The following is a 115343-nucleotide window of genomic DNA, read 5'->3' as shown; positions in this document are numbered from 1 at the left end:
GCCGCCGCTGCCGGAGCCGGCGCTACCCAACATCGCACGTCCGTACGGCATTCTTGTGACCGGTGTGGGCGGCACGGGGGTCGTCACCATCGGCGGTCTGCTCGGCATGGCTGCGCACCTCGAGAACAAGGGCGTGACGACGCTCGACGTGACCGGCCTCGCCCAGAAGGGCGGTGCGGTGACGAGCCACGTGCAGATTGCGCTGCAACCGGAAGACATTCACGCCACGCGCATTGCCATGGGCGATGCACGCGTGGTGATCGGCTGCGATGCCATTACCACCGCCAGCGACGACACGCTCTCGCGCGTGCAGCACGGTGTGACGAACATCGTCGTGAACAGCGCGCATACGCCAACGGCCGAGTTCATCCGCAATCCGAACTGGCGCTTCCCTGGCGCGAGCACGGAGAACGATATCCGCGCGGCTGCCGGTGAGAACGTCGATTTCGTCGACGCCAATCATCTCGCGCTGCGTCTGCTCGGCGACACGATCTACACGAACCCGTTCGTGCTGGGTTACGCGTGGCAAAAGGGTTGGGTACCGCTGTCGTACGCGGCGCTCATTCGTGCCATCGAACTCAACGGCGTGGCCATCGAGAAAAACAAGCAGGCGTTCGAATGGGGCCGCCGCGCCGCGCACGATCTGGCGACGGTGCGCAAGCTCGCGCAGCAGAACGAAGCGCCGTCGTCGGCGACCTCGGCCTCGGGCGGCAAGCTGATCACGCTGCACTCGCCGCGTGCGCTCGACACGCTGATCCAGCGTCGCTACGACCAGCTCGTCGCGTATCAGGATCGCGCTTACGCGGAGCGCTTCAAGCAGACGGTGGATCGCGTGCGCGCCGCGGAATCGGCGCTGCCCAACGATGCGTCGCAAATGCCGTTGACCGAAGCCGTCGCCCGCGCGCTCTACAAGCTCATGGCGTACAAGGACGAGTATGAAGTCGCGCGTCTGTACACCGACCCGGCCTTCATGCAAAAGATCAACGAGCAGTTCGAAGGCAACTTCTCGCTGCGCTTCCACCTGGCGCCGCCGTCGCTCGCCAAGCACGACGACAAGGGGCATCTCGTCAAGAAAACCTACGGCCCCTGGATGATGAAGGCGTTCGGCGTGCTGGCGAAGTTCAAGGGACTGCGCGGTGGTGCGTTCGACATCTTCGGCAAGACGGAAGAGCGTCGCACGGAACGCGCGCTGATCGGCGAATACGAGACGCTGGTGAACGAACTGGTGTCGGGCCTGAACGAGCACAACGTCGCGCTGGCCGTGCAACTCGCGGAACTGCCGCAAGAGATTCGTGGCTACGGCCACGTGAAGGAGCAGAACCTTGCGGCCACGCGCATCAAGTGGACGAAGCTGCTCGCACAGTTCCGCGACGGTGGCTCGCACCGCGTAGCGGCGTAATTCGGCGGCGTACCGAAACTGTCGCCCATCAAAAAATCCCGCCAGCGCGTGAGCGTCTGGCGGGACTTTTTTTGCCGTATCGGCCGACGCATCATCGATGCATCATGGCCTCATCAACGATCCATCAACGACCCATCAACGCGTGACGTTCGCCGCAGCGACGGCCGTCATGTTGATGATGCGGCGCACGGTGGCCGCCGGCGTCAGGATGTGAACCGGCTTGGCGCAGCCCAGCAGGAACGGACCGACCGTCACGCCTTCGCCGCCCGTCATCTTGAGCAGGTTGTACGTGATGTTGGCCGCTTCCACGTTCGGCATGACCAGCAGGTTGGCTTCGCCGGCCAGACGCGATGCGGGATAGGCCGCGCGGCGGATCGTCTCCGAGAGTGCCGCGTCGCCGTGCATCTCGCCGTCGACTTCCAGTTCCGGCGCACGCTCGGCCAGCAGTTCGGCGGCGCGCGCCATGCGTTGCGCCGAAGCCGACTTCACGCTGCCGAAGTTCGAGTTCGACAGCAGCGCCACCTTCGGCGCGATACCGAAGCGCTCGATTTCCTTCGAGGCCAGCACCGTCATCTCGGCAAGCTGCTCCGACGTCGGCACTTCGTTGACGTAGGTGTCGCTGATGAACAGGTTGCGATTGGCCAGCATCAGCAGGTTCATCGCCGCGTAGTTTTCCACGCCGGCCGCACGACCCAGCACCTGATCGATCACATCCAGATGGCGGTGATACGTATCGATCATGCCGCAGACCATGCCGTCGGCTTCGCCCAGATGCACGAGGATCGCACCGATCAGGGTGTTGTCCTTGCGCATGGCGGCCTTGGCGACTTCGGGCGTCACACCATGGCGCGCGCCGAGGTTGTGATACGCCTGCCAGCAGCGCTGATAACGCGAGTCGTCTTCCGGATTCACGATCTCGAAGTCGACGCCCGGCTTGAGCTTCGAGCCAATCTTTTGCAGACGCATTTCCACGACAGCCGGACGGCCGATGATGATCGGCTTGGCGATGCGCTCGGCCAGCACGAACTGCGCCGCGCGCAACACGCGCTCGTCTTCACCTTCGGCGAACACGATGCGGGCCGCGTCGTTGCCGAAGCGCGCGCGCGCCGCGGCGAATACCGGACGCATGATGAAGCCGGTGCGATACACGGTCGTGCCGAGTTGTTCGCGATAGGCGTCCATGTCCTCGATCGGACGCGTGGCCACGCCCGAGTCCATGGCGGCCTGCGCCACGGCCGGTGCGATCTTGATGATCAGACGCGGATCGAACGGCTTCGGAATAATGTATTCCGGGCCGAATTCGAGCGACTGGCCTTCGTAGGCACGTGCCACTTCTTCGCTCTGCTCTTCTTCCTGCGCCAGCTCGGCGATGGCTCGCACGGTGGCGAGCTTCATCTCTTCGGTGATGGTGGTCGCACCGACGTCGAGCGCACCACGGAAGATGAACGGGAAGCACAGCACGTTGTTGACCTGGTTCGGATAGTCCGAACGGCCTGTGGCAATGATGCAGTCCGGACGCGCAGCCTTCGCGATTTCCGGGCGGATTTCCGGTTCCGGGTTGGCGAGCGCCAGGATGAGCGGCTTCGTGCCCATGGTCTTGACCATGTCGGCCGTCAACACGCCGGCGGTCGAGCAGCCGAGGAACACGTCGGCGCCGTTGCTGGCGTCGGCCAGCGTACGGGCGTCGGTCGTCACGGCGTAGCGCGCCTTGCTCTCGTCGAGCTTGTCGCGGCCAGTGTGGATCACGCCCTTCGAGTCGAGAACGAGGATGTTCTCTTTCTTGAGGCCGAGGTTCACCAGCAGGTCGAGACAGGCGATCGCGGCAGCGCCGGCGCCCGAGCAAACCAGCTTGACCTTGCCGATGTCCTTGCCCACGACCTTCAGGCCGTTGAGGATCGCGGCCGAGGCAATGATGGCGGTGCCGTGCTGATCGTCGTGGAAGACCGGAATCTTCATGCGCTCACGCAGCTTCTTCTCGATGTAGAAGCACTCCGGCGCCTTGATGTCTTCGAGGTTGATCCCCCCCAGCGTCGGCTCCAGCATGGCGATGGCTTCGACCAGCTTGTCCGGGTCGTGCTCGGCGAGTTCGATGTCGAACACGTCGATACCGGCGAACTTCTTGAACAGGCAGCCCTTGCCTTCCATGACCGGCTTGGCGGCGAGCGGGCCGATGTTGCCCAGACCCAGCACGGCGGTGCCGTTGGTGATCACACCGACGAGGTTGCTGCGCGACGTGTAACGGTTGGCGGCGAGGGGGTCTTCCGCGATGGCTTCGCAAGCGTAGGCCACACCGGGGGAGTACGCCAGGGACAGGTCGATCTGGTTCGACAGCGGCTTGGTCGGCGTGACCGAGATTTTGCCCGGACGTGGATTCTCGTGGTACGCCAGGGCGCTTTGCTTCAGTTGTTCATCCATTTTCAATACCTGATGGCGACGACCGGGCCCTGCCGCATGCGGGCAGCGAGTGGGCTCGACCGTCTTTTGACGGATCACGGCGGGGGGAAGAGCCAACCGGAGGGATTCGACGATTGTGTCGTCGACGGGGTTCTTCTCATCGCGATGGCGTGATGACCATCGCTCCCCGATCCTGGAAATCGCGCTCGCGCGCGTCGGACCGTGGGACTTGCGGTGGCCGGTGCGCACCGCAGGACGCAAAGTGTACACCTTGCGATGAAACCTTGATGTCGCAGGCGGGGGCGGCGGCACCCCGCGGGAGATCTGCCTGCCGCCTGCCTGCGCAGGCAGCGCAATACGATATTCGCCTTACAGCAGCGCCTCGCCGCGACGCTCCGGAATCAGGAACAGCGTCGCCAGAATGTCGAGCACATAGATCCCTGCGAGGAAGACGAGCGCGATCTTGAACGAGAACGCCGCAGCCAGCGCCCCCACCGTCAGCGGCCCGAACCCGCCGACCGCGCGTCCGATGTTGAACAGCACGTTTTGCGCCGTTGCGCGCGCTGCGGTCGGATAGAGCTCCGAGATCAGTGCGCCGTAGCCGCCGATCATGCCGTTCACGAACATGCCCATGACCGCGCCACCGATGAGCAGCGAGAACTGCGACTGGAGTTGCGCGTAGACGAACACCATCACGACGGCGCCGATCTGATAGGTGATAAACGTCGGACGACGTCCGAAACGGTCCGCGAGACGACCGAAGACCCAGATGCCGAATGCCATGCCGAGCACCGTCACCGCCGTCCACAGGGCCGACTTGGTGAGCGAGTAGCCGAACGTCTTCGACAGATAGGAGGGCATCCAGATCATCAGGCCGTAGTAGCCGAAGTTCTGCACCGAGCACAGAATCGCCACACCGAGGCTCGCGCGCGTGGTGGCGCCATCCTTGACGAGCAGCTTTAGCGGGGCATGTTCACGCGGTTGCTGCTGTTGTGCGAGGAACATTTCAGGCTCGCCGAGCGTGCGACGCATGACGAACGACACGACCGCGGGCAGCAGGCCGACGGCGAACATGCCGCGCCAGCCAATCACCGGGAGCAGCAACGGAGTGAGCAGCGCGGCGGCGAGCACGCCGGCCTGCCAGCCGAGCCCGACGAACGACGATGCCCGCGCACGACGCTCCGGTGCGCAGGCTTCGGCCGCGAGCGCCATGCCGATGCCGAACTCGCCGCCCAGGCCGATACCGGCAATCGTCCGGTAGGCGAGCAGATCCCAGTAGCCTTGCGCCAGCGAGCACAGGCCGGTGAAGACCGCGAACAGCAGAATAGTCCACGACAGCACGCGCACGCGGCCGTAGCGATCCGAGAGCATGCCGAAGACGATGCCGCCGATGACCGCGCCGATGAGCGTCCAGGTCACGAGCGCGCCCGATTGCGCACTGGAGAGCGCCAGATCGGCGGCGATGGCCGGCAGGATGAAACCCAGGATCAGCAGGTCGAAGCCGTCCATGGCGTAACCGATGGCCGACGCCCACAGGGCGCGATTGGCATAAGCACTGTCGTGCTTCGTTGCGGCGGCAGCGGAAGCGCCCGGCGTGGCAAGGGAAGGCGAGGAGTCGTGAGGCATGATGGCGTCTGGTCGGGGTCTGAATTTCGGCGAGAGTGTATGCCTGTCATAAAGGCTCGGCAACTGTCTCTTTTTTTGGACTCATCTGTCGTTGCCAATTTTTCATATGCGCGGTGCGCGCACACTGCGCGTATCTCGTCACTCGAAAATGTACGCTCAGTGCATAATTGCCCTCGCAATTGCTGAAACTTGTGGCATAATTCGCGTTTAAGCGCAGGCCGCTCGTTGCAAGACGCGCCGCCTGCCGCCTCAGACGGTGCCTTGCCGCAGTGAGCTGTCGTTCATTGCGGCTCGTGGCACGCCGCTGACTCACCCATGACTCCCGGCTGCACGCCGCACGGCGGGCAGCAACGCTAAGGAACCGCATCATGATTGGCATCGACCGCCAGGCGATTTCCGACATCACCGCAAAGATTCTGCTCGAAGTGGGCGCGGTGCATTTCAACGCCGAAAAGCCGTACATCTTCACTTCGGGCTGGGCCAGCCCGGTCTACACCGACTGCCGCAAGCTGATCTCGTACCCGCGCGTGCGCCGTACGCTGATGGATTTCGCGGAAGCCGTGATCATCGAGGACGTGGGTTGCGAGCAGTTCGACACGGTCGCCGGCGGTGAAACCGCGGGTATCCCGTTCGCTGCCTGGATCGCCGACAAGCTGATGCTGCCGATGCAGTACGTGCGCAAGAAGCCGAAGGGTTTTGGCCGCAACGCCCAGATCGAAGGCGATCTGCCGGAAGGCTCGCGCGTGCTGCTCGTCGAGGATCTGACGACCGACAGCCGCAGCAAGATCAACTTCTGCAAGGCGCTGCGCGAAGCCGGCGCGAAAGTGAATCACGTGTTCGTGATCTTCCACTACGACATCTTCCCGGAGAGCCGTCAGGTGCTCAAGGACATCGACGTCCAACTGCACTCGCTCGCTACGTGGTGGGATGTGCTGCGAGTCGCCAAGCAGCAGAACCACTTCGACACGAAGACGCTGGACGAAGTCGAGAAATTCCTGCACGCACCGGCCGAGTGGTCGGGCGCGCACGGCGGCGCCACGTCGTTCCCGAAGGACTAAGTCCCTTGGCCATGCCAGTGGCAACGCGCGCAGTATTCGCTTGAGAGGCGAGGACGGTCAGCCCCCCAAAACGGCTGGCCGTTTTTTTATTGCGGGCTGGCCGTCGTTTGCCTGCGGGCTGGCCATTTACCTCATCTCCGATTTCGGAACGCACGGGAGGACCCCATGCTGGCTTCGGTCGTCGCCATCAGCGTCGGCGCTGCGCTCGGTGCGCTGCTGCGCTGGGCGCTGAGCGTACAGCTCAACACCATTCTGCCGACACTGCCCCTCGGCACCCTCACCGCCAACCTCGGCGGCGGCTATCTCATCGGCGTGGCCGTCGCGCTGTTCAGTCACATTCCGTCGATACCGGTCGAGTGGCGCCTGTTCATCGTCACCGGCTTTCTCGGTGGCCTCACGACCTTCTCCACGTTTTCCGCGGAAGTCACGACATTGCTGCGCGAAGGCCAGATCGGCTGGGCCTCGCTGATCGTCGTGGTGCACGTCGGTGGCTCGCTCATCATGACGCTCCTCGGCATGGCCACCGCCACGTGGCTCGTGCAATGGTTGCGCCCTGCCCTCTGATACCGGTGTGTCGACCGCTACCGCAACGGATTCAGGCGAGCAGCATCACGAGCTTCACGTCGTCATGTCCGGAGAGGCGGAACGTCACTTGAGCGAAGTCGATGTCGCCGCGCTCGGGATGATGGAATCCGCGTCGGCCGCCCTCACGCTCGACGACATCCTGCTGCGACCACAGCGCTGCGAATACCGGGCTCTCGCGTTGTAACGCGTCGGTGAGCGCACGCACGGGCGTGTCGTCCAGATAAGCGCTGCACTCGGCCCTGAACTCGGCGACAACGCGTCGGGCGCGACGCTCCCAATCCTGAATCAACGCACGCGCGCCGGCATCGAGGAAGATATAGCGCAACAGGTTCTTCGTGCCCGGGTTTCCCGATGCCGACGGCACATCGAGCCAGCCGCGAAAGATGTCGGCCGCAGCCTCGTTCCACGCGAGTACGTCCCAGCAGCGGTCGAGCGCATAGGCCGGCGCCGCCACCGCCGCGACAGCGGCCTGCACCTGTGCCGTCGCATGATGCGGCAACGGTTCGGCGCCGCGCTCCGGATCGCGTTTTCCGGCCAGATCGAACAGATACGCCCGCTCGGCACGGGACAGCCGCAGCGCACCGGCCACTGCCGCCAGCGCGCCGGCCGAGATCGATACCTCACGCGCCTGCTCGATCCATGTGTACCAGGTCGACGACAAACCGCACAGTTGCGCCACTTCCTCACGACGCAGTCCCGGCGTACGACGTCGGCCCATCGGCGGCAGACCGACGGCCGCAGGCGTCAGGCGCTCACGGTGCGCCCGCAGAAAGTCCCCGAGCGCGCGACGCTGACGCGCATCGTCTGCCGGCGACGAATGCGGCGGCACCGCGTCCTTCGAGATCGGGGGATATGAGGGCATGGGGGTAGTTTTCATACCAGGATAAATAGGTAACTTGTACCGGTATCGACGAGCCATTATCGTGAGAGCCATCGATGTCGCGCAAGCCCCCGGCGACGTACACTCAATCTGCAAGCCCGAGCCCTTGCGCTACGAACGAAGGAGACACCCGTGAGCCATCCCCCGCGCACTGCGTCCGCCCCGGCCCCCTCAGCCGAAGACGCCCATCATTCTCATAACGCCGTCGTCACCGGCCAGTTCGGCCCGCAGGCGTCGGCCTATCTGACGAGCGCCAACCACGCGCAGGGCGCCGATCTTGAGCAACTTGCGACGATTGCCCGCGCGTATCCCGGTGCGCAAGTGCTCGATCTCGGTTGCGGCGCCGGTCATGTGAGCTTCTTTACCGCACCGCACGTCGCGCGCGTCGTCGCCTACGATCTTTCCGCCGACATGCTCGGCGTGGTCGCCGGCGAAGCCGCCAAACGCGGCCTGTCGAACATCGACACGCATCTGGGCGCCGCCGAATCGCTGCCGTTCGACAACGCGACGTTCGATCTCGTCTTCAGCCGATACAGCGCCCACCACTGGGCGGACGTTGGCGCCGCGCTGCGCGAAATGCGCCGCGTGCTCAAACCGGGCGGACGTGTCGTGATCTGCGATGTCGCCTCCACCGGGCAGCCGTTGTTCGATACGTATCTCCAGGCCGTCGAAGTGCTGCGCGACACGTCGCACGTGCGCGATTACTCGAACGGCGAATGGCTGACGATGGCGGCGAATGCCGGGTTCTCGGTGGTGTCGCTCACACCGCGCACCCTCGAACTCGACTTCAAGACGTGGACGACGCGCATGCGCACGCCCGAGTCGATGCAGGTCGCCATTCGCGCGTTGCAAACGGCCATGGCAGACAGCGTTCGCGAACACTTCCGGATTCAGGACGACGGCTCGTTCACGCTCGACACGATGACGCTCGAACTGATCGCGGGTTGATTTCCGTCACACCGGGAAACTCTTCGCGCGACAAAAAAGGCGTTGCCTGAACCGACATCATCCGTCGTGTTCGGGCAACGCCCTTGCTGCACCTGGCACGCGTTTATTGCACGCGTGTCGGTCCTGCGCTGTCGTTCGCGCCGCTTATCTCGGCGGCATCTGCAAGCAGCGCCACATAGTGACGCAACGCCCTCGCGCGCGCCTGTTCGTAGAGTTGCGCTGCGATGCGCTCCGCCACGCGCTCGAACGGTGGCATGCGTCCCTTTACCCGCCGCTCGATACGCACGACGTGAAATCCGTAGCGCGTGTTCACGAGACGCGGCAGCACGCCGAGTCTGTCCCCGCAAAACAGTACCAGTTCGAACTCCGGGGCGCCGCTGCCGCGTGCGAGCATGCCCAGACTGCCGCCGTCGCGCGCCGACGGACAGTCGGACATGGTGCGTGCGACGGCCTCGAACGACGATGGCTCGGCGAGCACCGCATCGAGGGCGGACTGTGCGCGCGCCAACGTGCTCGACAGCGGCACGCCAGTGGTCAGCGCGAAAAGGATGTGACTCGCCTGCACCTTGTCGCCGATGCGGAATTGCCCGGCGTGATCGTGGAAATAGGCGCGACACTCGGCTTCGGTCGGACGGTGGACCTGCACGTCGCGCGTGAAGAGTGCATCGACGACAGCGTCGTCGCTCGCCGCCGCGTCATCGGCCAGCAAACGCAAATCGCGCGCACGCTGACGCAACAATTCCCGGCTCACGAGCGCACGTTGCGCTGCGGCTTCCGGATCGGCCGCGTCTCGATGTTGATCGATCTCATCGGCGACGCGGCGTGCGTCGATGACAATACCGTTGACCCTCAAAGACATGACGGACTCCACCAAAAACATTCACGGCGACGGCGCTCGTGCCGCTCGCCGGCCATCGACCTGCCATCGACCGGCGAGCGTGCGTGCCATCGTCAGAACGCGTTCTGAATACGACGATAGGCGCGCGCGAGCTGCACATTCGTGCGACTCACCGATTCGGAAAATTCGCGCGCGTCGACAGTCACTTTCGGAATGGTCGCGAGATCGGTCTCGCGGCTGATGTGTGTGGTCGAGGGGATGTAAAAATTCTCTGGAATGTCGCGCCCGTCGACCACGCTGTTGTGCCGTACCACCACGCCGTCGTGAACGACGCAGTTGAACAGCACCGAGTTGAAACCGATGAAGACGTTGTTGCCGATGACACACGGTCCATGCACGATGGAGCGATGCGCGATGGACGTGTTCTCGCCGATGGAAACGCGTGCACCGTCTTTCGAATGGATCACGACCCCGTCCTGAATGTTGGAATTGGCGCCGATCACGATCGGCTCCATCTTGCCGTGCTCATCGACCTCGTCGGCGCGCAGCACCGCATAAGGTCCGATGAAGACGTTCTCGCCGACGATGATCTGGCCGCACAAGATGGCCGTGGGATCGACAAACGAGGTCTCGTGCACCACGGGGTAGTCCCCGCGCGGATTCTTTCGCAACATGCTTGAGTGACTCCAGACCGCTCGCTCGTACGCCGGGCCACGACTCGGCATCGCGCAATGCGATGGCCGTGCCGATGCTGGCCACGTCGGAATACGCCCTGTGGGCGAGCGGGGGAAGGGAACACGGACGGGCGCCGTGATACAGACTCTCTCCCACCGCCGCGAACGGTATATCGATGTTGTAGGCGATGGGAGACAGAAACGCAAATGTCCGCGATGACGGTGCGAACTCCCGTTGCGCGCCGCACACACTGGTGTGCAGCGCGGGAAAAACTCAGTGCGTCGGACGCGTTGCCGTCGCCTGTGAATCGTTGGCGGTGCCCGTCGGACGACCACGCCAGTACCCTGCGAGAAGCGAGCCCGACAGGTTGTGCCAGACGGAGAACAGCGCCCCCGGCAGCGCCGCCAGCGGCGTGAAGTAGATCTTGCCCAGTGTGGCGGCCAGACCCGAGTTCTGCATGCCGACCTCGATGGCGAGCGTGCGGCAGATCGACTCGTCGAAGCCGAGCAGGCGCCCGCCCCAGTAGCCACCGAGCAGACCCAGCCCGTTGTGCAGGATCACGCCGACCATGACCAGCGGACCCACCGTCGCAATGTTGCCCTGATTCGCGCCGACCACCGCGCCGATGATCAGCACGATCGCCACCATCGACACCAGCGGGAGATAGCCCTCGATGGCGCGCACCACGCGACCGAAGAAGTGATTGATCAGCAGACCGGCGCCGATCGGCAACGCCACGATCTGAAGAATCGACATCAACATGCCCTCGACGTCCACCGCAATCGAGGCATCGACGTACAGACGCGTGAGCAGGGGCGTCGCAAACACGCCGACGAGGGTCGACATGGCGCTGATCGTGACCGAAAGGGCCACGTCGCCTCGGGCGAGATAAATCATGACGTTCGACGCCGTGCCGCTCGCTACGCTGCCCACAAGCACCATGCCCGCAGTCAGATCGGGGGGCATGTGCAGCACGCGTGCAATGATCCACGCTGCCAGGGGCATGACCAGATAGTGCAGCACCACACCCGCAACGATGGGGGCGGGACGCGTGAACACGCGCTTGAAGTCGTCGAAGGTCAGCGTCACACCCATCGCAAACATCACCACGGTGAGCAGTGCCGTGACGTGCGGGGTAATACCAGTGAAGCTGCCCGGCGAGAAGAAAGCGAAGACGGACAGCAGCGCTGCCCAAAGGGGGAACAGCCGGGTGACTCGGGCGATCATGAGAATCTCGGGCGCAAAAAGTTAATATTTTACTTATTTTGCGCAGACCACCCGTACGGGCGGTCTCCGAGGCATTGCCAGGGGCGGGTGCATGCGACGCACAGCACGCTGTGCGAAGTCGCTTCGCCGCTTCCCTCAACCCCATGCCGCCGCTCAAATTCATCGGAATATCGAGCGGCGCGCACATCGTCGACCCCTTGCCGAAACGCTTAGTCGCGCTTCGGTTTGCCCATCAGCAAGGCGCCGCCGGCACCGTCGCGCCGCGCCGGGCGCGGTCCGCGCTGACCGAAGTCGCCGCGCTCGCCACCGCCGCCCTGCCCGCGCGAGGCGCCCTGCCCCTGCCCTTGGCCCTGACGCGGCGCGGGTGCGCCCTGCGTGGTGCGCGCGGGTGCGCGCTGCGCATCGCCCTGGCGCTTGGCCGGTTGACGATGGCCGGCGCCGACGTTGCCGACGTTGATGGCGCTGCCGCCACCATTGCCACTATTGCCACCATTGCTGCCCTGACGGCCAGCACGATCGCCTTCACGACGCGGTTTCGCCTCACCGCCCTGACGCGGCGAGCGGCCGTCGTCACGCGGTTGGCGTGCGTCACGCGGCGCGCGCGCGGATTGACGACCCTCGTCGCCACCGCCACCGCCATTGCGAGCGCCACGACCGCCGCCCGCACCACGGCCACCGCCTTGCTGATTCTTGCGAATCGGTTGCGCTACGGCATGCGGGTCCGGCTCGAAGCCCGGAATCACTTCGCGATCGATGGTGCGTTTGATGAGACGCTCGATTTGCTGAAGCAGTTGATGCTCGTCCACGCACACGAGCGAGACGGCTTCCCCGTTCGCCCCCGCACGACCGGTACGGCCGATACGGTGCACATAGTCCTCCGCCACTTCCGGCAGATCGAAGTTCACCACGTGCGGCAGCTGGTCGATGTCGATGCCGCGCGCGGCGATATCGGTGGCGACGAGCACTTGCAGCGTGCCGCTCTTGAACTCCGCAAGCGCACGGGTACGCGCGCCCTGGCTCTTGTTACCGTGGATGGCGAGCGCCGGAATGCCGCCCTTCGTCAATTGTTCCGCCAGACGATTCGCCCCATGCTTGGTGCGCGTGAACACGAGTACCTGGAACCAGTTGTGCTCGCGCACGAGGTGTTCGAGCAACTCGCGCTTGCGGTCACGGTCGACCGGGTGGATCTTCTGCGCGACGGTCTCGGCCGTCGTATTGCGACGGGCGACTTCGATCAGCGCGGGCGACTTGAGCAGGCCGTCGGCCAGTTGTTTGATTTCGTCGGAGAAGGTCGCCGAGAACAGCAGGTTCTGACGCTGGGCGGGCAGCGCCGCCAGCACGCGACGGATATCGCGGATGAACCCCATGTCGAGCATGCGATCCGCTTCGTCGAGCACGAGAATCTCGACGCCGGACAGATCCACGGTCTTCTGCTGCATGTGATCGAGCAGGCGGCCCGGTGTGGCGACAAGAATGTCGACGCCACGCGAGAGTTGCTTGACCTGCGGCACCATCGACACGCCGCCGAATACGGTCATCGACGTGAGACGCAGATACTTGCCGTATTGCGTGACGCTTTCCTCGACCTGCGCGGCCAGCTCACGCGTGGGCGTGAGCACCAGCGCGCGTATCGGGCGCTTGCCGTTGGCAGCGGCCGGACGGGCACGCGCGGACAGCATTTGCAAGATCGGCAGCGTAAAGCCTGCCGTCTTGCCCGTGCCGGTCTGTGCGCCGGCGAGAAGATCGCCGCCCTGCAGGACGGCGGGAATCGCTTGCAGTTGAATCGGAGTCGGCTGCGTGTAACCGAGATCGGCTACCGCACGCAGGATGTCGGCCGACAGGCCGAGCTTTTCAAAAGACATATAAAGACCAATGCGCGGACTCCACGATGTGTGTCCCCGCGCGTATCGATGTTGTTTGTTCTTGATGGAATGCCCGCGTCGGGCGTGCGACGCGCATCGCGCTCATCCGGGCGACGCGTCTGAAGACGCCAGCAAGACGACCCGCCGGCGAATGAAACTCTGCGGCTTGGCGGGGCAGACCGTCGCGGGTACGGCCGTGTCTTGAAAGCGCGTAGTTTACCATGCGCCCCTGCTCAAGTCAGTCGACATTGCATGGGCACCGCGCCTTACATGCCGGTAAGGATGCATCACCTGCCCGCTATACACTGACGTCTTTACTCCGACGTCATCTGCGTTCGCCCGGAGACACGCATCCCGTGAAATTCGACCTGATCGATCTGCGCCTGTGCCTGCTGGTGGCCGACGCGGGCAGCATTACCGCCGGCGCCGAGCGCGCCCATCTGACGCTGGCCTCCGCGAGCGCGCGCATTCGCGGGCTGGAGGAGACGCTGGGCGTCGCCCTTTTCATGCGCCATCGCCAGGGTGTCATTCCCACGCCCGCGGGGCGCGCCCTGCTCGCTCACGCCCGTCGCGTACTCGCGCAGATCGAACAGCTGCGTGGCGAGCTGGGCGAGTACGCGGCGGGGCTCAAGGGCAACGTGCGCATCGCCTCCAACACGGTCGCGATGTCGGAATTTCTGCCCGACCTGCTCGGCGCGTTTCTGGCCGAGCATCCGAACGTCGAGATCGCGCTGCGCGAGCAGACGAGTCCCGCCGTGGTGCAGGCGGTGCTCGAAGGTGCTGCGGACATCGGCGTGGTGTCGGACTGGATCGAACTGGCGGGGCTGGAAACGGTACCGTTCCGGCAGGACCGGCTGGTCGTCGTTACGCCGCCGGACCATCCGCTCGCCACACAAGCCTCACGCGCCTCCCGCGCCGGCGTGGCTTTCATCGACGTACTGGACGCCGAGTTCATCGGCTTGCCCGAACAAAGCGCGCTGGCCGAACATCTCGACGGGCACGCCAAACGCGCGGGACGCGCGTTGCGCTATCGTCTGCGTCTGCGCGATTTCGACAGCCTGTGCCGCGCCGTGGCAGCGGGCGCGGCGCTGGGCATCGTGCCCCTGAGCGCCGCGCGACGTTGTGCCGCAACGCTGGGCATCGGCATTGTGCCGCTCGCCGATCCGTGGGCGCTGCGTACCCTGGTGCTGTGCGTACGCGAGCGTGACGCATTGCCCGTCTATGCACGGCAACTTCTGGACTGTCTGCAAGCCACACCGGCGCACACGGACGTCGACAACGATACCGGCGCCCCGGCGAGCGCCGCCCCAAACGACAACGGCACGGCGTAATTGCCGTGCCGCTGTGCTGCGGTGCTGCTGTGCTGCGGTGCTGCTGTGCTGCGGGTGCCGTTGCCGCCCGCCGTTACATCGCCGCCGGTCTCGACGCCCCACGACCGCGCAACAACGCATACAGGATGATCGCGCCGAACGTCGCGCACCCGATGCCGCCAAGCGAGAAGCTACCGAACTTCAGCGTGAAGTCGCCCGCGCCCAGCACCAGCGTCACGGCCGCCACGATCAGGTTGCGGTTGTCCGAGAAGTCCACCTTGTTCTGCACCCAGATACGCGCGCCCGCCACGGTAATCAGACCGAACACCACGATCGACACGCCGCCGAGCACCGGACCGGGAATCGTCTGGATGATCGCGCCGAACTTCGGCGAGAAGCCGAGCACCAGCGCAATGACGGCCGCCACCGCGAACACCAGCGTCGAGTAGATCTTCGTGACGGCCATCACGCCAATGTTCTCGGCGTACGTGGTCACGCCCGTGCCGCCGACGCTGCCCGACACGATGGTCGCCAGCCCGTCGCCAAGGAAGGCGCGGCCCATGTAGGGGTCGAGGTTCTGCCCCGTCATGGCGCTCACGGCCTTGATATGTCCCAGGTTCTCGGCCACCAGAATGATGGCGATCGGCGCGAGCAACACCATGGCTTCCGGCTTGAACACGGGTGCCGCGAAGTGCGGCAGGCCGAACCACGCGGCGTTGGCCACGATGGAGAAGTCGATCGGCTTGCCCAGCCCCATGCCGTTCGTCAGCACGGCGTAGAGCACGTAGGCGAGCAGCAGGCCGACGAGAATCAGCAGGCGCTGCACCATCCCGCGCGCAAACACCGCCACAAGCCCCACGCACAGCACGGTCGCGAGCGCCATCCACGTGTCGAAGCTGGTGGCGGACACGCCCTTGACCGCCACCGGCGCGAGGTTCAGACCAATGACCGCGACCACGGCGCCGGTCACGACCGGCGGCATGAGCGCTTCGATCCAGCGCGTGCCGACGGCCATCACAATCAGTCCGATGATCGCGTACAGCACGCCGCAGGCGATGATTCCGCCGAGCGCCACCGGAATATTCATGTTCGGTCCACTGCCTGCGTAGCCCGTCACGGAAATGACCAGGCCGATGAAGGCGAAGCTGGAGCCAAGGTAGCTGGGCACGCGGCCGCCGACGAGCACGAAGAACAGCAACGTGCCGATGCCCGACATGAAGATCGCCAGGTTCGGGTCGAAGCCCATGAGCAGTGGCGCGAGCACGGTCGAGCCGAACATGGCGACCACGTGCTGCACGCCCATCGCGATGGTCTGCGGCCAGGCAAGACGCTCATCGGGCGCGATCACGCGCCCGGAGGCCGTGTCCTGTTGCCGCCACTTCGGGAAGTAACCCTCTGCCATTTTTGATCTTCTCCTGTCTGTCGTGACGTCTCGTGGGCCCCGCGCCGCCGCGTCCGGCTGCCATGGCCGGACAAGCGATACGGGAAAAATTCGGGAAAAAAGCTGGCCGCAGTGTACGGAGCGCCCGCACGGAAGGCAAGGCGAGAAAGCATGCATGGGCGAGACGTCGGCCCGAGTAGCGAACTTGATGGGCCTGGCGGCCCCAGCGAACCTCAGCGAACCTCAGCGTTTAGCGAGCCCCTGGAGAATCACGTCGGCGAGCGCGGTGTAGTTTCCGTCGAAATGATGCCCGCCGGGCATCTTCACGATCTGCACCCGTCGGGGATCGAGCCCCGGGCAGTTGCTGTCGTCCTCGTCGGCGCCGTAGACGCACATCGCCATGCCGTCGGGCAGACGTTCGACTTCGGGCCGGATCGGCAGGCCGTTCTGGCTCGACATCACCCAGTTGGTCATGCGGAATTCGAAGTCGGCCTTTTGCCCGAGGCCCATGAGGACGAGCAGCCCGACGCGCTCACGGGCCATCGGCGGCAGGCGATTGACCATGAACGGCAGCACGTCGGCCCCTTGCGAATAGCCGATGAGGATCGCGCGCTTCTTGTTCCAGCGCGTCTGATAGAAGCGCATGAGACGGTCGATGTCGAGCGCGCCGGACGCCGGCGTGCGCGCCGACCAGAAGTAACGCAGCGAGTCGACCCCCACGACCGGAATGCCGTGCGCCGCGAGTGCCGCGGCGACATCGCGGTCCAGACCGGCCCAGCCACCGTCGCCGGACAGCAGAATGGCAAAGGTGTCGGCCAGGTTGGCAGCGGGTTTGGCGGTCGCCGGGACCTCGATCACCGGCAGATCGGCCACGGCGGCCGGCGGTCGCGCCGTGCCTGCAATGTGGTGCGCGTTCATGCGCCGGAAGGCGTTCTTGTACTGCGTCACCCAGTCCGCCAGCACGGGCGTGGCGGAGGTGCCGGGGGTACCCGAGGTGCCGGAGGTGCCCGAAGCGTCCGTCGTTCCACTGGTATCCATCGCCCCGAGACTGCCCGCCAGCCCCCCCACGAGCCAGCTCGAATTCGGGGTGCGTGCGGCGAACGCCTGCGCAACGTGATCCGGACAACGCGGAGCGCGTCCCGGGCTGCCGGGTCCGGCGGCCGGTCCGCCCATCGCCAGCCAGGGAGCGCTCATGACCGGCGCGGGCAGCAAGCGCATGGGCGCGCCCCCAGCCGTGTGGGTAATGCCGCGCGCGAAATGCACACCCTCGCCCTGGCACAGCGGACGGGCCATCGGCAGGACCGGGCAAAAGTCGACCGACAGCGCACCGGAGAACGTGTCGTTGCCGGCCTGCGCCAGCATTGCATAGGCGAACGTACCGCCCACGCCGTCGCCGACGAGAATGGGCGGCGTATAGCCGGGCAGCCGCACGGACGCCTCGACCCATCGCCCGAAGTTGTCGAGATCGCCCGCCGCGTAGACGCACGCGATGTTGTCCTTCGTGTAGTTCGCCATCAGGCGCGCGGTGTCGATTCCGGCCACCAGCGCCCCCGTGTCGGCCAGCGCACGGGCCATGCGCTCGGCACGCGGCGTCCAGCCGTCGTCGTCGGAGAAGAACAGCACCGTGGCGTTCGGTTCGCCTTGCGGGCGGAAAATCGGCACGTTCTCGAAGCGGCCATGCGTCATGATCTCGGGCGCGGCGTTCGTGCCGGTCGCTGCACTCCGAAATGCCGCAGCGCTCGCGGCCGCTGCGGCGGCCTGCGGCATGACGGGCGCCGGGGCGCTGGTGTCGGCAGCGGGCGATTGCGCAACGGGTCCCGCCTTAGGCGCCGGCTTGAGCACGTTGAGGGGGTTGCTGCGCGCGTGCGTTGAACTCGACGTCTGCGCCAACGCCGGGGACGACGACATCGTGAGGGTCAGTGCTGCCGTGGCTGCCATGGCTGCGGCCCCCGGTGTCAGGCGCATTGCCGCGCGGCGCATCCGGGACGGGCGGCGCACTCCCCTCGGGGATACCGTCGGTCCGTCATCTGCCTTCCCATGTTGTGCCATCGTGTTCCCCGTCATTTCGCAATCATTCCTTTCCAGCCACCGCCGACGAGCGACGCCACGTCGGCCAGCGTGAGCATCGGCGCGATGCCGCCGGGCGTCATCAGGTAACGCGTCTCCCATTGCGGATCGAACTTCTCCTTGAAGCTGCGCAGCCCACGGAAGTTATAGAAGCGCGCGCCGTGGGCGAACATCATTCGTCCGAAACGATGCCAGCGGGGCGCGAGCTGATGCGTCTGCATACCGGACATCGGCGCCATGCCAAGGCCGAAGCGCTGGTAGCCCTGTGCCTTGAAGTGGAGCATCAGCTTCGCAAAGAGGAAGTCCATCGTGCCCGGCGGGGCATCGGGCACCTGCCGCATGAGGTCGATGCTCGCCTCGATGCGCAGCACGTCGGGGCACATCAGCGTGGCGAACGCCACGAGCCGGTCCTCGCGCCGCACGAGCGCCACGGGTTGGCGCAGAACGTAGGCGTCGTCGAAGGCGCCCAGCGAGAAGCCCTTTTCTCGCGTGTGCTGGCGGGCGAGCCACGCGTTCGATACCCGACGCATTTCCGCAAGATGCGGCGCAACGCCTTCGGGCGGCACGATCTCCAGCGTCAGACCTTCGCGCTCGCCGCGTGTCACGCCGTGACGCAGGTTCGCACGGCGCGAACCCTGCAACCCGAATTCCGGCAAGGAAACGAACGCCTCCTCGCCAAGCTTGAACGCGCGAAGCCCGGCGTCGATGTAGAGCGGCAGCGCGTGCGGACGTGTCTTGTAGAACGCGGCGCGCCCGCCGTGGGCATCGGCCAGTTCGATGAATCGCCAGATCAGCTCAGGCCACTCCTTCTGGTCGCCGACCGGGTCCGAGAGCGAGACCCACGAGCGGCGATGCTTCGCATACATGATGAAAGCATTGCCGGACGGCGAGAACAGGAAACTCTTGTCGCCCATGAGCGCGAGACACGCATCGGCAGCGGGTTGCTTGCGAATGACGGCCATGGCCCGCGCCAGCTCCGCCTCGGTGGCGGGCACCATCGCGCCCGGCGACTGCCGCAGCAGTTGCCATAGCGACAGGCCCAGCCCGATGACGGCAACGACCATGAGCGCACGCATCGAGCGCGGGGCGTCGCCGTCGAACGTGAATTGCCACCAGAGTTGATTGGCGTATCCGACGCGTCGGTACGACATGAACATCAGCCACGTACACGCGCCCAGGACCGAGAGCACCGCGATGATCCATCCCGGCTCGAACGATTGCGTAAAGAGCGAAGAGCGGCGGTCGAATTGCTTGCGCGAGACCAGCAGCAAGGTCGCGAGCACGGCCAGCACGAAAAACTCCGACCATGCGATGCCTTTCGGAATTGCCAGCACCGCGGCAATGACGGTGAGGCCGAGGGAGCCCCACCATGCGGCGTCGAGGCGGTGCAGCAGGCCGCGCGCAAGGAACAGCATCGACAGACCGGCCACGCTGCCCAACAGGTGCGAGACTTCGACAAGGAACAGCGGCACGTGGCGGCGCAGGAAATCTTCGGCGTCGCGTGTGGCCGGCGTGACACCCGAGATCAGCAGCATGACGCCCGCGACGAGCGTGAGTGCGGCCAGAATGCCGGGAAAAAGGCGCACGGCAGCCCGACCGATGGGAGCCGCAGGGCCCTGCCGCAGCTCGAATCCGGCGAGCAGACACGCCGCGAGTATCAGCGGCAGCAGGTAGTAGATGCCGCGATAGAGCACCAGCGCACCGGCAACCTGACTGATCGGCGCGTGCCCATTCGTCGCGAGGAGAATCACCGCCTCGAATACCCCCACGCCCCCCGGCACGTGACTGAGTACGCCCAGTGCCATCGCAATGGCATAGAAGACGACGAACGTCGGCAGATCGACCACGCCCGCCGGCAACAGGCACCACAGGGCGGCGGCCGCCATGCCGAGATCGGCCGCGGAGATGAGCAACTGGCGCAGCGCCAGACGCAACGGCGGCAGCGGCATCGACCAACGGCCGAAGACGACGACGCTGCGCCTGCGCGCGCACAGTGCCAGAAAGGCGGCAGCGCCGGCGAGGAGCAGCACGGCGAAGAGTTGCAGCATCCACGCCGGAATCGGTACCAGTGCGGACACGCGCGACGCGCCCCATAACATCCCGAGCGAGCCGAACACCGTCATGCCGAGGCCGAACGCGCCGGCGTTGAACGCTACGGCCTGCGCGACCTTCGATGCGTCGATCCCGGCGGCAGCGTACATCCGCATGCGCACGGTGCCGCCCGTGAGCACGCCCAGACCGACCGAGTTGCCCAGCGCGTAAGCAATGAACGATGTCAGTACGACCGTCGAGCGCTTGACTTTGGCGCCCGCAAACGCGAGCCCTGAGATGTCGTAGCCAGTCAACGCGGCGTAGCTCGCCAGCGTTGCCAGCATCGCCAGCACCAGACGCGTGACGGGCGTGTCGTGGATCGCCGCGATCACGTTGTCGTAATGCACGTGTCGCAGCATGTGGTGAAGCGCATCGAAAACGAACAGCCCGAGCAGCAGCACGCCAGCGGCGATCAGCCACGGACGTGCGGCACTCCAGGGAAAGCGTCGGATCAGGCGCAGGGGCGCGGGCAGCGAGCGCCAGGCCGCTTCGACGGGGGACGGCCCGGCCGGGTGCACGGCAGGCGCTCCTGCAACGTCAGCATCGTCCCCGCCGCCGGCGTGGGTGGCAGCGGCTGACCCTGCGCTGACCGCAGAAGGGGGCAAGGGTGAAGAGGCATCGGCATCGGCGGGCCGGCTCGGGCGCGCACGGGGCGGTTCAGTCATGTTTCGGTCGATCCTTCGGCCGGCACGACGTCGTTTGCGAGACGCCGCCCCTACGGCCTGTGGGCGAGTCGGAGCCTGTCTGTCTTGGGAGATAGCTTACACCGCGATGCGTAACAGGTCTTGTCGGTGCGCCGCTGACACGCCTGTCGCCCCACGACCTTCCAACGACAGCAAAGCCTTGCGCCGCGGGCCTCTGACGCCGATCTCTCACGATATGAGGCATTTCCGGGTCCGCCTTCGACGTAACGGCTCTCGACGGTGCCGCGCGGCATGCGGGATGTGCCGCGGCGATTGCGCCCGTCTATTGAGAAAATAGCGCGATATATGCAACTTAATGTAAAATGCGCGGGTTTTATTGGGTATTTACCCGAAGTTTTCCTAAACTTCGATCTCGAATATCGCCGCAGTGCGGCACGTGTGCACTCCGAACCATTCCGACTCCGAAGAGAGTCCTGAAGCGAAACGCTTCACGGTTCGAAGTGGGTGCACGGGGGGAGTGAATCAATGAACGTCGAACGGCATCGCCGTCCGGCAGGGGCACGTTTCACCGGGCAGTTGGCCATGCATCGCCGTTCGCATGCCATTGCGCGAGCTATGGGGCAATGCGTCGCGTCTGCACGCCGTGTTGTCCTGACTATCCTGCTGAGCACTACCACGCTGGTGAGCGCGGGCCTCGCGCTCGCGCAGACGCCATCCGGCGCGTCGGGGCCCGCCGCCGCCGCAGCGAGCGCCAACGGGGCGGTCGTCGCACTGCCGTCATCGGGTCCGGCCACGGCGATCCGGCCAGCCGTGCCGATCGGGCAGTCGACTATTGCGCAGGGCGTGGCGCAGATCAAGGAGCGCTACAACCTCTCGCATGTCTGGCTGCGTACGGAGTCGGACAACGGCGTGGCGCTCGAAGCCGCCACGCCGGGTGACGATGTGCAGCAATTGCTGCCGGTCGCGAGCTTGTCGAAATCGGTCACGGCCATCGGGATTGCATTGCTCGTGCAGCAAGGCAAGTTGTCGCTCGATGCCAGACTCGGCGACTTGCTCGACGCCTATGCGAAGCAACATGGCAAGCCGCTCGATCCGTCGCTGCGAGAACTCACGGTGCGGCGCCTGCTCGCCCATCGGGCGGGCCTCGCGACCAATGGGTTCAACGATCCGGTCAATGGCCTGTTCAGTGGCCTGGCGATTCGGCGAGTGGGCGGCAGCGCGGACTTCTTCAATTATCTCGACGCGGGCGACGCCAGCCACTCGAGCGGCAAATCCGACTTCGTCTACTCGAACGTCTCGTACCTGCTGCTCGGTATGGTGATCGAGGCGGTGTCCGGCGAGGACTACAAGGATTTTTGCCAGACCGCCATCTTTGCGCCGCTAGGCGTCACTGATGCGAAGCTGCCCGACAACTGGCGTCTGCTCGCGCCGTTCGCCGGCTGGCAGATGTCCACGGGGGCGCTGCTCAAGGTGTGGCGCGTGTTCGACATCCGGCGCCCGACGCTGCTCACGGAGAAAACGCTTCGCTCGTTGCTGCTCGACAAGCAGGCCGGTCCGGTAAATTCGGATCGCGATGTGTTTTACACGCTTGGCGTGTTCCTGCTGGCGGGGGCGGGAGACCGCAGTTATCGCGTCAGCCACGACGGCATCGCCGATTTTTTCCGCACGCAGTCGACGTATTACACGGTGGTGGAGAAAACGGTGCCGGGCGACAGTTGGGCCATTGTGGTGTCGCCGATTCCGTCGCGCAGCCAGTTCGGGGCGCTCCAGCGCGACGTGCGGCGGATCATTCGTCAGGCGCGTCTGGTGCCTTGACGTCACGCCTTTCCCCGCTGTCATGGCGATCGCCGAAGTCGCACACCAACGTTCCGGCGACGAGCGCGCGTTTTTGCAGCGCGCTCAGTTGCTTGACGCGGTATTCCGCGCGGGAAGCTGCCGAGCGATCGGCAAACGGCAGCGACAACAAAATGCGCAACGGGCGATACGCCCGCGTAAAGCGCGCCCCCTTGCCCGCCACATGCGCCGCATACCGCGCGTCCACATCGATCGCAATGCCGGTATAAATGCGCCCGCCCGCACATTCCAGCAGGTAGAGATGCCAGGGTTTGGGGGCGGCGGGGATTTCTGCTTCCATTGCCGCCTCGTTCGCTTCGGCCTTCGTTTCCAACCCATTTCCCCGTTTCAATCGGCAACGCCGTCTTCAGCTTGCCCTTCGCCGAATGCCCGGCGTACGGCGTCGACAATCGCGTCGCTCAGGTCTGCCGACGCGATGACGGGAAAGTCCTTGCGCAACTTGTTCGACACGTCCCAGTGATTGTCCTTCACCGATCGAATAATCCGGTCGATATCGGAATTGGGCCCGTCGACGACTTCCTTGACGAAGGCGCGCGCACGGTCCCATGTCTGGAGTAATTGGGCTTCGTTGCGCATTTCGGTACCGATCGTCAGATCGATCAGGCCGCCAAGATACTCGACGTGCGCGGTCAGGTCGAGATATCGCCAGACATGGGCCGCTTGCGCGTATGCGGAAAAGGAAAAATTGGACTGGACACCGTCCTCGTACGTCTCGGTTCGTCCGAAGCTCGCGGAAACGCCGAACCGGCGCATGAACGGCCTGGAAATCACTTCCAGGACCTGATCGTAAGCGGCCAATGTTTGCGCCTTGCTGGTGATGGCCGCGGACACCGGCAGCACGAATGGACGCGGCACCGCGCCATCGCGACGCAGAACGTCGTTGATCAGGAATCGATGCGTACGCCCGTTGCCGTCGGCAAACGGGTGAATATAGACAAAGCCGAATGCCACGATCGCCGCGCGAGCGATCGACGCATCGGCAAATCCGGGCCTTGGCGCCGTCAGCGTCAGAAAGGCTTCCAGACCCCGAAGCATTTCCGGCACATCGTCCCAATGCGGCGCAATGTAATGGATCACATCGCGAAACCCTTCCGTGGTACCAACGAAAACCGGCGATTTGCGCAGGCCGAAGGTTTTGAGGGTCGTCAGGTCGCCGATGATGGCGTGCTGCAATTCGGTCAGCGCATCCGCCGACAGCGGATTCGGCGACTGACCGATTTCCGACTCCATTACCGACGCAAATCGCTTGATACGATCCGTTTTGTCGTGCTCGTGTTCGATCTCGAAACTCGCGCGGCTTTCCTTGAGCGTGAGCCACACCGCGCTGCGGCGCAAGACGTCCGCGCCGTACTCGGCCTGCAAGGCGTCCAGTCGACTCGCGCAGTCATATGCCTGTACCGACGCTACGGCTTTCGTGCGTCGGAGCGTGGGGCAAAAGAACCGGGTGCCCGGAAGATTGTCGCGTACGCGCCAGCGAACGCTATTGGCAGGGGACGCACTGACAAGGTAATCGTCAGCGCTAATGGCATCGACGTATTTACACGCGGGCAACGGGGCGAGGCCGGTGAGCGTTCTGTCCGTCATCCATTCGAAAAGAAATCCCGCCCGTCGGGCATATTGCCCGGTGCGCTCCGCATTGATCCAGGCGACCAGCTCGGCTTCCGGTATGACATCGAATAGTCTGGCCAGCAATTCAAGAAACACGCCCTCGTGCTTGAGCGCGAATGTCAGGTGGCCACCCAAGGTGTCCTCCGGCCGGTATACCGGTGGCAGGATCTGATGTACGGTGCTCCCTTGTATGAGGGTCCGTCGGGTCGGACCGATTTCGCTTTCGACGGCGTACGGCTGCACTGGCGAGACGCCATATCGCTGCGCCAACCATCGGTATCCGATCCACGACGGGGTCACGTCAACCTCTTCAGAATGAATGTCGGTCGGGGACGCCGACTCGCCGTCCGAAATGCGGCCCGAATTGCCGCCCCCTACTGCCGTTACCGCACTTCGAATAAATTTGTCCCAGAGCAAATAATTTACTCCCAAAACCGCCAGTGTCGAATAAAAAACACCCCAAACAATCTGTTATCAAAAAATTTTACCGATAGTTTTTTGCCTATCCCGCGCCCGTACGCACGCTTGGCCTAGTCATCCTTGCGTGGTGGGGAGCGAGAATCGGACAAGTCATATGCGACGTCGTCATGAATGACTTCGCCGCCCCCGGCCCAACACCATAACCACAAGCGCCATGACCGAATCTGCTGCACCGCAGGCCCCACATTCCTCACAGCCGTCCGACGTCGCGCGTCGCGAGCGGTTGCGCTCACGTCTGAAAGCGCTAGGGGGTTACGCCGCCTATGTCGCGCTCGCGCTCGCGTTGTGGGCGGCGAGCCATGGCAGTCCCGCGCTCGGGTTGTCGCCCACGGCCGCGCAAGCCGCCGTACTCGTGCTGTTCACCATCGGCGCGTGGGCGTTCGGGCTGTTCCCGGAGCCCGTGACCACGCTCACGTTCTTCCTGCTCGCCGTGCTGCTTCACGTCGCAAAGCCGGAAGTCATCTTTGCCGGATTTCACTCGGCCGCGTGGTGGCTGGTCTTCGGCGGCGCCGTCACCGGGCTTGCCGTGCGCACGACAGGGCTCGGCACACGACTCGCATCGACGGTGTTCGCGCTCAGGCGACCGACCTACCCGCGGTACGTCACATCCGTGATGATCGCCAGCGTCGGCCTCGCATTCGTCATGCCTTCCACGACCGGGCGTATCCTTTTGCTCATTCCCATCGTGCTCGCGCTGGCAGATCGCATCGGACTCACCGAGGGACGGCGCGGGCGCACCGGACTTGTGATGACGGTCGCGGCCGGCAGCTACATGCCTCCGACCACGATCCTTCCCGCCAACATTCCGAACAGCGTGCTGATGGGCGCGGCCGATTCGTTCTATGGCGTGAAGCTTCATTACGCGCCGTACCTGCTGCTGCACTTCCCGGTGCTCGGCGCGCTCAAGGCGGTGATTCTCGTCTGGGTCATCTGTCGCCTGTTTCCGGACGACGGTCCACTCGCGAGCCCGACCACCGCAACGCCACCGCCGCTCACGGCCGATGCGAGGCGCCTGGCCATCCTGCTCGCGCTGGCCCTCGCAGGCTTCGCGACCGACGCGTGGCATGGCATCTCTCCGGCATGGATTTCGGTGGCGGCGGCCATTCTCTGCCTGTTGCCGACGATTCACATCGTCTCGCCGAAGACCTTCTCGGATCAGATGCAGATCACGCCGCTCATTTACGTTGCCGGCTTTCTGGGGGTCGGTGCTGTCGTAGCGGACACGGGACTGGGAGAAAAAGTGGCGCGCCTTTGTCTGGACGCCGTAGGCATGGTGCCCGGCACGCCGGTCGTCAACGCCGCCTGGCTCATCGCCATCGGTGCGGCCATCGGGCTCGTTGCCACGCTGCCGGGACTGCCGGCGGTACTCACACCGCTCGCGGGCCAGCTCTCCAATGCGAGCGGCCTCCCGCTTTACACCGTGCTGATGCTGCAAGTGCCGGTGTTCTCGACCGTACTGCTGCCGTATCAGAGCCCGCCGATGATGATCGCCATGCACCTGGGAGGCGTCGGCATGCGCGATGGCACGCGCTTGACCGTCGTCATGACGGCCATCACGCTCGTGCTGTTGTTTCCGCTGGATTATGTGTGGTGGCGGGTGCTCGGCATGTTGCCGTGACCCGGTGAGGTGGAGACGGAGGTGGGCGAGGCGGCAGAGGCAGAGGCAGAGGCAGATGAAGACGTGCCGTGCCCGCCCATGTGCCGCGTGGGTACGCCATGTTGCACCCGACAGAACACGAGCCAGCGATCGCCGTCTTCGTCCCGCCAGACTGCGCCTTCGCGCTCGAGAATCGTCCCAAGGCGAACGCGCATCTCGCGCAGCTTCGGATCGCTCACGCCAGGCAGAATCATGCCTCGTACATAACTGAGATGTGGGACGGTGCGCAGAAGCGTGCGTACGAGTTGGCAAAAACGGCGCACGGCATGCTCGCTCGAACGCGCGCCCTCATCGAGCCGAAAATCGGTGATCGTCAGCACGTATCCTGCCGCCCGCTTTTCCAGGCGATGACATAAGGACAACTCGCCGTTCTCGACACGTTGCCCCATTTCGACATGCATGCGTTCGCAGACTTCCGTGCGCGCCGTGAAACGGTGAGTTCGGAAAAATGCCGCAACGGCGCGCTCGCAGACTGTCATGGGTTCAGCGAATCACGTCGTACATCTTCGTGACCTGTTGGCCGATCATGCCGTACATCGAGCGCGAGACGTCCCGAATGTCGGCGCTGGTGGCATCGATGCGCTGGCGCAACCGCTCGTTGGTGCGACGCGTCTCCTCCGTGAGCGACATCTCGAACTCCCCCAGTACATCGTTGTCGCGACCCGCGAGCGAATCGTCGTTGGAGACCACGTCGAACGGCGACTTCACGAACTGGCTCACGCCCTTGGTCGTCTCGCCAACGGCCGTGCCGACCACGCGCAGTTTGCCCAGCTCCCCGCCGAATCCCGCAGCGCCCGAGCCCACACCCCCGACCAGCGAGAAGCTGCCCGAGACGATGCCGCCGATTGCCGACATCAGGCCGGCGTTGTAGTGCGACCGGTTGGCGTTGTACTTTTCGGTGCGCGCCGTCACGCCGCGCTCGAAGACCATGGCGTCGTGACGGGTCCGGTACGCCTGGTCGGTATTGCGTTCGGCAACGCGCATCGCGAGGAACAACGCGATGAGCGTCTGCGCCGACTGAAGCCCGTCCATTTGTTCGGTAATGCGCGCACTTCGCGTCGCCTGTGCCCGCGTGTTTTCCCGCGATGTGCCGATTGCGTCGATTGTGTCGATCGTGCCGATTGCGGCGCGCTGCGCCAGCGCGCGGCTTGTATGGCCCATGCCCAATGTCATCGTCATATATGCTCCCAAAGTGAGTGACGCGGCTCGCGCCGCGCCGTTGGACCCGAACGGTGTTATGCCGTCAGGCGCGCGCCGCCGACGCCGCCATCCGGATACGCATCTCGCCAGTCTTCTGCACCTGCTCGCCCGCGCTGAGCGCGATGTCGTTTTGCTGCCCCACGAGCGTCTCCATGCGCTTGGCCGTGCGCTTCTTGTCGTCGCCGTTCATTTCCAGCAGCATCTGCAACCAGAGCATGTCGACGGACAGATCGCGGGCCTCGTTCTGCAACTTCGCCCGCTGCACCCCCACAATGCCCTGCCCCAGCCCATTGGCCCCCGCGAACGTGGCACGAATAGCGTGCGACAGCGACCAACTGCCGCGCGCGAGCGCGAAATAGCCCTGCGTATTCATGCGCGACGTGAACGACCGCGTCAGCCCTTTGGCCGTGACCGCCTTACCGCGCGCGACTTGTCTGGCCGCCGTTTTCGCGACCTTGTCGAAGGCCCGCGACGCCATCTTCTCGATCATCTGCTGGGTAAATTGCTCGGCCATGCGGTTAAAGCCCGCCTTGACCAAACGGCGGGCGCTTTGCGTGCCGCTCTGAAGCAACGATCGGCCCACGCGTTTGCCGACTTCGTTGCCGACCACGTAACCGATTTCGGAGACCACACGCGTCCTGATCGCGCTCACGGCGGCCTTGTCGCCAGACTTCACCGCCTGCTCCAGCGCTTCGGCCGCCCCGGCCTTGAACACCCGGCTCGCAGCTTTGGTCGTTGCCCGCTTGGCGAGAAAACCCTTCACCGACGAGCCGAAGCCAACCACCATGCCCAGCATCTGGAACGCGAGTTGGGCGTGGCCCCATTTGGCGGCCTCTTTCTCGTGATACGCGGCGTTCTTTGGATCGGCCAGCGCCATGGTCTTGTGATACGCGGCACCCATTCCCGCGATGCCCGCGCCGACGTCCGCGACGCCCCCCGCGATCATCATCGGATTCATGGTGAGCACGCCAGTGACCACTTTGACGGCGCCCACCACGACATCCACCGCCGCGATGATCCAATCGAAAATCACGCCGAAGATGCCGCCCTTGCGGGCCTTGTTGGCATCCTCCGCCTTGGCGTCCATCTGCTCGCGGTACTTCTGAATGTCCTCCTGACGCAGCTTGTCCTGCCGCTCGGCGAGCAATTCCAGCGCACGTTGCGTCGATTTCGCGGTGTCGCCGAGCGAATCCATGGCGATCATCGAGGCCATCATCGCGAGCGTTGACGGATCGACGTTTTCCAGCGCAGCGAGACTCGCGCTACCTGCCGGGTTCGACGATCGCAGGGCCTTCGCCGCCATGCCCGCGCCGACCTCGAACAGCCGATCGAGCAGACGTGAGAAGGCGCCATCCGCCTCGCGCCAGTCGGCGCCGGACGGTGCGTCCGGCACAAAGTCTTCGGTGCGAAGCCAATCCGAGCGTTGACGACGCTGGCAATCCGCACGCGCGGCCTTGCCGGATTCGGTGGTGTCGTCGTACAGGCGCGCCATCGATGCGGCATCGACGCCGCTCATGGTCGGTGAGTGGGCTTCCACCCGGGATGCAATGAGGGTCATGGTGTTTTTCTTCGTTCGGCGTTTCGATGGAGTGCGTCGCACCGCGCCCGCGCCGAGCGAGCCAGCGACGCATGCTGCGGCAGTTGTGCGCACAGGCGCAGCGTGGCGCGATACGAGCGGCCCGCGAATTCCACGTTACCGATATGCTCGTAACTGATCCCTGCGAGATACGGCGGACGCGGGTCCGATGCACAGATCACGCCCGCCTTCGCAAAACACGGCAACGCTTCACGGTGCTGGCCGAGCCGCTGATAATAAAGCCCAAGTCCGTACCAGTCCTCGAACGACCATTGGTCGAGCGTCGCCAGCAGGAAATAGACGCGCTGCGCTCCCGCAATGTGCCCCTGCGAGAATCGCTCGGACGCGTAGGCACGCACGATCTCGAGATCGGTTTCGCACAGGTCGGCCAGCATGCGAAGCGCGCCGCCACGCTCGAAGAATCGCGAAAGGATGGCCGGCTCACCTTGCGCCGCAGCGCCGGCGGTCGCGCCGCGGGTGTTCGGCACGGTCGCCGCGCTCATGTGCGCATCGACCCGTTGATCTGATTGAGCTGCGAGCCTTGCGAGCTGTAGATCGTGTTCACGAGAGTCGAAGCACCGTTGTATTCCTGAAGCTTCTTGTTGATTCTGATCTGGTCGACGGTGCGACTGTCGGACGCCTTCTCCACGAAACCCTCCGCAGCCGCCTTGAGCGAGCGAAGGTTGGCGGCCGTGTAGTCGGCCGTCGTGCGCGACGTGTAACCGCTCTCGCCGACACGCTTGTCCCGCCCCTCCCACTCCATCAGCGTCTTCTTCGTGCCGTTCTGATCGACGGCAATCTCGAGGTTGTGTTTGTCGAAGAAGCCCCGAATGCCATCGCCGACGGCGACTTTCTTCGACGTGTCGGAACCGATCTCATTGATCAGCGACTCGATCTGATTGGCGGCATCGCGCGCTTCCTGCCCTTCCTTCTGGCGGCTCTGCATCTCCTGAATCATGTTCTGGGCTTCGCCGTTGTTCATCTCCATCATCAACATGGCGTAAGCGGCGAGCGTTCCGTGGAAATCGAGCTTCTCGATGACGCCGCCAATGGAAACGTCTCGGATCAGGCCGCCTCGCAGCGGGCTATGGAACGAAACAGCGCCCGACGAGGCGCTGGCACCGGAAATTGGGGTCATGGGGTTGGGTTCCTGTCATTCATTGAACGGAGGGTGCGGCGTTGCACCGGCTGCGCCCGGGCGGTTGCGTCGCGAGTGTCAAAGACTGCTGACGAGCCGCTTCATCATTTCACCCAGGCGGGAGACGACCGCGTTGTACAGCGTGAGCGTGTTGTCGTAGCGCGTGACGAAGCGCTTGAGCTGGATCTGCTCGCTCGTACTCGATGCGCCGTCGTTCATCGCAAGCGACTGGAGTCTTGCGCCGAGCGCCTGAAGACCTGCTGCGTCGAGCGGCGCGCGCGCCGCGTGTGCGGACAGTAGTCCGTGACGAACGGCAAAGTCCCGCAACGACGATGGCAACGTCCCGGACGCGCCGCCGCCGGATGCGTCCTTCAGCAGGGTGTCCACCAACGCGCCGAAGGCGCTCGCCTCGCGAGCGATACCCATGCGGGCCTGCGCGTTCGCGAGCCACACGTCCGCTTGCTTCTGCAGCACGCTCAATTGCGCACCGGCGGCCGCAATGGTGGCGAGCATCGGATTGTCGGATGACGGGGAGACGGTCGTGTCGGCGAGGTCCGCCATGTGCCTCGGTATGCTCCCGATGGCACCCGACGCGTCGGACCTGTTGGCAGCGTGTGAAGACAAACGCAAGCTCATGATCGCCTCCCTTCAGGCGCACGTGCGACGCACACCCACCGAACGCTTGACGGGCGAACTCGTCGTGGCGTCGGCGCTGGCGAGCGGCGCGTCGGCCATCATGCGCTCGAGGCTGTGCGCGAGCGCCGCGGACATCCGGCGAATTTCCCGCTCATCCCGACGAAAGGCTTCGCTCTGTACCAGCGATTCGAGCCGCCGCAACGTGTCGTCGGCTTGCGGTGTGTCGCTCGCTTCGAGCCGTGCGATCTCTTCGAGCACCGCCCGATACTCGTGCATTTGCCGGTTCAGCTTCTCGCCGATACCGCGCATTTCGGCACAGGCGCGCTCGTATTGCGCGCGAATGTCGTCCGGCCCCGCCGACGCCGATGCGGTCTGTGCGGCCTGTTGGGGTTGTTGCGACGAATCAGACATGTCAGACATGAAAACGCCTCCGTACGTTGCGGTCAGTCATTCAAGACATGTCGCATCGTACGGAGGCGTTGCACCGCCACCTTTGCAAAGTCCGCTATCCCTTCCGGGAACCGGCCTCGCTTCAGTGATTTCCCATCGCCCGTGAGATGAGCCGCCGTGGCTTATGCGCGACCGAAACCGCCCCCTCCCGGTGTCTCGACGACGAAGACATCGCCCGGTTGCATTTGCGTGCGACCGATGTGCGCCAGCGCCTCACGCGATCCATCTACGCGTTCAACGTAGTTCACACCGAGCGCCCCCGCACCGCCGCCCTCGGCGCCGAACGGCGCGTATACACGGTTGTTCGAAAGGATGGATGCCGTCATCGGCGTCAGGAAGCGAATGCGGCGTACCGCGCCGTTTCCGCCCTGCCAGCGGCCCTCGCCGCCCGACCCCACGCGAATGCGGTGGCTTTCCAGCCGCACCGGGTAGCGCCACTCCAGCACCTCGGGATCGGTCAGACGCGAGTTCGTCATGTGCGTCTGCACGGCATCGGCGCCGTTGAACCCGTGACCCGCGCCGCTGCCACCGGAGATCGTCTCGTAGTACTGGTACGTCTCGTTGCCGAACGTGAAGTTGTTCATCGTGCCCTGACTCGACGCGACGCAGCCCAGCGCCCCATAGAGCGCGTTGGTGATCGCCGAGGACGTCTCCACATTGCCCGACACCACAGCCGCCGGGAACACCGGATTGAGCATCGATCCCTCCGGCACGATCACCGTCAACGGCTTCAGGCAGCCGGCGTTGAGCGGAATGTCGTCGTCCACGAGCGTGCGGAAGACGTACAGCACCGCCGCCATGCAGACCGCGCGCGGCGCGTTGAAGTTGTTCGGCAGCTGCGCAGACGTGCCGGTGAAATCGATCGTCGCGCTGCGCGTTGCCTTGTCGACGCTGATGTTCACTTCGATCACGGCGCCGTTGTCCAGCGGGTAGCGGTAGTGACCATCGGCCAGCGCCCCGATCACACGACGCACGGCAGACTCGGCGTTGTCCTGCACGTGCCCCATGTAGGCGAGCACGACGTCGCGACCGAACGCGCCAACCATGCGCCGCAGTTCATCCACGCCCTTCTGGTTCGCCGCCACCTGCGCGCGCAAGTCGGCCATGTTCTGGTCGATGTTGCGCGCCGGATAGCGCGCACCGCCCAGCAGCTCGCGCGTCTCGCGATCACGCAATTCCCCGGCCGCCACGAGCTGCCAGTTGTCGATGAGCACGCCCTCTTCCTCGACGTGCGTCGAATCCGGGGGCATCGAACCCGGCGTGATGCCGCCGATATCCGCGTGGTGGCCACGCGAGCCGACGTAGAACAAGGGCTCTTTCACTGTCGACATATCGGCGTCGCTCTCGCCTGCGACGAAGACGGGCGTAATCACCGTGACGTCCGGCAAGTGCGTGCCACCGTGATACGGATCGTTGAGCATGAAGACGTCGCCGTCGCGCATCTTGCCGCGATTGCGCTCGATCACCGTCTTGATGCTCTCGCCCATCGACCCCAGGTGCACCGGCATGTGCGGTGCATTGGCGATGAGGTTGCCGTCCCGGTCGAACAGTGCGCAGGAAAAGTCGAGCCGCTCCTTGATGTTCACCGAGTACGCCGTATTTTGCAGACGCAGTCCCATCTGCTCGGCAATCGACATGAACAGGTTGTTGAAGATCTCCAGGCGCACCGGATCGGCCTGCGTGCCGAGGCCTCGTTGCGTTTGCCGTGGCACCACCCGCGTGAGCACCAGGTTGCCCTGCGCCGTCATTTGCGCCTGCCAGCCCGGTTCGATCACGGTCGTGCCGCTCTTCTCCGCGACGATGGCCGGCCCGTCGATGGTGTCGCCGGCGAGCAGCGTGTCGCGCTCGAACAGCGAGGCGTCATGCCACACGCCGGCGGCGTAGAGCCTGACCCGATCCACGGCCTGCGGGACGCCCGATGTGCGAGCCGCGAGCGGCGCGATGTCGACCGGCGCGTCCGACAACCCGATGGCTTCGACCGACGCGACTTCGACGATCAGCGCCGCGCCGTCCATCAGGAACGAGTAGCGCTGGCGATAGGCGGATTCGAAGGCCGCGCGCATTTGCTCGACGGTGCCGAACGGCACGGCAATCGCCGAGTCGGTCCCCGCATAGCGCACATGCACGCGACGCACCGTCTCGATACGCGAGGGCGCCACGCCCTGCGACAACAGCATGTTGACGGCTTCGTCGGCGAGCGCGCCCAGCGCGTCTTCGAGCGCCGCGAGTCCGTCGTTCGACAACGGTGCTTCGATCATTCGCTCGCGCATCGCCGTCTGGTCGGCCAGCCCCATGCCATACGCCGACAGCACACCTGCCAACGGATGCGCGAAGACCCGGGTCATGCCGAGCGCATCGGCCACACCGCACGCGTGCTGGCCGCCCGCGCCACCGAACGTCGTCAGCACGTAGCGGCTCACGTCATGGCCACGTTGCACCGAGATTTTCTTGATCGCGTTGGCCATCGCGCCGATCGCGATTTCGAGAAACCCTTCGGCCAGGGCCTCGGGCGTCTGCCGACGCCCTGTCGCCTTCTCGATCTCGGCGGCCAGTGCGGTGAATTTCGCGACGACGACGTCGCGATCGAGCGGTTCGTCGGCGTTCGGGCCAAACACCTTCGGGAAATGCGCCGGTTGGATCTTTCCGAGCATGACGTTGCAGTCCGTCACGGCCAAGGGTCCGCCACGGCGATAGGCGGCCGGCCCCGGATTGGCACCTGCCGAGTCCGGGCCGACCCGCAGGCGCGTACCGTCGAACGACAGCACCGAGCCGCCGCCTGCCGCAACTGTATGGATGCTCATCATCGGCGCACGCATGCGCACCCCGGCGACCTGCGTCTCGAAAACGCGCTCGAACTCGCCGTTGTAGTGCGAGACGTCCGTCGACGTACCCCCCATATCGAAGCCGATCACCCGCTCGAAGCCCGCAGCGCTCGACGCCCGGACCATCCCGACAATGCCGCCCGCGGGGCCCGACAGGATCGCGTCCTTGCCCTGGAAGTTATCGGCACGCGTGAGCCCCCCGCTGCTCTGCATGAATTGCAGATTCACACCGGGCATTTCGTGGGCGACCTGCTCCACATAGCGTCGCAGGATGGGTGAGAGGTAGGCGTCCACCACCGTCGTGTCGCCACGCGAGACCAGCTTCATGAGCGGCGAGACCTGGTGCGACACGGAAATCTGCGTAAAGCCGATCTCGGCGGCGATCCCGGCGAGCACCTTCTCATGCTGTTGGTAGCGATAGCCGTGCATCAGCACGATGGCCAGCGCACGAATCCCCCTGGCGTACACCGCTTCGAGCGCCGCGCGTGCGGCGTCGACATCCAGCTCGCGCACCACTTCGCCATGTGCGCCCATGCGCTCGTCGACTTCCACCACCTCGGCATACAACGCCTCCGGCAACGCGATGTCGAGATCGAACAGGCGCGGGCGATTCTGATACGCGATACGCAGCGCATCGCGAAAACCCTGCGTGGTGACGAGCGCGAGCGGTTCCCCCTTGCGTTCGAGCAACGCATTGGTCGCCACGGTCGTGCCCATTTTCACCATATCGACTTGATCGGGCGTGATCGGCTCCCCGGCGGCCAGTCCCAGCAGATGGCGGATGCCGGCGACCGCGGCGTCGCGATACTGCTCGGGGTTCTCCGAGAGCAGCTTGTGCGTGACGAGCGAGCCGTCCGGGCGACGCGCCACGATATCGGTAAAGGTGCCGCCACGGTCGATCCAGAACTGCCAGCGCGAAGCGGTCTGATGCGCAGGCGCGCGGTTTTGGGCGGAAGGCGTGAGAGCGTTCGTCATGGTGTCACTCGCAAAGCAATGGTCAAACGAGAATCAAGAATGGGACGATGCATGATGCATCGGCTTGTCACATCGGCTTGTCACATCGGCTTATCGCATCAATTCGTTGTCCAAACCGATGGACGCACGAATCCCGGCGCAGGCCTCACCGAAGACGCTCGGATCGGTCCGCACACTGGTGGTTTGGCTAACGGGAGTCGTACGAAACGAAGTCGTCGGGCGCGGCAGCGACGGCTGCCGCGGTGTTTCGCGGGCGCCCGTTCCTGCGTGTCCTGCCTGTCGCAGTCCGGGCGCCCTTCGCTGGCAAGGCGTCAGGCGGTGCGCGTCTCGAGCGATTCGAGTTCCCGGCCACGCGTCTCGGGCAACGTGAGCGCCGCGAGAATCAGCACCCCGTACGCCACGCCGGCGAAGATACCGATGGTCGTGCCCAGACCGTATTGCTTCGAGAGCATGCCGATCAGGAACGGGAACAGGGCTCCGATGGCACGGCCGACGTTGTAGCAAAAGCCCTGGCCAGAGCCGCGAACACGCGTGGGGAACAGTTCGGTCAGGAATGCGCCCATGCCGCTGAAGATGCCCGAGGCGAAGAACCCGAGCGGGAAGCCAAGCCAGAACATGGCGCTGTCGGTCAGGGGCAGCGACGTGTAAGAGAAGGCGATCACCATCGAGCCCACGGCGAACAGAATGAAGTTCGGCTTGCGACCGAGGCGATCCGTCAGATACGAGCTGGCCAGATAGCCGACCCACGACCCGAAGATGATCATCGCGAGATATCCGCCGGTGCCCATGACGGTCAGGTGACGCTCGGTTTTCAGGTACGTGGGCAGCCACGTCGTGATCGCGTAGTAGCCGCCTTGAGCGCCCGTTGTCAGCAGCGCAGCGCGAATCGTCGTCGAGAGCAGTGCCGGACTGAAGATGGCGGCCAGACCCGGCGCGTCTTCGGACTTCGCCTGCTTGGCCTTCTCCTTCTGGTACACCTCCGGCTCTTGCACGTACCGACGGATGAACAGCACCAGCAGCGCAGGCAGCAAGCCGATGAGGAAGAGTGCGCGCCACGCCATGTCGCCCGGCAGCAGGGAGAACAGCACCGAGTAGAGAATCGCCGTCAGCCCCCAGCCGATGGCCCAGCCGGACTGCACGAGACCGACCGCCTTGCCGCGATCGCGGGCGCGGATCACTTCACCGATGAGCACGGCGCCGGCCGTCCATTCGCCGCCGAAGCCGAAGCCCATGAGGGCGCGTGCCGCGAGCAGCTGATGATAGTTTTGCGCGAGACCGCACAGCCCCGTGAACAGGGCGAACCACAGCACGGTGAGTTGCAGCGTGCGCACACGGCCGATGCGGTCCGACAGAATGCCGGCGACCCAACCGCCGAGCGCCGAAGCGAGCAGCGTGAGCGTACCGATGAAGCCCGCGTCGGCGAGGCTGATGCCCCACGTGGCGATCAGCGTCGGAATGACGAAGCTCAGCATCTGGGTGTCCATGCCGTCGAGCATGTAACCGACCTTGCAGCTCCAGAACGCGCGCTTTTCGCGCGGGGTGGCCTCGCCGTACCAGCCGAACAGGCTACCGCCGGCCTCGTCGGAGGCGGAGGAGTTCGTCGCTGCGGGGGCCGCGAGTGGGGTTTTGCTTTCCATGAGAAAAAGGCTCCGGTGATGTCCTGTCTTGCCGTGTGGTGCACTGGGACCGCGCGCTCCCAACAGGCGTGAGAGGTCACCGGCGGGCGATAGAACACCCGCCGCAGCCGTCAATGGCGCGGTTTCTTTTCTGACTGCGTGATACGAGTTGATGCGAGGTGATGCGGGTGCTGCAGGGTTGGCGCGCTGCGCAGACGAATGTCCTGAAGCGAAGGCAGCGCGTCGAATATGTCGTGTCAATGCACGCCGTGCCGGGCTCAGAAGACGGCCAACGTAGCGTTCGGAATGTCGGTCATCAGCATGTAGCCGGGGCGATGCCCGATGGCCAGCGGCAACCTGGCGCCCATGAGCGCCGTTTGCGGCGTTACGCCACAGGCCCAGTACACGGGCAACTCGCCGTCGCGAATCGTCACGGCGTCGCCGAAGTCCGGCTTCGACAGGTCGGCAATGCCCAACTCAGCGGGGTCGCCGATATGAATCGGTGCGCCATGCACGCCCGGAAAACGCGACGTGATCTGCACTGCCCGAATCGCGTCGGCCCCCTTCATGGGACGCATCGACACGACCAGTTCGCCACCGAACTTGCCGGCACGCTGATTCGCGATATTCGTGCGGTACATCGGCACATTGCAGCCCTCTTCCACGTGGCGCAACCCGATACCGGCCTTGGCGAGCATATCTTCGAACGAGAACGAGCAGCCGATCGCGAACACCACGAAGTCGCTTTGCCAGAACTCGGCAAGGTTGTCGACCTGCGCCGCGAGCTTGCCGTCGCGATAGACGTTGTAGCCCGGCACGTCGGTGCGGATGTCCACCTCGCGGCCCAGCGAAGGCACATGCCATTGACCCGGTTCGCCAACACCCAGCAGCGGGCAGGCCTTCGGGTTGCTTTGACAGAACCGCAGGAAATCATGGGCATGGGCCACAGGCAGAATCGCCAGATTGGCCTGCGCGAAGTCGCCGCAGTAGCCGGCGGTCGGTCCCCGGAACTGCGCCGAGCGCACCGCCTGACGGAATTCGTAAGGCGTGATGGTCTCGCGTTGCGAAGTGAAATCGTGCGGGGTGGCTCGATGGTTCATGGCAGATCCGGCGTTTGGGTGGGATGCCATGTCGGCATCGGATAGCCAGAAGAATAGGAAGAAAAAAAAGTTATCGCTAACGAGTTTTTGTTCGCACCGCCGTATAGAATTTCTTAACGACTTCACGGGTTTTCCCGGGGTTCGTTGCATTAATTTTCACTGACCCGTTCGTACCTCGTACACGGTAAGTTAGCGAATTTGGGCAGTCTCCCGCTGCCAAGCCGGCCACCCCGCCTTCATGAATACGCGCTTTCTCGAAACCTTCGTCACACTGGCCATGCTGCGCAACTTCCGTGCGACGGCCGCCGCATTGCACGCCACGCCGGCCGCGATTTCGCAACGACTCAAGGTGCTCGAAGAGGAGTTGAAGACCGAACTCGTGGATCGCGAAAGCCGGGAGTTTCGCCTCACGCCGAACGGCGAGTACTTGCTGGGTTATGCGAAAGCGGTGGTGGAAGCGGCACGACGTCTTCAAGCGGCGGCCGATGGCGAGAGCACCATGCGGGGTCGCTTGCGGCTCGGTGTCATCGAGACGGTGGTGCACAGCTGGCTGCCGAACTACCTGCGCCGCCTCGCTGCCGACTACCCCACGCTCGAAGTCGAGTTGACGGTCGACGTCTCGGTGCAATTGCAGCGACGTCTCATGGCTGACGAACTCGATCTCATCATTCGCGTGGAAGGCAGCGACGACAGCAGCGTCGTGTGCAACGCACTGGCCAACTACCCCGTGCATTGGATTGCGCGCAAAGGCATGTTTCCGAACACGCGCAGCGGACTCGCCAAGCAAGTGCTTCAGCATCCGATACTGACCTATGGTCGCGGCACCGCGCCGCACCGCGCGCTGGAAGATATCGTGGCGAAGCTCGCGGGCGTGCACGGCGTGCCGCTGTCGGAAACGCGCGTGACCGGTTCGCCGTCGATTGCCGTGATCGTGCAGTTGGTGCGCGATGGTTTCGGTGTGGCGGCGATTCCGCGCCTGTTCGTCGACACCTTGATCGCCAACGGCGAAGTCGTGGAACTGCCCTTGCAACCAGCGCCGCCGTCCATCGTCGTATCGATGTCGCGGCGCGCCGATGCGCCGCTCTTCGTTCACGGCGCCGCGACCGCCGCACGTCTGGCGTGCACCGAGTACTGCCAGAAGAGCGATCGCCGCCTCGTGGAACTGTTGTAACGTCCGCAGCGCACTTACCGGAAGTGCGCAAGCCGTGTGACGAACGTGAAATCGGCTTCCGACGCCATCAACGACATCAGCACGAGCAGCGCGAGCGGCGGGACCAGAATGGCGTAGACGAGCGCAAGCCGCTCCCAGCGCATGTGCATGAAAATCGCCACGATCAGCCCGGCTTTCGCGACCATCAGCACAAGAATCAATCCCCATCGCAGGTAGCCTTGCAGATTCGCGTAGTCGACGAGATAGGAAAACGTCGAGAGCACGAACAATAGCCCCCAGACCTTCAGATAGAGACCCACCGAGTGTTGCTGTCCTGTGTGTTCGGCACGCGTCGGCACGGCAGGAGAATCAAGGGAATCGGCCGGACGTGCGCCCATCGGGGTCGTGGAAGGTTCCATTTCCATGAAGCCTCCTTACCAGAGATAGAACAAGGCAAAGATGAACACCCACACGAGGTCCACGAAGTGCCAGTACAGGCCCGCGATCTCGACGCGTTCGTATTTGTCGTGCCGCTCCAGCGTGCCGTTGAGCACCTGACGCATGACCGTCAGCAGATAGATCACGCCTGCGCTCACGTGCAGCCCGTGAAACCCCGTGATCATGAAAAAGCACGCACCGAACTGCGCCGCGCCCATGGCGTTGCTCCACGGGCGAATGCCTTCGTGCACGATCAGATTCGTCCATTCGAACGCCTGCATGCCGACGAACGCGATACCGAAGTAGGCCGTCGCGAGAATGCAGGCGGCGGTCTTGTCGCGATCGCGCCGATACGCATAGTTCACCGCCATTGCCATGGTGCCGCTGCTCGTGATGAGCACGAACGTCATGATGGCGATGAGCAACAGCGGCACCGGATGACCGTTCACACTGAGCGCGAAGATCTCCGCCGGGTTCGGCCAGGTCGCCGTCGTCGACATGCGCACGGTCATGTAGCCGATCAGGAAGCTGCTGAACACGAAGGTGTCCGAGAGCAGGAAGATCCACATCATCGCCTTGCCCCACGGCACGCGAAAGGTGGCGCGATCTCCGGCCCAGTCGGTCACGACTCCGCGCCATCCGGAGGGCGGGTCGGTAGCCGTGGGGACACCGGTTGTGGGAACAGCGGCTGACGGTGACGTATTCACGATGCGACTCCTCGCTTGCCGACGCGGCGCTCAGGGACCGACACCGGTGCCGCACAGGCGTTGTGCGATCTCCGGCGTGAGATTGACGATGGCCGCGAACAACACGATCCACAGAGCGAACAGAAAGTGCCAGTACTGCGCCGTGAGCGAGAGGCGTCTCGCGCGCGTCGCATGCGTCATGCGATGCGGTGCGAGTAACGCCCACGCCACCAGACCGCCGAGCAAATGCAACGCGTGCAATCCGGTCAGCAGAAAGAAGAAACTGTTCGCAGGATTGCCGCTCACGCCGTAATGCTGCACGTGCAGATCGCGCCACACCCAGAGTTGTCCGGCCACGAACGCCAGCGCAAAGGCCCCCGCGAGGCGCCACTCGCGGCGCGAGCGCCGCAGCTCGCCACGTCTGGCCTGCGACGCCGAAGACTGCATCACGATGCACGCCGCCGCCAGGAGTCCGGTGTTGAACCACAACGCATCGACCGGCGGCAACGCGCGCCAGTCGCCGAGGCTCATGCGCATCACATATGCCACGAGCATGAGGCCGAAAAGCATGCCGATGACCCCCATGAGCCACCACAGCGCGATCTGTGACGCCTCGCGCCGACGCGGCTGCGCGACGGGCGTGCCGCCGGGGGGCATCGGTGGCCAGGTCGGAACAGGTCTCATGATGTCGCTCCCGGTGTGGGTCCGGGTGTGGAGCCGGGTGTGGGTCCTCCGGGTGCCCCGGAAGACGGCGAGTTGGGTGGCCCATGGGGCGCGGTTCCGGGCGATCCCGGTGGCGCGACGCGCCCATGCAGCGCTGCTGAATCGCCGTTGACGAGCGTGGCGGGGCGACGCGGGTCCGGCGCGAGGTTCTGCGGCACGACGTCGTCGACATCGCCCGGCACGCTGTACTCATATGGCCAGCGATACGCAGTGGGCAACACCGGCCCCCAATTGCCGTGGACGGGGGGTACGTTGGGCGTTTGCCATTCGAGCGACGCCGCCCGCCATGGATTCGCGCCAGCCGGTCTGCCGTGGCGCACGCTCCACGCGAGGTTGAACAGGAACAGCAACTGCCCCAGCGCCACGATGAATGCCGCGACCGAGATGTAGGCGTTCATCGCGTGCGCGGAGTCCGGAATGAAGCTGTAGTTCTGGAACTCGTAGTAGCGCCGTGGCATACCGAGTACGCCGAGATAATGCATCGGAAAGAAGATGGCGTAGGTGCCGAGAAACGTGATCCAGAAATGCCACTGCCCCAGCCGGTCGTTCAGACGTCTGCCGGTCACCAGCGGATACCAGTGATAAATGCCGCCGAAGATCGTGAGCAGGGGCGCCACGCCCATCACCATGTGGAAGTGCGCCACGACGAAGTACGTGTTCGACAACGGCATGTCCACGCTCACGTTGCCAAGGAACAGCCCGGTGAGTCCGCCGATGACGAAGGTGCTGATGAAGCCGATGGCGAAGAGCATCGGCACCGTCAGATGAATGTCGCCTCGCCACAGCGTGAGCACCCAGTTGTAGACCTTGATGGCCGTGGGAATGGCGATGATGAGCGTGGTCGTCGCGAAGAGAAATCCGAAGTAGGGATTCATGCCGCTGATGAACATGTGGTGCGCCCAGACCACGAACGACAGCGCGCCGATGGCGAGAATCGCCCAGACCATCATGCGGTAGCCGAAGATGTTCTTGCGTGCGTGCACGCTGATGAGATCGGACACGATCCCGAACGCGGGCAGCGCCACGATGTACACCTCCGGGTGACCGAAGAACCAGAACAGATGCTGGAAGAGCAGCGGGCTGCCGCCGCGATAGTCGAGCGGCTGCCCCATCGAGACGAGCGCGGGCATGAAGAAGCTGGTGTGCAGCGTCTTGTCGAGCAGCATCATCACGCCGGAGACGAACAGCGCCGGAAATGCGAGCAGCGCCAGCACCGTCGCCATCACGATGCCCCACACGGTCAGCGGCATGCGCAGCAGCGTCATGCCCTCGGTGCGTGCCTGCAGGACCGTGGTGACGTAGTTCAGACCGCCCATCGTCGCCGCCACGATAAAGATCAGCAACGAGACGAGCATCAGCACGATGCCCCATTCGGTGCCCGGCGTGCCTGGCAGGATGGCCTGCGGCGGGTAGAGGGTCCAGCCCGCGCCCGTCGGCCCGCCGGGCACGAAGAAGCTCGCCATGAGCACGATGACGGCGAGCAGGTACACCCAGTAGCTGAGCATGTTCAGGAACGGGAAGACCATGTCGCGCGCGCCGACCATCAGCGGGATCAGGTAGTTGCCGAAGCCGCCAAGAAACAGTGCGGTGAGCAGGTAGATCACCATGATCATGCCGTGCATGGTGACGTACTGGTAATAATGGTTGGCGTCGATGAAGGAGAACTTGCCGGGAAAACCGAGCTGCATGCGCATCAGGTTCGAGAGCACCAGACCGACCAACCCCACCGCGATGGCGGTGCAGGTGTATTGCACCGCGATCACCTTGTGATCCTGGCTCCAGACGTACTTCGTCCAGAAGCTTTGCGGGCCATGGCCCCCATAAGCGCCATTTGGACCGTGCGGACCGTGCGGACCGTGCGGACCATCAGGGCCTGCAGGACCATCGGGACCATGTCCGCCCGCCGGGGCGGAACTGTCGCTTCCGGCATTGCCTGTCATGACGTGTCTCCCTTGGTGTCTGCCCCGCCTGCGCTGTATGGTCCGATCGGCGCCGGACGCACACAGCTTGCGACGCGGGGCTATGGCGTGGGCCGAATCATCGGCACGCTCGGCTGCGCCGGCCCCGGCGCCTGAGGGCCGGGGGATGGCCCGGGCGGTATCGCGAGCGGAGGCGCGGTCGTCCGGGGGTCATTCTGCAGTGGCAATCCGGCGGTACCGCCGGATCTGCGCGAAGGTTGGGACGGTGGCTGAATTCCCTGATTCATCGGCGCCGACGGCGTGAGCGGCGCGTACTGTGCGGGCGGGCGCGGTGTCTGGAGCGAGTTTTGCGCGAGCAGGACGTCGCTCGCCCGGGTCTGCGGTGTGAGCTGAGGCGCAGCCGATGCCACTGACGGCGCGGAGGCAGCCACGAGCGCGAGCGCGGCACTCGCGGCGGCGTGTTGGAGGGTACGGGTCATATGGGCCGAGTGAGAGGTTTCGGTTTCGGGGGGAAAACGTTGGGCTGACGGTGCAGCATGCGCCGATGGCGCCGACGGTAGGGCTCGTGCCGATGCTGCGGGTGGGGTGGAGGGTGGCGGAACGGCGGGTTTGCCGCCCAGCGTCCGGATGTAGGCGATCAGCGCCTTCAGTTCGTCGTCGCTGAGTTCCACGACGGGCATGATCGGCGCAAAGCCTTTGGGCACGCGTGCGGTCGGATTGCGGATGAACGAGGCAAGGTAGGCATCGTCGACATGCGCGGAGCTGCCGTCCTGGAAGGTTTCCGTCTTACCGTAAAGGCCGTGCCAGGTGGGTCCGACGCCGGGCGAGCCATCCACTGTGTGGCATCCGGCGCACCCCTTGACCTGTGCGAGCAGTTTGCCCTTGGCCGCGAGCGGGTCTGAGGCGGCCGCGCCGGCGTGCTGCGCCTGCAAGGCGGCGAAGGTCGGCAGCTTCGCGACCCATGCGTCATAGGCCGGTTTGTCGTCGACGACCACGACGCCGCGCATGTTGGCGTGTCCCACGCCGCAGAGCTGCGCGCACAGAATGTCGAAGCGGCCGGTGCGGGTGGGCGTGAGCCACATTTGGGTCACCATCCCCGGCACCATGTTCATACGGGTACGAAATGGCGGGACGTAGAAATCGTGCAGCACGTCTTTCGCGCGCAGCAGCAATTTGACGGGTTGACCGACGAGAAGATGCAACTCGGGGGCGTCGACGATCCGGTTGTCCTGATTCGCGGGATCCTTGGGATTCAGGCCAAGCGGGTTGTCGGCGCTGACATAGCGCGGATCGGAGGTGCCCAGGCGCCCGTCGGGTCCGGGCAGGCGAAAGCGCCATTGCCACTGCTGGCCGACGACTTCCACGACATGCGCGTTGTCCGGCGGATCGATCAGTTTGGCGTAGACGAAAAGTCCGGGGGCGAGCATGGCGGCGATGCCGACTGTGGTGACGCCGATCAGCCAGGCTTCGAGGCGTCGGTTATGAGGCTCGTAGGCCGCCCGGTGCCCCTCGCGATGCCGGTAACGAAAAATCGCCCACGCGACGAAAAGATTGACGACAACGAAAGCCACGCCGGTGATCACCAGCGTAATGGTGAGGGTGTCGTCCATCTGACGCCAGTTCGACGCCAGCGGGGTCAGCCACCACGGACTCCAGAAATGAAACGCGAGCGCAGCGGCGACAACGACGATCAGGAGGATCGGGAGGGCCATTTCCGATGACGTGACTCGGCTCGGGAGCCGGCTTCCAGCGCCGAGGGCGCTTTATCAAGCCTAGTCGCTGCCGGAATAGAGTCAAGGCGCTCGCCTCGCGCCCGGCCATGTGCCACCCCACGTTCGGCACCAGATGAGTGCGGTATTATCAAGCCCTGCTATAGCGAAAGTGTAAAAAAGGAAGCCCCCGATGACAGAACTGCTGCTCCTAGTGTTCCCATTGCCATGGATTGCGCTGTGGATCGGCCGTAAGAATCGTTCGACCCCGATTCCCGATATGGGCGTCTTTTTGGGATTCTTCGTCCTACTATACGGATGGCTACCGTTTCTCGGCATTTATCTGCACAGGCAGGGGATCGGCGACATACTGGACACCCGGTACGAATTCGGTGGCTATACGGACGACGAAGTGTTCTCTGTCGGACTGGCGTACTTTCTGTTCCTGCTCGGCTTTGCCTTGGCCTACCGTATGACGCGTCGCTATCGCGTCGCGGTCCAGACCATCCGTGTACCCGACAAGAAGGAAATCCGAGCGCTCGGCTATGGGCTGGCCTTTGTTTTTCTTGCCGACTTCGTCGTACGAACCGTGGCAAACGTGCCGGTAGCCTCGTCCTACATCGAGAGCTACACGGTGCTGCGCGATCTGCCACTCATCCTTCAGCAACTCATCGCTACCGCCGAACGGCTGCAATTCACGTTCTTCCTGGCGCTAATGGTGTTTACCATCGCCAAAGCACCGAGCATGCACCGCCTGTGGATCGTGGTGGTCGCGGTGGTTCTGACGCAGTCTGCCGTCGTAGGCGGCAGCCGGTCCGGCGCCGCGCTTTGTGCCATGAGCTATTTGCTTTGCTACACAATTTTGGTGCGACGCATCAAACCGTCAACGTGGGTGACGATGTCCGTTTTCGGCATCGCATTGTTCCTGCTTGCAGGCCAGATTCGCGGCGGCGTGTCCGACACTGCAGCGATCGCCGGCCTCCAGTCGGGCGAGTTCACGTCTGTCTTCATCAACGCACTGGACATCATCAAGCGCAAGCTGGAATTGGGCAGCTTCGACGTCCCGCTTTATACATTGGATCTCGCACGCGTCATCCCGCAGCAAATACTCTGGTTCGACAAACTGGACCCGTCGGTCTGGTATGTCTCGACGTTCTATCCGGACTTCGCAAAGGCGGGCGGTGGACTCGCGTTCGGCGCCATCGCGGAGTCCTTTGTCGGATTCGGTGTCGTGGAAGCGCTGGTACGGGGCATATTGCTTGGATTGGTGGCGGCGTTCGTGGTCAACCGCCTGCTGCGCGAGCGCGTGACGCCGATGCGAATCGTCGCGTACATCTGGCTTTTCGCCATGTCTTACCAATCGGTTCGCGACACGACATTCACTTTATTTGGCCGTTATGTGTTTCAGGTATTGCCGGTGGCAATCTATCTGCATTTCATGGCATCGCCGATTCGACACAAAACGTATCGGAATTTACGTTTTGTAAAATCGGCGCCCCCCGAGCACCCCCCGGCCGAAAGGTCGGCGACATGACCGTCCCGAAAGCCCCTGATTACGGGGCTGCGCCAACATTTTGGCGGCGACGGCACCATTGAGCGCCATCGCCGCAAGCGGGTTGTCCGGCGGGGCTCGGTGATACAATCCTCGTCTTGGCAAAGGGCTCATCTGGCCTGCATTCCGTCGCTTTGGCGCCCCGACGTGCATTTCCGTCTCATTGGCTTAATGAAACGGTCTTTGGCGATCATGACTGTGCTCTCGACATCGGGAATTCTCAGTGCGGGTTGCGATACGTTCCGTCGATACACTAGGTTATTAAATTGATGCATACGCGAAAAATTTCTGTGGTCGGTCTCGGGTATGTGGGTTTGCCCGTTGCAGTTGCATTTGGCAAATCCGCTCGTACCGTTGCATTCGATATTAATCTTTCGCGCCTCGAAGAGCTGCGTCAGGGCCACGACCGCACGAACGAAGTTGCGACCGAAGATCTCAAACAAGCCGATCTGTTGCTGACGGCCCAAACGACCGAACTGGCCCAGGCCGACTTTCACATCGTGGCAGTGCCGACGCCGGTCGACGACGCGCATCAGCCGGATCTCACGCCAGTCATCAAAGCGTCGGAAACCGTTGGCCGCGCGCTCAAGCGTGGCGACATCGTCGTCTATGAGTCGACCGTCTACCCGGGAGTGACCGAAGACGTCTGTGTGCCGATTCTCGAGCGGGTGTCCGGTTTGACGTTCGGCACCGATTTCACCGTCGGCTACAGCCCGGAGCGTATTAATCCTGGTGACAAGGAACATACTTTCACCAAGATTACCAAGGTGGTATCAGGCAGCGACGAAGCGACCAGCAAGATCGTCGCCGACGTCTACAGCTCGGTGGTCACGGCCGGCGTATATGCCGCCTCGTCGATCAAGGTGGCAGAGGCTGCAAAGGTGATCGAAAATACGCAGCGCGACCTGAATATCGCATTGATGAACGAACTGGCGATCATTTTCAATCGCATCGGCATCGATACGCGCGAAGTGCTTGAAGCCGCAGGCACGAAATGGAACTTCCTGAAGTTCTCGCCCGGCCTCGTCGGGGGCCATTGCATCGGCGTCGATCCCTACTATCTGACGCACATTGCCGAGCGTCTCGGCTACATCCCGCAGGTCATTCTCTCGGGTCGCCGCATCAACGACGGCATGGGCGCCTACATTGCACAACAAACGATCAAGCAGATGATTCGGGCCGGGCATCATGTCGCGAACGCAACGGTGACCGTCTTTGGTCTCACGTTCAAGGAGGACTGCCCCGACCTGCGCAATTCGCGCGTCGTGGACGTCATTCGCGAACTGGAATCGTTCGGTGTGAAGGTGCAAGTGTGCGATCCGGAAGCGGATCCGGACGAAGCGCGTCACGAGTATGGCGTAGAGCTTTGCGAACTCAACTCGCTCAAGCCCGCCCATGCGCTCGTCGCCGCAGTGGCGCACAGCAAATTCCGTCAGATGGCCCCGCGCGACCTTCTCGGGCTGCTCACGGAAAACCCCGTCGTCGTCGACGTCAAGAGCATGTACGACCGTGCGGCATTCGCCGCCGCCGGTGTGGACCTCTGGCGCCTTTGATCCGCCAGCCCCGAACAGCGACAACCATCACGGGACAGGCGGGGCTTCCCTGCCGCCCGGCAATATCTTCACTTGCCGCAGTCGATTCGTGGCAGGCAATTCCAAGGAAAGTAAAGTGACGCGGTATCTCGATGTCCAACGATCGCTGCAACAAACGCCTCGCAAATGGTTGATTACCGGGGTCGCAGGCTTCATCGGCTCCAACCTCCTAGAAACGTTGCTCAGACTCGATCAGCAGGTCGTGGGGCTGGACAACTTTGCTACCGGCCACCGTGCCAACCTCGATCTCGTAAAGTCTTTCGTCAGCCCGGAACAGTGGGCGCGTTTCTCCTTCATCGAAGGCGATATCTGCGATCTCGAAACATGCCAACGCGCTACGCAGGGAGTGCAACACGTGCTCCACGAAGCGGCGCTCGGCAGTGTGCCGCGCTCGATTGAAAATCCGATTCGCACCAACGAGACCAATCTCTCGGGCTTCCTTAATATGCTCGTCGCTGCACGCGACGCCGGGGTCGAGAGCTTCGTCTATGCCGCGTCGAGCTCGACGTATGGTGACCATCCCGGACTGCCCAAAGTGGAGGACCGTATCGGCAAGCCGCTCTCGCCGTATGCGGTCACGAAATACGTCAACGAGTTGTACGCCGATGTCTTCGCGCGATGCTACGGGTTCAACAGCGTCGGGCTGCGGTATTTCAATGTGTTCGGTCCACGCCAGGACCCGAAGGGCGCCTATGCCGCGGTGATTCCGAAGTGGTTCGACGCGCTGCTCAACGGCGAGACCGTGTTCATCAACGGCGACGGCGAAACCAGCCGCGACTTCTGCTTCGTCCAGAACGTCGTTCAGGCCAACATCCTCGCGTCCCTCCCGGAGAGTCAGGAAGCCACGAACCAGGTGTACAACGTTGCGCTCGGCGACCGCACGACGCTCAATGAACTGTTTGCCAGCATTCGCGCACTCATCGCCCGCGAAATGCCTGAAGTGGCCAGTGCGACGCCCACGTACCGCGACTTTCGCGCGGGTGACGTACGTCACTCACAAGCGGACATCGGCAAGGCGACGTCGCTGCTCGGCTATGCGCCGACGCACCGAGTTGACGCCGGGCTGGAGATCGCCTGCTCGTGGTACATGTCCCTTGCACGGCGCTGATCGCGGCGTCATGTCACGGCCATCTCGCACCAGCGTATGAAAATACTGATCAATGCGCTCTCCGCCCGGGTTGGCGGAGGGAAAACCTACCTGGTCAATCTGCTGCGCAACCTGCCGGACGATCCGTCGCTGCAACTCCTGATCTACGCTCCCTCTTCGCTCGATCTGCCGCTCGATCCGCGCATCGAGCGCCGGAATCTTGATGTCGAGGCAAATAACCCGCTGCGTCGGCTCGTGTGGGAGCGTTTGACCTTGCCCGGGGTCCTGCGGCGCGAGCACGTCGATTTGCTGTTCTGTCCCGGCGGACTGGTCAACACACGTGTTCCGCCCGGATGCCGGGTCGTGACAATGTTCCGCAACATGCAGCCGTTCGACCCGGAGGCGGTCAAGGTCATTCCATGGGGGCTGTTGCGATTGCGAGTTCTGCTGCTCAAGGGAGCGATGCTGCGTAGCATGCGCGGCGCAGACCTGGTGATCTTCATCTCGCATTTCGCCCGGAGCGTTGTGGAATCGCTCATCCCCATTTCGCGCGGCGTGACGATTCCCCACGGCGTACCCGAAATATTCAAGACGGCAGGCACCGAACTGCCGAAGCCGGCCTATCTCCCCGAAGGCAAGTACATTCTGTACGTGTCGCGTTTCGAGCCTTACAAACATCATCTCGAAGTCGTACAGGGTTACGCACAGCTGCCGAAAGCGCTGCAAGAGGAATATCGGCTGATACTGGTGGGCGAGCCGCTCTCCCCACAGACTGAGCGGGTGGCGCGTGAAATTCGCGAACGAGGCCTGAGTGACCGGGTCCGGGTGGTGGGCGGTGTCGAGTACGGTACGCTGCCCGGCGCATATCGCAATTCCGATATGATCCTGTTTGCCTCATCGTGCGAGAATTGCCCGAATATTCTGCTCGAGGCGCTCGGAGCGGGGCGTCCGACACTAACGTCGGATATCGAACCCATGCCCGAGTTTGCTGCCGACGCCGCGCTTTACTTTGCGCCGGGCGATCCGGGCAGCATCGCTGCGGCAATTGCGCGAATGGCACAGGAGCCGGCATTGGCAGAAGCGTTGGCCAAGCGCGCCGCCGAGCGCAGTCTGGACTTCGCATGGTCGAAGACCGCAAAGGCGACCTGGAAGGAAATCTTAAGCACCTGAGATGCGGACTGCGCAGCCTTGCGGCGCGCATTCTTCATCCGGGATCGGCGCACGGCGCTCGCCGGCCGCGCCCCCGGAACATGATTCAAGGAAACTGAATATGTGTGGCATTGCCGGAATCGCCTATTGGCGTTCGATGGGCTCGCTGATTCCTGTGGCCGAACGCATGGCGGAAAAAATTCTGCACCGCGGGCCGGACGATGGCGGTGCTTGGGCGGACGCGGAGAACGGCATTGCGTTCGGCCACCGACGCCTTGCCATTGTCGATCTGTCCGAACACGGTCATCAGCCGATGGCCTCGGCAAGCGGCCGCTACGTCATCGCATACAACGGCGAGGTATATAACTTCCCTGCGTTGCGCGACGCGCTCGAGCGGGAGGGCAAGGCCCCGGCCTGGCGAGGTCACTCCGATACCGAGATTCTTCTTGCGGGTTTCGAGGCTTGGGGTATCGAAGCGACGCTGAAGCGCGCGACCGGCATGTTCGCGATCGCACTCTGGGACCGCCAGGAGCGTACGTTGACACTCGCGCGCGACCGAATCGGCGAGAAGCCACTGTATTACGGCTGGGTCGGCGACAAGCTACTCTTCGCCTCCGAACTCAAAGCGCTCGAGGCCGGCGCTGACCGTCCGCTGGAAATCGACCGCGACGCTCTCGACACCATGATGCGCTTCGCCTACATCCCGGCACCGCGCAGCATCTTCAAAAATGTGTGGAAATTGCCGGCAGCCCATCGCATCGTCTTCCGGTCGGCTAACGATCGCGACGCTGTGCCCGAAGCATACTGGTCGCTCGATACACCTGAACAAACGGAACTGCGCCGCTCGCTGGCCGACGAAAGCGATACGGTGCTCGTTGACCGATTGCACGACCAGCTCAAGGCGGTGGTCGCCGGCCAAATGCTCTCCGACGTGCCGCTTGGTGCGTTCCTCTCCGGCGGTGTGGACTCGAGCACTGTCGTGGCGCTGATGCAGGCCCAATCGTCGCAACCGGTGCGCACGTTCACCATCGGCTTCAACGAAGAAGCGTTCAACGAAGCACCGTATGCGGCTGCCGTCGCCAAGCACCTCGGCACCTCGCACACCGAGCTTTACATTACGGCCAAGCAGGCGTCCGATCTGATACCGTCGCTGCCGCAGATTTACGACGAGCCGTTCGCGGACTCGTCCCAAATCCCCACGACGCTCGTATCTCACCTTACCCGCAAGCACGTGACGGTGGCCCTGTCAGGCGACGGTGGCGACGAAATGTTCTCGGGCTATCCGCGCTACGACATCACGTCGCGGCTATGGGAGCGCATCGACGGTCAACCCGCCGTGCTGCGCCGCCTCACGGCATGCGCGTTGCGAACCCCGTCACCCGGCGGGTGGGACGCCATGCTGCGCCTCGCGCCTCAAAATCTTCGTCAGCAAGTCAATGGCCGTCGGTTGCACCGCCTGGCCGGACTGATTACATCGCCTTCCATTGGCGAACTCTATCCGCGTCTGATGTCGCAATGGCAGCCGGAAGACGGACTGGTCCTGGGAGCGTCCTCGAATGTGGACACTCCGATGGACGTCTGGGCAACGTCGCCAGACTTGCAGCACGCAATGCGCCGCTGGGATCTTCATCAATATCTGCCAGACGATCTGCTGGTCAAGGTCGACCGCGCCGCCATGAGCGCAAGTCTGGAGTCACGGGCGCCGCTACTCGATCATCACATCGCCGAACTCGCGTTCGCCATGCCTAACCGCGTACTTCAGCGTGACGGCGTGGGTAAATGGGTACTCCGGCGCGTGCTGGACCGTTACGTGCCGCGCGAATTGATCGACCGCCCGAAAACCGGCTTCTCGATTCCGTTGGGAGAGTGGCTGCGCGGACCGTTGCGCGAGTGGGCCGAAACATTGCTCGCCCCGTCGCAATTGCGTGCGCAAGGCTACCTGGATGCCACAAAGGTCGAACGCACCTGGCAACAGCATCTGTCGGGCAACTACGACCGCAGCCCGTATCTGTGGAACGTGCTGATGTTTCAGGCCTGGCTGGCGAACCGCTGACGCATACCACTTCGCATAGGACATCGCAGCGGCCGACCACTGACGACCGCTGCGTACCGCCCGACGAAGGCATACAGTGGCGAGGCCTTACGCCTCCTTATGCCAGACCGTACGGTTGACGTAATCGATGTAGCTCAACACCACTCGAAGCACTTGCGTCGAAACGAACGGATTCTCGTAATCCGGCACAGCCAACGTATGACGCACATTCGGATCGAAATTCTCGGTCACTGCGCGCATCGCATCCAGCACCGGCTCACGGCGCAATCCCGACATGATCAACGTGCCGACGTCCATCCCTTCCGGACGTTCGTGTGCATTACGAATCGTCACTGCGGGCAGGTTGAGCAATGACGCTTCCTCGGTGATCGTGCCACTATCGGAGAGAATGCAAAACGCCTCTTTCTGAAGCTTGATGTAGTCGATGAATCCGAACGGCTTGGAAAACGTCACGCCGGTTTCCGGCAACGCACGACCGAGCGCATCCAGGCGCTTGCGCGTGCGTGGGTGCGTGGAAACGAGCACCGGCATGCCGTACGTCTGAACAATCGCTTCGAGCGTATCGAGCAGATCGTGCAACGCTTCGGGAGAATCCACATTTTCTTCGCGATGGGCGCTCACCAACACGTACTGCCGCGGTTTGAGCTGCTGACGTGCCAACACGTCGGACGCTTCGAACGCATCGGCATAGTGATCAAGCACTTCGCGCATGTGCGAACCGGTCTTGATGATCGTCTCGGGGCGGATTCCCTCCGCAAGCAGATACCGGCGGGCGTGCTCGGTCAGCACCATGTTGATATCCGACAGGTGATCGAGCACCTTGCGATTCAGCTCTTCCGGAACGCGCTGATCGAAACAGCGATTGCCGGCCTCCATATGAAAGACGGGAATCTTGCGACGCTTGGCGGAAATGACGGCAAGACAGGAGTTCGTATCGCCGTACAACATCAAGGCATCCGGGCGCTCCTTCTCGAACACCTCGTCCGAACGTTCAATGACCCTGGCAATGGTTTCGGCGGCGTTCGTTCCCGCTGCGTCCAGGAAATAGTCCGGCTTGCGAATACCGAGATCGTCGAAAAATACCTGGTTGAGTTCGTAGTCGAAGTTCTGACCCGTGTGTACCAGCACGTGTTGGGTGTGTTTCTCGAGCTGGGCGATGACCCGACTCATCTTGATTAGCTCGGGACGCGTTCCCACGAGCGTCATGACTTTACGCATTCAGTTGCTCCCGGACGTATTCAAGCGTCAACAGCAGCTTCTTCACGGCCTCCACGTCCAGACGCTCCGTGTTGTGCGAGGTGTAGTCCTCGGACGCCGAAATGCGCGTTTCTCCCTGCACAAAGTACTTGTTGTAGTTCAGGTCGCGGTTGTCCGCAGGCACGCGGAAGTAACGGCCCATGTCGTCGACGCGCGCCATCTCTTCGCGTGAAACGAGGGACTCATAAAGCTTTTCGCCATGACGAGTCCCGATCTCCCGGATCTTCGACTTGCTATTGAAGAGTTCGATCAACGCCTGAGCCAAAACCGCCACAGTGCACGCCGGGGCCTTCTGTACAAAGATATCGCCTTGCTCACCGTGCTCGAAGGCGTGCAGCACGAGATCCACCGACTCGTCCAGCGACATCAGAAAGCGCGTCATCGTCGGGTCAGTCACGGTCAGGTCCTTTCCTTCCTTGATCTGTCCGATGAACAGCGGAATGACCGAACCGCGCGATGCCATGACGTTGCCATAGCGTGTCGAGCACATCACGGTATCGCCTTCTTGCTGAAGTCGTGATCGGGCGACGGTGACTTTTTCCATCATCGCCTTCGAAAGCCCCATGGCATTGATCGGATAGACGGCCTTGTCCGTGCTTAGCATTACAACGCGAGACACGCCGCAGGACGACGCCGCGTCGAGCACGTTTTCGGCGCCAAGCACGTTGGTCTGAACGGCCTCCATCGGATAAAACTCGCACGATGGCACTTGCTTGAGGGCGGCCGCGTGAAAGACATAGTCGACGCCTTTCATCGCACCTCGCACTGCATCGCGGTTACGCACATCACCGATGTAGAACTTGAGTTTGGGATGCGCAAGCGCGATGCGCATATCTTCCTGCTTCTTTTCGTCACGGCTGAAGATACGGATTTCCCGAACGCCGCTGCTCAGGAAACGGTTCAGAACCGCGTTGCCGAACGACCCGGTGCCGCCCGTAATCATTAAAACCTTATCGTCGAACATGCTCGATTCCTTCAATTATCCAAATGTGTGCAAGCGCTCAATTAGCGTCGGCCAATCTGGCGCTACGTAACCGGTCGCATCCGAGAAGCGGGTGCTGCAAAGGGAACGGTCGATCATGAACGCATCATCAGGGTTGATTTCGACGTCCTTGCCGAACGCCTTCCCGACCAACGTCAGCAGGTCGAACTTGTTGATCGGCGCCGCCGACACGTGGTAAAGGCCATGCAACTCGGGACGAGGCGCGACGTACTCAAGAATCACGCGGGCCAGCTCAACCGTCGGCAGGCCGGAAAACACGGCACGCCGGAATCCGCGGACAGGCCCCGTCTGCGAGAGGAACCAATCGACCAGCGCGTTCGCACCGCTCAATTCGCGTCCGATGATCGACGTGCGCAACGTGATGGCGTGCGGATAGTCGACTTCGCCCAACAACTTGGTTCGCCCATAGACGTCGGTTGCATCGGGAAGATCGGATTCGACGTACCCGCCCTTGCTCCCGGAAAAGACACAATCCGTGCTGACATGGACCAGACGCGCACCGGCAAGCTCGCACAAACGTGCGAGACGATGCGGCAACACCGCGTTCAGCGGAATGGCCGCGAGCGGATCCTTGGCGTTGCCAAGTTGCTTGATGAGGCCCACGCAATTGACCACGAGATCGGGACGAACCTGGGCCAGCGCTTCGGTCAGCGTATCCGGCTGATCAGCATCCACGCCGGTAAGCAACCGGTCGTGCAGCCCCGTATCGAAATAGCGCTTTGCACCTGCGCCTCGCAGCGTTCCCCAAGCCTCGACGTCCGGCCACGTGTTTGCCAATCGCAGCACCGCACTGCCCAGCATACCCGACGCGCCCAATACCAGTACTTTCATCGTTATCCTCGTTGCTTCACTTTCCGGGGCCACGAACACGATGGTCCGCCGACAATTTGTTCAGGCGGGCGCTCAGATCGTCCGCGAGTTTGCCCGCCTCGAAGCGACGCGCATAGTAATCGCGGCCTCGCACTCCCATTTGTGTGCGCTCCTCCGGCGCCATGGCGGCCATGTCCGATATGGCCTTTTCCAGACCGCCTGCGTCCTGGGCGGCGCACACCATACCGCCACCGGACTCGGCCACAACTCTGGCCCCCGCCCCATTGAGCGACGCAATGATCGGACGGCCCGTTGCCAGATAGACGCCCAATTTGCTTGGGATCGTCAGGTCCAGCACAGGATCACTGCGCAATACGACGAGCAATGCATCCGCATGCTGAAAAATCGCCGGCATCGACTGGTACGGGAAGCGGCCCGGCATCACGACGTTCGTCAGGCCTTCGTCGCGAATACGAGTAGCCAGTCGCTCGCTATCGGAGCCAGACCCGATCAGGAAAATACGAATCGCCGCGTTGTCCCTGAGCCGCGCCGCAGCATCGAGCACGACATCAAGCCCCTGCGCCTTGCCGAGATTGCCGGCAAACACCACGTTGAACGTCGGTTCCGTCAGCGCCGGCACAGGGCATTCCCCGACATCGGCCTGGGGATTTGCGATCAGCGACGGCGCTACCGAATTGTAGTGCACCTCGATCGGACGCCCAGGCGCGTAGCGCGCAATGCCCGTCACAAATTCCTCGGATTGCGCAAGCACCAGATCCGTGTGGCGATAAATCCAGCGAACGCACCGCTCGACTGCGCTGAGAATCGTCCGGTTCTTTACGAACCCGGTTGCGCTAAGGCTCTCAGGCCATAAATCCTGCACCCACACCGCCAGCGGCGCGCGTTTGAGCCATTTAATGAAAACAGCGGGAATCGCCTGAAGCAGCGGCGACGGCGCATAGACAAGAACGGCGTCGAACGACTGGCCTCGCAGGCGGAACGGCCCGAACAGACTGGCCGACGCAATGAAGGACAGGTAGTTGAGCATCAGGCGCAAGCCGCCGCCCTTGCCCCGCGGCATCAACGGCACCCGCAGGACCGACACCTTGCCAAGGGTCTGGTCGCCGAATCCGGCCGCGCGAAACCCCTCGAAAACGGTTCCGCCAGGGTAGTTCGGCTGCCCCGTGAGCACCGTCACCGACGTTACGCGAGCGGCCAGCGCCTCGCATACGTGGTTGATCGGAAATTCTTCCGGATGAAAATATTGAGTCACTACCAGTAGGCGCATATGTCGTCAGTTATGGTGGCGTTCATCGGCCAATGCGGCGCCATGGCCCGCAGGCCCTGTCGACAGGACTTCCTCATAGGCCGCCCGGTAACGCGCGCCTAGCGCCTCTACACTGGCGCCCTTGAGCTTCGATGCTGCGCTCGCCGCTTTGGCTGCACTTCTGTCCATATCGCCAAGCGCCGCGCTCAGGCCGGCTTCGATGCTCGTCACGTCAGTGTGATCGACATACCACGCGTCGTCGCCTCCGAGGAATTCGCGATGCGCTGGAATATCCGATATGACGAGCGGGCACCCGATCGCTGCCGCTTCGAGTACGACGTTGGGATTGCCTTCGAAGCTGCTCACCGAAATGGCGATATCGGCGCGAGCCATCTCTGCCGCCAGATTCGTCGAAAACCCATGCATCACGATCCGCTTTGCAAACCCTGCGGCATCGATACGCGTTTGCAGCCGTTCGCGTAGCGGGCCCTCCCCGAACATATCGACCCGCACGTCGGCGCGCGCGGCGACGACACGAATTAGTGCCTCGATCAACCTGTCCACATTCTTCTCGTCGCTCAGGCGTCCCGCAAACAGCACGCGGGCACCGACCTCGTGGCGGCGACTCGACCCGGCCCAAACCAATCCGGGCACGGTCGGCGTGACGCAATTGCGAATCACGTACGTCCGCACCGTGTGGTCGAGCTCGGTATGCCAGTAGTCGATGCCACCTTGCGAATTGGCGATGACCGCCGCGGCTCGGCGACCGAGCCACGCACGTACGCGAGACTTCCACCCTCGCTGGTATAACTGGGCTGCAGACCGTTCACTGACGATATAGGGCACGCCCGCCAGATAGGCCATGGCGCCGCCTACCACATCCATCTGGATTACCCAGGTCTGAACGAGTTGGGGACGCACCCGCCGGATCAGACGCAGCACGCGCAGAAACATCGCGGGATCATGTGTACTGCTGGCCGCCAACCGGTGCAGCGTGACACCGGGCTGATTGCGCAGCCGATCAAGGTTCGGCCCTTCGGAAAAGTAGCCGACGTGGCATTCCACGCCCTGACGCGCCAGTTCGGGCGCCAGCAGCGACAGTTGGCGCTCTGCCCCACCCGATCCGAACGAAGGGATCAGATGCAATACCCGCGTGACAGTCGTGCTCCGTTTCATATCGACGTTATCCGATGTCATCCGTTCGCCGCGCCTCCCGGATGACGATCTTGTAAAACACGATCGCGTGCGGCCAGCATGGCGATCGCGACCGTCGTGATCAGATTCAGGACCTGCGCGACGACGTAAGCCAGCGCCGCGCCCTGCGCACCCATCGTCGGGATGAGCCAGGCGGCGATCAGCATGTACGACAGATTCACGGGGGTGATGATGAAGAACAACGACATCCACATCCGGCCAAATGTATTGATCACGTGATATACGGTCGCCGCCAGTATTTCGGGAATTACCGAAAGCAACAGCAAGATGAGCGTCTCGCGTCCGTCGGAGAACCGGTGGCCATAGAGCCCCAGAATCCACGAGGAACACATCACCAATACCCCGACGACCAGTATCGAAAACACACCGTTGGCGATGAGTGTGGTGCGAAAGACGTTGCGGAACTCCTGCGCCGAGCGTTGCCCGAACAGGGTATTCATAACCGAGAGCGTCACGCCGTTGAGCAAGGTGGGCAACTGAAGCGTCGCCATGCGCAATTGCGTGGCCACGGAAAAGATGGCCACCATCTCCAGGCCGTTCGGTGCGCGTGCCAGAAAGACGCTGACCAGCCAGATGCACGGCAGCGTCACCAAGCTCGACAGGCCGGCAGGAATACCGAAGTGAAGCAAGCGTCCGATGTCGTCACGTCGTACTGTTAGCGCAACACCGACGAGCATGTCTCGCGCCGTGGTACGCAGCGCAGCGTAGAAAAACACCGCCCGCGCCAGACTTGCTATCACGAAGCCAAATGCGGCACCGTCCAGGCCGCCGAGCTTCGCGCCAAGCGGAGGGAGCACCAGAAACGCCAGACCGGACACGGTGCTGATTCGCCCCAATGCCTTGAATGCGGCAAATCCTTGCAGCGCCCCTTGCTGATACGTCACCATCACCTGAAAGAAGATGGCAGGCGCCACGAGCCGGATGACCGGCTCCAGATCGGGCTGCTTGAAGACCGAGTTTGCAAATACCGGTGCACCAAACAGCAGTGCAGCAACGGCGATGAGTCCCATGACAACGGTCACGCGTCGGCAAAACCAGAGTACAGTCCCGATGCGCTCCGGATCGGATACCCGATACTCCGCCACAAATTTCGCGACGACCGATCCGGCACCGCTTTGCGCGATGGCGGCCGCCGTCGTCACGGTCGTGACGAGCAACGCATACTTACCAAAGACTGGAAGCCCGAGCACACGTGCAGCGAGCATGCCGGAAACCAGCACAGATCCTTGCATCGAGACCGCCGCCAAGATGCTCCAGACGAGATCGCGAAACAGGTATTTCCTGAACGTGCTCAGTATTGCCACGGCGCATCGTCTCCTTAGCGGCCGAGCGCCGGCGCGAAAACATCGCGCAGTTGCTGAAGACGCTGCGAAATGCGATGACCGTTCATCACCCGACGGTAACCTTCACGCGCCATCGCCTCACGCTCCGCCGGATGCGTCAGGTAGTAGTCGATCTTTTCGATCAGCTCGTCGTGGTTCTCATAAGTCTGCGTTTCCTTGCCGGGAACGTAGAAGTCCTTGACGAACTCCGACCCGTCAGTGATTTGCATGACACCGTTACCCGGAAGATCGAACATTCGGTAGCTGCCCACGGTGTACTTGCCGCGCAAGTGCGAGTTGATGCCGATCTTGGAACGCAGATATAGCGGCACATACTGATCGAACGCGATCGGCTTCACCCAACCGGGGAACCCATACTTCACGTTGAAGTACGCGTTGCGCTTCCAGTTGGCGAGGCCATAGATCTTGAAGCGGCGCCCGAAGGCTTTCTTGACCGCGCCAAGCAGCGGCATCTTGTCGACATAGAGCGCACCAACGAATATGACGTCAAGGTCACGATCGCGCGAGAAGACCTGCTCCTCCGTCAACGTCGGATCGCAGAGCGCATCGAACAGCGCCAGCGGCCAGAACGTCGTGCGCTTCGCGCCACAATAGGCCAGTTTCTCCGGCATCGTCAGATCGCGGCTGTAAGCTGGGCTGTGATAGAGCATGTGATCGTACGCGTGGACGTACGCGAAATCGCGATCGTAGGCGGCCGTCGGACCGTCGCAAATGCGCAGGGCCTTGTAGATGTCGAGCGTGCGCAGAAACTCCGGATGATACGGCGGGCAGTTGTCTACCAGCAGAACATCAGCCCGATGCGTGCGAATAAGCTCACGGACATCCGCATACATGCGCATGAGGCCGTCGTTGCGCTGGTAGTAGAGGTTGTCGAGGAGCTGCGCGCGCACATACGTGGACGGGCTCTGGTACGGCTCGTGATTGAACGGAATGAACTGGATGTCGTCCGTCGAAGCCGCACTGATTTCACGCTGCCAGTAGTCAGCCTCCCAGCCGCGTTTATTGAATGAATAGATAATGCGCATCTTGATCCCGGTTCCGAATTCAACGATCTGCCGTCACCGGAGCGGGCCTTGCCACACGACCGGCCCAACGGGGCGATACCAAACGACGATGCCGTGCGAGAGTTCTCGCGCGGCATCCCGACGTCTGGGGCAGCCAACGCACGTTTTGTGCGTGGCTCTCAGGCTCAGATCGTTCGCAAAGTGTCGATGGCTTCGCGAATGGAGTAGTGATGATTGCCGACGAACACGCCGTTGGCGTCGATATGGTCCGCGTTCGACAGTTGTCCGTGAATCGAGTAGTCGAAATACTTGATCACTTCGTTCTTGGCGAAATTCCCCGTGACGATCGGACGGCTTTCGAAGCCGAGATCGTTCAGGCGCGTCAGCAACTTCTCGCGTGTGAGCGACGAACCCGGACGAATCACGAGGCTGAAGCCGAACCAGCTGCTCGCACCGGTTTCGCGCTGAATCAGCAGGTCCGGATGATGACTCATCGCTTCCTGAAAGTGCGCGCCGTTCACGCGGCGCAGCGAAATGAGCTCCGGCAGCTTGCGCACCTGCTCGATGCCGATGGCACCAGACATTTCCAATGGCCGCAGATTGAAGCCCGGCAACACGAAGCGAAACGACTCCTTGAACGGATCGTCACTCTTCTCGCCACAAACGTGATTGTGCTTGGGCAGGTTTCGTGTCCAGCCGTGCGCGCGCAACGAAAGCAGAATGTGATACAGCTCTTCGTTGTCCGTTACGATGAGCCCGCCTTCCATCGTCGAGATGTGGTGCGAGAAGAAAGAACTGAACGTACCCATGACACCGAACGAGCCGGCTTTGCGGCCTTCAAATTCGGCGCCCATCGATTCGCAGTTGTCTTCCATCAGCACGATGTTGCGCTCGCCGATCAGGCGACGAATGGCAGCGAAATCGTTGGGGTTACCCAGCAGGTTGACGGCCATGATCGCGCGCGTGCGATCGGTGATGGCACCAGCCAGCGCATCGAGATCGTAATTCAACGTATTCAGATCGATGTCGACGAACTTGATCGACAGCCCATACTGGTACAGCGGATAGTACGTCGTGCTCCACGACACGGCCGGCACGATGACCTCGTCGCCGGGCGACAATTTCAGCGCCTGGTCGCGCGTGTACATCAACGCCGCCACCATGATCAGATTGGCCGACGACCCCGAATTCACCATCACGGCGTACTTGCTGCCTTGGTACTCCGCAAAGCGCTTTTCGAACTCGGCAACCTTCGGGCCCATTGTGAACATGCCCGATTCGATGACCGCCTGCATTGCGGCATATTCCGCCTGATCCCAGGTTGTCGTAGCCAACGGAAACTTGAACTTCATGCGAGCCCCTTGCGCAAATAAAACTCGTACGTTCTGGCGATACCTTCGTCCAGACTCACCTTAGGCTGCCAGCCCCACGCCGTCTGACGCGTAACGTCCAGCAGTTTTTGCTTCATCCCGGCCGGTCGGCTCAGGTCGTGAACGAACGTTCCTTGCCAGCCGATCACGCGCGCCACGCTCGCGTAGTAATCGTTGACCGAGTGATCGGCGCCCACCCCGATATTCAAAAGCGCGGGCGTATCTTCCCATTTCTCGACGGCCATCATGATGCTGTCCGCCAGATCGCCTGCATACATGAACTCGCGCCGAGCGGTACCGTCGCCCCAGATCTCGATCTCGCTATCGCCCTGCGCCTTGGCCATGTGCACCTTATGGATGATGGCGGGAATCAGGTGCGACTTTGCAGGATCGAATTTGTCGTAGGGACCGTACAGATTGCACGGAACGAAGGTCTTGTAGTCGAACGACGCGTCTTCCTGATGCACGTAGGCACACAGCCGCTGTGTGGCGATTTTTGCCAGCGCATACCCTTCATTCGTCGGTTCGAGTTCCCCCTGGAGAATTTGTGGCTCTGCCAGCGGGTTCGGCGCATTGCGCGGATACATGCACGAGCTGCCAAGGTTGAGCAGTCGCTTGACGCCGGCATCACGCGCGGCGATCACGACATTGCGCCCCAACACCGTGTTGATCCAGAAGAAATCGACCGGGTTGGCAATGTTCGCCTGAATGCCGCCCACGCGACCTGCCGCGTGCACAACGACGTCCGGGCGCGCCTCGCGCATGAATTTCGACACGGCGTCGAAATCGGTGAGATCCAGTTCGGCGCTTGCCGGTGCGATGAATTCCCACTCGGATGCTGCGGGGTGATCGAGCAGATTTCTGCCCACCATGCCCCGTGCGCCGGTGAGAAGGATGCGTCCTTTGGCCATGTCGATCAGTTCTGGTTACGCAGCGCCTTGTGGCCGTGCGCCTTGACCTTCAGGTCGAACTCGGCCTGCACGAGGTCGACACGTGCCATTTCAGCGACCAGTTCATCGAACGAGACCTTCGGCGTCCAACCCAGCAGTCGCTTGGCCTTGGAAGCGTCTCCTAGCAGGGTCTCCACTTCGGTGGGGCGGAAATAGCGCGGATCGACTTCGACGATGCAGTTGCCGTTTTCGTCGTAGCCCTTTTCTTCCACGCCCGTGCCCTTCCACGTCACGGACATGCCAAGCTCCTTGGCCGCGGCATCGACGAATTGACGAACGCTGTACTGTACGCCAGTCGCGATAACGAAATCCTCTGGCTTTTCCTGCTGGAGCATCAGCCATTGCATTTCGACGTAGTCGCGGGCGTGCCCCCAATCGCGCAGTGCGTCGAGATTGCCCAGATACAGGCGCGGCTGCATGCCGAGCTTGATTCGGGCGAGCGCACGCGTGATCTTGCGGGTCACGAACGTCTCGCCCCGAATCGGCGATTCGTGGTTGAACAATATGCCGTTACAGGCGTACATGCCATACGCTTCGCGATAGTTCACCGTGATCCAGTAGGCATACAGCTTTGCCACCGCATACGGGCTGCGCGGGTAAAACGGCGTGCTTTCCTTTTGCGGTGTTTCCTGCACGAGGCCGTACAGTTCGGACGTCGAAGCCTGATAGAAGCGGGTCTTCTTCTCGAGGCCCAGAATCCGGATGGCTTCGAGGATACGCAGTGCGCCGAGACCGTCGCTGTTGGCGGTATATTCCGGCTCCTCAAAGCTCACGGCAACATGACTTTGCGCGGCGAGGTTATAAATTTCGTCGGGCTGAACTTGCTGGATGATGCGCACCAGCGACGACGAATCCGTCATGTCGCCATGGTGCAGATGGAACTTCACATCCGTCTCGTGCGGATCGTGGAAGAGGTGATCGATACGATCGGTATTGAACAGCGACGTACGGCGCTTGATGCCATGTACTTCATATCCCTTGCCCAGAAGAAACTCGGCAAGGTATGCGCCATCCTGTCCGGTAACGCCGGTGATCAGAGCTACTTTTCGGTCGTTCATGAATTATCACTACCCGTCAAATTAATGGTTTCGCGATCGTAGTTATCGTCGAAGCGAACGATATCGTCTTCGCCGAGATAACTTCCGGACTGTACTTCAATGATCTCCAGGGGCGTCTTGCCACAGTTCTCCAACCGATGCGTCTCGCCGAGCGGAATGTAGGTCGACTGGTTCTCCGTGAGCAGGAACGTCTCCTTGCCCCGCGTGACCTTCGCCGTGCCGGAGACCACGATCCAGTGTTCGGCGCGATGATGATGCATCTGAAGACTGAGGGCGGCGCCAGGTTTGACCGTAATGCGCTTGACCTGGAAGCGCGGCCCCATATCCACGCTGTCGTAACTGCCCCACGGACGCGCCACGTGCCGGTGTTGGACAGCCTGGGGCACCCCCATCTGCTCAAGTTGCGCTACGGCCTGCTTGACCTGCTCGCTGTGGCTCTCGTGAGCCACGAGCAGCGCATCTTTGGTATCGACGATCAGCAATCCATCCGTGCCGAGTGCGACGACGGGGCGCGACGGCGCGTGCACGAAAGTGTTCGTGGCCCCGATGCCGACGACTTCGCCGGTAAACCGATTACCATCCGCATCGGCTTCGGTCAGGCGAGCGACTTCACGCCAGCTGCCGACATCGCTCCATTGCCCCTCGAACGGCACGACGGCGACGCGATCATGGCGCTCGAGCACCGCGTAGTCGATGCTGATGCGCGGACATGCCGCGAACTCGTCCTTTCCCAAACGAACGAAATTGCGATCCGTTTTCTGCGAAGCGACCGCGTTTCGGCATGCTGCAAGCACGTCGGGTTCGAATCGGCCAAGCGCTTCGATCATGACCGAAGCCTTCACCATGAAGATGCCCGCATTCCAGAAGAAGCCGCCCTGCAGAAGCATGTTCTGCGCGTCGGCGAGCGGCGGCTTTTCGATAAACCGGCTGACGCTCGCCACATCGCCGGGCAACGCGTCACCTCGCTGGATATACCCGTAGGCAGTGCTCGGATGGCTCGGCACCACGCCGAACGTGACGACGAAACCGTTGCGTGCCGCTTCCACGCCCTTGTTCATGGCACGGGCAAATGCCTGAACGTCGGGGATATGGTGATCCGCCGGCATGAAAAGAAGCACCTGCGCCGGTTCGGCGTTCAACGCGGCGACCGCAATGGCGGCTGCCGTATCGCGTCCGATCGGCTCAAGAAGGGTCGTTGCATTGACGCCTGCGGCGTCTACGGCCTCCTGAACCAGAAATCTATGCTCGTCCGATGCCACCACCATGACATCTTCGCTGAGCGCCTTTGCGCGAGAAAGCGTCGTCACGAGAAGGCTCGTCCGCGTTGCGTCGCTGGACGGAATCAGCGGCACGAACTGCTTCGGCAGGGCCTTGCGGGACAGTGGCCAGAGCCGCGTTCCGGCACCGCCGGACAGTACCACTGGCAATATCAGGCTATTCATATCGAATTGGGTCGAGAAGCTGTCTGACGAAAACACGCCTCGTGCGCGTATTTGCCACACCGGCCAACACGGGAAACCGGTTATGGTAACTCATGGGTGGATTCGAACCGCAGCCGCTCAATGAACGACCGTCGGATGATCCGGGCCACCGGTGAGGCCCGATGGCCGACCATATAGGTGGTCCTGAATTTTGGTCACCATTCGGAAGCCCGACACGCACTCGCGCAATATCGTCACGATCGCGTCGTGGTCGTTGCGCTCGCATGCGCGCGCGAGGCGATCAATGATGGGTGACAGCTCTTCGCGCGTGTAGAAATCCTCGGTGGCCATCATGATCTTGGGATGCATCGTCCCCGAGACGTCTTCACCGATCAACAATTCTTCATAAAGCTTCTCACCCGGGCGCAGGCCAGTGAAGCGGATCTCGATGTCACCGTCCGGTGTGCTTTCATCTCGTACGGAGAAGCCGCTCAGGTGTATCATGCGGCGCGCCAAATCCCAGATCTTGACGGGCTCGCCCATGTCGAGCACGAACACCTCGCCGCCCTTGCCCATTGCGCCGGCCTGGATGACCAGTTGCGCAGCCTCCGGGATCGTCATGAAATAGCGGGTAATGTCGGGATGCGTCACGGTGACTGGCCCGCCGGCGACGATCTGCTTGCGAAATAGCGGCACGACCGACCCCGAGGAGCCCAGCACGTTGCCGAAACGGACCATGCAGAATTTGGTACGAACGTTGCTGTCGTTCGCGAATGCCTGAAGCGTGAGCTCGGCGAACCGCTTGCTCGCGCCCATAATGTTTGTCGGCCGTACGGCCTTATCCGTCGAGATCAGCACCATCGTTTCGACCGATGCGGCAATCGCCGCACGCGCGGTGCTCAATGTGCCGAATGCATTGTTCAACACCCCTTCGGTCAGGTTGAACTCGACAATCGGCACATGCTTGTAGGCCGCCGCGTGATAAACCGTTTGAATATTGCAGCGCTCCATGACCCGTCGCACGCGGGTTTCGTCGCGCACCGACCCTAGCACCGGCACCAGTTGCACCGCGAGGTGTTTGGAGCGAATGACCTGCTCAAGTTCCTGCTCGATGGAGTACAGCGCGTACTCCGACTGTTCGAACAACACCAACGTGCGCGGCTGCACCATGACGATCTGACGACAGAGTTCCGAGCCGATCGAGCCACCGGCGCCGGTCACCATCACGCACTTGTGACGAATGTTGGCGTCGAGTAACGCGCCATTGGGCGGCACGATGTCGCGGCCGAGCAGATCGTCGATTTCGACCTCGCGAATGTCCTCCGCCTTGACTACGCCGTCGACCAGATCGGACATTCCCGGAATCACACGCACTTCGACCTTGAGGGATTCGAGTCGGTCGATGATCTCAAGTCGTCGCGCCCGGCTGACCGATGGTATGGCGAGCAATACCTGCCGAATCGCGAAGCGTTCGATCAGCGCGGGAAGATCGTCCGGAGAATGGGTCTTCAGGCCGAGAATCTCCATGCCGTGCAAGGCCTGCGCGTCGTCAACGAAGACCACCGGCTGAAAATCTCGCCCGGCGCGCAACGCCACGGCCAATTGCCTGCCCGAGCTGCCCGCACCGTAAATGGCAACGGCGTGACGCGTATGGCGCGCCTCGGGTTGCGTCACCTTCTGGAGTAAGGCGCGTGCGAGGAAACGACTCCCCCCGATGAAAAGAATGGCCATCATCCAGTAGATCAACATCGCGCCGCGCGGCACCGGCGGTTGCGTCAAAAATACCAGCACGGCAGCAAACAATCCCACTGCGATCGTGACTCCCACAACGACGATCACGAGCGCGCGGGCTTCAATGTAGCGAATGACGGCGCGATATAACCCAATGCGAATGAAGATCGGAATCGCCACCACGGAGGTTAGGAAATAGACCCACCACGCGTGCATTTGCGGAAAATGCCAGACGTCCAGACGTAACCCGATGGCCGCCCATAGCGCAAATGGGAGCAGCACTGCGTCCATGCTCAGAAGCACGAGGCTTTTTGCCGTACGCGACAAATTGGTCACAAACTTGAACATGGTTCCACGGGCCTCCACTATCAATGCGACACGCCGTCACGACGCATCACTCGCGCGAACGTCTTGAACAGAATCTTCAGGTCGAACAGGAAAGTTCTGCGTTGCGCGTATTCCGTATCGAACTTGACCTTGACGGGAATGGGCAACTCGTCGCGCCCGTTGATCTGCGCCCAGCCTGTCAGGCCGGGGCGCAATTCGTGCACCCCATATTGCGTCCGCAATTCGATAAGGTCCTGTTGGTTGAACAACGCCGGACGAGGTCCGACGAGGCTCATGTCACCACACAAAATGCTCCAGATCTGGGGCAGCTCGTCGAGACTCGATTTGCGCAGAAAGCCGCCGATGGGTGTCAAATGGGACTTCGGATCCGAAAGCAGGTGAGTCGCAACCGCGGGCGTATCAACGCGCATCGAACGGAACTTGGGCATCCGGAAAATACGATTGCCCCGGCCCACGCGATCCGACCAATAAAGGGCTGGCCCCGGCGACGTCAGCTTCACTGCCAATGCAATGATTACGATCGGAATGAGAAAGACGACAGCGGCGACCAGCGCGAACGAAAAATCGAAAAATCGCTTCATATGATTGGTATGGAACAAACACAGCGCGGGATTTCACTACCGTCAGACTCGCTGTCCGACGATCATGATGCAATTGAGTCACCGGAGCGCCACGCGCTCACCGTCGCACGCATGCCCTCTTGCACCGAGAACGGCGGACGCCATCCGAGCGTGTCGGAGGTGTGAGCGATATCGACCTGCAACGAGCCCAATACCCGATCCGCCGTCGCCTTCTTGCCGATTAGCCCGGCGGCACAATCCATCAGCGACGGCGGCACACGTATCAGACGAGGGCGTGAATCCAACGCGTTGGCAATCTCGCGGACGAGGTCCCCAGTGCTCAGATCTGCGCCGTCCGAGACGAGGAACGTTTGACCCGCGGCCGCCGGGTGCGTTGCACAGGTCGACAGCAAGTCGGCGAGATTGCCCACGTACACCATGCTGCGGCGGTTTCTGACCGCGCCGAACGGTAACGCCCTACCGTTTGCCACCGCCTGCATCAGGCGCAGAAAATTGGCCTTCACGCCGGGCCCATAGACTAACGGCGGACGCACAACGACCACCTCAAGTCCGTCCCGAGCAATTTCCCAAAGACCTTCCTCGGCTTCCCATTTGGATACGCCATAAGGATCTTGCGGCGCGGGGGGGTCGTCGTAGCGATACGGCGCTCGCGCGGTCGTGCTCTCGCCATTTACCTTGACCGAGCTGACAAAGACCAGGCGTCGGACGCCGGCACGCAGGCACTCCCGCGCAAGACGCGCTGTACCCGCCACGTTGATATCCCGAAATTTCGCCAGGGCGACGTCGTTTCCCGCTTCGTTCATTACGTGCACGCGCGCGGCGCAATGCACGACCACGTCGATGCCGGACAGCGCTGCAGACCAATTCGTGTCCGGACCGAGGTCTCCCACAACGCGTGAAAATTCGCCGTTCGTCTGTTTCGTACGATACGCGCCCAATGCGCGAACGTTGGGCATGGCGCGCAGATGGGACAGGAGCGCGCCGCCCACCAGTCCGCTCGCACCGGTGACTAGAACATTAGTCGTCATCATCTTGGCGGGCGTCGTCTCGACCATAATTTAAAGCAATGAATAAACGACAAGGAGAGCGATTATACGCGCTCGACCCCGCCTTCTAGCGCAAATTGGACGCATTTGCTCAACGTTATTGCAACAGGGCAGACATCGGTGATTCATTTTGTAACGCATTTAATCCGGGAGCGTGGTTCAGCGCATTTTGCCTGGTGGCGCGCCCGAGCGAACCCGATACGGCCCGGACCGAATTATTTCGTTACAAATTACCGCCCCCGGGGGTCGCGGCAAACGGTCGTTCGCCATCGCAGGCCGATGGCGGCACCGCGGTAGCACGATCTACTGATATACCAAGGACCGGGCCGATCGATATTTTTCCGACTCCGGCGCGAATATACCTTTCGAGCGTCGGCGAGCGAACGCGAGTCCCATACCGCTTCGAGGATCCCTGAACGAGAAAAGGCGCAAGCGTCGATGCACTATACTAGCGCCCGATTTGCGGAAAATTGCCTGGTATTGCCGTGTTTGGCAGCGAAAGACGCGTTGGAGCGCTTACCGGGGCATTGGTCTCACCCAACGCATCGTCAATACCGGGAAAGATGACTTTTATAAGAAATTACAAGCTGTTCTCCTGCCTGTACTTCCTGACGGTCCTCGTCACCATCGGCATGGCGTACACCCTGGGTTTCAGCGAAGCCGCACGCCAAACGGCGGGACTTCCGGAACGCTTGCGAGACATCACCTTCCCGATCTGGGACTCGCACCCCCTTTCGCAGCACGGTTTTCTCGTCTTTATTTCGATGGAGGACTTCGCAAAGAAGGTTGCGTATTCAAATCACTCCACAGCCTACCTGTTCTACATGTACGTTCTGTACAAGGTGGAAATGCACGTGCATTCGTTGCCGATGCGCGTGACCGGCGCCATCGCGAATATTGTCTCGCTGGCAGTCGTGACGTTCTTTTTGCTGACCCAGTTGATCAAGACGCGCCTGTCGTTCGGCAAGGGGCTGCTGGTCCTCCTGTCGGTCGCGTTCATGCTGTCGATGCCCGGATTCTGGATCTCTTCGGCCAGATTCAACGTCGACAATACGTTTCCTTTGGTGTTCGCCTTCCAGGCACTGATCGCGTTCTTTGTCTGGAAGCGTCCGGCGCGGTCCGGCATGCTTGCCGTAGGAATTGTGCTTTTTGCCGTGTTTTGTCCGATCTATGCTGCCGTACTGGGGCTCGCTCTGTTGGTGTGCGCATGCCGCAACGAGGGTCTCGACGCGCGGATGTGCCGTCTGGCAGCGCTGGCCATCGGTGCTGGTATCGTCTTCTACCTCCCGTCGCCGCTCGTGTCGAAGGCGATCGGGTTCACGTCGTCCAATAGTGGGTGGCTAACGCGCGCCGGTCTGGATGGCGACACCACGTATTTCAACAACCTGCTGAAATCCGTACTGGCTCCCTATTTCCCGCGACCGTTTTCCACCATTGCCGTACCGATTCTGTTCCTGCTGACACAGTTGGCGTATTTCCGTCTGACCGAGCGCCGGGATTCACGGGCTGGCGCCGCTTCGCACGCGACTCCCCCCGCGCTCGAAGGGGTCAGCTTGTTTTATCAGCTGCTGTTTGCGCAGTATGTGATGACCTGCCTGCTGTGGCCGCAGGCCGTTGCCATTCATCCCTATTTGTACGATTACATGTTGCTGGGACCGGTATTCATCGCGATCGTGCTCACCTTCGCATGTGAACGCCCGCCGGTTGCGCTGCGTTTCTGGGTGCTGGCATTGCTGTTCTGTATCTCGTTCCATCTCGAGCAGATCGCACAAGCCAAGTGCCAAGGATGCAACTATCCGGCGGCATGGGACAGCAAACGACCGTAACGGCAAGGTCCGCCGTCGCGGTGGAACACCCTGCCACACAGAAAGCAAAAAAACCTCGCCAGGGTAGTCCTGACGAGGTTTTTTTTAAGGGCACCGGCGAGCCCCATATATTGAGTGGTGGAGCGGAGGAGGATCGAACTCCCGACCTTCGCATTGCGAACGCGACGCTCTCCCAGCTGAGCTACCGCCCCACACGAAGCTTTGATTATATCGATTTTTGCCGGCGGGGCGAGCAGCCGACAAAATTGCTCGGGAATGCCACCTTTGCGCGCCGCCGTGTGCCTCAAACCGCCCCCCGATTCCCCTTCATTCCCTTGATGGCCGGGACCTTCGGGGCCTTCGCGACGATGGTCTTCTGTGCCCTGAGGTAGCGGGCGACGACATCCCACACCGGCTCGCCCTGCGCGCCTTCGGCCACCGGCGCCCAGCCCGCGACCTTGTAGGTCTTGCCCGCTTCGATCGGCTTGCCGTTCAGGCGCATCTCCGTGATGCGCTGCCCCATCGGCGCCATCGGATCGATCGTGTAATCCATGCCGCCCACGCGCACCATGTCCCCGCCCTGCTGATAGTACGGATCCGGGTTGAACAGGTTGTCGGCCACGTCTTCGAGCACCGTCTTGATCGTCTCGCCCGTCATCGGTGTGAGCGTCGTGTACGGATACGTGATCGCCGTCTGATCGAGCAATTGCTCCATCGTGATCGCCTGCCCCGGCAACAACGACGTCCCCCACCGGAAGCCCGGCGAGAAACCGATCTCGGCATCCTTCTCGGCCATCACCGCGTCGAGCAGCAACTGATCGAAGGTACCGTTGAAGTTGCCCCGGCGGTACAGCACACCCTCGGTCACCGCTAACGGCTCCGCCAGCCTCGCCGCGAACGGCGCCCGCACGCGCTCGATAAGCGCCTGCATCTGAGCATCCGCCGGCAACAGATTCGCAAACACCGGCAACAGCTTGTAGCGGAAGTCCACCGGCTTGCCGCCCTTCACCTCGAAGTCCAGCACCGCAAGGAACTTGCCGTTCGAACCGGCGTTGGTGACGAGTGTCTTGCCCCCGGCATTCTCCACGACCACGGGTTTCGGCACACCGTCGTGCGTATGACCGCCGAGTATCGCGTCGATGCCGCGCACGCGCGACGCCAGCTTCAGATCGACATCCATGCCGTTGTGCGACAGCACGACCACGACCTGCGCCCCCTTGCCGCGCACCTCGTCGACCATCGACTGCAAGCGGTCCTCCTGAATCCCGAAGGTCCAGTCCGGCACGAAGTAGCGCGGGTTCGCAATAGGGGTGTACGGGAACGCCTGCCCGATGATTGCCACCGGCACACCGTTCATCGTCCGGATCGTGTACGGCGCGAACACCGGGTCGCCAAAGTCGTTCGTCTGCACGTTCTGGGCAACGAAGTCGATCTTGCCCTTGAGTTGCTCCTCGACCACCGACTTCACACGCTCGGCGCCATACGTGAACTCCCAGTGCGCGGTCATGACGTCCACGCCGAGCGCCAGCGTGGCGTCGACCATGTCCTGACCCTTCGTCCACATGGCCGTGCCGGAACCCTGCCACGTGTCGCCGCCATCGAGCAGCAACGCACCGGGGCGCGACGCCTTCATGCGCTTGACCAAGGTCGCCAGGTGAGCGAAGCCGCCGACCTTGCCGTACGTGCGCGCTGCCGCCGCGAAATCGAGATAGGTAAAGGCATAGGCATCCTGCGTGCCGGGACGCAGACCGTAGGCCTTGAGAAACGCCTCGCCCACCAGATGCGGCGGTTTGTTCGCCTGCTCGCCGATCCCGAGATTGACGCTCGGCTCACGAAAGTAGATCGGCAGCAGCTGCGCATGGCAGTCGGTGAAGTGCAGCAGATGGACGTTGCCGAACGCCGGCAGATCGTAGAACGCCGCAGCCGCCTTGGCCGCCGCCGTCTCGTGATGCGACAGCGCCATTCCTCCGGCGGCCGCCACTGCCAACACCTGCATGAACTCGCGTCGATTCATTTCGTCTCCGTGGCACATGCATCTGGCGACGCACCGCCTCAATTTTTTCAGTTGCGCACCGATGCCGCTGCGCGACATCGGCCTTGTCCATTGACCTTATGCATTGACCGTACGTCACGACGCACTTGCATCGCCGACGGCTATCCGCCTGCCTTGCGGCCCGGCGTCACAACGCAAGCGCACGAGGTCACCGCCCCGCGTAATCGGCGAGCGCCGCCACGTCCTCGCCGAACATCTCGCCGACTTCCTTGCGAAGGACCTTGCCGTTGCGTCCGATCACATACAGTTCCGGCAAACCGCGACGCTTGCCCAGCGCCGCCCGCCAGGCGTCGGTCTCCATGCCCGCCGGGAACGTGTACTTGTGTGCCTTGACGTAATCGACGGCCTCCTGCGGCGTTTTGTCGATGGACAGCGTCACGATCTGAATCGGCTTGCCGCGCGTGGCCTCGTAGAGCTTTTGCAGATGCGGGTTCTGCTGTGCGCAGAACGGACACCACGACGCCCAGTACTCGACGATGACCGTACGATCCTTGAAGGCGCTTGCGGGCAGTGTCTTGCCGTCGAGCAGCGTGAGCGGCGGCAACGTCACGCTATCCCCGACCTCGACGGCCAGCGCGGGCGCGCTCGCCAGTAACGCCGTCGCACCCATCGCGACACCGACCGCACGCCACACGCGCAGCGTCAGCAATATCCGAAATGCCCGCAGCGCCTGTGTGCTGACGTGACGAATCCCACCGATCTCGGCATTCATTGAATCACTCCGGATGTCGACGACGATCCCTGTTGGACGAACGGCCAATGGTCACACCATTGGCCGCATGCGACCGCTTACGCTAGCCCGGTGTCGCTTACTGATTGACCGGCGAGGCCGGGTCGAGCAGCAAAGCCATCACGTCCTTGAGCTGCTGTTCCGTGAGGATGCCCGCCGCACCGAAGCGCGGCATGTTCGAGCAGGCCATGTAGCTGTGCGAGTCGTAGACCTTCGCCCAGGTGTACTTGACCACTTCGGGCGAATCGCCACGCAACTTGCCGTAGTTGTACAGCGACGGACCGATGTTGCCGAACGAGATTTCGCTCTTGGTCAGTTGATGGCACGCGTAGCAGTTGCCGCCGTTCACGGTATCGGCCTTGTCGGTGAACTGCATGCCGCGCCCGTTCTGCGCCACTTTCTCGCCTTCCTTCCAGTCCCCGAGATACTTGCCGTCGGCAGGCGCCTTCACGCTCGCCAGTTCGGCTTTTTGCAGACGCTCCGCGATTTTGGCCGGCATGGGCTTGGTCGCGTACTGCGTGCACAGCTTCTGCAATTCGCTCTGGTCGATGCGATCGAGTTGTGCGATGCCCGAGCCACGGAACGAGTCGCGCAATTCCTGCACGACGGCCGCGTCGGTGGTCCCGGTGGCGGGCTTCGCGCCCTCACCTTGGGCAAACGCTGCGCCGACGACGAGAGCCCCGGCCGCGCTCAGCGCGATCCCGGTCGCGCGCAATGCGATGGATGTCATGGGTGTGCCTCGTGATCGATCAGCGCTTCAGGCCGGGGGCGTCCATCTTGCCGCCGTTGGCCATCACACCGAGGAAAGTAATCAGATCGACAGACGCCTGCGAGCCGTAATTCAGCTCGGGCATGCGCTGCTGACGGAAGCAGTCGTACATGCGCCACTGAATCGTGCGCAGCGCGCCTTGCGAGACACGATAGCCCGGCCACGTCGCAAAAGCCTGACGTGCAGCCGCCGGTTTGGTCAGATTCGGCAGGTCCTGCAAACGAATGCGTTTGTCGTCCGACCCGTGGCAGGACGCGCAGGAAAAGTCATACGGACCGGCGCGGTAATAGAAAATCTTCTGGCCGCGCGCATAGGCTTCCTTCTCTTCCTTGTGCGACTGCGGCACGCGAATCTGCGCACCGCGCGACTGCCCCGCCACATAGGCGGTGAGCGATTCGAGATCGGTCGGGTCCTGGCCTTCCCTGGAGAAAGGCTGCTTGATGACATCCGCACGCTTGAAGCCCTGCAGATTCACCATGCATTCGACGATGCGCGACTCGGCGTCGAGCACACGCTTCGCATCCGGGAAGTAGCGCGGCAGTTGTGCGTAGGCGTCTTTGAGCACGCCGGGGCCGAGCCCCAGGTCGCACTGCGCGAGCGATACGTTGTTCGGGCCGCGCGGCGTCTTCCAGAGTTCTTCGCCGCGCATCTCGATGAGTTCTGCCGGATTGCCGTCGGCAAGCATCTCGCGATATTGCGCAATGGCGTCGGCAGTCGAATTGTCGGCGGCGAGTGCCGTGGCGACGGGGGCGCTCGCGCCCGCGATGGCGAGCAAGCCGCCCAGTACGGAACGACGCAGCCACGCCGCCTGTCGCGGGGGGCTCACCCGTGCGCTATGTTGCGCCTCTAGCATCTGACTCTCCTCTTTGTGGGTTGATCGGCGCCTGCGGGAAAGCGTCCCTGCAAGCGCCACCACACTGCTTCCCGGCATCGCCCCTCAGGCGACGGTGGCCTCATCGGTGCGCGAGTCGCCCTTGTTGTCGGTCCACGTTACGGCGATCTTGTCGCCCTTCTTGCCGCCCTTGAACTTGAACGACATGAACGGATCCTTCGACACTGCCGGACCCCATTCGGCCGTCAGCACCGTCTTGCCGTTGCAGGTGACCGTGACCGTCTGGATGAAGTGTGCGGGGATGATGTTACCGGAAGCGTCCTTGCGCTGGCCGGTTTCCATGATGTGACTCATCAGCGCCTTGACTTCGACGACACCGCCGGCCTCGGTTGCGCGAATGCGCATCGGATTACCCATGTTGTGCTCCTCTAGCCTTATACGATGTGTCGCTCAACCGCCGCAGCCGCCCAGCGTGACCTTGATTTCCTTCTCGGCCACGAGGTACTTGTTGTCCGCCTTGACGAGTGCATAGACCTTCGAGGTCTGGCCCATCTTCACGCGCGTGGTCACCGACGGCTCCGTGCCGTCCGGGATATCGAACGAGGCCGCGAGCGTATTCGGATTCTTCTCGATCAGGATGGCGATCGATTGCGTGTTGGGCGCCTTGCTGGTGACCGCCACCGGCACGACCGCGCCGTTCTCGGCGATGTCGGGAGCCGTCAGCACGACGAGGTCGCTGGGGCTGGCTTTCGTGCCGCCGAGCGCCTTGACCGTATCGTCAACGCTCTTGGTGGCAAATGCCGCCTTGTTCCATTCCACCTGTGCCGCGCGGGCCTCTTCGGGCTTGATCAGCCCGGCGGCCACCGCCAGTCCCATTACCGCGGAAAACCGCAGCATGTCGCGTCGCTGTTGGTTCATCTCTGTGTGTTTCCTCTTCCCTGAAGGCCGCCGGTAAGCGTGCGCTGCTTTCATGACGGATACCGGCCGCCGTTCGCTCGCCCATGTTGCGGCGAGCCCCCTGCCCCGGACTTACTTCGCCGGGGCGCCGGCCAGCACCCAGTCCACCAGGATCTTGGCGTCGGCATCCGACAAGTTCGGGTGCGCCGGCATCGGGATCGGACCCCAGACGCCCGAGCCGCCACCCTTCACTTTCTTGACCAGCTTGGCCACGGCATCCTTGTCGCCCTTGTACTTGGCGGCGACTTCCTGATACGACGGGCCAACGAGCTTCTTGTCCACTGCGTGGCAACCCATACAGGCGTTGGCGCCGGCGAGTTTGGTCGCAGCGGCGACGTCGACACCGGCATGCGCCAGCGAGGTGCCGGCCAGCATGGCCGCAGCGATCAGCATCTTCTTCATTGTTGCTCCTTCGGTTTTATGTAGGGGACGGGGTCCTGCGGCAGCCTCGGACATTGTCGTCGGCGCATCCGTCGGACACCCTTGCCCGCTCAACGTGCACCACGAAGCATCCAGTCGACCATCGTACGGATATCGGCTTCTGCGACCTGTGATTGCGGCGGCATTGGCATGCTGCCCCAATTACCGGCACCTCCGGCACGTATCTTCGCCACCAGTATTTCAGTCGCATCCGACTGCCCATGGTACTTGGCGGCGACCTCCGAGAAGGCGGGCCCGATCTTCTTGTCGGTAACGCCGTGACAGGCCAGACAACCGTTCTTATCCGCAAGCGTTGCTGCCGGTGACGTCGCAGCGGCGGTTTGGGCCGGCGCGTCCGGACTCGCCATGCCTAACGTGGCGAGGGCAGCGGTCCTGCGCACCGACGCATTTTGCGCGGCGGTGCCCGACAGCGGCGGCAGCTTCGTATCGACACCACGCACCGGGCCGATGACCCGGTTTTGCGCAGCCAGATCTCCGTGTGCGTCGCGGGCGTACGCAGGGAGTGCGGACGTCACGATACCAGCCTCGGGACAATCCTGCATACACGCCTTGTTATGGGTATCCGGTTTGTCGCCCACGCGCCACATGCCGTGCGCGCGCGTCATGCCGTTGCGATTGGGCATGCGCTGCTGCACCTCGGCGATGTTCCGGTCGGACAGCACGAAGTCCGCCGGCACGATCTCACCGAGGTTGAGGATATAGGCGGTCACCGCGTACACCTCGTCCGGCGTGAGCGAGCGCGGCGCGTTCCACGGCATGGCGCGACGGATGTAGTCCCACATCGTCGAGACCGTGTCGATCTTCATGAGCGTGGTGCGCACCGGCTGGTTATTGCCGCGCAGCGACGCCACGTGGCCGGTCTTGATGTCGTCTGCCGTGGTGCCGCCCACCAGTGGATTGAAGACTTCGTTGCTCTCGCCGAACGTGCCGTGACAGGATGCGCAGCGCGCATCGAAGAGCTTCTGCCCGTCGGCAACGGAACCTTGCCCCCTGGGCAGGCCCTTGAAGTCGGGGCGCACGTCGATGTCCCACGCGCTCAGTTCCGCAGCACTTGCGTCACGACCAATGCCGGCGGGCGCCTTGATGGGTGATACAGGCGATGTGGACGCGACGACTGGCGGTACTGTTTTCGCACTCGGCGCGGCGAGCGCCGTCGGCACGAACCATGCGGCGAGCGTCAGCCCGACAACGGCCAACGCGCCCGCCCACAGTCCGGCGATCACCGCCGACTGCGCCCGACGGCGCCGCACGGCGTCCGGTTTGCTGATCGGTGGGTGAATCGGCGGGTGAATCGGCGGGTGAGTCGATTGACGCTCAGTCGACGTGGACATTGGTCACCTCCCCGCTCTGTGCCACCTGCCACGTCTGGATCGCGTTGTTGTGATAGATCGACCTGGTGCCGCGCACCTCGCGCAGTTGCCGGTAGCGCGGCTGCACGAAGCCGGTTTCGTCCACGGCGCGGCTTTGCAGCAGCGCGGGCGAACCGTCCCATTGCCAGTCGAAATTGAAGCGCGTCAGGCACTTGGGCAGCACTGGCGATTCGAGCCGCGCCGCGCGCCAGGACCTGCCGCCGTCGGTGGACACGTCGACCCGCTTGATGCGCCCACGTCCCGACCAGGCAAGGCCCGTCACATTGAAGTAGCCGCGATCGAGCAACGCCTGACCGCCCGACGGCGAGGTAATGACCGACTTGCACTCCTGAATCGACGTGTACTGCCGGTGCTGGCCGTCCGGCATCAGGTCGACGTAGTGGCTCGTTTCATCCTTGGTATTCCAAGGCGCGTCGCCCACCTTGATGCGACGCAGCCATTTCACCCACGAAACGCCCTGCACACCGGGCACCACCAGACGCAACGGATACCCGTTCTCCGGGCGCAGCATTTCGCCGTTCATCGCCCAGGCGACGAGCACGTCGGAGAGCGCCGCCTCCATGGAGATCGTGCGCGTCATGCCGGAGCCGTCGCCGCCTTCGGCCAGCACGAACTGGCCACGCCGGGTGTCGGCGCCCACATCGTCGAGCAGCACCGACAACGGCACACCCGTGAACTCGCAGCATGAGAGCATGCCGTGGGTGTACTGGACGGTCGGCACGGCTGCATTACCCCATTCCATGCCGGTGTTCGCACCGCATTCGATGAAGTGCATGCGAGAGACCGACGGCAGACGCATGATGTCGTCCATCGTGTACACCTTCGACTGACGCACAAGGCCGTGCACCATCAGACGGTGCTGCGTCGGATCGATTTCCTGCCAGCCCTGGTGGTGACGCTCGAAGTGCAGGCCGCTGGGCGTGATGATGCCGAAGAGCCCTTGCAGGGGCGTGAAGGCAACCGAAGCTTGCGTGGTTTGCGTGAGACCCGGGGACTGGCGCCGCTGCAGATTCGCCTCGAACTTCGAAGGCATGCCGTACGGGCGCGCCGCCACGGGCTGGCCGAGCGACGTTGCCCACGGGCGCGGTTCGAGGATCATCGGGTCGCCTGCGCCGGTCGCATTCGAGGCATTCGAGGCATTCGAGGCATTCGGCGCATCGGCGGCGAATGCCGCACCGCCCGCGAGGGCGGCACCGGCAGCAAGAAAGCTCCGCTGCAGGAATCCGCGTCGCGAGGGGTTGAGTCCGTCGCGCGTAATGTCGGCGGCGAGTGTGCCGTCGATGAAATGCTCCGGCGCCCGGCGCAATCGGCCCGATCGGCCGGCTGGCGATTCGTTGTCGCTCACCCCTGTCTCCTCGCGTTTTTGTGGCGTCCGCCAGCATCGCGAGGACACTGACGGCTTACGGCTTTTGTATTAGTTCGTGCGCGGCATGAACCCGTCGACGGCACGCTCCGGCAACGCTTCTTCCTCGATGCGGCCCGCGACCTGCACGCACACCGCCCGACAGATCTCGACCACCCCGGTATCCGCGATCGTGTAATACACCTGATTTCCGTCGCGGCGGCGGGACAACACGCCCGCCTGGTACATCGCGCCCAGATGCCGGGACACGTTCGTTTGCGATGAACCGACCTCCGTCACCACCTCGTTCACCGAACGCTCCCCCCCGCACAGCGCGTGCAAGATCCGCAGCCGCGTCGGCTCGGAGAGCAGGCTGAAGTAGTGCGACACCTTTTCGAATACGCGATCGAGTTCTTCCATGACGGTCAGTCTTCAAGTTCGTGCGAAGGCACAGAGAGTTTCGTATATGCCTACATACGCATATACGGATAATCGAAATAACGGGCGACGGAATCAAGCTGCACTGCAACACGTCGGACACCGATGTTTCGTCGGATCGGTGCCGCCGCGCAGCGTGCAAATGGCCAATTCCATATATACCGCGAGATATAGCGCACCACATGTCATGCACTTGCGCGGTGCAAGTCTGCACCTGCGTCAACGAATCCGTTGGCATGCATGAACGCACGGCGGTTTGAGGCATCAGGGAAAAACCTGATAAGAAAAATGACGGGAGGGCGGCATTTCCGCAAAGCGCTGATCGCCAGGTTTGCCCGGCAAAGCGGGAAATATGGAAATAGGGAATAGGGAAGGCAAGCAAGCGGTAAGTCAGCGAAGGAGCCGCAGGCGGCGAGTGGAAAACGAGCGGACGGCGAACGCGGCGGCCGCCGTCCTCAACGCTGTATTGCGATCATCGTGCTCGCCTCAGGCCAATGGCTCGCTTGATGCATACCTCTCGCCGGTGCGACGTTACTCGAACTGATAAGACCAGTTGGCATTGAAGCGCAACGGACGGTTCGGCGAATTGGTCGGCGCATCGGCCACCGGCTTCGCGATCGAGAGGTCGAGCGAATAATACTTGCTGTCGGAGATCCGCACGCCCAGCCCAACGGACGCGAGTTGGTTGTGGAACAGTTGCCCGTAGTTCAGATAGACCTTGGCCGTATCGAGCATCAGATACGGCTGGATCGTCTTCAGATATCGGAAGTCGGTGCGAAACATCCGGTTCAGTTCGATGGACGCGCCCCACCCTTTGTCCCCGGCAATTTCCCCTGCGGGGTATCCCAGACCGAAGCGCTGACCGCCGAATGTCGCCTGTTCGGAGGTCGGCAGCGTGTTGCCGCTGTACTGCGCCCCGGCGGAGACGACCACGCCGAACTCCCACGGCAGCACCACGCCCTGCTTCGCATCCAGATTGAAACGCCAGAACGACAGATCGTACGGCCCCAGAATTTGCTGAATGCCTGCCGGTTGCGTCGTATACGACTGGTTCGCCCCCATCCCGTTGAAACCCTTGAAAACACCCAGGGTGGCGCTGCGGGTCTGCTTCTCGGTGACTTCGTTGTACGCCAGCTGCACCTGCCCGGCGCGCACGTTCGTCTTCGAACTGATGTTGTTCGGCGAATTCGGCACCTCATAGCGGTCACGCGAATTCACGCCGTACATGCCGCCGCTAACCGTCAGGCTGCGCTGATTGTTGAGCAGGATCGGGTATGACACGCTGACCGCCACGCGCTTGGTGTCGAGGTGGCGCGTGAGGCCGGCAAGCGCCTGATCGTCCGGCTGTCCGCGGTAGTGCGACGCATCGAGGCGCGCCTGCAACCCGTCGGAGCCGAGCGGCTGAACGTACGACGCCGCGTAAAACTCTTCGTCGTTGTGCCCCTTGGGCGCGATGGCGGTTAGTTGAATCTGCTCGCCGAGCGGCGTGAGCGCGTTGCTCGTTACCGTGAAGACACCGCGAATGCCCGGGTTGTTGTAGGAGAGCGATGTGCCCAGCGCAACCGGTTGACGCGACACGTCGAGCGAGAGTTCGGTCGCGCCATCGGTCTGCGTAGGTGGCTGGACATCGGCCTTGATCTTCATGCCGGGCACGAGCGTGAGCAGGTTCAGATAGCGCTCGAACGTCGCGCGCTTCAGCGGCCGCTCCGCCTCGATGTGCGCAGCGATGTCGCGCAGGCGCTGCTCGGACGGCCCCGGCGTGCCGGTGATCTTCGTGCTGGAGATATACCCTTCGACGACGGTCACACGCACGAAACCATCAGCGAAATCCTGCGCGGGCACGAAGGCGAAGGACAGCAGATAACCCGCGTCCTGATACATCTTCGTGACCTGATTGGCCTTTTCGACCAGATCGCCGATGGTCACTTCCTTGCCCGCCAACGGCGCGAACAGCCCCGCAATCGCTTCGAACGGCAGTGACTTCACGCCCTCGATGCCGAAACGCTGCGGTGTGATCTTGCGAGCCAGCAAGGCCTTGAGTGCGTCTTCCTGCGTCGGCGGCTGAATGTGGATCGTCGGCGCCGGCGCCTTGGGCGCTTCGATCTTCGGAATGCTTTGCATCGGATCGCCACGCACCGGACTGGCATCGGCCCACGCGTATTGCGTGCCAAGCAGGCTCAGGGAGCAAAGCGATACGGCGGATACAGCGGCTACGGCGACGACTTCGACTACGCGTACGACACTGCGATTACGAACAGACCTGACCGAGCCCTCACGCGTGACGCGTGACGCAAGACGGGACTCTCCCTGGCGATGCGCCATCCCATGCCCCCCAACGCTTATTTTTTCGTGGAGCCAGTGTAACCGCGAGGGGTAAGGCCCCGTCAACGGGGGAAAGCGGGGGTTTGCGGCGCGGCGACAACACCGCAAACGAGCACGTCGGATGCACATACGTTACCGCGCTTAGAGAATCCCCTCCAAACGCCGCCGAAACGCGCATCAGGCCAGCATGTCGGCCCAGATACCTTGCGCCCACGCGAGCCCCAGGGCGAATTCGTCTCGGGTGGCGCGTGGCGACGCGCCCCCCGTGCCCGGCACCGGCATCATGGTGCGTTGCGATGCGTCGTAGCGATGCACACTCGCCACATGCATCGCTTCGGTAGCCGAAACGAACGTGTAGCAGGTGTTGCTGTAAAGCGGCTCCGGATTGACCGGCCGACCGGACAGGGTCGCCACGATCGCGGCGGCGCAGACCTTGCCGTGCTGATTGGCCATGTGGCCGGACTTCGGCATCTGCGGCGCGATCTGGATGGCATCGCCAAGAATGTGGATGTCGGGCTGGGTGCTGGAGGCGAAACTCAGAAAGTCGACGTCGCACCACCGCCCGTTGGCCGTTGCAAGGCCGCTCCGTACAGCGATATCACCGGCGCGCATCGGCGCGATGACGTTCAGCACGTCGGCGCGCACTTCCTCCCCTAACTCGAAGCGCGCCATCGACTGCGCGCCGTCGACGGTGACCTCCGTGCAGTTGAACTGCGGGTGGTACTCCACAATGCCAGCGAATTCCGTGCGCCAGACGTCGTGGAACTGGTCCGCCTCGGCCAGCACCTGCTCGTTGGCGTCAAAGACGAGGACTTTCGCCCGGGGATTGTGCCGCTTCACCCATGCGGCCGCCTGACAAGCCCGCTCATAGGGCGCGGGCGGACAGCGAAAAGGCGCTTCGGGAATCGTGATGGCGAACACCCCGCCCTCGGGCATCGCCTTGAGGCGGGCATGCAACAAGGCGCTCTGTCTCGCGTCGGTCCAGCCGACCGGAAGCGCCTCGCGAATTTTGGGATCGTTCAGGCCCGAGATGGCCTCGCGTTGCAACGACACGCCCGGCGAGACGATTAGCTTGTCGTAGGCAAGGCGTGTGCCGTCCGCGAGACGGACTTGCTTGCGATCGGCGTCGATGGCCTCGGCGCGCGTACGCCGCCACACGACTCCATGACGCGCGACGAGCCGGTCGTACGACACCGTCAGATCGCTCACCCGCAGATTGCCGCCGACCACCAGGTTCGATAAAGGCGAGGACACGAATGCCGGGTTCGGCTCTACCAGCGTGACCTCGACGGTGTTGCCCGAGAGCACACGCAGCGCCTTCGCGGCCGTGGCGCCGCCGAATCCCCCGCCGATCACGACAACGCGCGCGCGCCCTTTGACCGGCGTCGGCCAGAGCGCAGCGGCCATGGCCGACGAGATGCCCGAGGTGCCCGAGATGCCGGACATCCCGAGCAGCGCGGCCGTCGAATGCAGACCGAGGAGAAATTGGCGACGATGCATGCTGTCCGGCCTATGGGGAAGCGGGCGGCTGCGCGGCGAAGTAGGCAGCAATGCGTTGCAGCTCGTCGTCGCGATAGCCCTTGAGCAACTGCGGCATCAACGTGGCGGGCTGTCGCCCGTCGCGCATGGCGACAAGCGACGCCATCAGCGCAGCCGCCGCACGCCCCTCCAGCGTCGGCAAGGCGCGCTTGCCCGCCGTGACCGGCGCCGCCGCGTTGTGGCAACTCATGCAGGCCATGGCCCAGTCGCGCGCCTGCCAGTCGGGTTGTCCACCCGACGGCAAGCCGGGCTGGGGACGCGATCGCGAGTCCGACCTGGGTTCGAATTGAGCAGCCGGTTTAGCGTCCGACCGCAAAGTCGACGACTCGGCGGTGGGCGTTGCGACATAGACAGGCGAAGCCGCGTGAACGCCCGAGCCTTCGGGGGTTTGCGCGACGGCCAGACCGATGGCCGTACAACCGATGACGGAAACGAACACCGCCGCGACCGCCTGCCTCACCGTGGGGTGACGCAAACGATCGCGGCGATGCGTTGTCGGGCTTTTCCCCTGACGTGAGCGCACGGAAGATGCCGAGGCGCCGGGCGAATCAGTTACCGGTCTTGTTCGACGGTCCCGGCTTGACCGGGCCTTCGCTGATCGGCGCCGGCGAGGATAGCGGCTTCGCCGTCACCGTCTCGTTGCCGATGGGCGTCGTCGTTACCGTTGCCGCGTTGGGGTCCTCAGGCTGTGCGGGCGCCGGATTCTTCTGGGCCTCCGTCGACAGGCGCTGCGCCTCCTCAGGCTTCACGTATTCGTAGAGTTTGACGACCTTCTGCACGCCGTCGACCCGGCTCGCCACATTGGCGCCGATGGTGCCCTCTTCCTGCGAGACCAGTCCCATCAGGTAGACGTCGCCGCGCTCGGTGACCACCTTGAAGACGTTGGCCGAAATCTCCTTGGTGTTGATCAGGTTGGCCTTGACCTTGCTGGTGATCCAGGCGTCGTTCGAGCGCGAACCGAACGAGCTCTTCGGTCCGATGGCGAGTTCGTCGACGATGCCGCGCACGTTGCTGATCTGCTTGACGATGTTCACGGCAGCCTGCTTGGTGGCATCGTTCGGAACCTCACCGGTGAGCAGCACGCGACGGTTAAAGACGGTCACGTTCACGTGCACCGCGTCGTCGGTCAGCGTATTGGCGATATTGGCTTCGGCCTTGACCTGAATCTCGCGGTCCTCCGTCTGCGCACCGACCGAGCGGCGGTCGGTGGCGACGAGCGCGCCTGTCGCGGCGCCGCCGAGAATGATGGGGGCGCAACCGGCCAGGGTTGCAGCAATCAACGCTGCCGCAGCAAGCGGCTTAACAACGCCTTGGACGCGTCGGAAACTCATCGGGCTTTCTCCTTCCTGGATGTTCGAACGGGACGGCCCCCGCCGCGCCGAATCGGCACCGCCCGCCCCCGCGACCCGGTGCCCGTCACATGATCTTGACGCTTCAAGATGACAATAGGTTCACTCGTCGCCCAGCAGCATCGAGTCGATCAGATCGCACAGACAGTGAATGGTGAGCAGGTGAACTTCCTGAATCCGGGCGGTGCGCTCGGCCGGCACGCAGATGTGCACGTCCAGCTCGCCCAGCGCGGCATTGACCTTGCCGCCGCCTTTGCCGGTCAGGGCGATCACGTGCATGCCGCGCTCATGCGCCGCTTCGATGGCCTGGAGCACATTGCCGGAGTTGCCGGACGTCGTGATGGCGAGCAGGACGTCGCCTTCCTGTCCAAGCGCGCGGACCTGCTTCGAGAAGATGACGTCGAAGTTGTAGTCGTTACCGACGGCCGTCAGGATGGAAGAGTCGGTGGTCAGCGCAATGGCCGGTAGTTCCGGGCGTTCACGCTCGAAACGACCGACGAGTTCGGCGGCGAAGTGCTGGCAGTCGGCGGCAGACCCACCGTTGCCGCACGCGAGAATCTTGTTGCCGTTGGCCAGGGCTTCGACCATGACATCCGCTGCGGCGGCGATAGGGTCAGCAAGCGCGTCGCGCGCGGCCAGCTTGGTCTCGACGCTATCCGTGAAGTGTTTCTGAATTCGTTCGATCGACATGGTCGTTCATGGTCGTTTGCCAGGGTATCGCAAAAGCTGCCGGCCCCGCGGCGTCCCTGCGGCGTTCGATGCCCGAGGACACGCCGTTTGCGGCCGACGTTCAGATGCCGTCAACATGAAAAGACGGCAACTTCGCAAGTGTAACAGGGTGGCCCGACACGGGTTTCCTCACAGATCGTCGGCGCGAAAGGCGTCGGGCAGCCAGTTCACCACGGGCGGACGCCCATCGAAGGTCACGACGTCGAAGCGACAACGCGCCGCCGGACGTCGCAGCAGATAGTGTCGTGCAGCCAGCATGAGGCGCCGCCGCTTGGCATATGTGATGCTCTGCGCCGCGCCGCCGAAGTCGCTGCGCGCTCTCGCTCGCACCTCGACGAATACCAGCACCCCGGTCCGATCCCGCATAATGAGGTCGATTTCGCCGCCGCGGCACTGATAGTTGCGGGCGACGAGCCGCCAGCCGCGCCGTTCCAGTAACGTCTGTGCGCGACTCTCGAAGGACACTCCTAGCTGATTCGACATGGTTGTTCCCAAGTTTTCCGTGACCGGCAATGCCGGCATCGTTCCACACCCGACGTGCGTCGCGCCCTGCCGCGCAACGCCCTCGATTGCGGGAGACCGCTGCGATGGATGATCGTCTGATGTCGCTCGCCGAGGGGCAGCATTACCCGGCGGGCACGCTTTACGTCGTCGCCACGCCATTGGGCAACACCGCCGATATCACCGTGCGCGCGTTGCACGTCCTCGGCATGGTCGACGCCATCGCCTGCGAAGATACGCGCAACAGCGCCTTGTTGTTGCAGCGCTACGGCATCGACAAGCCGCTGATTGCGGCCCACCAGCACAACGAAAACGAAGCGGCCGCACGCCTTGTCGAGCGTCTGCGCGGCGGCGAGCGAGTCGCCTACATCTCCGACGCCGGCACCCCCGGCATTTCCGATCCCGGTGCACGGTTGGTGGACGCCGTTCGCACGGCGGGCCTGGGCGTGGTGCCGGTACCGGGCGCAAGCGCGATAACCACACTGCTCTCGGCGGCGGGCGCATGGGTGGAGACGTTCACTTTCGTGGGTTTTCTGCCGTCCAAGGCACAGCAGCGCGCGCAGGCGATCACGGCGCTGGCCGGCTCGACCTCCGCACAGGTCTTCTACGAAGCGCCACACCGGATCGTTGAAACGGTTGCAGCACTGGCCGAGGGACTGGGCGGCGACCGGCGCCTGCTGATCGGACGTGAGTTGACCAAACGTTTCGAAGACATTCACGAGTGCGCGCTGGGCGAAGGTGTGGCGTGGCTCAAGGCGGACGCCAACCGGCAGCGCGGTGAATTCGTGCTGGCGATCTCCGGGGCGGTGTCCGCCGGGAGCGACGACGGTGTGGACGCACACGCACAGCGCGTGCTCGCGCTGCTCGTTGCCGAGTTGCCGACGAAGAGCGCCGCCAAACTCGCAGCCGCCATCACCGGCGCGCCGAAAAACGCCCTTTATGAACGCGCGCTGGCCCTCAAGAGCGGCTGAGCATCGCTCGACGGACACCGCCGATTCAACGCACTGAAAACCAGAAAAGTCCGGTGCGATTCTCGGCGATTCCCCAACGGACTGAAGCGCTCAGCGGCGCCTTCGGGCGCTCTGGGCAAATCTAGGGCGCGCCGCCCTTCCTCACACGCTGCCCAGCAATTCCTCGACGAGCGGCCCGTAGCAGTCGTGGACCAGATCGTGGAGAACGCTACGCCCGGCCTCGCGAATCATGGTGTCGTTGACCTCCAGGTGACGCTGTTGCAAGGAGGTTTTCACATGCGCGTTGAAAGCATCGACGTCCGACATCGCATGTAGTTTTGCCTCGGCCACGGCGAACGCTTGCGGTAACGCGCGCCGCAATGCCGCCTGCATCGGTGCGGCGTTGGAGAGATACGGCGCCAACGCTTCGCGCTCTTCGCGCAATACCCGGGCCGTCGCATTCGAGAGGTCCTCCTCGGTCACGCCTGCCGCGCCGAAGAATCTCATGTCTTCGGCGTCCATCGGCAGCCCCAGTACGTTGCGCAATTTGATCTGGTACGCCAGGTACACCTCGATCTCGTCGACGAACTTGAGCGTGCGCGCCTTCTCGTAGGCAATTTGCGCGAGAACGGAGCGCCGGTAGCACCCCTGCATCAATGCCTTCAAGGCGGGTAGGTCATCGTCGTAGTCACCTCGTGCAATATCGGCGCACAACGCCCGTTGTCTCATTTGCTCGTAGGCCCATGTCACGCGGTCCTCGCATCGGCGTGTCGAGCCGTAGCTATGCGGGAGTGTGTCGCCACGAAGCGCATCGTCGCCCTCCAGACGCACAAGCCACTCTCCAACGCCTTCGCGAAATGTCTGGCTCCCGTAATTGACCGTGCGACGCAGGTAGTCCAGAAATGCGGAGAATTCTTCGGCGCAATCCTCGTTCGAGAACTTCGCCCACGCGGCCGCCCGGGCGGGCTGGTCCTTCAGCTCGAACCAGTCCGCGACGGCTTCGGAGAGCGGGCGTACGGGCACATGTTCGCCGCACCAGATGGAAAAGAAGATCAACGCACAGCGCTCGCGCTGCGCCAGCGTCATGATCTCTCGCACCATGGCCTCCGGAATCGGGTTGTCCTCGATGTTCACCATCACGCCGGCCGCGCCTGCCGGCCCGCCACCTCGGCCCGGCGGCAGACGCAACACCCAGTTCGGCACATGACGGAACTCGTTCGCGGTAAGCGATACGAAGTCGATTCGCGGCATGTCCGGCAAATCGCTCAGTGTCGAGAGACGATTCTTCGCGAGGTACAGCCTTCTGAGGTTATCCACGCGATGTGCCGGCCCCAGAGGCACGCGGGTGAGGTCGTTATGGGTCAGGTCGAGCCGCTCGCACGCCCGCAAATCAAGAGGCAACGTAATGTGCCGGAGGCGCACGTTTTCCCTGAGGGTGATGATCCGCAACGGGCTGTGCCGCTCGCTCGACGCCGCGTGATGCGCGCCCGGTTCGAACACCACGCTGCGCAGCGACGGATTTCCATAGATACGTATTTCTTCGAGTGCACCATATTCGCCATCTTCAACATCTACGCCGTGCAGGCGTAGCGTCGTCGCGTCCGTTCCATAGATCTGCAACGTTTTCAGCGCGGGCATCGCCGGAAGTTCGACCTCATCGCCCAGCCTCGCACATTTGATGTGGAGCGACTGAAGCCTTGGCATCCACTTGGGCAACGTGATGTCCAACTCGCCTTCGACGCTCAGGCTTTCCAGATTCGGCATGCACTCCGGCAGAACCAGCCGCCCGGTGCGACTGATGACGTGTATTCGCTTCGCATCGGCGGGCACGCGATCTGGGCCGTACCACTTGAGTACCGACGAGGGCGCCACATGATCGAATGCCCATGCAGGCGCCTGACGTTCGAGGACGAACGCTTGCGCCAGACGTCTCGCCTTCGGGTCGGCCGGGTCCAGGTGGAACGATGCTGCACGAAAACCGCCGGCCAGCGGCGGACCGAAGAGCGCGGTATTTTCCAGCGCCCTTGCCACTTCAACCTTCAGACGCGCGGCGTTGCGGACGAACTTCAGCGCAAGCTCGGGGGTGAAGCCCGCGAGCCACCGCTCCCGGGCAACCCATCGTCGCGTGGCATCCGACATCGCTGCCGAAGACACGAAGTTAGCCAGATACTCGGCAGCGGCCCTGTCGAAGCGGAACACGCCTAGCGCGGCGAGTGCCTGCGCCGGCGAGAAGCCCTCGCGCATGAGCGCCCGCCAAATCGTCTTCTTGTCGCTGCCCTTTTCGGGCGGGCGCGATGTCCCTGCCACGCCGCAGACGTCGCCACGTTGCCCACAGTGCTCGAATTCGCGTCGCCGGGCGGGTATCGGCCGCGTATCCGTCAGCGCACCCGGCCGGCCGCTGCGCAGCCAGACTCTCAAATCGCGAATCGCCCGGGAGAGGGACATCGGCCCATCGGCGTGCCGTGATTCCGACGCCCGTCTGGCGTCGCATCCCATAACACGCAACAATTCATCGACCTGCAACGCGCGCAGCACTTCGTCGGGCGCGGTGAGCGGCGCGGCATTCAGCCGCCCTCTCAGGGCAATGGCGAACTGGCTGAAATCGATGCGCCGCTGGGGGTCGAGCTTGTCGCGATGGCGCAACCACGCCAGCATCGCGCGATCGGAGATTTCCGGAAAAATCTGCCGGAACAGGGCGGCTTGTGCCACGGCATCGTCATTGATGTTCGCCAACTTGTCGATCACCGCTTGCGACACCCCGGCCGATCGCAGCTCGGCGACGGATTTGCGGAACGCGGCATCGCGCGCAGGCGCCGATGGTGTCCCCCAGCGCAGCCACCCCGAGAACTGGCCCCCAAGCGCCATTGCACAACCGACCACGGACGCGTTCGCAAGCGTGGCGTGGACCGCCCCCGTCTGGGCCGACAAGCAGGCGAGCACGTCGTGCTCCATCGTCGGCCATGGGAGGCGGTGCGGATCGATCGACCGGTCGACGTTGGCGTGCGCGTCGGCGTCATGGCGCGTGGCCGTCATCGTGTCCATGGGCAGCACCGTTAGCGGCGCCGCGCTAACGAACGGGGAAATACCGGGCATCGCACGCTCCTGTGTGAGGCATCGCGCCCATTCTTTCGCGCGCGGCAGCATCGCGACTTGCGGGAAGCGCCTGCACGCCCCGATCCCTTTTTCGGGAGGCGCCCCAAAAAAATAAAACCCCCGGCAAGCCGGGGGTTTCGCTTCCGCTACCAACGCGAGCGGTACTTCAGACGACTGCGACGCCGCTCAGCTCAGCAGAAGCGCGTCGTCGTCGAGTTGTTCGCCACGCGTGCGTTCGAACATCTGCAACAGGTCCGGCACGTCCAGCCCCTTGCGAGCGTCGCCCGCGACGTCGAGCACGACCTTGCCCTGGTGCAGCATCACCGTGCGCTCGCCGTAATCGAGCGCCTGACGCATGCTGTGCGTGACCATCATCGCCGTGAGCTTGCTTTCCTCGACGATGCGGGCCGTCAACTCCAGCACGAACGACGCCGTCTTCGGATCGAGCGCCGCCGTATGCTCGTCGAGCAGCAGAATGCGCGACGGTTGCAACGACGCCATGAGCAAACTCACCGCCTGGCGCTGACCGCCCGAGAGCAGGCCGATGCGGTCGGACAGACGGTTCTCCAGCCCAAGATTGAGCAGGCTAAGCTTCTCGCGAAAACGCTCGCGCAGTTCCTTGTTCAGCGCGAAACGGAAGCTGCGGCGCTCGCCGCGTTTGACCGCCAGCGCCATGTTCTCCTCGATCGTCAACGCCTCGCATGTGCCCGCCATCGGATCCTGGAACACACGTGCGACCTGATTGGCGCGCTGCCACGCAGTCTTCTTCGTCACGTCGTTGCCGTCGATGGAAATCGTGCCCGAGTCGACCGACAGGTCGCCGCTGATTGCGTTCAGGAACGTCGATTTGCCTGCGCCGTTGGAGCCGATCACGGTCACGAACTGGCCCGTCGGGATTTCCAGCGACATGCCGCGCAGGGCACGATTTTCGATGGGCGTGCCCGGGTTGAAAGTGATTTTGAGGTCTTTTGCGCTCAACATGATCAGGCACCTCCGTTCTTGCGGGCGAACAGCTTGCGTCGGGTCGCAGGCAGCACGAGTGCCACCGCCACGAGCAATGCGGTCACCAGGTTGAGGTCCTGCGCCTTCAGACCGATGAAATCGCTATTGAGCGCGAGCGCGATGAAGAAGCGGTACAGCACCGCACCGATGACCACGGCCAGCGTCGTGAGAATGAGGCGGCGCGCCGGCAGGATCGTCTCGCCGATGATGACCGCCGCCAGACCGATCACGATGGTACCGATACCCATCGAGATGTCCGCGCCCCCCTGCGACTGTGCGAACAGTGCACCGGCGAGCGCCACGAGCGCGTTTGACAGCGCCATGCCCGCCAGGATCTCGCGGCCGGTATTCACGCCCTGCGCACGGGCCATGCGCGGGTTCGCGCCGGTCGAGCGCATGGCGAGGCCCTGCTGCGACGAGAAGAAGTAATCGAGACCGAGCTTCGCCACGACGACGACCACCAGCAACATCAGCGGACGCAGCACGTAATCCGGCAGCCACGCCGGCGCATTCTCCGGCAGGAGCATCGTGAAGACCGTGGGCGATGTGATCAGCGGCACGTTCGGTGCGCCCATCACGCGCAGGTTCACCGAGTAGAGCGCGATCATCATCAGGATACTGGCGAGCAGATCCATGATCTTCAGACGCACGTTGAGCCAGCCGGTAATGAACCCCGCCACCGCACCGGCAGCCATCGCCGCGAGTGTCGCCGCAAACGGATTGGCGCCGTTCGCGATCAGAATGGCGGCGGTAGCGCCGCCCAGCGCGAAACTGCCGTCGACGGTCAGGTCGGGAAAATTGAGGATGCGAAAGGAAATCAGCACCCCGAGCGCCACAAGGCTGAAGATCAGACCGATCTCCAGTGCGCCCATCAGAGAGAAAAAAGACATGTTCGTCGTTCCACTGCGCAAGTCAGCCCATGCCGGATCTCGGCATCGGCGCCCGCGCGGCCGAGTCGGCCAGTTCAGGTCATAAACGGTCGTTGTACGACCGCGTTTCGGGGGGAGCCATCTCGCCCGTTCGATAGGAAAAGAGCGGCGGGGACAGATCGTGTCCGGGCGCCGCCCTATCGCTTGCCGGCGAAGCGAACACCGCCCGCTTCACCCGCATCGCACGCGTGATTCGCGTGCTGGCTTCTCGTTACTCTTTGATGACCGTCTTGGCTTCCTTCACCAGATCGTCCGACAGCTTAACGCCTTGTTTGGCGGCAGCAGCCGTGTTGACGAACAGTTCCAGATTCGAGCTGGTCTGCGAAGCGATGGCGCCCGGCTTCTCACCCTTGAGGATGCGGCCGACCACCTTGCCGGTCTGACGGCCGAGGTCGTAATAGTTGATGCCCAGCGCCGCGATGGCGCCGCGCTTCACGCTGTCCGTGTCCGAGGCCACCAGCGGGATCTTGCGATCGTTGGCCACCTTGACCAGCGACTCGTACGCCGACACGACGTTGTTGTCCGTGTTGGTGTAGATCACGTCGACCTTACCGACCAGGCTGTTGGCCGCCGAGCTGATGTCGACGGTGCGCGGCGCGGCGGCGGTCTGGAGCTTCAGGCCAGCGGCCGGCAGCAGCTTCTCGAGTTCCTTGACCACCACGACCGAGTTGGCTTCACCCGGGTTGTACACCATGCCAACGGTCTTCGCGTTCGGCACGACACGCTTGATGAGCGCCACTTGCTTGTCCAGCGGCAGCTTGTCCGACACGCCCGTGACGTTGGTGCCCGAAGCGTCCCAGCTCTTGACCAGTTGCGCGGCTACCGGATCGGTCACGCCCGAGTACACGAGCGGCACCGACTTGGTCGCGGCGGCCACGGCTTGTGCTGTCGGGGTTGCGATACCGATGATGGCGTCCGGCTTGTCGCCGACGAACTTGCGCGCGATCTGCGCAGCGGTACCCGTGTTGCCCTGGGCGCTCTGATATTCCCACTTGAGGTTCTTGCCGACCTCGTAACCTTCTGCCTTGAGTTCGTCGCGCGCGCCATCGCGGATGGCGTCAAGGGCCGGGTGCTCCACGATCGCCACGACCGCCACCGACTTCGTATCGGCCGCGAATGCCGCGCCGGTCGTCCCCAACAACGTTGCGGCCACCGCGCACAACACGGTGCGCTTGGCGTATTTGCCCATCGTCGACATCGAAACTCCTCCAGGAATGTTGCTTAATAGGTGTAATTAGGTGTGAGCAGGTGCGATTGGTACGCCAGCCCGGGTCTCTGCGGGCGTTCTTTGGATGCACACAAAGCGTGCACCTGCGCGTGGGGCACAGTCTACCCACATCCCTGTCAGCGAACAACGGTTGCCAACGCAACTTCCGCCGAGGCCCGCCGAACATCGGATTGCGCCCAAAGGCTGGCAGATTGATGCGGCAATCGGAAAAAAAATAGTCGATTCGGTCTTCGTTGCAGTGAACCGCGCACGTTCATGCGTAGCGTTCAACCCGTGGGATCCGCCGAAAATCGGAATAATCGTGAGTTGTTCGCCGGGAATGAGCGTTTTTTGCACAATAAATAGGCGAGCGACGTCCCACTTTTTGCATCGCTACCGGTATGAATAGCGAATGAAAGTCGGATATAGGCGAGGTGATGACGGTGCATGTCACGGCGGACATGCCGGGTGGGGAAGCCTCATCAGCGGATGACGAGATCCCCTTCAGAAGCGATTACCGAGCCATCGCGCTATCAAGGAGCGTTGTGGCTCTCGTTGAGCCCGAGCGCGGCCACTTCGCTGCGCGAGAGGCGGCGGATTTCGACCTTGGCGTGCCCGGCACGGATGAAATCGAGCTGTTTGGCCGCGCCAAAGGACAGGTCGATGATGCGATTGCGCGTGTAGGGTCCCCGGTCGTTGATCTTCACGACGACGCTCTTGTTGTTATTGACGTTACGCACCAGCGCGAAGCTGCCCAGCGGCAACGTGGGATGCGCTGCCGTCGGCTCGTTCATGTCGAACGCTTCGCCGGTGGCGGTGCGCCGGCCATGGAAGTTCTTGCCGTACCACGAGGCCATGCCGGTCTGAAAGAAGGTGCCCGCGTCGGCGCGCAGGCGAGCTTCGCCGTCACGTTCCGGGGCATCCGGGTCGCCGGGATTGAGGCCTTCGTTGCGAAAGGAGCGGCCCGGCCATTGCAGGTCGAAACTGGAACCGACCGGCGAATTGGCCTCGCGCGCACGGGCGCGCGCGCCTGTCGCCGAAGTGGCGGCAGCCGTCTGGCTGGGGGGTTCGAGCGGCGTTGTGCAGGCTGTCAACGTCAGGGCGAGGGCGCAGCAGACCGCGAACCGTGTGAGCATGTCGCGTGTTCGCATAGCCCGCAAGTCTAACACGACCCAAAAGTCCACCCATCAGCGAGCGTTCACTTACGTGCCAGGACTTGATTACAAAGCGTTACCCCGGTTTAGGGGTTGATGCCCAACGAGCGCTTCCCGAAAGCGTGCGCAGCTGCGTACGGCAACGCCGGAGACAGTGCTACGGGCGGCGACATCTCGGGCCGAATACAATAGACAAAAATTGCGTCCCCGGTCACTCATGAACGTCACCCTGATTCCTGTTACGCCTTTCCAGCAAAACTGCACTCTCCTCGTATGCGACGCCACGAAGCGCGCTGCCGTGGTCGATCCCGGTGGCGACATCGACCGGATCGTGGGCGAGATCGAACGCCAGGGGGTCACGCTCGAGAAGATCTTCCTCACGCACGGCCATCTGGACCATTGCGGTGGGTCGGGCGCCCTGGCGGCAAAGTACAACGTTCCCATCGAGGGCCCCCACCCCGACGACGCCTTCTGGATCGACCAGCTCGAAGCGCAGAGCGCGCGCTTCGGCTTTCCCGAGCCCGAGCCGTTCACGCCCGATCGGTGGCTGGGAGACGGCGACACCGTCTCCTTCGGTGAGGTCACGCTCGACGTCTATCACTGCCCGGGCCACACGCCGGGCCACGTGGTGTTCTTCTCGAAGGACGAGCGTCTGGCGAGCGTAGGCGACGTGCTGTTCGCCGGCTCCATCGGCCGCACCGACTTTCCACGCGGCAACCACGCCGACCTGATCGCGTCGATTCGCGACAAACTCTGGCCGCTGGGCGACGATGTCACGTTCATTCCGGGCCACGGCCCGGTATCGACATTCGGGCAGGAGCGCCAGACGAACCCGTACGTCGCCGATGCCGTGCTGGCGCGGAGCGCCTCATGAGCGAGGCGATGTCCCGGACCCCGTCGCGCATCATTCCCGTCGACGAGGAGATTTTCGTCAGTACCGATGTCGAGGCCGACGGCCCGATTCCCGGCCCGCACTCGATGCTCAGCTTTGCTTCGGCCGCCTACACGGCGGACAAGGAGCTGATCGGCACCTTCAGCGCCAACCTCGAATGTCTCCCGGACGCGAAGGGGCACCCGCTCACGATGAAGTGGTGGAAGACGGAGCCGGAGGCGTGGGCGGCATGCCGTGTCGATCCGGAAGACCCGGCCAAGGCGCTCAAGGCCTACGTGAAGTGGGTCGAGAAGCTGCCCGGCAAACCGGTGTTCGTCGCTTACCCGGCCGGCTTCGATTTCACGTTCATGTTCTGGTACATGATGCGTTTCGTGGGCCGCTGCCCCTTCTCGTGGTCGGCGCTCGATATCAAGACGCTCGCGTTCGCCATGACCGGCATGCCGTACCGCAAGTGCATCAAGCCGCGGCTGCCGCAGGTCTGGCTCGACCCGCTGCCGCACACGCACGTGGCGCTCGATGACGCCCTCGAACAGGGCGCCCTCTTCTGCAACATGCTCGCCGAGCTACGCGAACAACAACAGACACTCTCCGACTTGCCCGGCTGGCGTGGCGCCGGGCTCACCGCCAATGCGGATGCCCCGGTGTTCGGCACGGCGGCAGCCAACGCCACGGCAAACGCAGCCGATGCAGCCGACGGCGCAGCGGATGCCGAATCGCCCGAGACCGGCCCCGGCAAGGACAGCCCGGCACACGGCTGAGGCCGAAAGGCCGAAAGCCCGAAAGACGGCGAAAAAAACGACAAGGGGCGCGACGTATTTGACGTCGCGCCCCTTGTTTGCTCTTCGCCTCAAGCCGATCCAGCCTCAAGTCGACCCTGCGGACTGGCTTACAACACGTCGTTCACCAATTCCGGCGGACGCGCGATCACGGCCTTCTTGCCGTTCACCACGATCGGGCGTTGCAACAGCTTCGGATGTTCGGCGACAGCGGCGAGCAGCGCGTCGTCGCCGAGCGATGCGTCGGCCAGTCCCAGTTCGGAAAATTCCGTCTCGTTGCTGCGGATCATCTCGCGCACCGGCACGCCCAGCAACTTGTGCAGCGCCTTGAGGTCGGCCAGCGTGGGTGGCGTCTTCAGATACTCGATGATTTGCAGATCGCCGCCGGCGGGGGAATGCTCGACCAGCGCCAGCGCTTCGCGCGACTTCGAGCAGCGCGGGTTGTGATACACGGTAATCATGGTCACTCCAATGCGTCCAAAAAGCGTCCGGCGTGAAAGGACCTGCCGATAGCCGGACTGCCCCGTCACCCCTGGAACGTGCGCTCCGAGTATGCATGGTATCGTCGGAAGCCGCTACCCACAGACATCCTCGGACATCTTCGGATATCCGCTTCCACCCTCAGGAGACAGTGACATGGCAGGACGCTTCATCAGCATCAAGTCGCGCGACGGCAAAACCTTCCAGGCCTATCTGGCCACGCCGGACAGCAAGGGCGCAAGCGAGGGCAAGGGTCCCGGACTGGTGTTGTGTCAGGAAATCTTCGGTGTGAACGCCTACATTCGCGAACTGGCCGACCGCTATGCCGAAGAAGGATACGTCGTGCTTGCGCCGGACCTGTTCTGGCGAATCGAGCCCGGCATTGAACTGGGCTATTCGCCGGGCGACTGGCAGCGTGCATTTGCGTTGTTCCAGAGCTTCGACGTCGATCTGGGCATGGAAGACGTGGGCGCGAGCGTCGACGCGTTACGCGCACTCCCCGAGTGCGTGGGCGGCGTGGGTGTCGTCGGTTACTGCCTCGGCGGCAAGCTGGCGGCACTCTCCGTCACGCGCACGAGCGCAGACGTGGCGATCGGCTACTACGGCGTGGGGCTGGAGCAGCATATCGACGAGATCGCCGGCGAGCACGCGCCGCTCGTGCTGCACGTGGCGGAACTCGACAAATACGCCCCACCCGAGGTGCGCGACACCCTGACCGAGCGGCTCGGCAAGCACCCGAACGTCACCCTGTATCTGTATCCGGACGCCGATCACGCCTTCGCGCGCCCCGGCGACCACTTCAATCGCGCCGCGACCCAGCTCGCGCATCAGCGCACCATCGGCGCCTTGCGTCGCGCCGTCGGTCCGCACTTCGACTTCGCGTCGCTTTGGGAGACGCATTGCGCTTACGAATTCGCCATCCGCGAAATCGATCCGTTGATGAAGACGATGGTGGCCGAGCCTTACGTCAATCACATCCCGACGATGACCGGCGGCGTCGGGCATCAGCAACTGGCGCACTTCTATCGCAATCACTTCGTCAACAGCAATCCGCCCGACACCCGACTGATTCCCATTTCCCGCACTATCGGCGCTACCCAACTGGTCGACGAACTGTTGTTCTGCTTCACGCATACGACGCCCGTGGACTGGATGTTGCCGGGCGTCGCGCCGACGGGACGCCGCGTCGAGATCCCGCTCGTCGCCATCGTGCGATTCCGGGGCGACAAACTCGAGCACGAACACATATATTGGGATCAGGCGAGCGTGCTTGTGCAAATCGGTTTGCTCGACCCGACCGGATTGCCGGTGGCCGGTGTCGAAACCGCACGCAAATTGCAGGATGAGAATCTGGCGTCCAATGCCCTGATGCCGAACTGGTCGTTTGGGACCCGGGCGCAGTAGTCCCGCGCCACGTGCCGGACCGGGCGGCGGCGCACGATGTCCCGTCGATCGCACGGTCCGGCCAGAACCAGCAGTCAAAACAAGAAGACGTGTCGCGAACGTTGCGGGAGACCCGCCATGAAGACGCAACTTTCTCCGCGCAGGCATGCCGTCCACGCATCCTGCGCTCGCGCCCGTGCCACGACGGCGATTGCCGCCGCCACGCTCGGGCTCGTCGGCACCTTGATGGTGAGCGGCTGCGCCAATCCGGATTTCGAGCCTAAAAAACCGCTCATCCTCAATTTCCCGGCTGGCCGGCCACCGCTCTCGGGGCTGGATCAATACAAGATTGCAGCCGCGCAGCGCGTGACCGAGGTCAACGCCCGCCAGATCACGCCGGGCAACCCGCAACCCATGCTGCGCTCGGTCGTATCGCTCGAATACTGGGTGGATCGCAACGGCAATATCACGGCTGTCGCGCTTTATCGAAGCAACGGCGACCACGAGGCCGAACGCATTGCCATCGCCAGTCTGCGACGTGCCAGTCCGTTACCGGCACCCAGCCGGGCGCTGGTCGACAGCAGCGGCCGGGTGCGCGCCATCGAGACCTGGCTCTTCAACAACGACGGACGGTTCCAGTTGCGCAGCGTGGCCGCGCCTCAGATCGACGGGCAGTGATATCGTGAGGGCATCGGCCCGTGTTGGGCGACGGAGACTTTCATGCCGCGATTTGCTGCGAATCTGACTCTGCTTTATCAGGAAGTGCCATTTCTCGACCGGTTCCGCGAGGCGGCGGGCGATGGCTTCCGGGGCGTCGAATTTCTGTTCCCGTACGAGTACCCGGCTCAGGAAATCCGCAAGCGGCTGGACGACACCGGCATGACCCAAGTGCTCTTCAACGCGCCGGCGGGCGACTGGGCAAGCGGGGAGCGAGGCATTGCGGCACTGCCCGGGCGACAAGCGCAGTTTCGCGACGGCATCGAACTTGCTCTCGACTACGCCGATGCGCTCGGTTGTCGTCAGTTGCACGTGATGGCCGGTTGTCCCGAGGCCGCAGCGTCGCCTGAACAATGCCGCGCCACGTACCTCGAAAATCTGGCGTATGCGGCCGATCAGGCAGCGGCTCACGGTGTCACCATCCTGATCGAACCCATCAACCCGCGCGACTTTCCGCGCTATTTCCTCACGCGCCAGGATCAGGCGCACGCCATTCGACAAGCCGTGGGGGCGAGCAATCTGAAGGTTCAGTTCGACGCTTACCATTGCCAGATCGTCGAAGGCGATCTGGCAATGAAATTGCGCCAGTCCATTGCCAATATCGGTCACGTGCAGGTCGCGGGCGTGCCCGCACGCCATGAACCGGATACGGGGGAGGTCAATTACCCGTTCCTGTTCCGCCTGCTCGACGAATTGGGATATGCCGGATGGGTCGGGTGCGAGTATCGCCCCCAAGGCGCAACACGCTCGGGGCTGGGTTGGCTCAAACCTTGGCTAAGGGCGACGGCGACCCAATAGCAAAGCCGGGGCGAACGATGCAAGGAAGCGGGAGGCGAGGAAGCGGTGCGGAATTGAGTTACGCACACGTGAATCGATTTCCGAAATGATCGCCGACTGTACGCCGATAGGTTCTCCGAAATTCATCGGACGTCGAAATAATTCGACCTTTAACCAGGCCTGCGTCGGAGAAAGGCTTAGGAAAGATGTAGGACGAAACAGGCAAAAAAAATGGCGGGACACACGGGCCCGCCAAAACCACACGCTACGGGGTTAGCGCGAGGAGACCAGATTCGGAGCACTGTATCGAACCAGCCTGCAAACGACGCCGGGGGACGTCTTTTGCCGATACAGTCGCGCTGTCGCGTTACCGGGGGATAAGCACTTCAGCGTTGAGATGCATTGTGGTGGAAACGTATGGACGGAGGGGTAACAAAGTGTTTCAGGTTGTAACACCTGGCCTGTTACACGCCCCGCGCCACGCGCTTGCACGCCTTATTCGGCAAGGACTTCGGAGTTGTGCCATCAATCGCTATTTGCTTCGTCGTCCTGAATAACTTGCCGCGCGACGCATTTCCGAACGTCGATTCAACCAGTTTCTCCGACGGCCATACCAAACGCACGCTCGACATTTCAACAGCGACTCACATTCGCCGATTCCACGCGTTCGCCTTGGTCCATCTCTGCCCGACCCTGGCCATGGCTCGTCGCGCGCCATGCAATTGCGGCTCGCCGCCAGACCCGTCGAGACTTGCCCCGTCTCAAACGTACCGCCCGGCAATGTGCTAACTTCATTCTTTGTGCGTGGCAACAAAGTGAACACAAAGTGAGCAATGGACACCATTGAACGTTTGGGTCGGATACTTTCGCGCGACCGGGTGATTGCGGTCGTGGGCCTGTCGCCCCGGCCTGACCGGCCGAGCTTCACCACATCGCGCTACATGCAGCAGCATGGGTATCGGATCGTGCCGATCAACCCGCAGGCTGCCGACTCCGGCGAAAAGATATTGGGCGAGACCGTCTACGCGAGCCTGACCGAGGCCGCCGACGCGCTGCGAGCGGAGGGCGTGCGCATTCAGATGGTCGACTGCTTTCGCCGCAGCGCCGACATTCCGCCGGTCGCCGACGAGGCCGTGGCCATCGGCGCGACAAGTCTGTGGATGCAGTTGGGCATCGAAAACGACGACGCGGCTGCCGTGGCACTGGCGGCCGGGCTCGATGTCGTGATGGACCGGTGCGTCAAGATCGAACACCAGCGGTGGTTGATGCAGGGCGGGGGGCTGCTCAAGCAGGTCAACGACCGATGAAGCGCCGCTTCGCTACGTCTTGAAATACGAAAGTCCTTTTCTTTCTTCTCTCTCGCTAACGATAATTCCGACGCCGCCATGACCATCGACGCCGATCTGCTCGCCTATTACGACCTGATGGCGCGCAAGTACCCTACCCCCGAAAACGCGCCTGCGCCCACCCCACAACAAGTCCGGGCGCAATTCGCGACCGTGGCGGTCGAGGCCTTGCGTCCGCTGCCCGCGGGGTTGCGAAGCGAGACGTTCGACATTCCGCTGCCCGGTCGCACGTTGCGCGCGCGGCTCTATCGTCCGATCGGTCGCACGGTGCCGCTCGTCGTGTACTTCCATGGCGGGGGTTGGGTCGTGGGTGACGTCGACACGCATGGCACGGTGGCGGCATTCCTGGCGCAGGACGCCGACGTCGCCGTTCTGAGCGTGGATTACCGGTTGGCGCCGGAGCATCCGTTTCCGGCGCCGGTCGACGATGCTCGCGACGCGCTGGCCTGGGCGGCGGAGCAACGAGCCCGTCTGGGCGTGACGCCGGATCGCCTCGGCGTTGCCGGCGACAGTGCCGGTGGCCATCTGGCGGCGCAGGCCGCGGCGTGGTTCAACGACAAGCACCCGGGCATCGTCGGTGCGCAGTTGCTGATTTACCCGGTGGTGCAGTACCGCTTCGACACGCCGAGTTACGAGCGTCTGGCGCACGGCGTTGGTCTCACGCGCGACGAGATGCGTTGGTATTGGAAGGAATTCCTCTCGGGCGTGGAACCGGCGGCGAACGACGTGCGGGTGAATCTGACGGCCGAAGCGCCGCGTCATCCGTTGCCGAACAGTCTGGTTATTGCGGCGGAGTACGATCCGTTGCATGACGAAGCGGTGGAATACGCGAAGTTCGTCGCACAGACGGGTGCGCGTGCGGAAGTGATCGAAGCCACGGGTTTGACGCACAGCTTTGCGCGGCTGCAGCCATTCGTGCCGCAAGCGAGGATGGTGATGCACGATGCCGCCCAGCGCCTCAGAGAGTGGCTGGGATGAGCGAAGCGAAGGTCAAGAAGACGACATAAAAAGACCGAGGGGTTTAAGCCCTGGGCAAAGCAGGCCGGAACAAGGGGGGCGCGTACCGCAGCGACTTTAAGTTGGAGCGCAGGGAAGCGCCCCCCTTGTTTCGGTGTCGCTGCGTTGTGGGAGAACGAGGAGAACGAGGCGAGCGACGTGAATAACGTGAACGACTCGAACGAACAGACAACGCTAGCGAACAATCACTTCAGGATCACTTCAGGATCACTTCAGCCACTTATCGACAACCGCCTGATATTCCCCGGTTTTCTGCGCGAGATTGAGCCACTGATCGACGTAGTGCTTGAAGACGTCGTCTCCCCGCGGGAGCAGATAGGCCTTCTCGCCGAACTGAAGCGGCTTGTCGGGATTGACCGGGCAGAGGGTCGGGTTGATTTTGTGCTGGAGGAGCGTTTCGGACGAATCCGTCACCATCACATCGGCTTTCCCGTCGGCGATTTGCTGGAAGATCGTGACGTTATCCGGATAGATCGTGAGTGAGGCGTTGGGCAGGTACTGGCGGGCGAAGCGTTCGTTGGTGCCGCCCGGGTTGGCGATGGCGCGCGTACTGGGTTTGTTCAGATCGGCGAGCGTCTGGTACTTCGCCACGTCCGCGCAACGCACGATGGGCGACTTGCCGTCGATCATGACGACCTTGCTGTAATAGGCGCGAGCGGCGCGATCGAGCGTCACCGAGATGCCACCGACGGCGATATCGCACTTGCCGGCGGTGAAATCGTCCATCAGCCCTTTCCAGGTGGTCGGCACGATCACCGGCTTTACGCCGAGCGACTTGGCGAGCGAGGCGACAAGGTCTACGTCGATGCCTTCGAACTGGCTGTCCGGGCGGCGATACGAGTACGGCTTGTAGTCTCCCGTGGCGCAGGCGCGCAGGGTGCCGGACTTCACGATGTCGTCGAGCCGCGAGTGGACTGCGGGCGTGGCGGACTGCGCCAGCGCGACGTTGGCCGAAAAGCCGGTGGCGAGAGTGACGGCGAGTGCCGCCCCCGCCATGAAGGCCGCGCGCGCGGCCGTCTTCATGACTGTCATGCTTGTCTCCGTGTTGTGCTATCGACGTGCTGATGAATGCGTCGTCGGCGCGACCGACGCACCGACGTCCTGTGCCGTCTTGACGCGGCACGCGGGACTTCATACTACTGATCGCCCGCGTGCGCGCCAACCCGCGCAAAAATAGTGTCCGGCGCGCGGCCATCAGCGTGATGTGCGACGTTTATGTGCGGCATAACCGCCCGCCACGCGACCGCCCCCGGATACCCGAGTAAAATGGCGGCTTGCCCAAAACCACCCCATCCCGCCGCGACGTGTCCCAAGCTCTGCAAAACGATACTTTCCTGCGCGCCCTGTTGCGCCAGCCGACCGAGTACACGCCGATCTGGCTGATGCGCCAGGCGGGCCGGTACCTGCCCGAATACAACGCCACCCGCGCCAAGGCCGGCAGCTTCCTGGCGCTGGCCAAGAATCCCGCCTATGCCACCGAGGTCACGCTTCAGCCGCTCGAACGCTTTCCGCTCGACGCCGCGATCCTGTTCTCGGACATTCTGACCATTCCCGACGCGATGGGACTGGGGCTGTCGTTCGAAACCGGCGAAGGCCCGCGCTTCGCGCATCCGCTGCGCACCGAGGACGACGTGCGTCGTCTTCGGGCGCCGGACCTCGACAGCCTGCGCTACGTTTTCGACGCGGTGAGCGAAATCCGTCGCGCGCTTAACGGTCGCGTGCCGCTCATCGGCTTTTCCGGCAGTCCGTGGACGCTCGCGTGCTACATGGTCGAAGGCGCGGGTTCGGCTGACTTCCGCACCGTCAAGACGATGGCGTACGAGCGTCCCGACCTGATGACGCACATCCTCGAGACCAACGCGCGCGCCGTCGCCGCCTATCTCAACGCGCAGATCGAAGCCGGTGCACAGGCCATCATGGTGTTCGACACCTGGGGTGGCGCGCTGGCCGATGGGCTCTACCAACGCTTCTCGCTTGCCTATATGAAGCAGGCGCTGGCCGGCGTGCATCGCGAGTGGAATGGCGTGCGCATTCCGCACATCGTATTCACCAAGGGCGGCGGCCAGTGGCTCGAAGCCATTGCCGACACCGGCCCGGACGCCATCGGTCTCGACTGGACCGTCGACCTCGCGGCTGCGCGTCGTCGCGTGGGGGATCGTTGTGCACTGCAAGGCAATTTCGATCCGACGGCCCTGTTCGCAGCGCCCGACGCCATTCGCACGGAGGTCCGCCGCCTGCTCGACGCTTACGGTAACGCGCCGGGCCACGTCTTCAATCTGGGGCACGGCATCTCGCAATTCACCAACCCCGAACACGTCGCAGCACTCGTGGATGAGGTGCATAGCTACAGTCGAACGCTTCGGCGCGCGACATAAGCCAGGCAAAAGCGACAATATTTATCGCGCGCGTACGCAGCGATGCGGGTTCGCGGGGCATTTCGCCCTGCAAACCCAACCGTCGTTCGACACTGTGAATGTCAAGGGCCAAGCGCTCGAATAACCCCTCCAATTTACGGAGTTGTCCCGAAGACTTATGCACAAATTCTCGCTGCGCCGCCGCAAGTGAGAGACGAAGCGGGGGTACCGTCGACGTCATTCATAAGCTATTGATCAAAAAGCATTTTTGAATCGAGAAAAGTCAGGACGACGAGCGACGCGAGGACCGTGTGGTGAGGCTCGCGAGCGATAATCCCCACAGTTCTCAACATAGTTATCCACAAGCGATTCGACGTCGGCGGAAAGCCGACTCAAATCCGGGGTTTACCGGCACTTCTCAGGATTCACTTTAAGTTTGACCCGAGCCGACGATCCGTCCGACCCGTCCAACGCATCTAACGACGATGCGCTTTTCCCGGCGACCGAGCCTCGCACCGGTGTGCCCGCCATCGCCCGCGTCGCGCTAGACACGCCGCTCCTCACCCTGTTCGACTACCGTCTCGATCAGGCCGCGAGCCCCGGTCAACTGGTGCAGGTTCCATTCGGACGACGACAGGTCGTGGGCATCGTCTGGGAATTGACGCAGCGCAGCGAAGTCGACCCGAAAAAGCTGCGCGACGTGACATCCGTATGGCATGAATTGCCCCCGCTCGCCGACGACTGGCGCGACCTGATGCAGTTCGCCGCGCGCTATTACCAGCGCGGTATCGGGGAAGTCGCGCTCCCCGCGCTTCCCGGACACCTGCGCACGCCGATGCGTTGGCCGCGACTGCTTGCGCAGCGGGGTGTGCAGCGCTACCGCATTGCGCACGGCGCGCTGGGCACGCTGATGGACAACGTGCCGTCCCGTCTTCGTGCCCAGCGACGATTGGCCGAAGGTCTCGCCCAGGCCGGCACACTCGACGCCGATGAAGCCCGCGCCCTTTGCTCGAAAGCGGCCGACGTGCTCAAGCAGTGGGCCGCCGCCGGCTGGGTGGTTGTGGAGACCGTGCCGTTTCACGAGGCGGTGCATGAATCCGATGGGGCCGACGTACTCGACGACGCCGACGGCAGCACCACGAACCGCGACGGCACGAAAATGCTCACCGCCGGACAGGCCGATGCGGTCGCGGCGATTCACGACGCCCTGATCGCCGCCGGCGCGCAACGTCTCGAACCTGCGCACGCGAGCGACGCCACGGCCGCCGCTTCTACGGCCTCCTCCGCTTCCTCCGCCCCTACCACTTCCACCTGCCCGCCCTTCCTGCTCTACGGCGTAACGGGCAGCGGCAAAACGGAAGTCTATTTACGTGCCGTGGCCGAAGCGCTGCATGCGCCGGCGTCGGCGCGCGCGCAAGTGCTCGTGCTCGTGCCGGAGATCAACCTCACGCCGCAACTCGAAGGCGTCTTCCGGGCCCGGTTTCCGCACGAGACACTCGTGACGCTGCACAGCGGTCTGGCCGAGGGCGAGCGCGCCAGGCACTGGCTCGCGGCGCATCGCGGCGAGGCGCGCATCGTGCTCGGCACGCGACTGGCCGTCATGGCGTCGTTGCCGCACCTGCGACTCATCGTCGTCGACGAAGAACACGATCCGTCCTACAAACAACAGGAAGGCCTGCGATATTCGGCGCGCGATCTGGCGATCTGGCGGGCAAACCGCCTGCGCATTCCGGTCGTGCTCGGTTCGGCCACGCCGTCGCTCGATAGCTGGAGTCGCGCTGAGCAGGGCCGTTACGTGCGCCTGTCCATGCCGGAGCGCGCAACACCGGACGCCGTGCTGCCGCGCGTGTCGCTCATCGACATGGACATCGAGCGCAAACGACAGCGCGTCGTGCATGAAGGACTGTCGCAACCGCTGCTCGCCGCCATCCGCGCACGCCTGGAAGCTGGCGAGCAGAGCCTGCTGTTCCTGAATCGCCGTGGCTACGCGCCGGTACTCAATTGCGACGCCTGCGGCTGGATCAGCGACTGCCGCCGATGCAGCGCCCACATGGTGCTGCACAAGCCCGAGAGACGCCTTCGTTGCCACCATTGCGGCGCCGAATCGCGCATTCCGCACGCCTGCCCGGACTGCGGCAACCTCGATCTCGCGCCCCTCGGACGTGGCACGCAGCGTATCGAAGAGGCACTCGCCGAACACTTCCCCGACGCGCGGCTCGCCCGTATCGACGCCGACAGCACGCGCCGCAAAGGCAGCGCGCAGGCGTTGTTCGCGCAGGTGCACGCCGGCGAAGTCGACATCCTCATCGGCACTCAGATGGTGGCGAAGGGGCACGACTTCCGGAACGTGACGCTCGTGGGGGTGGTGAACGCCGACAGCGCCCTTTTCTCGCACGACTTCCGGGCGGCCGAACGCCTCTTCGCTCAATTGATGCAGGTCGCAGGCCGCGCCGGGCGTGCGGCGCGTGCCGACGGCCCGGGCGACGTGCTGATCCAGACACGATACGCATCGCACCCGCTGTTCGCATCGCTCATGCGCCACGACTATGCGGGCTTCGCGGCGCAGCAACTCGAAGAGCGTCGTATGGCATTGCTGCCGCCATACACCCATCAGGCGTTGCTCCGCGCCGAAGCCCGCAAGCTGGACGACGCCATGACGTTCCTGCGGCAGGCCCGCGAAATCGCCGCCGAACCGGCGCTGCACGACCCGCGCATCTCCCTGTGGGACCCCGTTCCCATGACGATGGTGCGTATCGCGGGTACCGACCGGGCGCAACTCGTCGTGGAGAGTCCGCATCGCGGCGCCCTACAGCGCTTTCTCACCCAGTGGATGAGCGAACTTCGCGCGCTCAAAGCGCCCGTGCGCTGGCATCTGGAGGTTGATCCACTCGAAATATAAAACGGTATATATCGTTCCGAAAATTTGACAACATCGGAAGAATGTCAGACGATGCGAGCACTACAGAGCGAATAAAGCGCTGCACGTCGAACGGTTCACGTCATCTGCACGATAAAACGTCCCACAGGAGACATCCGATGAAGTCGCACGACCGGCGCGCCGCCCCCACGGCGCCACAAGCTGTCGCATCCTCCCTCGTCCCTCCCGAATACGCCTTTGCCGAGTCGCCCGCCGAATCTCCCGTGGCGGAGGTATCACGGCGTCGCTTTCTGCGACGTGCCGGCGCCCTCGGCGTGGGGGCCAGTCTGGCGGGCCGCGCGCTGGACGTTCTCGCCGCCACCGCTGCGCCGCAAACGGTCACGCTACCGTTCGCCAACGGTGAACGCGAGCTCGTCGCGTATCCGCAGAAGCGCCCGCTGATTCGGCTCACCGCGCGTCCGCCGCAACTGGAAACGCCCTTCGAAGTCTTCAACGACGAGCTGATCACGCCGAACGACGCCTTCTTCGTGCGCTACCACCTCGCCGGGATTCCCACCGACATCGATCCGGCAAAGCATCGCATTCGCGTGGGCGGCAGCGTTGGCAAGCCGCTCGATATCTCGCTCGCCTCGCTCAAGAAAGACTTCGGCCCGCCCGTCGAACTCGTTGCCGTGCATCAATGCTCGGGCAATAGTCGCGGTTTCTTCGAGCCACGTGTCGGCGGCGGACAGATCGCCAACGGCGCCATGGGCAATGCGCGCTGGCGCGGTATTCCGCTCAAGCGAATTCTCGAGCGCGCGGGCGTGTCGCCCAACGCGAAACAAGTGACCTTCGAAGGCCTCGACCGGCCAATCGTCCCGGCGACGCCCGAGTTCGTAAAAGCCCTCGATCTCGACCACGCCATGGACGGCGAGGTGATGGTCGCCTTCGCCATGAACGGCAAGGATCTGCCGATGCTCAACGGTTTCCCGGTGCGTCTGGTCGTGCCCGGCTACTACGGCACGTATTGGGTGAAGCATCTGGCGGACATCAACGTCATCGACAAAGTCTTCGACGGCTTCTGGATGGCCACGGCGTACCGGATTCCAGACAACGACTGCAACTGCGTCGAGCCCGGTAAAGCGCCGGAAAAGACGAAGCCGATCGGCCGTTTTACCGTTCGCTCGTTCGTGACGAGCCATACCGATGGCCAGCACGTGGCCGCAGGCAAGCCGACGCGTGTGCGCGGCATTGCGTTCGACGGCGGCGAAGGCATTCGTGACGTGCAGTTCTCGAGCGACGGCGGCCAGACCTGGCAGGCGGCCAGTCTGGGCAACGAACTCTCGAAGTATTCGTTCCGCGAGTGGACGGCATCGTTCACGCCACCGAAAGCGGGCGAGTACGTGCTGAAAGTTCGGGCGACGAATCGCGCGGGCGTGACACAGCCGCTGCAATCCTTGTGGAATCCGGCCGGCTATCTGCGCAACGGTGTCGAATCCGTGCGTGTGGTTGCGGCATAAGGCGGGGGGACGATCATGAATCATCTGAAATTCGCGCGCAGCACAACGCTCGTGCTCGGGCTCGTGGCCGGGCTGTGGGGCGCCCTCGCCGCTGTGCCGGCCCACGCCCTCGACATCAAGTTGCCGCAGGAGACGGCACAGCTCAAGGCCTCGACGCTCGCCGGGCATCAGGCGGCGAGCGCATGGTGCGCAATGTGCCACTCCATCGACTACATCAACTCGCAGCCCCCGATGCCGTCGGCCTTCTGGAACGCCGAAGTCACGAAGATGGTGAAGGTCTACGGCGCCCCGATTCCGGAAGACCAGGTGAAACTCATTTCGGAGTATCTGGGCAAGACCTACGGGACCGACCAGAAGTAGCGGAATGCCGGGAGGAAGATCGGAAGGAATACCGGGAGTGATACCGTCGGTGCAACCGCATTTTTGACTCTGGTTGCACCTCTTTTGAAACCCGGTTACGATGCCGCACAATTCACCCGCTATGGGTGTCACGTTTCGCGTCATCGGATAACCTTCTCATGGCTAACACCACTCTCGGCGTCAAAGTCGACGACGTCCTGCGCACCCGGCTCAAGACGGCCGCCCAGCAAATCGAGCGCACCCCGCACTGGCTCATCAAACAGGCGATCTTCGCGTACCTGGAGCGCATCGAGAGCGGCGCACTGCCGCCCGAACTGAGCGGTGCAACCCAGTCGGGCACCGAGGTCATCGATGGCCACGCCGGCGACGACACCGTCCCGCATCCATTCCTCGAATTCGCGCAGAACGTGCAACCGCAATCGGTGCTGCGCGCGGCGATCACGGCCGCGTACCGTCGCCCCGAACCGGAATGCGTGCCGGTGCTTCTCGGTCAGGCCAAGCTGGCCCCGGCCACGGCGACGCAAGCTTCCGATCTGGCGCGCAAGCTCGTCGTCGCGCTGCGCGGCAAGAGCACCGGTGGCGGTGTGGAAGGCCTGATCCACGAATTCTCGCTGTCCAGCCAGGAAGGCGTGGCGCTGATGTGTCTGGCCGAGGCGCTGCTGCGCATTCCCGACAAGGCCACGCGTGACGCCCTGATCCGCGACAAGATCAGCAAGGGCGACTGGCACGCGCACATGGGCAATTCGCCGTCGATGTTCGTCAATGCCGCCACCTGGGGCCTGATGATCACCGGCAAGCTCGTCACGACGACCAGCGAAGCCGGCCTCACCAAGGCGCTCACCCGGCTGATCGGCCGCGGCGGCGAACCGCTCATCCGCAAGGGCGTGGACATCGCCATGCGTCTGATGGGTGAACAGTTCGTCACCGGCGAAACCATTTCCGAAGCACTCGCCAACAGCCGCAAGTACGAAGCGCAGGGCTTCCGCTACTCGTACGACATGCTTGGCGAGGCCGCGACGACCGAAGAAGATGCCCTGCGTTACTACGCGAGCTACGAGCAAGCCATTCACGCCATCGGCAAGGCGTCGGCCGGGCGCGGCATCTATGAAGGTCCGGGCATCTCGATCAAGCTCTCCGCGCTGCATCCGCGTTATTCGCGTAGCCAGTACGAGCGCACCGTCGCCGAATTGCTGCCGCGCGTGCAGGCGCTCGCCAAGCTGGCGCGCACTTACGACATCGGCCTGAATATCGACGCCGAAGAAGCCGACCGCCTCGAAATCTCGCTCGATCTGCTCGAAGCCCTGTGCTTCGATCCGGAACTGGCCGGCTGGAACGGCATCGGCTTCGTGGTGCAGGCGTATCAGAAGCGCTGCCCGTTCGTGATCGACTTCATCATCGATCTGGCGCGCCGCAGCCGTCACCGCATCATGGTGCGACTGGTCAAGGGCGCTTACTGGGATACGGAAATCAAGCGCGCACAGGTCGACGGCCTCGAAGGCTACCCGGTCTACACGCGCAAGATCTACACGGATGTCTCGTACCTCGCCTGCGCGAAAAAGCTGCTCGCGGTGCCGGACGCAATCTATCCGCAGTTCGCGACCCACAACGCCTACACGCTCTCCGCGATCTATCACCTCGCGGGCAACAACTACTACCCCGGCCAGTACGAGTTCCAATGCCTGCACGGCATGGGCGAGCCGCTGTACGAGGAAGTCGTGGGACCGATCGCCGCGGGCAAGCTGGCGCGACCGTGCCGCGTCTACGCGCCGGTCGGCACGCACGAAACGCTGCTCGCCTATCTGGTGCGCCGTCTGCTGGAAAACGGGGCGAACACGTCGTTCGTGAACCGCATTGCGGACGAGACCGTCAGCGTCGACGAGCTGATCGCCGACCCGGTGTCGGAGGCCGAGAAGGTGCAACCGCTCGGCGCGCCGCACGCCAAGATTCCGCTGCCGCGCGATCTGTACGGCACGTCGCGCGCCAATTCGTCCGGCTTCGATCTCTCGAACGAACACCGCCTCGCTTCGCTGTCGTCCGCCTTGCTCGCGAGTGCCGGTACGCCGTGGCGTGCGGCTCCCATGCTGGCCGACGGCGAGCGCACTACGGGTACGCCTCGTGCCGTGCGCAACCCGGCCGACCTGCGCGACGTGGTCGGTCAGGTCATCGAAGCGACGTCGGCCGACGTGGAAGCCGCCCTGGCTCACGCCGTTGCCGCCGCGCCGATCTGGCAAGCCACCCCTGTCGAGGCACGCGCCGACTGCCTGATGCGCTCGGCGGATCTGCTCGAAGCGCATATGCCCACGCTCATGGGCCTGTGCGTTCGCGAAGCAGGCAAATCGCTGCCCAACGCCGTGGCAGAAGTGCGCGAAGCCGTGGACTTCCTGCGCTACTACGCCGCGCAGATTCGTCAGGGCTTCTCGAACGACACGCATCGCCCGCTCGGTCCCGTGCTGTGCATCAGCCCGTGGAATTTCCCGCTCGCGATCTTCGTCGGTCAGGTCGCTGCCGCACTGGCCGCCGGCAACCCGGTGCTCGCCAAGCCGGCAGAGCAAACGCCGCTCATCGCCGCCGAAGCCGTGCGTCTGATGCAGGCCGCCGGCATTCCCGCCGGTGCACTGCAATTGCTCCCGGGCACGGGCGAGACGGTCGGCGCGGCGCTGGTGGCCGACGCGCGCACCAAGGCCGTCATGTTCACCGGTTCGACCGAAGTCGCCCGCATCATTGCGCGTACGCTGGCCGACCGACTGGACGCCAACGGCCGTCCGATTCCTCTCATCGCCGAGACCGGTGGTCAGAACGCCATGATCGTCGACTCGTCGGCGCTGCCCGAACAGGTCGTGTACGACGTGCTCGCGTCGGCCTTCGATTCCGCCGGTCAGCGTTGCTCGGCACTGCGCGTGCTGTGCCTGCAGGACGATATCGCCGACAAGACGCTGCACATGCTCAAGGGCGCGATGCAGGAACTCGCCATCGGCAACCCGGATCGTTTGTCCATCGACGTCGGCCCGGTCATCGACGCCGAAGCGCAGAACGGCATCAATCGTCACATCGAACAGATGCGCGGCAAGGGCTTCCCCGTGGAGCAGCTCACGCTGCCGGACGCCGCCCGTCATGGCACCTTCGTGCCGCCGACGCTCATCGAACTGACGGACCTGAAGGCGCTGCAACGCGAAGTGTTCGGCCCGGTGCTGCACGTGATCCGCTTCAAGCGCGCGCAGCTCGACAAGCTGCTCGATCAGATCAACGGCACCGGCTATGGCCTCACATTCGGTGTGCACACGCGCATCGACGAGACCATCGCTTACGTGACGGAGCGGGCGCACGTCGGTAACGTCTACGTGAACCGGAACGTGATCGGCGCCGTGGTCGGCGTGCAGCCGTTCGGTGGAGAAGGTCTGTCTGGGACGGGTCCGAAAGCGGGTGGCCCGATGTACCTGCCGCGACTGCTCGCGACGCGTCCGGCAGCCCTCGCGCCGGAACTCAATCGCAATGAGGCGGCACTCTCCCCGCTCGCGAGCTATCGCGACTGGCTGCGCCAGCAACCGGATAGCGCCGCCGCCATCGATCGTGTCGACCGTTATCTGGCGACATCCGCCCTCGATGCGACGGCAGTTCTGCCCGGCCCGACCGGCGAGCGCAACACATACGGCCTCGAGCCGCGCGGTCCGGTGCTGTGCGTAGCGGCCTCGACACTCGGCGCACGAACGCAACTGGCTGCGGTACTGGCGACGGGCAACAACGCCGTGTTCACAGATAGCGCCGCCGCACGTGATCTGGTGAATGCGCTGCCCGCGTCGCTCAAGGGGCGCGCCACGCTGCTCGCCGCCGATGTGGACGCGGCCGCCGAGCCGTCGCTCGCGGCGGTGCTGTTCGAGGGCGACAGCGACGAATTACGCGCGCTGAACCGCCGCATTGCCACGCGCAACGGTCCGATCCTGTCGATGCAGGGCCTCTCGCCCGAAGCGCTGGCAGCCGGTGACGACTATGCGCTGGAGCGTCTGCTGTGCGAGCGTTCGGTGTCCGTCAATACTGCCGCTGCCGGCGGTAACGCCAACCTCATGACCATCGGCTGATTCGACGTCATTCGCCGGATTTGGCGACGTTTCCTCCCGGAAACGTCCTAAATCCGGCGGTCCCATCGCGCACGCCTCAAGGCGCATATTGCGATGGCGACGGCCACGGCGACCGCAACGGCGCCTCCTCGGCTGAAGCGCCGAGCGCCATCGCCTCTCCTGCCTGCTTCCCTCCCCGCGCTGCTCTTCGCCGCTCCATCGCGACACCTGCGCAGCATTTCTTCAATCGCCGATCGCCCGCCGCACCGCTAAATGCGTATATGCGCAATTTGAGCGATTTCGGAGTATCTTCGCGCCCTCCCCCGACATATAACGCGTCTCACCGTCATAGAGCGGTTAACCCGCGCCGGCGACACGCATCGCTGGCCATCGCGGACGTCTGCACGCGTTGCACCGCTTTCGTCATGCCGGAAGCACGCACGACGCACGAGGGCGCCGCACAAGGAGGCAACATGTCCGTATGGAACCCTACGGCGGTGTCGTTCACCGTCTACTTGCTATTGATGCTGGTCATCGGCTGGCTCGGCTACCGGCAAACCAACAATCTTTCCGACTACATTCTCGGCGGACGCCGTCTCGGCAGCTTCGTCACCGCGCTGTCCGCAGGCGCCTCCGACATGAGCGGCTGGCTGCTGCTCGGACTGCCGGGCGCCATTTACGTGGGAGGGTTGTCCGGCGTCTGGATCGCCATCGGACTGGCGCTCGGCGCATGGGCCAACTGGCGGCTGGTGGCGGCGCGGCTGCGCGTTCACACGGAAGTCTGCGGCAACGCGCTCACCCTGCCCGAATACCTCACGCAGCGCTTCGACGACCGCAGTCACGTGTTGCGCATCGTCACGGCGCTCGTGATCCTGATCTTTTTCACCATCTATTGCGCATCGGGTGTCGTCGCGGGTGCGCGGCTGTTCGAAACGATGTTCGGTCTCGATTACCACACGGCGTTGTGGATCGGCGCTGTGGCCACCATTGCGTACGTATTCATCGGCGGATTCCTGGCCGTGAGCTGGACGGACACCGTGCAGGCTTCGCTGATGTTCGCTGCGCTGGTCGTCACACCGATTGCCGTGATCAGCATCGACGGCGGCCCGACGACGGCGATCGATGCCGTCACCGCCCTGCACCCGGCCCACACCGACTGGTTCGGCGATCTTGCCCCGATCGGCGTGCTGTCGTTGCTGGCCTGGGGCCTGGGCTACTTCGGCCAGCCGCACATTCTCGTGCGCTTCATGGCCGCCCGCTCGGCGGCCGCGATTCCGCAGGCGCGCCGTATCTGCATGTCGTGGATGGTGCTGTGCCTGACGGGCGCAGTCGCGGTCGGTTTCTTCGGACTGGCGTACTACAGCGCACGCCCTGAACTGGGCGCCGGGGTGAATGCCAATTCGGAGACGATCTTCATTGCGCTCACCACGCAACTCTTCACGCCCTGGCTGGCCGGTGTGCTGCTGGCCGCCATTCTCGCGGCGGTGATGAGCACGCTGTCATGCCAGTTGCTCGTGTGCTCCAGCGCGTTGACCGAAGACCTCTACAAGACGTTCGCTCGCGGCCCGGTGAGTCAGCGTCGCCTCGTGTGGATCGGTCGCGCCATGGTGCTCGCCGTGGCCGTGGTCGCCGTGCTGCTCGCCCTCGATCCGGAAAGCCGCGTGCTCGGCATGGTGAGCTATGCGTGGGCCGGGTTCGGCGCCGCCTTCGGCCCGCTGGTGCTCGCCACCTTGCTGTGGCCGCGCGTCACGCGCAACGGGGCGCTCGCCGGCATCGTGGTCGGCGCAGCCACCGTGCTGATCTGGAAACAGTTCGGCTGGTTCGACCTGTATGAAATCGTGCCGGGCTTCGCCCTTGGCGGGTTGGCGCTGTATGTCGTGAGCCGTCTGGACCGCGCGCCGAGCGCGGGGGTACTGGCCCGCTACGCCGCCGCCGAGACCCGGCTGAAGGAGATCCAGGCAGGCAAGGCGCCCGGCGCCGACGCCACCGGCGGCACCGGTGACACCGACACGCCGACGGCGCAACCTTCGCCATAATCGGGTAGCACCTCCTATCGGAATTTCTCCCTCTTGACCGGCGCGTGCAGCCAACCAATACTGCCGCGTCGGACGCATTTTGCGTTTGAACATGATGAATGCCGCCCCGGTCAACCAGCCGGGTCCAGACGGCGTTTCAAGATAGGCGTGCTGCGGCGATCCCGCAGACACGCCACTCAACGACAAACACATGCAAGGAGAGGGTTGATGCAATCGAAGCTTACGGCTAGCGCCGTCGCAGTCGCCGGGCTGCTCGCGTTTGGCGCGGCCAACGCGCAACAGGCGCAGGAAGTGAAGCTGGGCTTTGCCGCACCGCTCACGGGCGCACAGGCCCACTACGGCAAGGACATGCAGAACGGCATTCAACTCGCCGTGGACGAGTACAACGCCACCAAGCCGACCATCGAAGGCAAGCCGGTGAAGTTCGTGTTGCAAGCCGAAGACGATCAGGCCGACCCGCGTCAGGGTTCGCTCGTCGCGCAAAAGCTGGTCGATAACGGCATCAAGGGCATGCTTGGCCACTTCAACTCGGGCACCACGATACCGGCGTCGCGTATCTACGCGCAGGCCGGTATCCCCGAAATCGCCATGGCAACGGCACCGGAGTACACCAAGCAAGGGTTCAAGACGACCTTCCGCATGATGACGTCGGACATTCAGCAGGGTTCGGTCGTCGGCACGTTCGCCGTGAAGAAGCTGGGCTTC

At 63.4% G+C, this 115343-nt stretch carries 92 protein-coding genes, 1 tRNA gene and 1 pseudogene (2 of these 94 running past the window's edge); 29 read left to right on the top strand and 65 right to left on the bottom strand.

Annotated features, from left to right (window positions below; translation table 11 throughout):
• Positions 1-1399 carry the 3' portion of an indolepyruvate ferredoxin oxidoreductase family protein gene (locus tag PCA31118_RS18485; RefSeq protein WP_150626554.1) on the top strand. Its footprint begins 2174 nt before the window's first position, so 1399 of the gene's 3573 nt are visible here — the last part of the coding sequence; its start codon lies beyond the left edge, outside the window; it ends in the stop codon at positions 1397-1399.
• Between the two features lie 135 nt (positions 1400-1534).
• On the opposite strand, the gene PCA31118_RS18480 is transcribed toward PCA31118_RS18485, so the two are convergent.
• Together PCA31118_RS18480 and PCA31118_RS18475 are read right to left on the bottom strand one after the other, a co-directional pair.
• Positions 1535-3814: an NADP-dependent malic enzyme gene (locus PCA31118_RS18480; protein ID WP_150626553.1), complete on the bottom strand. Its 2280-nt coding sequence runs from the start codon at positions 3812-3814 to the stop codon at positions 1535-1537.
• A gap of 348 nt (positions 3815-4162) precedes the next feature.
• Positions 4163-5419, bottom strand: coding sequence for an MFS transporter (locus PCA31118_RS18475; RefSeq protein WP_150626552.1), 1257 nt, complete (start codon positions 5417-5419; stop codon positions 4163-4165).
• A 368-nt stretch (positions 5420-5787) separates the two neighbouring features.
• On the opposite strand from PCA31118_RS18475, the gene PCA31118_RS18470 reads away from it, so the two are divergent.
• Together PCA31118_RS18470 and crcB are read left to right on the top strand one after the other, a co-directional pair.
• A complete protein-coding gene (locus PCA31118_RS18470; protein WP_150626551.1) occupies positions 5788-6477 on the top strand; it encodes an orotate phosphoribosyltransferase in 690 nt (229 codons plus the stop codon).
• Positions 6478-6642: 165 nt separating this feature from the next.
• A complete protein-coding gene (crcB, locus tag PCA31118_RS18465) occupies positions 6643-7041 on the top strand; it encodes a fluoride efflux transporter CrcB (protein WP_150626550.1) in 399 nt (132 codons plus the stop codon).
• 31 nt (positions 7042-7072) lie between these two features.
• Here the strand turns inward: crcB and PCA31118_RS18460 are convergent, their stop codons facing one another.
• Positions 7073-7906 carry a helix-turn-helix transcriptional regulator gene (locus PCA31118_RS18460; RefSeq protein ID WP_174990525.1) on the bottom strand — a complete coding sequence of 278 codons (834 nt, stop codon included), beginning with the start codon at positions 7904-7906 and terminating at the stop codon, positions 7073-7075.
• Between the two features lie 168 nt (positions 7907-8074).
• Between PCA31118_RS18460 and PCA31118_RS18455 the strand changes: the two genes are divergently transcribed.
• The gene (locus tag PCA31118_RS18455) at positions 8075-8890 is read left to right on the top strand and encodes a class I SAM-dependent methyltransferase (protein ID WP_150626548.1); all 816 of its coding nucleotides are present in this window, start codon (positions 8075-8077) and stop codon (positions 8888-8890) included.
• Between the two features lie 103 nt (positions 8891-8993).
• On the opposite strand, the gene PCA31118_RS18450 is transcribed toward PCA31118_RS18455, so the two are convergent.
• The 4 genes from PCA31118_RS18450 to PCA31118_RS18435 all read right to left on the bottom strand — a co-directional run bounded on the left by PCA31118_RS18450 (position 8994) and on the right by PCA31118_RS18435 (position 13492).
• Positions 8994-9749: a peptidylprolyl isomerase gene (locus PCA31118_RS18450; RefSeq protein ID WP_246190306.1), complete on the bottom strand. Its 756-nt coding sequence runs from the start codon at positions 9747-9749 to the stop codon at positions 8994-8996.
• A gap of 92 nt (positions 9750-9841) precedes the next feature.
• A complete protein-coding gene (locus PCA31118_RS18445) occupies positions 9842-10402 on the bottom strand; it encodes an LbetaH domain-containing protein (RefSeq protein WP_069343553.1) in 561 nt (186 codons plus the stop codon).
• Positions 10403-10676: 274 nt separating this feature from the next.
• Entirely contained in the window at positions 10677-11630 is a 954-nt protein-coding gene (panS, locus tag PCA31118_RS18440) for a ketopantoate/pantoate/pantothenate transporter PanS (protein WP_150626546.1), read from the bottom strand.
• Between the two features lie 209 nt (positions 11631-11839).
• Complete coding sequence (locus PCA31118_RS18435) at positions 11840-13492, bottom strand: DEAD/DEAH box helicase (protein ID WP_150626545.1); 1653 nt, start codon at positions 13490-13492, stop codon at positions 11840-11842.
• 356 nt (positions 13493-13848) lie between these two features.
• Between PCA31118_RS18435 and PCA31118_RS18430 the strand changes: the two genes are divergently transcribed.
• Positions 13849-14823, top strand: a complete 975-nt coding sequence (locus tag PCA31118_RS18430) for a LysR family transcriptional regulator (protein ID WP_150626544.1) — start codon at positions 13849-13851, stop codon at positions 14821-14823.
• Positions 14824-14896: 73 nt separating this feature from the next.
• On the opposite strand, the gene PCA31118_RS18425 is transcribed toward PCA31118_RS18430, so the two are convergent.
• From PCA31118_RS18425 to mprF, 3 genes are all read right to left on the bottom strand, one after another.
• Complete coding sequence (locus PCA31118_RS18425; protein WP_044457377.1) at positions 14897-16204, bottom strand: solute carrier family 23 protein; 1308 nt, start codon at positions 16202-16204, stop codon at positions 14897-14899.
• Positions 16205-16426: 222 nt separating this feature from the next.
• A complete protein-coding gene (locus PCA31118_RS18420) occupies positions 16427-18121 on the bottom strand; it encodes a virulence factor family protein (RefSeq protein WP_246190305.1) in 1695 nt (564 codons plus the stop codon).
• A gap of 122 nt (positions 18122-18243) precedes the next feature.
• A complete protein-coding gene (mprF, locus tag PCA31118_RS18415) occupies positions 18244-21006 on the bottom strand; it encodes a bifunctional lysylphosphatidylglycerol flippase/synthetase MprF (RefSeq protein ID WP_150626543.1) in 2763 nt (920 codons plus the stop codon).
• Between the two features lie 504 nt (positions 21007-21510).
• Here mprF and PCA31118_RS18410 point away from each other — a divergent pair.
• On the top strand, positions 21511-22800 hold the full coding sequence (locus tag PCA31118_RS18410) for a serine hydrolase domain-containing protein (RefSeq protein ID WP_150626542.1): 1290 nt from the start codon (positions 21511-21513) through the stop codon (positions 22798-22800).
• On the opposite strand, the gene PCA31118_RS18405 is transcribed toward PCA31118_RS18410, so the two are convergent.
• Together PCA31118_RS18405 and PCA31118_RS18400 are read right to left on the bottom strand one after the other, a co-directional pair.
• Positions 22772-23119 carry a GIY-YIG nuclease family protein gene (locus PCA31118_RS18405; protein ID WP_150626541.1) on the bottom strand — a complete coding sequence of 116 codons (348 nt, stop codon included), beginning with the start codon at positions 23117-23119 and terminating at the stop codon, positions 22772-22774. The two genes, PCA31118_RS18410 and PCA31118_RS18405, sit on opposite strands and share 29 nt — an antisense overlap.
• Before the next feature lie 47 nt (positions 23120-23166).
• A complete protein-coding gene (locus tag PCA31118_RS18400) occupies positions 23167-24582 on the bottom strand; it encodes a Fic family protein (RefSeq protein ID WP_246190304.1) in 1416 nt (471 codons plus the stop codon).
• Between the two features lie 499 nt (positions 24583-25081).
• On the opposite strand from PCA31118_RS18400, the gene PCA31118_RS18395 reads away from it, so the two are divergent.
• Positions 25082-26545, top strand: a complete 1464-nt coding sequence (locus PCA31118_RS18395; RefSeq protein WP_150626539.1) for an SLC13 family permease — start codon at positions 25082-25084, stop codon at positions 26543-26545.
• Here the strand turns inward: PCA31118_RS18395 and PCA31118_RS18390 are convergent.
• The 10 genes from PCA31118_RS18390 to PCA31118_RS18345 form a co-directional block, all read right to left on the bottom strand.
• Positions 26509-27063 carry a hypothetical protein gene (locus PCA31118_RS18390; RefSeq protein WP_150626538.1) on the bottom strand — a complete coding sequence of 185 codons (555 nt, stop codon included), beginning with the start codon at positions 27061-27063 and terminating at the stop codon, positions 26509-26511. The two genes, PCA31118_RS18395 and PCA31118_RS18390, sit on opposite strands and share 37 nt — an antisense overlap.
• A gap of 4 nt (positions 27064-27067) precedes the next feature.
• Entirely contained in the window at positions 27068-27763 is a 696-nt protein-coding gene (locus tag PCA31118_RS18385; protein ID WP_150626537.1) for a hypothetical protein, read from the bottom strand.
• A gap of 64 nt (positions 27764-27827) precedes the next feature.
• Positions 27828-29342, bottom strand: a complete 1515-nt coding sequence (sctE, locus tag PCA31118_RS18380; RefSeq protein WP_150626536.1) for a type III secretion system translocon subunit SseC family protein — start codon at positions 29340-29342, stop codon at positions 27828-27830.
• Positions 29339-29863: a CesD/SycD/LcrH family type III secretion system chaperone gene (locus tag PCA31118_RS18375; RefSeq protein WP_246190303.1), complete on the bottom strand. Its 525-nt coding sequence runs from the start codon at positions 29861-29863 to the stop codon at positions 29339-29341. Before PCA31118_RS18375 ends, sctE begins: the two co-directional genes overlap by 4 nt.
• Complete coding sequence (locus PCA31118_RS18370; protein WP_150626535.1) at positions 29860-30498, bottom strand: hypothetical protein; 639 nt, start codon at positions 30496-30498, stop codon at positions 29860-29862. The genes PCA31118_RS18375 and PCA31118_RS18370 overlap by 4 nt, the downstream gene beginning before the upstream one ends.
• Before the next feature lie 78 nt (positions 30499-30576).
• Positions 30577-31059 carry a hypothetical protein gene (locus tag PCA31118_RS18365; protein WP_150626534.1) on the bottom strand — a complete coding sequence of 161 codons (483 nt, stop codon included), beginning with the start codon at positions 31057-31059 and terminating at the stop codon, positions 30577-30579.
• Positions 31060-31146: 87 nt separating this feature from the next.
• Entirely contained in the window at positions 31147-31554 is a 408-nt protein-coding gene (locus PCA31118_RS18360) for a hypothetical protein (RefSeq protein WP_150626533.1), read from the bottom strand.
• Positions 31555-31706: 152 nt separating this feature from the next.
• Positions 31707-35381 (bottom strand): hydantoinase B/oxoprolinase family protein, encoded by a 3675-nt coding sequence (locus PCA31118_RS18355; protein ID WP_150626532.1) that lies wholly within the window; start codon positions 35379-35381, stop codon positions 31707-31709.
• Positions 35382-35692: 311 nt separating this feature from the next.
• Positions 35693-37018 (bottom strand): MFS transporter, encoded by a 1326-nt coding sequence (locus tag PCA31118_RS18350; protein WP_150626531.1) that lies wholly within the window; start codon positions 37016-37018, stop codon positions 35693-35695.
• A gap of 257 nt (positions 37019-37275) precedes the next feature.
• Positions 37276-38097, bottom strand: coding sequence for a putative hydro-lyase (locus PCA31118_RS18345; protein ID WP_281356273.1), 822 nt, complete (start codon positions 38095-38097; stop codon positions 37276-37278).
• A 238-nt stretch (positions 38098-38335) separates the two neighbouring features.
• Here PCA31118_RS18345 and PCA31118_RS18340 point away from each other — a divergent pair, with 238 nt between their 5' ends.
• Positions 38336-39268 (top strand): LysR family transcriptional regulator, encoded by a 933-nt coding sequence (locus PCA31118_RS18340; protein ID WP_150626530.1) that lies wholly within the window; start codon positions 38336-38338, stop codon positions 39266-39268.
• Between the two features lie 14 nt (positions 39269-39282).
• Here the strand turns inward: PCA31118_RS18340 and PCA31118_RS18335 are convergent, their stop codons facing one another.
• From PCA31118_RS18335 to PCA31118_RS18315, 5 genes and pseudogenes are all read right to left on the bottom strand, one after another.
• Complete coding sequence (locus tag PCA31118_RS18335; RefSeq protein WP_150626587.1) at positions 39283-39645, bottom strand: cytochrome C oxidase subunit IV family protein; 363 nt, start codon at positions 39643-39645, stop codon at positions 39283-39285.
• 36 nt (positions 39646-39681) lie between these two features.
• Positions 39682-40392, bottom strand: a complete 711-nt coding sequence (locus tag PCA31118_RS18330) for a heme-copper oxidase subunit III family protein (protein ID WP_150626529.1) — start codon at positions 40390-40392, stop codon at positions 39682-39684.
• 30 nt (positions 40393-40422) lie between these two features.
• Positions 40423-41055, bottom strand: a complete 633-nt coding sequence (locus PCA31118_RS18325; protein ID WP_150626528.1) for a cytochrome c oxidase subunit 3 — start codon at positions 41053-41055, stop codon at positions 40423-40425.
• Positions 41052-43034 (bottom strand): cytochrome c oxidase subunit I, encoded by a 1983-nt coding sequence (gene ctaD, locus PCA31118_RS18320; RefSeq protein WP_425495376.1) that lies wholly within the window; start codon positions 43032-43034, stop codon positions 41052-41054. The genes PCA31118_RS18325 and ctaD overlap by 4 nt, the downstream gene beginning before the upstream one ends.
• Before the next feature lie 581 nt (positions 43035-43615).
• Positions 43616-44725, bottom strand: a pseudogene (locus tag PCA31118_RS18315) (cytochrome c oxidase subunit II); the annotation flags it as partial.
• A gap of 190 nt (positions 44726-44915) precedes the next feature.
• Between PCA31118_RS18315 and PCA31118_RS18310 the strand changes: the two are divergent.
• From PCA31118_RS18310 to asnB, 5 genes are all read left to right on the top strand, one after another.
• Positions 44916-46256, top strand: coding sequence for an O-antigen polysaccharide polymerase Wzy (locus PCA31118_RS18310; RefSeq protein ID WP_150626526.1), 1341 nt, complete (start codon positions 44916-44918; stop codon positions 46254-46256).
• 287 nt (positions 46257-46543) lie between these two features.
• Positions 46544-47827 (top strand): nucleotide sugar dehydrogenase, encoded by a 1284-nt coding sequence (locus PCA31118_RS18305; RefSeq protein ID WP_150626525.1) that lies wholly within the window; start codon positions 46544-46546, stop codon positions 47825-47827.
• A gap of 115 nt (positions 47828-47942) precedes the next feature.
• A complete protein-coding gene (locus PCA31118_RS18300) occupies positions 47943-48974 on the top strand; it encodes an SDR family oxidoreductase (protein WP_150626524.1) in 1032 nt (343 codons plus the stop codon).
• Positions 48975-49010: 36 nt separating this feature from the next.
• Positions 49011-50123, top strand: a complete 1113-nt coding sequence (locus PCA31118_RS18295) for a glycosyltransferase family 4 protein (protein ID WP_150626523.1) — start codon at positions 49011-49013, stop codon at positions 50121-50123.
• Between the two features lie 100 nt (positions 50124-50223).
• Positions 50224-52155, top strand: a complete 1932-nt coding sequence (asnB, locus tag PCA31118_RS18290; RefSeq protein ID WP_150626522.1) for an asparagine synthase (glutamine-hydrolyzing) — start codon at positions 50224-50226, stop codon at positions 52153-52155.
• Positions 52156-52242: 87 nt separating this feature from the next.
• On the opposite strand, the gene wecB is transcribed toward asnB, so the two are convergent.
• From wecB to PCA31118_RS18220, 14 genes are all read right to left on the bottom strand, one after another.
• Entirely contained in the window at positions 52243-53373 is a 1131-nt protein-coding gene (gene wecB, locus PCA31118_RS18285; RefSeq protein WP_150626521.1) for a non-hydrolyzing UDP-N-acetylglucosamine 2-epimerase, read from the bottom strand.
• Positions 53366-54376, bottom strand: coding sequence for a polysaccharide biosynthesis protein (locus PCA31118_RS18280; RefSeq protein WP_150626520.1), 1011 nt, complete (start codon positions 54374-54376; stop codon positions 53366-53368). The genes wecB and PCA31118_RS18280 overlap by 8 nt, the downstream gene beginning before the upstream one ends.
• Before the next feature lie 15 nt (positions 54377-54391).
• Positions 54392-55246: a dTDP-4-dehydrorhamnose reductase family protein gene (locus PCA31118_RS18275; protein WP_150626519.1), complete on the bottom strand. Its 855-nt coding sequence runs from the start codon at positions 55244-55246 to the stop codon at positions 54392-54394.
• A 16-nt stretch (positions 55247-55262) separates the two neighbouring features.
• The gene (locus PCA31118_RS18270; protein ID WP_150626518.1) at positions 55263-56513 is read right to left on the bottom strand and encodes a glycosyltransferase family 4 protein; all 1251 of its coding nucleotides are present in this window, start codon (positions 56511-56513) and stop codon (positions 55263-55265) included.
• 6 nt (positions 56514-56519) lie between these two features.
• Positions 56520-57668 (bottom strand): glycosyltransferase, encoded by a 1149-nt coding sequence (locus PCA31118_RS18265; RefSeq protein ID WP_174990520.1) that lies wholly within the window; start codon positions 57666-57668, stop codon positions 56520-56522.
• 17 nt (positions 57669-57685) lie between these two features.
• Complete coding sequence (locus PCA31118_RS18260) at positions 57686-59011, bottom strand: oligosaccharide flippase family protein (RefSeq protein WP_150626516.1); 1326 nt, start codon at positions 59009-59011, stop codon at positions 57686-57688.
• A 14-nt stretch (positions 59012-59025) separates the two neighbouring features.
• Positions 59026-60075, bottom strand: coding sequence for a glycosyltransferase family protein (locus tag PCA31118_RS18255; RefSeq protein ID WP_150626515.1), 1050 nt, complete (start codon positions 60073-60075; stop codon positions 59026-59028).
• A gap of 164 nt (positions 60076-60239) precedes the next feature.
• Positions 60240-61406, bottom strand: coding sequence for a DegT/DnrJ/EryC1/StrS family aminotransferase (locus PCA31118_RS18250; RefSeq protein WP_150626514.1), 1167 nt, complete (start codon positions 61404-61406; stop codon positions 60240-60242).
• Complete coding sequence (locus PCA31118_RS18245; protein WP_150626513.1) at positions 61403-62335, bottom strand: GDP-L-fucose synthase family protein; 933 nt, start codon at positions 62333-62335, stop codon at positions 61403-61405. The genes PCA31118_RS18250 and PCA31118_RS18245 overlap by 4 nt, the downstream gene beginning before the upstream one ends.
• Before the next feature lie 5 nt (positions 62336-62340).
• Positions 62341-63432 (bottom strand): GDP-mannose 4,6-dehydratase, encoded by a 1092-nt coding sequence (gene gmd, locus PCA31118_RS18240; protein ID WP_150626512.1) that lies wholly within the window; start codon positions 63430-63432, stop codon positions 62341-62343.
• Positions 63429-64874: a mannose-1-phosphate guanylyltransferase/mannose-6-phosphate isomerase gene (locus tag PCA31118_RS18235; RefSeq protein WP_150626511.1), complete on the bottom strand. Its 1446-nt coding sequence runs from the start codon at positions 64872-64874 to the stop codon at positions 63429-63431. Before PCA31118_RS18235 ends, gmd begins: the two co-directional genes overlap by 4 nt.
• A 117-nt stretch (positions 64875-64991) precedes the next feature.
• Positions 64992-66932: a polysaccharide biosynthesis protein gene (locus PCA31118_RS18230; RefSeq protein WP_150626510.1), complete on the bottom strand. Its 1941-nt coding sequence runs from the start codon at positions 66930-66932 to the stop codon at positions 64992-64994.
• Between the two features lie 20 nt (positions 66933-66952).
• Positions 66953-67513 (bottom strand): sugar transferase, encoded by a 561-nt coding sequence (locus PCA31118_RS18225; protein WP_150626509.1) that lies wholly within the window; start codon positions 67511-67513, stop codon positions 66953-66955.
• A gap of 62 nt (positions 67514-67575) precedes the next feature.
• Positions 67576-68544, bottom strand: coding sequence for a UDP-glucose 4-epimerase family protein (locus PCA31118_RS18220; protein ID WP_246190302.1), 969 nt, complete (start codon positions 68542-68544; stop codon positions 67576-67578).
• Positions 68545-69029: 485 nt separating this feature from the next.
• Between PCA31118_RS18220 and PCA31118_RS18215 the strand changes: the two genes are divergently transcribed.
• Positions 69030-70385 (top strand): hypothetical protein, encoded by a 1356-nt coding sequence (locus tag PCA31118_RS18215; RefSeq protein ID WP_150626508.1) that lies wholly within the window; start codon positions 69030-69032, stop codon positions 70383-70385.
• A 115-nt stretch (positions 70386-70500) separates the two neighbouring features.
• On the opposite strand, the gene PCA31118_RS18210 is transcribed toward PCA31118_RS18215, so the two are convergent.
• The 17 genes from PCA31118_RS18210 to PCA31118_RS18130 all read right to left on the bottom strand — a co-directional run bounded on the left by PCA31118_RS18210 (position 70501) and on the right by PCA31118_RS18130 (position 85718).
• A tRNA-Ala gene (locus PCA31118_RS18210) sits at positions 70501-70576 on the bottom strand.
• Between the two features lie 92 nt (positions 70577-70668).
• Complete coding sequence (gene soxB / locus PCA31118_RS18205) at positions 70669-72378, bottom strand: thiosulfohydrolase SoxB (RefSeq protein ID WP_150626507.1); 1710 nt, start codon at positions 72376-72378, stop codon at positions 70669-70671.
• 187 nt (positions 72379-72565) lie between these two features.
• Positions 72566-73027: a TlpA family protein disulfide reductase gene (locus tag PCA31118_RS18200; protein ID WP_150626585.1), complete on the bottom strand. Its 462-nt coding sequence runs from the start codon at positions 73025-73027 to the stop codon at positions 72566-72568.
• 199 nt (positions 73028-73226) lie between these two features.
• Entirely contained in the window at positions 73227-73877 is a 651-nt protein-coding gene (gene soxX / locus PCA31118_RS18195; RefSeq protein ID WP_150626506.1) for a sulfur oxidation c-type cytochrome SoxX, read from the bottom strand.
• A gap of 19 nt (positions 73878-73896) precedes the next feature.
• Positions 73897-74769: a sulfur oxidation c-type cytochrome SoxA gene (gene soxA / locus PCA31118_RS18190; RefSeq protein WP_150626505.1), complete on the bottom strand. Its 873-nt coding sequence runs from the start codon at positions 74767-74769 to the stop codon at positions 73897-73899.
• Between the two features lie 84 nt (positions 74770-74853).
• Positions 74854-75165: a thiosulfate oxidation carrier complex protein SoxZ gene (gene soxZ, locus PCA31118_RS18185; RefSeq protein ID WP_150626504.1), complete on the bottom strand. Its 312-nt coding sequence runs from the start codon at positions 75163-75165 to the stop codon at positions 74854-74856.
• A gap of 33 nt (positions 75166-75198) precedes the next feature.
• Entirely contained in the window at positions 75199-75666 is a 468-nt protein-coding gene (gene soxY, locus PCA31118_RS18180; protein ID WP_150626503.1) for a thiosulfate oxidation carrier protein SoxY, read from the bottom strand.
• Positions 75667-75777: 111 nt separating this feature from the next.
• Positions 75778-76107 (bottom strand): c-type cytochrome, encoded by a 330-nt coding sequence (locus PCA31118_RS18175; RefSeq protein ID WP_044457412.1) that lies wholly within the window; start codon positions 76105-76107, stop codon positions 75778-75780.
• An 89-nt stretch (positions 76108-76196) separates the two neighbouring features.
• The gene (locus tag PCA31118_RS18170) at positions 76197-77327 is read right to left on the bottom strand and encodes a c-type cytochrome (RefSeq protein ID WP_425495378.1); all 1131 of its coding nucleotides are present in this window, start codon (positions 77325-77327) and stop codon (positions 76197-76199) included.
• Between the two features lie 133 nt (positions 77328-77460).
• Positions 77461-78861 carry a sulfite dehydrogenase gene (gene soxC / locus PCA31118_RS18165; RefSeq protein ID WP_150626502.1) on the bottom strand — a complete coding sequence of 467 codons (1401 nt, stop codon included), beginning with the start codon at positions 78859-78861 and terminating at the stop codon, positions 77461-77463.
• 69 nt (positions 78862-78930) lie between these two features.
• Complete coding sequence (locus tag PCA31118_RS18160; RefSeq protein WP_044457414.1) at positions 78931-79278, bottom strand: ArsR/SmtB family transcription factor; 348 nt, start codon at positions 79276-79278, stop codon at positions 78931-78933.
• A 549-nt stretch (positions 79279-79827) separates the two neighbouring features.
• Positions 79828-81417: a ShlB/FhaC/HecB family hemolysin secretion/activation protein gene (locus PCA31118_RS18155; protein WP_246190300.1), complete on the bottom strand. Its 1590-nt coding sequence runs from the start codon at positions 81415-81417 to the stop codon at positions 79828-79830.
• A gap of 378 nt (positions 81418-81795) precedes the next feature.
• Entirely contained in the window at positions 81796-83118 is a 1323-nt protein-coding gene (locus PCA31118_RS18150) for an NAD(P)/FAD-dependent oxidoreductase (RefSeq protein WP_150626500.1), read from the bottom strand.
• Between the two features lie 10 nt (positions 83119-83128).
• The gene (locus PCA31118_RS18145) at positions 83129-83632 is read right to left on the bottom strand and encodes a c-type cytochrome (RefSeq protein WP_150626499.1); all 504 of its coding nucleotides are present in this window, start codon (positions 83630-83632) and stop codon (positions 83129-83131) included.
• A 73-nt stretch (positions 83633-83705) separates the two neighbouring features.
• The gene (locus PCA31118_RS18140; RefSeq protein ID WP_150626498.1) at positions 83706-84488 is read right to left on the bottom strand and encodes a BON domain-containing protein; all 783 of its coding nucleotides are present in this window, start codon (positions 84486-84488) and stop codon (positions 83706-83708) included.
• A 120-nt stretch (positions 84489-84608) separates the two neighbouring features.
• Entirely contained in the window at positions 84609-85196 is a 588-nt protein-coding gene (locus tag PCA31118_RS18135) for a phosphoheptose isomerase (protein ID WP_044457417.1), read from the bottom strand.
• A 168-nt stretch (positions 85197-85364) separates the two neighbouring features.
• The gene (locus PCA31118_RS18130; protein WP_150626497.1) at positions 85365-85718 is read right to left on the bottom strand and encodes a YraN family protein; all 354 of its coding nucleotides are present in this window, start codon (positions 85716-85718) and stop codon (positions 85365-85367) included.
• Positions 85719-85822: 104 nt separating this feature from the next.
• Between PCA31118_RS18130 and rsmI the strand changes: the two genes are divergently transcribed.
• The gene (rsmI, locus tag PCA31118_RS18125) at positions 85823-86707 is read left to right on the top strand and encodes a 16S rRNA (cytidine(1402)-2'-O)-methyltransferase (protein WP_150626496.1); all 885 of its coding nucleotides are present in this window, start codon (positions 85823-85825) and stop codon (positions 86705-86707) included.
• A 141-nt stretch (positions 86708-86848) separates the two neighbouring features.
• Here the strand turns inward: rsmI and PCA31118_RS18120 are convergent, their stop codons facing one another.
• From PCA31118_RS18120 to PCA31118_RS18100, 5 genes are all read right to left on the bottom strand, one after another.
• Positions 86849-89779 carry an NEL-type E3 ubiquitin ligase domain-containing protein gene (locus PCA31118_RS18120; RefSeq protein WP_174990519.1) on the bottom strand — a complete coding sequence of 977 codons (2931 nt, stop codon included), beginning with the start codon at positions 89777-89779 and terminating at the stop codon, positions 86849-86851.
• A 186-nt stretch (positions 89780-89965) separates the two neighbouring features.
• Complete coding sequence (locus tag PCA31118_RS18115; protein WP_150626494.1) at positions 89966-90760, bottom strand: ABC transporter ATP-binding protein; 795 nt, start codon at positions 90758-90760, stop codon at positions 89966-89968.
• Positions 90761-90762: 2 nt separating this feature from the next.
• Positions 90763-91671, bottom strand: a complete 909-nt coding sequence (locus PCA31118_RS18110) for an ABC transporter permease (RefSeq protein WP_044457421.1) — start codon at positions 91669-91671, stop codon at positions 90763-90765.
• Positions 91672-91921: 250 nt separating this feature from the next.
• Entirely contained in the window at positions 91922-92908 is a 987-nt protein-coding gene (locus tag PCA31118_RS18105; protein WP_150626493.1) for an ABC transporter substrate-binding protein, read from the bottom strand.
• Positions 92909-93450: 542 nt separating this feature from the next.
• Entirely contained in the window at positions 93451-94053 is a 603-nt protein-coding gene (locus tag PCA31118_RS18100; RefSeq protein WP_150626492.1) for a septal ring lytic transglycosylase RlpA family protein, read from the bottom strand.
• A 235-nt stretch (positions 94054-94288) separates the two neighbouring features.
• Here PCA31118_RS18100 and PCA31118_RS18095 point away from each other — a divergent pair, with 235 nt between their 5' ends.
• Positions 94289-94945, top strand: a complete 657-nt coding sequence (locus PCA31118_RS18095; RefSeq protein ID WP_150626491.1) for an MBL fold metallo-hydrolase — start codon at positions 94289-94291, stop codon at positions 94943-94945.
• Between the two features lie 8 nt (positions 94946-94953).
• Positions 94954-95721: a 3'-5' exonuclease family protein gene (locus PCA31118_RS18090; protein WP_246190310.1), complete on the top strand. Its 768-nt coding sequence runs from the start codon at positions 94954-94956 to the stop codon at positions 95719-95721.
• 128 nt (positions 95722-95849) lie between these two features.
• On the opposite strand, the gene arsC is transcribed toward PCA31118_RS18090, so the two are convergent.
• A complete protein-coding gene (gene arsC, locus PCA31118_RS18085; protein WP_150626489.1) occupies positions 95850-96200 on the bottom strand; it encodes an arsenate reductase (glutaredoxin) in 351 nt (116 codons plus the stop codon).
• Positions 96201-96375: 175 nt separating this feature from the next.
• Here arsC and PCA31118_RS18080 point away from each other — a divergent pair, with 175 nt between their 5' ends.
• The 5 genes from PCA31118_RS18080 to PCA31118_RS18060 all read left to right on the top strand — a co-directional run bounded on the left by PCA31118_RS18080 (position 96376) and on the right by PCA31118_RS18060 (position 101420).
• A complete protein-coding gene (locus PCA31118_RS18080; RefSeq protein WP_150626488.1) occupies positions 96376-97623 on the top strand; it encodes a dienelactone hydrolase family protein in 1248 nt (415 codons plus the stop codon).
• A 117-nt stretch (positions 97624-97740) separates the two neighbouring features.
• On the top strand, positions 97741-98280 hold the full coding sequence (locus tag PCA31118_RS18075) for an energy transducer TonB family protein (protein WP_174990518.1): 540 nt from the start codon (positions 97741-97743) through the stop codon (positions 98278-98280).
• Between the two features lie 42 nt (positions 98281-98322).
• On the top strand, positions 98323-99117 hold the full coding sequence (gene otnI, locus PCA31118_RS18070; protein ID WP_150626486.1) for a 2-oxo-tetronate isomerase: 795 nt from the start codon (positions 98323-98325) through the stop codon (positions 99115-99117).
• An 812-nt stretch (positions 99118-99929) separates the two neighbouring features.
• A complete protein-coding gene (locus PCA31118_RS18065) occupies positions 99930-100403 on the top strand; it encodes a CoA-binding protein (RefSeq protein WP_150626485.1) in 474 nt (157 codons plus the stop codon).
• Positions 100404-100481: 78 nt separating this feature from the next.
• On the top strand, positions 100482-101420 hold the full coding sequence (locus tag PCA31118_RS18060) for an alpha/beta hydrolase (RefSeq protein ID WP_150626484.1): 939 nt from the start codon (positions 100482-100484) through the stop codon (positions 101418-101420).
• Between the two features lie 246 nt (positions 101421-101666).
• On the opposite strand, the gene PCA31118_RS18055 is transcribed toward PCA31118_RS18060, so the two are convergent.
• Positions 101667-102482, bottom strand: coding sequence for a transporter substrate-binding domain-containing protein (locus tag PCA31118_RS18055; protein WP_044458611.1), 816 nt, complete (start codon positions 102480-102482; stop codon positions 101667-101669).
• A 281-nt stretch (positions 102483-102763) separates the two neighbouring features.
• On the opposite strand from PCA31118_RS18055, the gene hemE reads away from it, so the two are divergent.
• The 7 genes from hemE to PCA31118_RS18020 form a co-directional block, all read left to right on the top strand.
• Positions 102764-103834, top strand: coding sequence for a uroporphyrinogen decarboxylase (gene hemE, locus PCA31118_RS18050; RefSeq protein WP_150626483.1), 1071 nt, complete (start codon positions 102764-102766; stop codon positions 103832-103834).
• A 415-nt stretch (positions 103835-104249) separates the two neighbouring features.
• Positions 104250-106712 carry a primosomal protein N' gene (locus tag PCA31118_RS18045; protein WP_150626482.1) on the top strand — a complete coding sequence of 821 codons (2463 nt, stop codon included), beginning with the start codon at positions 104250-104252 and terminating at the stop codon, positions 106710-106712.
• Positions 106713-106849: 137 nt separating this feature from the next.
• Positions 106850-108190 (top strand): SorA family sulfite dehydrogenase catalytic subunit, encoded by a 1341-nt coding sequence (gene sorA / locus PCA31118_RS18040; RefSeq protein ID WP_246190298.1) that lies wholly within the window; start codon positions 106850-106852, stop codon positions 108188-108190.
• Positions 108191-108205: 15 nt separating this feature from the next.
• Entirely contained in the window at positions 108206-108550 is a 345-nt protein-coding gene (gene sorB / locus PCA31118_RS18035; RefSeq protein WP_150626481.1) for a SorB family sulfite dehydrogenase c-type cytochrome subunit, read from the top strand.
• Positions 108551-108708: 158 nt separating this feature from the next.
• Positions 108709-112623, top strand: coding sequence for a trifunctional transcriptional regulator/proline dehydrogenase/L-glutamate gamma-semialdehyde dehydrogenase (gene putA / locus PCA31118_RS18030; protein WP_150626480.1), 3915 nt, complete (start codon positions 108709-108711; stop codon positions 112621-112623).
• A 452-nt stretch (positions 112624-113075) separates the two neighbouring features.
• A complete protein-coding gene (putP, locus tag PCA31118_RS18025; RefSeq protein ID WP_150626479.1) occupies positions 113076-114638 on the top strand; it encodes a sodium/proline symporter PutP in 1563 nt (520 codons plus the stop codon).
• 207 nt (positions 114639-114845) lie between these two features.
• Positions 114846-115343: the beginning of a branched-chain amino acid ABC transporter substrate-binding protein gene (locus PCA31118_RS18020; RefSeq protein WP_150626478.1), read on the top strand. Its footprint extends 645 nt past the window's final position; only the first 498 of its 1143 coding nucleotides appear in the window; the start codon lies at positions 114846-114848; its stop codon lies off the right edge, out of view.

It is taken from the genome of Pandoraea captiosa (assembly GCF_902459775.1).
GTDB lineage: Bacteria > Pseudomonadota > Gammaproteobacteria > Burkholderiales > Burkholderiaceae > Pandoraea > Pandoraea captiosa.
The sequence above is the reverse complement of the archived record's forward strand: the minus strand, read 5'-3'. Positions and strand labels throughout refer to the sequence as shown.

Coding starts and splice junctions, on each gene's coding strand:
- putP (WP_150626479.1), top strand. CDS start 113,076: ATGTCCGTATGGAACCCTACGGCGGTGTCGTTCACCGTCTACTTGCTA.
- PCA31118_RS18250 (WP_150626514.1), bottom strand. CDS start 61,406: ATGAAGTTCAAGTTTCCGTTGGCTACGACAACCTGGGATCAGGCGGAA.
- PCA31118_RS18275 (WP_150626519.1), bottom strand. CDS start 55,246: ATGAAAGTACTGGTATTGGGCGCGTCGGGTATGCTGGGCAGTGCGGTG.
- PCA31118_RS18110 (WP_044457421.1), bottom strand. CDS start 91,671: ATGTCTTTTTTCTCTCTGATGGGCGCACTGGAGATCGGTCTGATCTTC.
- PCA31118_RS18095 (WP_150626491.1), top strand. CDS start 94,289: ATGAACGTCACCCTGATTCCTGTTACGCCTTTCCAGCAAAACTGCACT.
- PCA31118_RS18390 (WP_150626538.1), bottom strand. CDS start 27,063: ATGACAGTCTGCGAGCGCGCCGTTGCGGCATTTTTCCGAACTCACCGT.
- soxA (WP_150626505.1), bottom strand. CDS start 74,769: ATGCTAGAGGCGCAACATAGCGCACGGGTGAGCCCCCCGCGACAGGCG.
- PCA31118_RS18445 (WP_069343553.1), bottom strand. CDS start 10,402: ATGTTGCGAAAGAATCCGCGCGGGGACTACCCCGTGGTGCACGAGACC.
- PCA31118_RS18140 (WP_150626498.1), bottom strand. CDS start 84,488: ATGAGTTTCCGACGCGTCCAAGGCGTTGTTAAGCCGCTTGCTGCGGCA.
- PCA31118_RS18120 (WP_174990519.1), bottom strand. CDS start 89,779: ATGCCCGGTATTTCCCCGTTCGTTAGCGCGGCGCCGCTAACGGTGCTG.
- sctE (WP_150626536.1), bottom strand. CDS start 29,342: ATGACCCTCATTGCATCCCGGGTGGAAGCCCACTCACCGACCATGAGC.
- PCA31118_RS18405 (WP_150626541.1), bottom strand. CDS start 23,119: ATGGAAGCAGAAATCCCCGCCGCCCCCAAACCCTGGCATCTCTACCTG.
- PCA31118_RS18295 (WP_150626523.1), top strand. CDS start 49,011: ATGAAAATACTGATCAATGCGCTCTCCGCCCGGGTTGGCGGAGGGAAA.
- PCA31118_RS18055 (WP_044458611.1), bottom strand. CDS start 102,482: ATGAAGACGGCCGCGCGCGCGGCCTTCATGGCGGGGGCGGCACTCGCC.
- PCA31118_RS18470 (WP_150626551.1), top strand. CDS start 5,788: ATGATTGGCATCGACCGCCAGGCGATTTCCGACATCACCGCAAAGATT.
- soxB (WP_150626507.1), bottom strand. CDS start 72,378: ATGAATCGACGCGAGTTCATGCAGGTGTTGGCAGTGGCGGCCGCCGGA.
- PCA31118_RS18340 (WP_150626530.1), top strand. CDS start 38,336: ATGAATACGCGCTTTCTCGAAACCTTCGTCACACTGGCCATGCTGCGC.
- arsC (WP_150626489.1), bottom strand. CDS start 96,200: ATGATTACCGTGTATCACAACCCGCGCTGCTCGAAGTCGCGCGAAGCG.
- PCA31118_RS18255 (WP_150626515.1), bottom strand. CDS start 60,075: ATGCGCATTATCTATTCATTCAATAAACGCGGCTGGGAGGCTGACTAC.
- soxY (WP_150626503.1), bottom strand. CDS start 75,666: ATGAACCAACAGCGACGCGACATGCTGCGGTTTTCCGCGGTAATGGGA.
- PCA31118_RS18155 (WP_246190300.1), bottom strand. CDS start 81,417: ATGCAAAGCATTCCGAAGATCGAAGCGCCCAAGGCGCCGGCGCCGACG.
- PCA31118_RS18370 (WP_150626535.1), bottom strand. CDS start 30,498: ATGACCCCAATTTCCGGTGCCAGCGCCTCGTCGGGCGCTGTTTCGTTC.
- PCA31118_RS18385 (WP_150626537.1), bottom strand. CDS start 27,763: ATGACGATGACATTGGGCATGGGCCATACAAGCCGCGCGCTGGCGCAG.
- PCA31118_RS18230 (WP_150626510.1), bottom strand. CDS start 66,932: ATGTTCAAGTTTGTGACCAATTTGTCGCGTACGGCAAAAAGCCTCGTG.
- ctaD (WP_425495376.1), bottom strand. CDS start 43,034: ATGACAGGCAATGCCGGAAGCGACAGTTCCGCCCCGGCGGGCGGACAT.
- PCA31118_RS18355 (WP_150626532.1), bottom strand. CDS start 35,381: ATGACGAACGCTCTCACGCCTTCCGCCCAAAACCGCGCGCCTGCGCAT.
- PCA31118_RS18080 (WP_150626488.1), top strand. CDS start 96,376: ATGGCAGGACGCTTCATCAGCATCAAGTCGCGCGACGGCAAAACCTTC.
- panS (WP_150626546.1), bottom strand. CDS start 11,630: ATGATCGCCCGAGTCACCCGGCTGTTCCCCCTTTGGGCAGCGCTGCTG.
- PCA31118_RS18075 (WP_174990518.1), top strand. CDS start 97,741: ATGAAGACGCAACTTTCTCCGCGCAGGCATGCCGTCCACGCATCCTGC.
- PCA31118_RS18375 (WP_246190303.1), bottom strand. CDS start 29,863: ATGAGCGCGGCGACCGTGCCGAACACCCGCGGCGCGACCGCCGGCGCT.
- PCA31118_RS18420 (WP_246190305.1), bottom strand. CDS start 18,121: ATGGCAGCCACGGCAGCACTGACCCTCACGATGTCGTCGTCCCCGGCG.
- PCA31118_RS18410 (WP_150626542.1), top strand. CDS start 21,511: ATGAACGTCGAACGGCATCGCCGTCCGGCAGGGGCACGTTTCACCGGG.
- asnB (WP_150626522.1), top strand. CDS start 50,224: ATGTGTGGCATTGCCGGAATCGCCTATTGGCGTTCGATGGGCTCGCTG.
- soxZ (WP_150626504.1), bottom strand. CDS start 75,165: ATGGGTAATCCGATGCGCATTCGCGCAACCGAGGCCGGCGGTGTCGTC.
- mprF (WP_150626543.1), bottom strand. CDS start 21,006: ATGACTGAACCGCCCCGTGCGCGCCCGAGCCGGCCCGCCGATGCCGAT.
- PCA31118_RS18130 (WP_150626497.1), bottom strand. CDS start 85,718: ATGTCGAATCAGCTAGGAGTGTCCTTCGAGAGTCGCGCACAGACGTTA.
- PCA31118_RS18065 (WP_150626485.1), top strand. CDS start 99,930: ATGGACACCATTGAACGTTTGGGTCGGATACTTTCGCGCGACCGGGTG.
- PCA31118_RS18135 (WP_044457417.1), bottom strand. CDS start 85,196: ATGTCGATCGAACGAATTCAGAAACACTTCACGGATAGCGTCGAGACC.
- putA (WP_150626480.1), top strand. CDS start 108,709: ATGGCTAACACCACTCTCGGCGTCAAAGTCGACGACGTCCTGCGCACC.
- otnI (WP_150626486.1), top strand. CDS start 98,323: ATGCCGCGATTTGCTGCGAATCTGACTCTGCTTTATCAGGAAGTGCCA.
- sorB (WP_150626481.1), top strand. CDS start 108,206: ATGAATCATCTGAAATTCGCGCGCAGCACAACGCTCGTGCTCGGGCTC.
- PCA31118_RS18280 (WP_150626520.1), bottom strand. CDS start 54,376: ATGTTCGACGATAAGGTTTTAATGATTACGGGCGGCACCGGGTCGTTC.
- sorA (WP_246190298.1), top strand. CDS start 106,850: ATGAAGTCGCACGACCGGCGCGCCGCCCCCACGGCGCCACAAGCTGTC.
- PCA31118_RS18060 (WP_150626484.1), top strand. CDS start 100,482: ATGACCATCGACGCCGATCTGCTCGCCTATTACGACCTGATGGCGCGC.
- PCA31118_RS18200 (WP_150626585.1), bottom strand. CDS start 73,027: ATGGGTGCGACGGCGTTACTGGCGAGCGCGCCCGCGCTGGCCGTCGAG.
- PCA31118_RS18345 (WP_281356273.1), bottom strand. CDS start 38,097: ATGAACCATCGAGCCACCCCGCACGATTTCACTTCGCAACGCGAGACC.
- PCA31118_RS18395 (WP_150626539.1), top strand. CDS start 25,082: ATGACCGAATCTGCTGCACCGCAGGCCCCACATTCCTCACAGCCGTCC.
- PCA31118_RS18325 (WP_150626528.1), bottom strand. CDS start 41,055: ATGAGACCTGTTCCGACCTGGCCACCGATGCCCCCCGGCGGCACGCCC.
- PCA31118_RS18360 (WP_150626533.1), bottom strand. CDS start 31,554: ATGTCTGACATGTCTGATTCGTCGCAACAACCCCAACAGGCCGCACAG.
- PCA31118_RS18225 (WP_150626509.1), bottom strand. CDS start 67,513: ATGAAGCGATTTTTCGATTTTTCGTTCGCGCTGGTCGCCGCTGTCGTC.
- PCA31118_RS18475 (WP_150626552.1), bottom strand. CDS start 5,419: ATGCCTCACGACTCCTCGCCTTCCCTTGCCACGCCGGGCGCTTCCGCT.
- PCA31118_RS18480 (WP_150626553.1), bottom strand. CDS start 3,814: ATGGATGAACAACTGAAGCAAAGCGCCCTGGCGTACCACGAGAATCCA.
- rsmI (WP_150626496.1), top strand. CDS start 85,823: ATGGATGATCGTCTGATGTCGCTCGCCGAGGGGCAGCATTACCCGGCG.
- PCA31118_RS18305 (WP_150626525.1), top strand. CDS start 46,544: ATGCATACGCGAAAAATTTCTGTGGTCGGTCTCGGGTATGTGGGTTTG.
- PCA31118_RS18175 (WP_044457412.1), bottom strand. CDS start 76,107: ATGAAGAAGATGCTGATCGCTGCGGCCATGCTGGCCGGCACCTCGCTG.
- PCA31118_RS18310 (WP_150626526.1), top strand. CDS start 44,916: ATGACAGAACTGCTGCTCCTAGTGTTCCCATTGCCATGGATTGCGCTG.
- PCA31118_RS18265 (WP_174990520.1), bottom strand. CDS start 57,668: ATGAAACGGAGCACGACTGTCACGCGGGTATTGCATCTGATCCCTTCG.
- PCA31118_RS18425 (WP_044457377.1), bottom strand. CDS start 16,204: ATGGCAGAGGGTTACTTCCCGAAGTGGCGGCAACAGGACACGGCCTCC.
- PCA31118_RS18365 (WP_150626534.1), bottom strand. CDS start 31,059: ATGGCGGACCTCGCCGACACGACCGTCTCCCCGTCATCCGACAATCCG.
- PCA31118_RS18335 (WP_150626587.1), bottom strand. CDS start 39,645: ATGGGCGCACGTCCGGCCGATTCCCTTGATTCTCCTGCCGTGCCGACG.
- PCA31118_RS18090 (WP_246190310.1), top strand. CDS start 94,954: ATGTCCCGGACCCCGTCGCGCATCATTCCCGTCGACGAGGAGATTTTC.
- PCA31118_RS18220 (WP_246190302.1), bottom strand. CDS start 68,544: ATGATGACGACTAATGTTCTAGTCACCGGTGCGAGCGGACTGGTGGGC.
- PCA31118_RS18270 (WP_150626518.1), bottom strand. CDS start 56,513: ATGCGCCTACTGGTAGTGACTCAATATTTTCATCCGGAAGAATTTCCG.
- PCA31118_RS18150 (WP_150626500.1), bottom strand. CDS start 83,118: ATGCATCGTCGCCAATTTCTCCTCGGTCTGCATTCGACGGCCGCGCTG.
- soxX (WP_150626506.1), bottom strand. CDS start 73,877: ATGACATCCATCGCATTGCGCGCGACCGGGATCGCGCTGAGCGCGGCC.
- PCA31118_RS18160 (WP_044457414.1), bottom strand. CDS start 79,278: ATGGAAGAACTCGATCGCGTATTCGAAAAGGTGTCGCACTACTTCAGC.
- PCA31118_RS18100 (WP_150626492.1), bottom strand. CDS start 94,053: ATGCTCACACGGTTCGCGGTCTGCTGCGCCCTCGCCCTGACGTTGACA.
- PCA31118_RS18105 (WP_150626493.1), bottom strand. CDS start 92,908: ATGTCGACGATGGGCAAATACGCCAAGCGCACCGTGTTGTGCGCGGTG.
- PCA31118_RS18115 (WP_150626494.1), bottom strand. CDS start 90,760: ATGTTGAGCGCAAAAGACCTCAAAATCACTTTCAACCCGGGCACGCCC.
- PCA31118_RS18245 (WP_150626513.1), bottom strand. CDS start 62,335: ATGGCCAAAGGACGCATCCTTCTCACCGGCGCACGGGGCATGGTGGGC.
- PCA31118_RS18235 (WP_150626511.1), bottom strand. CDS start 64,874: ATGAATAGCCTGATATTGCCAGTGGTACTGTCCGGCGGTGCCGGAACG.
- PCA31118_RS18450 (WP_246190306.1), bottom strand. CDS start 9,749: ATGTCTTTGAGGGTCAACGGTATTGTCATCGACGCACGCCGCGTCGCC.
- wecB (WP_150626521.1), bottom strand. CDS start 53,373: ATGCGTAAAGTCATGACGCTCGTGGGAACGCGTCCCGAGCTAATCAAG.
- PCA31118_RS18350 (WP_150626531.1), bottom strand. CDS start 37,018: ATGGAAAGCAAAACCCCACTCGCGGCCCCCGCAGCGACGAACTCCTCC.
- PCA31118_RS18435 (WP_150626545.1), bottom strand. CDS start 13,492: ATGTCTTTTGAAAAGCTCGGCCTGTCGGCCGACATCCTGCGTGCGGTA.
- crcB (WP_150626550.1), top strand. CDS start 6,643: ATGCTGGCTTCGGTCGTCGCCATCAGCGTCGGCGCTGCGCTCGGTGCG.
- gmd (WP_150626512.1), bottom strand. CDS start 63,432: ATGAACGACCGAAAAGTAGCTCTGATCACCGGCGTTACCGGACAGGAT.